This window comes from Campylobacter sp. CH186 (genome assembly GCF_004378925.1).
Lineage (GTDB): Bacteria > Campylobacterota > Campylobacteria > Campylobacterales > Campylobacteraceae > Campylobacter_D > Campylobacter_D jejuni.
The window spans coordinates 1-115343 of the sequence record NZ_RYYB01000003.1; the positions used below are offsets into that span (position 1 = coordinate 1).

106 protein-coding genes, 10 tRNA genes and 4 pseudogenes (1 of these 120 running past the window's edge) are annotated in these 115343 nt (G+C 30.1%); 84 read left to right on the forward strand and 36 right to left on the reverse strand.

Translation table 11 applies throughout. The features are described 5' to 3' along the window. Positions 1–414 precede the first annotated feature (414 nt). A complete protein-coding gene (locus ELQ09_RS03805; RefSeq protein ID WP_070300814.1) occupies positions 415–789 on the forward strand; it encodes a thioesterase family protein in 375 nt (124 codons plus the stop codon). On the opposite strand, the gene ELQ09_RS03810 is transcribed toward ELQ09_RS03805, so the two are convergent. The 3 genes from ELQ09_RS03810 to ELQ09_RS03815 are packed head-to-tail and all read right to left on the reverse strand — an operon-like array spanning position 781 to position 3052. After that, the gene (locus tag ELQ09_RS03810; RefSeq protein WP_070300813.1) at positions 781–1971 is read right to left on the reverse strand and encodes a hypothetical protein; all 1191 of its coding nucleotides are present in this window, start codon (positions 1969–1971) and stop codon (positions 781–783) included. The two genes, ELQ09_RS03805 and ELQ09_RS03810, sit on opposite strands and share 9 nt — an antisense overlap. Further along, positions 1968–2576 (reverse strand): uracil-DNA glycosylase family protein, encoded by a 609-nt coding sequence (locus ELQ09_RS08305; RefSeq protein WP_070300812.1) that lies wholly within the window; start codon positions 2574–2576, stop codon positions 1968–1970. Before ELQ09_RS08305 ends, ELQ09_RS03810 begins: the two co-directional genes overlap by 4 nt. Then, positions 2573–3052, reverse strand: coding sequence for a GNAT family N-acetyltransferase (locus tag ELQ09_RS03815; protein ID WP_070300811.1), 480 nt, complete (start codon positions 3050–3052; stop codon positions 2573–2575). Before ELQ09_RS03815 ends, ELQ09_RS08305 begins: the two co-directional genes overlap by 4 nt. Before the next feature lie 130 nt (positions 3053–3182). Between ELQ09_RS03815 and rpmH the strand changes: the two genes are divergently transcribed. The 14 genes from rpmH (at position 3183) to ELQ09_RS03885 (ending at position 17166) form a co-directional block, all read left to right on the forward strand. Continuing rightward, positions 3183–3317 carry a 50S ribosomal protein L34 gene (gene rpmH, locus ELQ09_RS03820; RefSeq protein ID WP_002776864.1) on the forward strand — a complete coding sequence of 45 codons (135 nt, stop codon included), beginning with the start codon at positions 3183–3185 and terminating at the stop codon, positions 3315–3317. Continuing rightward, positions 3314–3640 carry a ribonuclease P protein component gene (gene rnpA / locus ELQ09_RS03825; protein ID WP_002934425.1) on the forward strand — a complete coding sequence of 109 codons (327 nt, stop codon included), beginning with the start codon at positions 3314–3316 and terminating at the stop codon, positions 3638–3640. The genes rpmH and rnpA overlap by 4 nt, the downstream gene beginning before the upstream one ends. Then, a complete protein-coding gene (yidD, locus tag ELQ09_RS03830; RefSeq protein WP_002865962.1) occupies positions 3637–3978 on the forward strand; it encodes a membrane protein insertion efficiency factor YidD in 342 nt (113 codons plus the stop codon). The genes rnpA and yidD overlap by 4 nt, the downstream gene beginning before the upstream one ends. Beyond that, positions 3975–5567: a membrane protein insertase YidC gene (gene yidC / locus ELQ09_RS03835; RefSeq protein WP_134224737.1), complete on the forward strand. Its 1593-nt coding sequence runs from the start codon at positions 3975–3977 to the stop codon at positions 5565–5567. Before yidD ends, yidC begins: the two co-directional genes overlap by 4 nt. Further along, complete coding sequence (locus tag ELQ09_RS03840; protein WP_070316494.1) at positions 5564–6382, forward strand: Jag N-terminal domain-containing protein; 819 nt, start codon at positions 5564–5566, stop codon at positions 6380–6382. Before yidC ends, ELQ09_RS03840 begins: the two co-directional genes overlap by 4 nt. Next, positions 6375–7703: a tRNA uridine-5-carboxymethylaminomethyl(34) synthesis GTPase MnmE gene (mnmE, locus tag ELQ09_RS03845; RefSeq protein ID WP_002866894.1), complete on the forward strand. Its 1329-nt coding sequence runs from the start codon at positions 6375–6377 to the stop codon at positions 7701–7703. Before ELQ09_RS03840 ends, mnmE begins: the two co-directional genes overlap by 8 nt. Before the next feature lie 10 nt (positions 7704–7713). Next, the gene (gene purL, locus ELQ09_RS03850) at positions 7714–9900 is read left to right on the forward strand and encodes a phosphoribosylformylglycinamidine synthase subunit PurL (protein ID WP_002934422.1); all 2187 of its coding nucleotides are present in this window, start codon (positions 7714–7716) and stop codon (positions 9898–9900) included. After that, positions 9897–10667, forward strand: a complete 771-nt coding sequence (locus ELQ09_RS03855) for a DnaJ family molecular chaperone (RefSeq protein ID WP_002934420.1) — start codon at positions 9897–9899, stop codon at positions 10665–10667. The genes purL and ELQ09_RS03855 overlap by 4 nt, the downstream gene beginning before the upstream one ends. Before the next feature lie 2 nt (positions 10668–10669). Further along, positions 10670–12202, forward strand: coding sequence for a bifunctional phosphoribosylaminoimidazolecarboxamide formyltransferase/IMP cyclohydrolase (gene purH, locus ELQ09_RS03860; RefSeq protein ID WP_070300809.1), 1533 nt, complete (start codon positions 10670–10672; stop codon positions 12200–12202). Between the two features lie 98 nt (positions 12203–12300). Beyond that, positions 12301–13893, forward strand: coding sequence for a methyl-accepting chemotaxis protein (locus ELQ09_RS03865; protein WP_070316492.1), 1593 nt, complete (start codon positions 12301–12303; stop codon positions 13891–13893). Positions 13894–13902: 9 nt separating this feature from the next. Continuing rightward, positions 13903–14337 carry an META domain-containing protein gene (locus tag ELQ09_RS03870; RefSeq protein ID WP_038817414.1) on the forward strand — a complete coding sequence of 145 codons (435 nt, stop codon included), beginning with the start codon at positions 13903–13905 and terminating at the stop codon, positions 14335–14337. Between the two features lie 98 nt (positions 14338–14435). Then, positions 14436–15413 (forward strand): agmatine deiminase family protein, encoded by a 978-nt coding sequence (locus ELQ09_RS03875; RefSeq protein WP_070316491.1) that lies wholly within the window; start codon positions 14436–14438, stop codon positions 15411–15413. Then, positions 15410–16297 carry a cation diffusion facilitator family transporter gene (locus ELQ09_RS03880; RefSeq protein ID WP_002853697.1) on the forward strand — a complete coding sequence of 296 codons (888 nt, stop codon included), beginning with the start codon at positions 15410–15412 and terminating at the stop codon, positions 16295–16297. Before ELQ09_RS03875 ends, ELQ09_RS03880 begins: the two co-directional genes overlap by 4 nt. Beyond that, positions 16294–17166 carry an N-carbamoylputrescine amidohydrolase gene (locus ELQ09_RS03885; protein WP_070316490.1) on the forward strand — a complete coding sequence of 291 codons (873 nt, stop codon included), beginning with the start codon at positions 16294–16296 and terminating at the stop codon, positions 17164–17166. Before ELQ09_RS03880 ends, ELQ09_RS03885 begins: the two co-directional genes overlap by 4 nt. Before the next feature lie 11 nt (positions 17167–17177). On the opposite strand, the gene ELQ09_RS03890 is transcribed toward ELQ09_RS03885, so the two are convergent. Further along, on the reverse strand, positions 17178–18524 hold the full coding sequence (locus ELQ09_RS03890; protein ID WP_070316489.1) for an SH3 domain-containing C40 family peptidase: 1347 nt from the start codon (positions 18522–18524) through the stop codon (positions 17178–17180). A gap of 48 nt (positions 18525–18572) precedes the next feature. Between ELQ09_RS03890 and pif1 the strand changes: the two genes are divergently transcribed. Both pif1 and ELQ09_RS03900 read left to right on the forward strand, forming a co-directional pair. After that, entirely contained in the window at positions 18573–19916 is a 1344-nt protein-coding gene (gene pif1 / locus ELQ09_RS03895) for an ATP-dependent DNA helicase Pif1 (RefSeq protein ID WP_134263777.1), read from the forward strand. 9 nt (positions 19917–19925) lie between these two features. Next, a complete protein-coding gene (locus ELQ09_RS03900; RefSeq protein WP_134263778.1) occupies positions 19926–20660 on the forward strand; it encodes a hypothetical protein in 735 nt (244 codons plus the stop codon). Here ELQ09_RS03900 and lolA read toward each other — a convergent pair. Continuing rightward, complete coding sequence (gene lolA, locus ELQ09_RS03905) at positions 20657–21166, reverse strand: LolA-like outer membrane lipoprotein chaperone (RefSeq protein ID WP_070316486.1); 510 nt, start codon at positions 21164–21166, stop codon at positions 20657–20659. The two genes, ELQ09_RS03900 and lolA, sit on opposite strands and share 4 nt — an antisense overlap. Before the next feature lie 100 nt (positions 21167–21266). Between lolA and secA the strand changes: the two genes are divergently transcribed. The 12 genes from secA (at position 21267) to ELQ09_RS03965 (ending at position 30602) form a co-directional block, all read left to right on the forward strand. Further along, complete coding sequence (gene secA, locus ELQ09_RS03910) at positions 21267–23855, forward strand: preprotein translocase subunit SecA (protein ID WP_134263779.1); 2589 nt, start codon at positions 21267–21269, stop codon at positions 23853–23855. Further along, entirely contained in the window at positions 23852–25057 is a 1206-nt protein-coding gene (locus ELQ09_RS03915; protein WP_134263780.1) for an ABC transporter permease, read from the forward strand. Before secA ends, ELQ09_RS03915 begins: the two co-directional genes overlap by 4 nt. Positions 25058–25079: 22 nt before the next feature. Further along, entirely contained in the window at positions 25080–25865 is a 786-nt protein-coding gene (locus ELQ09_RS03920; RefSeq protein WP_052785416.1) for an amino acid ABC transporter permease, read from the forward strand. A gap of 61 nt (positions 25866–25926) precedes the next feature. Next, a tRNA-Lys gene (locus tag ELQ09_RS03925) sits at positions 25927–26002 on the forward strand. A 7-nt stretch (positions 26003–26009) separates the two neighbouring features. Continuing rightward, positions 26010–26085 (forward strand) — tRNA-Val (locus ELQ09_RS03930). A gap of 51 nt (positions 26086–26136) precedes the next feature. Further along, a tRNA-Asp gene (locus tag ELQ09_RS03935) sits at positions 26137–26213 on the forward strand. Positions 26214–26217: 4 nt separating this feature from the next. Continuing rightward, a tRNA-Lys gene (locus tag ELQ09_RS03940) sits at positions 26218–26293 on the forward strand. Between the two features lie 19 nt (positions 26294–26312). Further along, positions 26313–26388: transfer RNA gene (locus ELQ09_RS03945), tRNA-Arg, on the forward strand. A gap of 6 nt (positions 26389–26394) precedes the next feature. Next, positions 26395–26470, forward strand: a tRNA-Val gene (locus ELQ09_RS03950). Positions 26471–26521: 51 nt separating this feature from the next. Continuing rightward, positions 26522–26598 (forward strand) — tRNA-Asp (locus ELQ09_RS03955). Between the two features lie 66 nt (positions 26599–26664). Further along, positions 26665–27045, forward strand: a complete 381-nt coding sequence (locus tag ELQ09_RS03960) for a hypothetical protein (protein WP_002853267.1) — start codon at positions 26665–26667, stop codon at positions 27043–27045. Between the two features lie 44 nt (positions 27046–27089). Next, on the forward strand, positions 27090–30602 hold the full coding sequence (locus ELQ09_RS03965) for an acyl-[ACP]--phospholipid O-acyltransferase (RefSeq protein ID WP_134224736.1): 3513 nt from the start codon (positions 27090–27092) through the stop codon (positions 30600–30602). A gap of 7 nt (positions 30603–30609) precedes the next feature. Here ELQ09_RS03965 and ELQ09_RS03970 read toward each other — a convergent pair. Continuing rightward, a pseudogene (locus ELQ09_RS03970) lies at positions 30610–31519 on the reverse strand (AEC family transporter). A 569-nt stretch (positions 31520–32088) separates the two neighbouring features. Between ELQ09_RS03970 and traN the strand changes: the two are divergent. Together traN and ELQ09_RS03980 are read left to right on the forward strand one after the other, a co-directional pair. After that, a complete protein-coding gene (traN, locus tag ELQ09_RS08395) occupies positions 32089–32304 on the forward strand; it encodes a conjugal transfer protein TraN (RefSeq protein WP_052785419.1) in 216 nt (71 codons plus the stop codon). A gap of 525 nt (positions 32305–32829) precedes the next feature. Next, a complete protein-coding gene (locus ELQ09_RS03980; RefSeq protein ID WP_134224734.1) occupies positions 32830–35538 on the forward strand; it encodes a conjugal transfer protein TraG N-terminal domain-containing protein in 2709 nt (902 codons plus the stop codon). 26 nt (positions 35539–35564) lie between these two features. Here the strand turns inward: ELQ09_RS03980 and ELQ09_RS03985 are convergent, their stop codons facing one another. From ELQ09_RS03985 to ELQ09_RS04010, 5 genes are all read right to left on the reverse strand, one after another. Continuing rightward, complete coding sequence (locus ELQ09_RS03985; RefSeq protein WP_134224733.1) at positions 35565–35885, reverse strand: hypothetical protein; 321 nt, start codon at positions 35883–35885, stop codon at positions 35565–35567. A 146-nt stretch (positions 35886–36031) separates the two neighbouring features. After that, positions 36032–36391, reverse strand: coding sequence for a type II toxin-antitoxin system HicB family antitoxin (locus tag ELQ09_RS03990; protein ID WP_134224732.1), 360 nt, complete (start codon positions 36389–36391; stop codon positions 36032–36034). A gap of 3 nt (positions 36392–36394) precedes the next feature. After that, the gene (locus ELQ09_RS03995) at positions 36395–36622 is read right to left on the reverse strand and encodes a type II toxin-antitoxin system HicA family toxin (RefSeq protein ID WP_002854037.1); all 228 of its coding nucleotides are present in this window, start codon (positions 36620–36622) and stop codon (positions 36395–36397) included. Positions 36623–37699: 1077 nt separating this feature from the next. Further along, positions 37700–37785: transfer RNA gene (locus ELQ09_RS04005), tRNA-Leu, on the reverse strand. Between the two features lie 35 nt (positions 37786–37820). Further along, positions 37821–38159, reverse strand: a complete 339-nt coding sequence (locus ELQ09_RS04010; protein WP_002853683.1) for a F0F1 ATP synthase subunit C — start codon at positions 38157–38159, stop codon at positions 37821–37823. Positions 38160–38391: 232 nt separating this feature from the next. On the opposite strand from ELQ09_RS04010, the gene ELQ09_RS04015 reads away from it, so the two are divergent. The 5 genes from ELQ09_RS04015 to argH are packed head-to-tail and all read left to right on the forward strand — an operon-like array spanning position 38392 to position 45889. Beyond that, entirely contained in the window at positions 38392–39726 is a 1335-nt protein-coding gene (locus ELQ09_RS04015) for a sodium-dependent transporter (protein ID WP_134224730.1), read from the forward strand. Positions 39727–39738: 12 nt separating this feature from the next. Further along, on the forward strand, positions 39739–41079 hold the full coding sequence (locus ELQ09_RS04020) for a sodium-dependent transporter (RefSeq protein WP_002853706.1): 1341 nt from the start codon (positions 39739–39741) through the stop codon (positions 41077–41079). A gap of 31 nt (positions 41080–41110) precedes the next feature. Beyond that, positions 41111–42910 (forward strand): biotin/lipoyl-containing protein, encoded by a 1800-nt coding sequence (locus ELQ09_RS04025; RefSeq protein WP_070317142.1) that lies wholly within the window; start codon positions 41111–41113, stop codon positions 42908–42910. 12 nt (positions 42911–42922) lie between these two features. Continuing rightward, positions 42923–44497: a phosphoenolpyruvate carboxykinase (ATP) gene (pckA, locus tag ELQ09_RS04030; RefSeq protein ID WP_134263782.1), complete on the forward strand. Its 1575-nt coding sequence runs from the start codon at positions 42923–42925 to the stop codon at positions 44495–44497. A gap of 9 nt (positions 44498–44506) precedes the next feature. Further along, positions 44507–45889 carry an argininosuccinate lyase gene (gene argH, locus ELQ09_RS04035; RefSeq protein ID WP_134224728.1) on the forward strand — a complete coding sequence of 461 codons (1383 nt, stop codon included), beginning with the start codon at positions 44507–44509 and terminating at the stop codon, positions 45887–45889. 21 nt (positions 45890–45910) lie between these two features. On the opposite strand, the gene ychF is transcribed toward argH, so the two are convergent. From ychF to rpiB, 6 genes are read right to left on the reverse strand one after another with little or no spacing between them, the layout of a single operon-like run. Further along, positions 45911–47014 carry a redox-regulated ATPase YchF gene (gene ychF / locus ELQ09_RS04040; protein WP_022552294.1) on the reverse strand — a complete coding sequence of 368 codons (1104 nt, stop codon included), beginning with the start codon at positions 47012–47014 and terminating at the stop codon, positions 45911–45913. Continuing rightward, on the reverse strand, positions 47011–48462 hold the full coding sequence (locus tag ELQ09_RS04045) for a leucyl aminopeptidase (RefSeq protein WP_070317144.1): 1452 nt from the start codon (positions 48460–48462) through the stop codon (positions 47011–47013). Before ELQ09_RS04045 ends, ychF begins: the two co-directional genes overlap by 4 nt. Continuing rightward, entirely contained in the window at positions 48459–49055 is a 597-nt protein-coding gene (locus ELQ09_RS04050) for a DedA family protein (RefSeq protein ID WP_070317145.1), read from the reverse strand. Before ELQ09_RS04050 ends, ELQ09_RS04045 begins: the two co-directional genes overlap by 4 nt. A gap of 18 nt (positions 49056–49073) precedes the next feature. After that, on the reverse strand, positions 49074–49622 hold the full coding sequence (gene apt, locus ELQ09_RS04055; RefSeq protein WP_134224727.1) for an adenine phosphoribosyltransferase: 549 nt from the start codon (positions 49620–49622) through the stop codon (positions 49074–49076). Then, positions 49619–49951 (reverse strand): membrane protein, encoded by a 333-nt coding sequence (locus ELQ09_RS04060; RefSeq protein ID WP_002853247.1) that lies wholly within the window; start codon positions 49949–49951, stop codon positions 49619–49621. The genes apt and ELQ09_RS04060 overlap by 4 nt, the downstream gene beginning before the upstream one ends. Beyond that, entirely contained in the window at positions 49951–50388 is a 438-nt protein-coding gene (rpiB, locus tag ELQ09_RS04065) for a ribose 5-phosphate isomerase B (RefSeq protein ID WP_134224726.1), read from the reverse strand. Before rpiB ends, ELQ09_RS04060 begins: the two co-directional genes overlap by 1 nt. Before the next feature lie 164 nt (positions 50389–50552). Between rpiB and ELQ09_RS04070 the strand changes: the two genes are divergently transcribed. The 9 genes from ELQ09_RS04070 (at position 50553) to kcuS (ending at position 58493) form a co-directional block, all read left to right on the forward strand. Continuing rightward, on the forward strand, positions 50553–51107 hold the full coding sequence (locus ELQ09_RS04070) for a chemotaxis protein CheB (protein ID WP_002855874.1): 555 nt from the start codon (positions 50553–50555) through the stop codon (positions 51105–51107). A 15-nt stretch (positions 51108–51122) separates the two neighbouring features. Beyond that, positions 51123–51911, forward strand: a complete 789-nt coding sequence (locus ELQ09_RS04075) for a CheR family methyltransferase (RefSeq protein ID WP_134224725.1) — start codon at positions 51123–51125, stop codon at positions 51909–51911. Between the two features lie 135 nt (positions 51912–52046). Beyond that, on the forward strand, positions 52047–52775 hold the full coding sequence (locus tag ELQ09_RS04080) for an amino acid ABC transporter ATP-binding protein (protein ID WP_002865902.1): 729 nt from the start codon (positions 52047–52049) through the stop codon (positions 52773–52775). 21 nt (positions 52776–52796) lie between these two features. Beyond that, complete coding sequence (peb1A, locus tag ELQ09_RS04085; RefSeq protein ID WP_070317148.1) at positions 52797–53576, forward strand: bifunctional adhesin/ABC transporter aspartate/glutamate-binding protein PEB1a; 780 nt, start codon at positions 52797–52799, stop codon at positions 53574–53576. Position 53577: 1 nt separating this feature from the next. Further along, complete coding sequence (locus tag ELQ09_RS04090) at positions 53578–54330, forward strand: amino acid ABC transporter permease (protein ID WP_002853332.1); 753 nt, start codon at positions 53578–53580, stop codon at positions 54328–54330. A gap of 10 nt (positions 54331–54340) precedes the next feature. Then, entirely contained in the window at positions 54341–55000 is a 660-nt protein-coding gene (locus ELQ09_RS04095) for an amino acid ABC transporter permease (RefSeq protein WP_002853290.1), read from the forward strand. A 107-nt stretch (positions 55001–55107) separates the two neighbouring features. Next, on the forward strand, positions 55108–56037 hold the full coding sequence (locus tag ELQ09_RS04100; protein WP_002856539.1) for a ribose-phosphate pyrophosphokinase: 930 nt from the start codon (positions 55108–55110) through the stop codon (positions 56035–56037). A 166-nt stretch (positions 56038–56203) separates the two neighbouring features. After that, on the forward strand, positions 56204–58315 hold the full coding sequence (locus ELQ09_RS04105) for a carbon starvation CstA family protein (protein WP_134263783.1): 2112 nt from the start codon (positions 56204–56206) through the stop codon (positions 58313–58315). Then, complete coding sequence (kcuS, locus tag ELQ09_RS04110) at positions 58296–58493, forward strand: KCU-star family selenoprotein (protein WP_002867452.1); 198 nt, start codon at positions 58296–58298, stop codon at positions 58491–58493. Before ELQ09_RS04105 ends, kcuS begins: the two co-directional genes overlap by 20 nt. Positions 58494–58532: 39 nt before the next feature. Here kcuS and ELQ09_RS04115 read toward each other — a convergent pair whose 3' ends face one another. Beyond that, the gene (locus tag ELQ09_RS04115; RefSeq protein WP_002853544.1) at positions 58533–58946 is read right to left on the reverse strand and encodes an acyl-CoA thioesterase; all 414 of its coding nucleotides are present in this window, start codon (positions 58944–58946) and stop codon (positions 58533–58535) included. Positions 58947–59007: 61 nt separating this feature from the next. Here ELQ09_RS04115 and ciaB point away from each other — a divergent pair, with 61 nt between their 5' ends. From ciaB to cysM, 3 genes are all read left to right on the forward strand, one after another. Next, on the forward strand, positions 59008–60840 hold the full coding sequence (ciaB, locus tag ELQ09_RS04120) for an invasion protein CiaB (RefSeq protein ID WP_134224723.1): 1833 nt from the start codon (positions 59008–59010) through the stop codon (positions 60838–60840). A 100-nt stretch (positions 60841–60940) separates the two neighbouring features. Then, positions 60941–61237 carry an HU family DNA-binding protein gene (locus tag ELQ09_RS04125; RefSeq protein WP_002859562.1) on the forward strand — a complete coding sequence of 99 codons (297 nt, stop codon included), beginning with the start codon at positions 60941–60943 and terminating at the stop codon, positions 61235–61237. Positions 61238–61363: 126 nt separating this feature from the next. Continuing rightward, the gene (gene cysM / locus ELQ09_RS04130) at positions 61364–62263 is read left to right on the forward strand and encodes a cysteine synthase B (protein WP_134224722.1); all 900 of its coding nucleotides are present in this window, start codon (positions 61364–61366) and stop codon (positions 62261–62263) included. A 6-nt stretch (positions 62264–62269) separates the two neighbouring features. On the opposite strand, the gene ELQ09_RS04135 is transcribed toward cysM, so the two are convergent. The 4 genes and pseudogenes from ELQ09_RS04135 to ELQ09_RS04150 form a co-directional block, all read right to left on the reverse strand. Beyond that, positions 62270–62830, reverse strand: coding sequence for an SCO family protein (locus ELQ09_RS04135; RefSeq protein ID WP_134224721.1), 561 nt, complete (start codon positions 62828–62830; stop codon positions 62270–62272). Beyond that, positions 62827–63279: a hypothetical protein gene (locus ELQ09_RS04140; RefSeq protein ID WP_002934306.1), complete on the reverse strand. Its 453-nt coding sequence runs from the start codon at positions 63277–63279 to the stop codon at positions 62827–62829. Before ELQ09_RS04140 ends, ELQ09_RS04135 begins: the two co-directional genes overlap by 4 nt. Before the next feature lie 3 nt (positions 63280–63282). Beyond that, a complete protein-coding gene (locus tag ELQ09_RS04145) occupies positions 63283–63702 on the reverse strand; it encodes a copper chaperone PCu(A)C (protein ID WP_134224720.1) in 420 nt (139 codons plus the stop codon). Positions 63703–63787: 85 nt separating this feature from the next. Next, a pseudogene (locus tag ELQ09_RS04150) lies at positions 63788–64235 on the reverse strand (hypothetical protein). A 156-nt stretch (positions 64236–64391) separates the two neighbouring features. Here ELQ09_RS04150 and ELQ09_RS04155 point away from each other — a divergent pair. The 4 genes from ELQ09_RS04155 (at position 64392) to ELQ09_RS04170 (ending at position 68396) form a co-directional block, all read left to right on the forward strand. Further along, on the forward strand, positions 64392–65369 hold the full coding sequence (locus ELQ09_RS04155) for a murein L,D-transpeptidase family protein (RefSeq protein WP_002856863.1): 978 nt from the start codon (positions 64392–64394) through the stop codon (positions 65367–65369). Further along, complete coding sequence (locus ELQ09_RS04160; RefSeq protein ID WP_002934311.1) at positions 65370–66356, forward strand: alanine racemase; 987 nt, start codon at positions 65370–65372, stop codon at positions 66354–66356. A gap of 2 nt (positions 66357–66358) precedes the next feature. Beyond that, positions 66359–66826 carry a tRNA (cytidine(34)-2'-O)-methyltransferase gene (locus ELQ09_RS04165; protein ID WP_002921721.1) on the forward strand — a complete coding sequence of 156 codons (468 nt, stop codon included), beginning with the start codon at positions 66359–66361 and terminating at the stop codon, positions 66824–66826. Positions 66827–66929: 103 nt separating this feature from the next. Next, a complete protein-coding gene (locus tag ELQ09_RS04170) occupies positions 66930–68396 on the forward strand; it encodes a sodium:alanine symporter family protein (protein WP_134224719.1) in 1467 nt (488 codons plus the stop codon). A gap of 27 nt (positions 68397–68423) precedes the next feature. Here ELQ09_RS04170 and ELQ09_RS04175 read toward each other — a convergent pair whose 3' ends face one another. Both ELQ09_RS04175 and ELQ09_RS04180 read right to left on the reverse strand, forming a co-directional pair. After that, positions 68424–69152 (reverse strand): amino acid ABC transporter ATP-binding protein, encoded by a 729-nt coding sequence (locus ELQ09_RS04175; RefSeq protein WP_002934313.1) that lies wholly within the window; start codon positions 69150–69152, stop codon positions 68424–68426. Further along, complete coding sequence (locus ELQ09_RS04180; RefSeq protein ID WP_002865915.1) at positions 69145–69888, reverse strand: amino acid ABC transporter permease; 744 nt, start codon at positions 69886–69888, stop codon at positions 69145–69147. The genes ELQ09_RS04175 and ELQ09_RS04180 overlap by 8 nt, the downstream gene beginning before the upstream one ends. An 82-nt stretch (positions 69889–69970) precedes the next feature. Here ELQ09_RS04180 and ELQ09_RS04185 point away from each other — a divergent pair, with 82 nt between their 5' ends. Beyond that, positions 69971–70150: a hypothetical protein gene (locus tag ELQ09_RS04185; RefSeq protein WP_011812746.1), complete on the forward strand. Its 180-nt coding sequence runs from the start codon at positions 69971–69973 to the stop codon at positions 70148–70150. Beyond that, on the forward strand, positions 70143–70712 hold the full coding sequence (locus ELQ09_RS04190) for a DJ-1 family glyoxalase III (protein WP_002869165.1): 570 nt from the start codon (positions 70143–70145) through the stop codon (positions 70710–70712). The genes ELQ09_RS04185 and ELQ09_RS04190 overlap by 8 nt, the downstream gene beginning before the upstream one ends. 29 nt (positions 70713–70741) lie before the next feature. On the opposite strand, the gene ELQ09_RS04195 is transcribed toward ELQ09_RS04190, so the two are convergent. Further along, positions 70742–71107: a histidine triad nucleotide-binding protein gene (locus ELQ09_RS04195; protein ID WP_002857192.1), complete on the reverse strand. Its 366-nt coding sequence runs from the start codon at positions 71105–71107 to the stop codon at positions 70742–70744. Positions 71108–71229: 122 nt separating this feature from the next. On the opposite strand from ELQ09_RS04195, the gene pheS reads away from it, so the two are divergent. The 10 genes from pheS to abc-f all read left to right on the forward strand — a co-directional run bounded on the left by pheS (position 71230) and on the right by abc-f (position 84383). Further along, the gene (gene pheS / locus ELQ09_RS04200) at positions 71230–72222 is read left to right on the forward strand and encodes a phenylalanine--tRNA ligase subunit alpha (protein ID WP_134224718.1); all 993 of its coding nucleotides are present in this window, start codon (positions 71230–71232) and stop codon (positions 72220–72222) included. After that, positions 72219–74540, forward strand: coding sequence for a phenylalanine--tRNA ligase subunit beta (pheT, locus tag ELQ09_RS04205; RefSeq protein ID WP_134224717.1), 2322 nt, complete (start codon positions 72219–72221; stop codon positions 74538–74540). Before pheS ends, pheT begins: the two co-directional genes overlap by 4 nt. Beyond that, a complete protein-coding gene (aroA, locus tag ELQ09_RS04210; RefSeq protein ID WP_134224716.1) occupies positions 74537–75823 on the forward strand; it encodes a 3-phosphoshikimate 1-carboxyvinyltransferase in 1287 nt (428 codons plus the stop codon). Before pheT ends, aroA begins: the two co-directional genes overlap by 4 nt. Next, positions 75813–76646, forward strand: coding sequence for a 4-hydroxy-3-methylbut-2-enyl diphosphate reductase (locus ELQ09_RS04215; RefSeq protein WP_134263784.1), 834 nt, complete (start codon positions 75813–75815; stop codon positions 76644–76646). Before aroA ends, ELQ09_RS04215 begins: the two co-directional genes overlap by 11 nt. Before the next feature lie 131 nt (positions 76647–76777). Next, the gene (locus ELQ09_RS04220; RefSeq protein WP_070317159.1) at positions 76778–78448 is read left to right on the forward strand and encodes a 30S ribosomal protein S1; all 1671 of its coding nucleotides are present in this window, start codon (positions 76778–76780) and stop codon (positions 78446–78448) included. Beyond that, positions 78448–78936, forward strand: coding sequence for a hypothetical protein (locus tag ELQ09_RS04225; RefSeq protein ID WP_070317160.1), 489 nt, complete (start codon positions 78448–78450; stop codon positions 78934–78936). The genes ELQ09_RS04220 and ELQ09_RS04225 overlap by 1 nt, the downstream gene beginning before the upstream one ends. Then, entirely contained in the window at positions 78933–80516 is a 1584-nt protein-coding gene (serA, locus tag ELQ09_RS04230) for a phosphoglycerate dehydrogenase (RefSeq protein WP_134224715.1), read from the forward strand. The genes ELQ09_RS04225 and serA overlap by 4 nt, the downstream gene beginning before the upstream one ends. Beyond that, positions 80503–81165 carry a response regulator transcription factor gene (locus tag ELQ09_RS04235; protein WP_002865921.1) on the forward strand — a complete coding sequence of 221 codons (663 nt, stop codon included), beginning with the start codon at positions 80503–80505 and terminating at the stop codon, positions 81163–81165. The genes serA and ELQ09_RS04235 overlap by 14 nt, the downstream gene beginning before the upstream one ends. After that, positions 81159–82448 (forward strand): HAMP domain-containing sensor histidine kinase, encoded by a 1290-nt coding sequence (locus tag ELQ09_RS04240; RefSeq protein ID WP_070317162.1) that lies wholly within the window; start codon positions 81159–81161, stop codon positions 82446–82448. Before ELQ09_RS04235 ends, ELQ09_RS04240 begins: the two co-directional genes overlap by 7 nt. Positions 82449–82451: 3 nt before the next feature. Further along, positions 82452–84383 (forward strand): ribosomal protection-like ABC-F family protein, encoded by a 1932-nt coding sequence (gene abc-f, locus ELQ09_RS04245; protein ID WP_070317163.1) that lies wholly within the window; start codon positions 82452–82454, stop codon positions 84381–84383. A gap of 29 nt (positions 84384–84412) precedes the next feature. Here the strand turns inward: abc-f and ELQ09_RS04250 are convergent. Beyond that, positions 84413–84487 (reverse strand) — tRNA-Gly (locus ELQ09_RS04250). 9 nt (positions 84488–84496) lie between these two features. Then, positions 84497–84583 (reverse strand) — tRNA-Leu (locus ELQ09_RS04255). Between the two features lie 180 nt (positions 84584–84763). Here ELQ09_RS04255 and flgL point away from each other — a divergent pair. After that, complete coding sequence (gene flgL, locus ELQ09_RS04260; RefSeq protein ID WP_134263785.1) at positions 84764–87010, forward strand: flagellar hook-associated protein FlgL; 2247 nt, start codon at positions 84764–84766, stop codon at positions 87008–87010. Positions 87011–87116: 106 nt separating this feature from the next. Further along, positions 87117–89957: a DNA translocase FtsK gene (locus ELQ09_RS04265; protein ID WP_134263786.1), complete on the forward strand. Its 2841-nt coding sequence runs from the start codon at positions 87117–87119 to the stop codon at positions 89955–89957. Positions 89958–90040: 83 nt separating this feature from the next. Here the strand turns inward: ELQ09_RS04265 and rpsO are convergent, their stop codons facing one another. Further along, positions 90041–90313 (reverse strand): 30S ribosomal protein S15, encoded by a 273-nt coding sequence (gene rpsO / locus ELQ09_RS04270; protein ID WP_002852579.1) that lies wholly within the window; start codon positions 90311–90313, stop codon positions 90041–90043. 173 nt (positions 90314–90486) lie between these two features. On the opposite strand from rpsO, the gene ELQ09_RS04275 reads away from it, so the two are divergent. From ELQ09_RS04275 to ELQ09_RS04295, 5 genes are read left to right on the forward strand one after another with little or no spacing between them, the layout of a single operon-like run. Continuing rightward, positions 90487–90897 (forward strand): RrF2 family transcriptional regulator, encoded by a 411-nt coding sequence (locus tag ELQ09_RS04275; protein ID WP_084763109.1) that lies wholly within the window; start codon positions 90487–90489, stop codon positions 90895–90897. After that, positions 90884–93058, forward strand: a complete 2175-nt coding sequence (gene flhA, locus ELQ09_RS04280; RefSeq protein ID WP_002852599.1) for a flagellar biosynthesis protein FlhA — start codon at positions 90884–90886, stop codon at positions 93056–93058. Before ELQ09_RS04275 ends, flhA begins: the two co-directional genes overlap by 14 nt. An 8-nt stretch (positions 93059–93066) precedes the next feature. Beyond that, the gene (locus ELQ09_RS04285; protein WP_070317167.1) at positions 93067–94113 is read left to right on the forward strand and encodes a DHH family phosphoesterase; all 1047 of its coding nucleotides are present in this window, start codon (positions 93067–93069) and stop codon (positions 94111–94113) included. Continuing rightward, positions 94097–94339 (forward strand): hypothetical protein, encoded by a 243-nt coding sequence (locus tag ELQ09_RS04290; RefSeq protein WP_087705092.1) that lies wholly within the window; start codon positions 94097–94099, stop codon positions 94337–94339. Before ELQ09_RS04285 ends, ELQ09_RS04290 begins: the two co-directional genes overlap by 17 nt. Next, positions 94336–94968: a hypothetical protein gene (locus ELQ09_RS04295; protein WP_070317168.1), complete on the forward strand. Its 633-nt coding sequence runs from the start codon at positions 94336–94338 to the stop codon at positions 94966–94968. Before ELQ09_RS04290 ends, ELQ09_RS04295 begins: the two co-directional genes overlap by 4 nt. Here the strand turns inward: ELQ09_RS04295 and ELQ09_RS08260 are convergent. Continuing rightward, a pseudogene (locus tag ELQ09_RS08260) lies at positions 94946–95096 on the reverse strand (hypothetical protein). The gene ELQ09_RS04295 and the pseudogene ELQ09_RS08260 sit on opposite strands and share 23 nt — an antisense overlap. 201 nt (positions 95097–95297) lie before the next feature. Here ELQ09_RS08260 and ELQ09_RS04300 point away from each other — a divergent pair. After that, positions 95298–96284: a c-type cytochrome gene (locus ELQ09_RS04300; RefSeq protein ID WP_087705105.1), complete on the forward strand. Its 987-nt coding sequence runs from the start codon at positions 95298–95300 to the stop codon at positions 96282–96284. 34 nt (positions 96285–96318) lie between these two features. On the opposite strand, the gene ELQ09_RS04305 is transcribed toward ELQ09_RS04300, so the two are convergent. The 4 genes and pseudogenes from ELQ09_RS04305 to ELQ09_RS04320 form a co-directional block, all read right to left on the reverse strand. Beyond that, positions 96319–96960: a thiol:disulfide interchange protein DsbA/DsbL gene (locus ELQ09_RS04305; RefSeq protein WP_134263787.1), complete on the reverse strand. Its 642-nt coding sequence runs from the start codon at positions 96958–96960 to the stop codon at positions 96319–96321. Positions 96961–97064: 104 nt separating this feature from the next. Next, positions 97065–98900 (reverse strand): annotated as a pseudogene (locus ELQ09_RS04310) (aryl-sulfate sulfotransferase). A gap of 87 nt (positions 98901–98987) precedes the next feature. Next, positions 98988–99797 (reverse strand): protein-disulfide oxidoreductase DsbI, encoded by an 810-nt coding sequence (dsbI, locus tag ELQ09_RS04315; RefSeq protein WP_134263788.1) that lies wholly within the window; start codon positions 99795–99797, stop codon positions 98988–98990. Continuing rightward, complete coding sequence (locus ELQ09_RS04320; RefSeq protein ID WP_134263789.1) at positions 99794–100456, reverse strand: thiol:disulfide interchange protein DsbA/DsbL; 663 nt, start codon at positions 100454–100456, stop codon at positions 99794–99796. The genes dsbI and ELQ09_RS04320 overlap by 4 nt, the downstream gene beginning before the upstream one ends. A gap of 628 nt (positions 100457–101084) precedes the next feature. On the opposite strand from ELQ09_RS04320, the gene ELQ09_RS04325 reads away from it, so the two are divergent. Genes ELQ09_RS04325 through ELQ09_RS04335 form a run of 3 tightly spaced genes read left to right on the forward strand, consistent with a single transcriptional unit; the run spans position 101085 to position 104486 of the window. After that, positions 101085–102149, forward strand: coding sequence for a tyrosine-type recombinase/integrase (locus ELQ09_RS04325; RefSeq protein WP_002916154.1), 1065 nt, complete (start codon positions 101085–101087; stop codon positions 102147–102149). Beyond that, the gene (locus ELQ09_RS04330; RefSeq protein ID WP_134224707.1) at positions 102139–103923 is read left to right on the forward strand and encodes a bifunctional anthranilate synthase component I family protein/aminotransferase class IV; all 1785 of its coding nucleotides are present in this window, start codon (positions 102139–102141) and stop codon (positions 103921–103923) included. Before ELQ09_RS04325 ends, ELQ09_RS04330 begins: the two co-directional genes overlap by 11 nt. Beyond that, positions 103920–104486, forward strand: coding sequence for an aminodeoxychorismate/anthranilate synthase component II (locus ELQ09_RS04335; protein ID WP_134224706.1), 567 nt, complete (start codon positions 103920–103922; stop codon positions 104484–104486). The genes ELQ09_RS04330 and ELQ09_RS04335 overlap by 4 nt, the downstream gene beginning before the upstream one ends. Here the strand turns inward: ELQ09_RS04335 and ELQ09_RS04340 are convergent. Next, complete coding sequence (locus tag ELQ09_RS04340) at positions 104473–105345, reverse strand: DMT family transporter (RefSeq protein WP_070317175.1); 873 nt, start codon at positions 105343–105345, stop codon at positions 104473–104475. The two genes, ELQ09_RS04335 and ELQ09_RS04340, sit on opposite strands and share 14 nt — an antisense overlap. A gap of 93 nt (positions 105346–105438) precedes the next feature. Between ELQ09_RS04340 and fspA1 the strand changes: the two genes are divergently transcribed. The 3 genes from fspA1 to ELQ09_RS04355 all read left to right on the forward strand — a co-directional run bounded on the left by fspA1 (position 105439) and on the right by ELQ09_RS04355 (position 108346). Beyond that, a complete protein-coding gene (fspA1, locus tag ELQ09_RS04345) occupies positions 105439–105867 on the forward strand; it encodes a flagellum-secreted nonflagellar protein FspA1 (RefSeq protein ID WP_134224705.1) in 429 nt (142 codons plus the stop codon). 65 nt (positions 105868–105932) lie between these two features. Then, the gene (gene murA, locus ELQ09_RS04350) at positions 105933–107189 is read left to right on the forward strand and encodes a UDP-N-acetylglucosamine 1-carboxyvinyltransferase (protein ID WP_070317176.1); all 1257 of its coding nucleotides are present in this window, start codon (positions 105933–105935) and stop codon (positions 107187–107189) included. Further along, positions 107186–108346, forward strand: a complete 1161-nt coding sequence (locus ELQ09_RS04355) for a molybdopterin molybdotransferase MoeA (RefSeq protein ID WP_134224704.1) — start codon at positions 107186–107188, stop codon at positions 108344–108346. Before murA ends, ELQ09_RS04355 begins: the two co-directional genes overlap by 4 nt. 21 nt (positions 108347–108367) lie before the next feature. On the opposite strand, the gene lepB is transcribed toward ELQ09_RS04355, so the two are convergent. Both lepB and folD read right to left on the reverse strand, forming a co-directional pair. Then, the gene (lepB, locus tag ELQ09_RS04360) at positions 108368–109216 is read right to left on the reverse strand and encodes a signal peptidase I (protein ID WP_134224703.1); all 849 of its coding nucleotides are present in this window, start codon (positions 109214–109216) and stop codon (positions 108368–108370) included. Between the two features lie 9 nt (positions 109217–109225). Beyond that, the gene (gene folD / locus ELQ09_RS04365; RefSeq protein WP_002852542.1) at positions 109226–110074 is read right to left on the reverse strand and encodes a bifunctional methylenetetrahydrofolate dehydrogenase/methenyltetrahydrofolate cyclohydrolase FolD; all 849 of its coding nucleotides are present in this window, start codon (positions 110072–110074) and stop codon (positions 109226–109228) included. Positions 110075–110153: 79 nt separating this feature from the next. Between folD and ELQ09_RS04370 the strand changes: the two genes are divergently transcribed. The 6 genes in view from ELQ09_RS04370 to ELQ09_RS04395 are tightly spaced (each overlapping or abutting the next) and all read left to right on the forward strand, a layout consistent with a single transcriptional unit that may run on beyond the window. Continuing rightward, the gene (locus tag ELQ09_RS04370; protein ID WP_002916139.1) at positions 110154–110501 is read left to right on the forward strand and encodes a c-type cytochrome; all 348 of its coding nucleotides are present in this window, start codon (positions 110154–110156) and stop codon (positions 110499–110501) included. Beyond that, positions 110498–111772 (forward strand): glutamate-1-semialdehyde 2,1-aminomutase, encoded by a 1275-nt coding sequence (gene hemL / locus ELQ09_RS04375; RefSeq protein ID WP_134263790.1) that lies wholly within the window; start codon positions 110498–110500, stop codon positions 111770–111772. Before ELQ09_RS04370 ends, hemL begins: the two co-directional genes overlap by 4 nt. Then, on the forward strand, positions 111769–112098 hold the full coding sequence (locus ELQ09_RS04380) for an AtpZ/AtpI family protein (protein ID WP_002916135.1): 330 nt from the start codon (positions 111769–111771) through the stop codon (positions 112096–112098). Before hemL ends, ELQ09_RS04380 begins: the two co-directional genes overlap by 4 nt. Then, positions 112098–112601, forward strand: a complete 504-nt coding sequence (locus tag ELQ09_RS04385) for a membrane protein (RefSeq protein ID WP_002860510.1) — start codon at positions 112098–112100, stop codon at positions 112599–112601. The genes ELQ09_RS04380 and ELQ09_RS04385 overlap by 1 nt, the downstream gene beginning before the upstream one ends. Further along, positions 112579–113766: an MFS transporter gene (locus ELQ09_RS04390; protein ID WP_002877194.1), complete on the forward strand. Its 1188-nt coding sequence runs from the start codon at positions 112579–112581 to the stop codon at positions 113764–113766. The genes ELQ09_RS04385 and ELQ09_RS04390 overlap by 23 nt, the downstream gene beginning before the upstream one ends. Further along, a protein-coding gene (locus ELQ09_RS04395) for a flagellar hook-length control protein FliK (protein WP_134224699.1) crosses the window boundary here: on the forward strand, positions 113759–115343 show its 5' portion. Its footprint extends 665 nt past the window's final position; 1585 of the gene's 2250 nt are visible here — the first part of the coding sequence; it begins with the start codon at positions 113759–113761; its stop codon lies off the right edge, out of view. The genes ELQ09_RS04390 and ELQ09_RS04395 overlap by 8 nt, the downstream gene beginning before the upstream one ends.

A 115343-nucleotide genomic window follows, 5' to 3' on the forward strand; every position in this document is an offset into this window, starting at 1 on the left:
TAAGTGGTTGCAAAAGCATTGACACTTAAGAAAGTGACAATAGAAAGTCTAAACCAAAATTCTCTATACCCCCCCCCCGTGAAGTTAAAAAGCTTAATAGCTGGCATAGATGTCCTTGAATATTGATTATTATATTTTAACTATTTAACATTATTTGTAAATATTATTAAAAGTAAGGGTAATTATAATTATAATATTCTTAAATATATTAATTATAAATAAAATATTTAAATAATATTAATAATAAAAAGTTATTTTTTAATTTTATTTTTATAATATATTTAATATTGTTAAAAAGCTTCATTAAATTAAGATTGGACGGAAATTTTAATATAAGCTAAAAAGCGATATCAAAGAATTTCCGTTGTATAATCTAATGTTTTTTAAATGTAAAATATTTTTTAAGGTAAAGCGATGAAAATGCGTGTGTATTATGAAGATACTGATGCGGGTGGAGTGGTGTATCATAGTAATTATTTAAAATTTTGCGAGAGAGCAAGAAGTGAAATTTTTTTCAATAAAAAAGTAGATATTTTTGATGCGTCTAAGGGTCATTTTTTGCTTACAAAAGCAAATTGCAATTTCTTAAAACCTGCAAAACTTGGAGATATGATAGAGATTAAAACAAAAATTTTAGAAGTCAAAAATGCTTCTGTGGAAATTTTACAAGAAATTTATAAAGATGAAATTTTGCTTTTTAAAATGGAATTAACTTTAGCTTTTATTAAAAACGAAAAACCAGCTAGAATGAATATGCAGTTAAAAAAGCTCTTTGAAGAATTATTTTAATTCTTCAAAGCTTGCTTGTTTGCCTTGCATAAGCCGCACTTTGTAATCAACTTGAGAATTTTTGATTTTCTCATTAAATAAACTTTCGCTTTTTTTATTTAGGAATTCGGTATAAAAGTAATCAACTCCTATGCTAGAAGCATAAGCAATCCAGTTATAATCTATACTTTGATTAAAAATTTCATTAAGATAGACTAAGTTATCATCGTGGTTATTGATAGAATTAGCAATGATGAAATTTTCTCTATCTCCTTGTTGTGTTAAACTTAAAAATGTTGGATTATAGTTGATTTGAGTGGATAAAAGCACATAAGGATGAATGTTATAAATTCTTAGTTGAGAACTTGCTAGAGCTGTTTTGATCAATGGAGTGTTAAAAAATATTGAGGCATTATTAACTCCTCCTTGTGATCTTAAAAGCCTGCTAAAATCAAGCTTCTCGCCTTCTATGGTATATATTCTAGCATTATTATTTTGAGCAAGAATTCTTGAATTTAGATTGCTTGATAAGGCAGAACCATCGCTAAATATTGCGATATTAGCATTTGATTTGCTTAAAAGTGTGGCAATTTGAGCATCATAGTCAATACTTCCAAAAATAATATTTTGATTTGAAATTTGTATGTTGTTTTTATGGATAGTCGGTATGAAAATTTTCATATTTCCTGAGTAATTTTTCAACTCATTAGCACCTTTTAGAGTAAATCCAGCTATGGCATACTGATATCCTTGAGCTTGTGCTGCATCAAGTGCGGCTCGAATTTTATCATTATCTTCTGTACCGGTTAAAAAAACTTTTACTTTGATTTCAGCTCTTTGTCTTAAAAGATAGGCTATGCTTGAATTTATTATAGTATTTGAGTAGCTTTTTATGGTTTTTTCTGGGATAATTATCGCAAGTTTAACAGAAGTAATTTTTTGAACATTTTTTTCAAAATCAGTAATGGAATTTAATAATTTTACATAAACATTAGATAAAAATTGATCGTTTTGATCTACAAATTCACTTAAAAAACTGAGATACAATCTTGATTCTAAAAGATCAAAAAGACAGTTTGTGTTGCATTCTTGAACGCTTAATTTAGGATAAAAATTTTCAACAGGTTTTACATCGACTAATTTTTGCTCTTTTGCATTAAGCAAAAAGCAAGATAAGAAAAATATTAAAAATATTTTTTTCATAAAAATCCTTTAATTTTTTTTAAATCTTGTATGAAATTTTTTTCATAACTTGGATTTTTTTCTATAAAATCTAAATCATAACTTGGCATTATGAAAAAATTTTTATAAGCAAAAACTTCACCTTTTAAAATGTGATAATCTTTAAATCCCAAGCTTTTAAATGTGTATTCTCCTAGACAAAGCAAAAAAGCAGGTTGAATCAGTTTTAGTTCGTTCCAGAAAAATGGCAAGCAAGATTGTAGCGAAAAATCATCAAATTTTCCATTACAAAAACATTTAAATAAATAAGAAAAATAAAAATCTTCATCGCAAAGCCCTAAAATTTGATAAATATAGTGTTTTAATTTTTCACCTTTTTTTGAATTAAGTAAAATTCCACTTTCATTTTCACTCTTTTGCCCAAAAACATCAAGAATTAGCAATTTGGCATTTTTTATCTTAGGTTCCATAAGACTAAATTTTCTTGTTTTGGAAAATTGGCATAAGGTGCAAGATGAAACAAGTTGTTTTAATTCTTGAAAATTTTGTACTTGTTCAAAGTGGTTCATATGTGTATCAACAAACTTAAATCCCATAGCTTTTAAATAATAAAGACTTCTTATCATAAATCACACAATTTTTCTAAATTTTCTCCACTTAGACGATAATTTCTCCATTGTTTAAGATGTTTAGCGTTTAAACTTTCATAAAAATTAATACCTAAAATATTATCATTTAAGCAAACCCAGTCGAGTCTTTTTAAATTTTCTTTTTTGCAAATTTCTCCTAAAAATTTAAAAACAGTTTTTCCATAACCTTTTTTACGAAAATCTTCTCGTATATAAATATCTTCAAGATAAATTCCACCGCTGCCCCAAAAAGACGAAAAAGTATAAAAATAAATCATATAACCTATAGTTTTTTCATTTTCTTTTAACAAAAAAGCACGAGCAAATTTATTTTTTAGTAAAGAATGTTCTAGTTTTTCTTTCGTGCATTGAAGAAAATCTAACATATCTTCGTATTTTGCAAATTCTATGATCATTTCTTGTAAAATATCTAAATCTTCTTGTCTTAAATCAATAATTTTAAATTCTGACATTTTTAACCTTTTAAAAATAATTTCAAAATTTATCAAAAGAATTTAAAAATTACTCTTAATCAAAAGCAATTTATAAGTAAGATTAAGATAAAATACAAGTTTATTTTATAATTTTTTAAGGAAAAATCAAATGAAAAGAACTTATCAGCCGCATGGCACCCCAAGAAAACGCACTCACGGTTTCCGTGTTCGTATGAAAACTAAAAATGGTCGCAAGGTGATCAATGCAAGACGTGCTAAAGGTAGAAAAAGACTTGCTGTGTGAAAAATTTTGATAAATTTAGCACAAACGAGGAATTTTCATCTGTATATAAAGTAGGTAAAAAATGGCATTGCGAAGGTGTGATCATTTTTTATCTGAATAGTTATGAAAAAAAAATAGCAGTTGTTGCTAGTAAAAAAGTTGGAAAAGCAGTGATTAGAAATCGTTCAAAACGAATTTTAAGGGCTTTGTTTGCTAAGTTTGAAAGATATCTTCAAGATGGCAAATATATTTTTGTAGCTAAAAATGAAATCACTGAACTTTCTTTTTCTAGGTTAGAAAAAAATCTAAAATGGGGATTGAAAAAACTAGAATGTTTCAAATGATATGCCTAAAAATACTCCGTTTTTATCAGAAATTTTTAAGCCCTTTAAAACCCGCTGCTTGTAGGTATTATCCTAGTTGTTCTGAGTATGCGCTTTGGCAGTTTCAAAAAAAGAATTTTTTTCTAGCTTTTTTTTCTACTTTTTTTAGAATTTTAAGATGTAACCCTTTTTTTAAAGGGGGTTTTGATTATCCTAGAGTTTCTAAAAATTTTTATCCTATGAATTTATGTTTTAAGCCTATATTTTTAGCAAAAAAACAACTTTGTTTTTTATATATACCTTATAAAAATAAAAGTTTTTATCTTATAAAAATCATCTTTAAAAGGACAAATCAGTGAATAATTCAAATAATATTTTTCAGCAAAAGCGTATACTTTTAGCTGTTGTGATTTCTTTTTTATTTTTTGTTGTTTATGATTATTTTTTCATTCCAAAGCAACCTTTAAAAATAGAACAAAACATTACACAACAAAATCAACAAAACACAAGCATAAATAACACTCCTAATATACAAAATACCACCACAAATACTCCAAGTGCAGCTTTAGTTTCGCAAGATAGTGTGATATCTAAGGTTCAAAGCAAGCATTTTGAAGCACAAATTGACTCTTTTGGTAGAATTTCTGCTTTTTATTTGAAAGATAAAAAATACCAAAATGAGAAAGGAGAATTTATAAATCTTGTTAGCAAGGAAAATAGTCCTTATCCTTTAGAAATGCGTTTTAGTGATCCAAGTATTAACTCAGAGGCTTTTAAAATTCCTTATGTTGCTAACTCTAGCAATCTTTTTGTTGATGAAAATGGAAGTCAAGTTTTAAAACTCACTCAAAATCTTTCTGGATTGAAAATCGAAAAAGATATTACTTTTTATCCAAAAGGAAATTATGAGATAGAAGTTAAACTCAGCAAGAATGCAAATTATTTTATAAGTCCAGGATATCGTCCAAATATTGCCGTAGATAGTTATACAGTTCATGGTGCTTTGGTAATGGATAATAAAGAAACCATCGAAACTTATAAAGATGGAGATGTAGAAAAGGATGAAAGTGCTAATAATGTCGTAATGACTTCGGCTTTTGATAGATACTATGCAACTTTCTTTTATAATTTTGATAAACCTTTAAATGTGGCAATCAGCAAGGATGCTAATAAAAACCCTATAGTTTTTGCTTATAGTGATAATGAATTTAAAGCAGGGGGTTATATAGGTTCTAAAGAACATGTGATTTTAAGAAGTATAGATCCACGCCTTGAAGCAGTTGTTGAATATGGTTGGTTTACTTTTATTGCTAAGCCTATGTTTGAGTTTTTGAATTTCTTGCATCAGTATATAGGAAATTGGGGTTGGGCTATCGTTGTGATGACTTTAATTGTGCGTATTATTTTATTCCCGCTAACTTATAAGTCTATGATTTCTATGAATAAACTTAAAGATCTTGCTCCTAAAATGAAAGATATTAGAGAGCGTTACAAAGGCGATCCACAAAAAATGAATATGCACATGATGGAGCTTTATAAAAAACATGGTGCAAATCCTATGAGCGGTTGTTTGCCTATACTTTTACAAATTCCTATTTTCTTTGCTATTTATCGCGTTTTGCTTAATGCTATTGAGCTAAAAGCAGCTCCTTGGGCGTTTTGGATAGATGATTTATCGGTAATGGATCCTTATTTTATTTTGCCTATTTTAATGGGTGCAACGATGTTTTTACAACAGCTTATTACACCTATGACTATGCAAGATCCTATGCAAGCTAAGATTATGAAATTTTTACCAGTGATTTTTACTTTTTTCTTTATCACTTTCCCAGCAGGACTTACGCTTTATTGGTTTGTAAATAACCTTTGTTCTTTGGTTCAACAATGGGTTATCAATAAAATATTTGCTAAAGAACATCACAAAAAACAAGTGGAGCATGAAAAATGAAAATCGAAGCCATTGATCTTCAAAGTGCCTTAACAGAAGCTTCAAGAAGTTTAGAATGTTCTGTTATGGACTTAGAATATGAGATTATTCAGCATCCAAGAAAAGGTTTTTTTGGATTTGGAAGAAAAAAGGCAATTATAGAGGCTAAAGCAAAAAAAAGGATTTTGAAAAAAAATCCTAAAAAAGAATTTACAAGTTCAAAAAATCACAAACCAGAAACACATGAGCCAAAACAAGAAAACAAGATTGAAATAAAAAATGAAAAAAATAAAAGTCAAAAAGAAAAATACACAGTAAAAAGTGATGAAATTTTTGATAGTTTTCATCGAGAAAGCAAAGGAGTGCGTAATACTCAGGATATTTTAGATGAGATTCGTATTCAGCTTGCAAAACTTTTAGAAAGCTCCCAGTTTAAAATAGAGCTTAGTGAACTTAAAATGTATAATGAAGATTGTGTTTTGATTCGATTGGATGGGGAAGATGCTGCTTTGATGATAGGCAAAGAAGCACATCGTTACAAGGCTATTTCTTATCTTTTGCATAATTGGATCAATTTAAAATATAATCTTTTAGTACGCCTTGAGATCGCTCAATTTTTAGAAAATCAAATTCAAGGTATGCAGCTTTATTTACAAAGCGTGATTGAAAAAATTAAAATTCATGGACGCGGACAAACCAAACCTTTAGATGGGGTTTTGATAAAAATCGCTTTAGAGCAGTTAAGAGCTGAATTTCCAGATAAGTATGTAGGAATTAAGCAAAATAATGATCAAAGATTTGTTGTAATAAACGACTTTTTCAAAAAAGATGAGTGATACTATAGCGGCTATTGCCACAGCTCATGGTGTGGGTTCGATTTCTATTGTAAGATTAAGCGGTGAAAGGGCTTTAGAATTTGCCTTAAAGCTTAGCCACAAAACCAAACTCACCCCCCGCCATGCTACTTTTACAAAACTTTTTAATCAAAATAATGAAATTATCGATGAAGCTATAATGATATATTTTAAAGCCCCTTATAGTTTTACAGGGGAAGATATAGTAGAGTTTCAAACTCATGGAGGATTTAGTGTGAGTGAAGTTTTACTCGAAGAACTTGTGAGTTTAGGAGCAAGACTTGCTTTAGCAGGGGAATTTAGCAAAAGAGCGTGTTTAAATGGCAAAATGACTCCTTTAAAAGCTTTAAATATACAAGATCTCATACTTTCAAAATCTGCACTTGCAGCTAAAATTATAGCACGCAACATGCAAGGAAACTTAGGAGAACTTTTAGAAAAAATTCGCACAGATTTGGTTAAAACCTTGGCTTTTGTAGAAACTAGCATTGATTATGCTGATGATGATTTACCTTCTGATTTATTAGAACAAATTTCTACTATGTGTGAAGAAAATTCTAAAATTTTAAAAGAAATTTATACACTTTCTCAAAGCAAAAAAGGACTCATAGAAGGTTTTAAAATCGCTATTGTAGGTAAGCCAAATGTAGGCAAATCTTCGCTTTTAAATGCCTTGCTTTCTTATGAAAGAGCTATTGTTTCAGATATAGCAGGCACCACTCGTGATACTATAGAAGAGAGCTTTAAATTAGGAACGCATTTATTACGCATTATAGATACAGCGGGTATTAGGGAAAGTAAAGATGCTATAGAACAAATCGGCGTAGCTTTAAGTAAAAAAAGTTTAGAAGATGCAGATATTATTTTGGCAGTCTTTGATGCTTCAAGAGTGCAAGATAAAGAAGATGAGAAAATTTTTGACTTATTGGCAAATACTGATAAAAAAATCTTTTGGATTTTAAATAAAAGTGATTTAGAAAATGTTTTCAAAAATACTCAAAATAAAAATTTTATCAAGCTTAGTGCTCAAAAAGACATCACTTTGTTAAAAGAAGAATTGCAAAATTATCTTAATTCTTTTGATAGCGAAGGTATTATGGTAAGTTCTTTAGATCTTATTAATGCTTGTAAAATTTCAAGTGAAGCGATTTTTAGAGCTAAAGGGCTTTTAGAGGAAAGTTCTTTAGAACTTTTTGCTTTTGAACTTAATTTAGCTATTAATGAACTTGCAAGATTTACCAAAGATTTTCAAAGAGATGAAATTTTAGACGAAATGTTTGGTAATTTTTGTTTAGGAAAATGAAAGGATAAAAATGGATAAAGAAACCATAAAAGCACATAAAATCAGCGATGAAGAATATGCACAAATTTTAGAAATTTTAGGACGAGAACCAAATCTGTTAGAACTTGGGGTTATTTCTGCGATGTGGAGTGAGCATTGTTCTTATAAATCCAGCAAAAAATATCTTAATGGTTTTCCAACTAAAGCACCTTGGGTGATTCAAGGTCCAGGTGAAAACGCAGGGGTTATTGATATCGGGCAAGGTATGGCAGCAGTTTTTAAAGTAGAAAGTCACAATCATCCTAGCTTTATCGAACCTTTTGCAGGTGCGGCTACAGGAGTAGGGGGAATTTTGCGTGATGTTTTTACTATGGGTGCAAGAGTGGTTGCGGGGCTAAATTCTTTAAAATTTGGCGATATTCATGATGAAAAATGCGGCAAACATCAAAAATACCTTGTTAAAGGTGTGGTAAATGGAATTTCTCATTATGGAAATTGCATGGGTGTGCCAACTATAGGTGGAGAATGTGCTTTTGATGAGTGTTTTAATGGAAATATCTTAGTTAATGCCTTTGCTTTAGGGATTTGTAAAAGTGAAGATATCTTTTATGCTAAGGCTGAAGGTGTAGGAAATCCTGTGATTTATGTGGGTTCAAAAACAGGGCGTGATGGACTTGGTGGAGCGGTTATGGCAAGTGATAGCTTCAATGAAGAAAGCAAATCTTTGCGTCCTACAGTGCAAATTGGCGATCCCTTCAGTGAAAAACTTCTTATGGAGGCTTGTTTAGAGCTTTTTAAAACCGATTATATTGTGGGTATTCAAGATATGGGTGCTGCAGGGCTTACTTCAAGTTCTTTTGAAATGGCAGGAAGAAGTGGCAGTGGCATGAAACTTTACTTAGATAAAACTCCTATGCGTGAAAGCGGTATGACCCCTTATGAGTTAATGCTTAGCGAGTCCCAAGAAAGAATGCTTATTTGTGCGAAAAAAGGCTATGAAGATAAGGTTATAGAAATTTTCAAAAAATGGGATTTAGATGCTGTGGTTATGGGTGAAGTTACCAATACAGGAAAAATGGAGCTTTTTTGGCATGATGAGCTTGTAGGACTTATTCCTATCGAGCCTTTAAGTGAAAAAGCGCCGATTTTAAGCCGTCCTATAAGTGAGCCAAGGTATTTAAGTGAAATTAAAGACTATAAATTTGAGTTAAAATCAAGCGTTCAAGAGCTTTTTATACAAATGCTTCAAAATGAAAATATTAATAATAAAGCTTTTATTTATGATCAATTTGATTCAAGCGTGCAAACCAATACCATAAAAGCTGATGGAAAATTAGGTGCTAGTGCTATTCGTATCAAAGAAAATGGTGCAAGTGTGGCTATGGCTATAGAATGTAATTCACGCTTAAATTATGTAAATCCTAAAATAGGAGCAGCTTTAGCAGTAGCTTCTGCAGGAAGAAAAGTTGCTTGCACAGGAGCTAAGCCTTTGGCAATAAGTGATTGTTTAAATTATGGAAATCCGCAAAATCCTGAAGTGATGTGGCAATTTGCACAAGGTTGCGAAGGTATTAAAGAAGCTTGTAAAGAGTTAAATACCCCAGTAGTAAGTGGCAATGTTTCACTTTATAATGAAACTGAAGGCGTAAGTATTTATCCAAGTCCTACTATAGTAAGCGTAGGGGTTTTAGAAGATGCAAATAAAACCTTAAAAGCTAGTTTTGAAAAAGAAAATTTAAGCGTTTATCTTTTAGGTGAAAGTTTAGGAGAATTTGGCGGATCTATGGTAATGAAAATCCAAGATAAAAAAGTATCAGGAAGTCTTAAAGAGCTTGATTATAAAGCTGAACTTGCACTTTGGGATTTACTTTATAAAGCCAATCAAAATTCTTTACTTGAGTGTGCCAATAGCGTAGGAATAGGGGGTATTGCTATGACTTTGGCAAAAATGTTTGCTATTTCTAGTGTAGGTGCAAATTTAACAAGTGATTTTGATGATGAAAAAATGATTTTTGATGAGAGTGCAAGTCGTGCTATAGTAGGACTTAGCAAAGAAAATGAAGAAGCTTTTTTAAATTTAGCTAAAGAATTTGGAGTAAAAGCTTATAAATTAGGTGTGAGTACAAGCCAAAAACATTTTAAACTTGATAGCATTGAGTTAAGCAAGGCTGAACTTGATAAGCTTTATTTTGAAAGTTTTAAAGAGCAAATCCAATGACTTTAGTTTTAATTATACTCGTTGTTTTGGTGTTTTACTGGTATTATAAAACTTGGGGAAAACAGGATTTTTTAAACTCAGCTACAAAAGGAGCCAAAGGCTTTGCTAAGGGTTTTGCTCGTGGGGTTATGGAAGAAAGAATGGATGAGTTTAAAAGGCGTATGAATTACTATATTATCGCACTTTTGGCAAAAATTGCAAAAAGCGATGGCAGAGTAAGTGAAAATGAAGCTGAAATGATCAAAGATCTTTTAGATGCAAATGCTAAAGATGAAAAAGAAAGAGCTTTTTTAAAAGCAAGTTTTAACGAACATAAAGAAAATTTAAGCGATGCTTTTTATGTGGCAAAAGATTTTTTAAAAGAAGTGCCTTTACCTAAAAATGAGCGTTTTAATGTCTTGCGTGTGCTTGTTTTTATGGCTTTAATCGATGCAGATTTTAATGCTAAAAAGCGTGAAATTTTAGAGCAAATCGCTAAAGCCTTTGATATAGCAAAAAGCGAACTAGACGCTTTTATAGCAAGTCTTTCAAATTTAAAAAGTACTAAAAAAGAATTAAGTCTTGATGAAGCTTTTGCTATTTTAGAACTTCCAAATAATGCGGATTTAAATGCGGTAAAAAAACAATACCGCAATTTAGCAAAAAAATACCATCCTGATATTTTAAACGCAAACAATGTCAACGAAGAAGAGCTTAAAATCGGCGTAGAGAAATTTCAAAAAATCAACGAAGCTTATGAAAAAGTTAAAAAACATTTAGAAAGGTAAAAATGAGAGCATTACTTAGTGTGAGTGATAAAGAAGGCATAGTAGAATTTGGCAAAGAGCTTGAAAATTTAGGTTTTGAGATTCTTTCAACTGGGGGGACTTTTAAGCTTTTAAAAGAAAATGGAATAAAAGTTATAGAAGTGAGTGATTTTACAAAGAGTCCTGAGCTTTTTGAAGGGCGTGTGAAGACTTTACACCCTAAGATTCACGGTGGGATTTTGCATAAAAGAAGCGATGAAAATCATATCAAACAAGCAAAAGAAAATGAAATTTTAGGCATTGATCTAGTTTGTGTAAATTTATATCCTTTTAAAAAAACTACCATCATGAGCGATGATTTTGATGAAATTATAGAAAATATCGACATAGGCGGACCTGCGATGATAAGAAGTGCAGCAAAGAACTATAAAGATGTGATGGTACTTTGCGATCCGCTTGATTATGAAAAAGTGATTGAGACTTTAAAAAAAGGTCAAAATGATGAGAATTTTCGTTTAAATTTGATGATAAAAGCTTATGAGCATACGGCAAATTATGATGCTTATATTGCAAATTATATGAATGAACGCTTTAACGGAGGTTTTGGAGCGAGTAAATTTATAGTAGGACAAAAAGTATTTGATACAAAATATGGAGAAAATCCACATCAAAAAGGGGCTTTATATGAGTTTGATGCCTTTTTTAGTGCAAATTTCAAAGCCCTTAAAGGCGAAGCAAGTTTTAATAATCTAACCGATATTAACGCAGCTTTAAACTTAGCTAGTAGTTTTGATAAAGCTCCAGCTATTGCTATAGTAAAACATGGAAATCCTTGCGGTTTTGCTATAAAAGAAAATTTAGTACAAAGCTATATGCATGCTTTAAAATGCGATAGTGTCAGTGCTTATGGGGGAGTGGTTGCAATCAATGGAACTCTTGATGAGGCTTTAGCAAATAAAATCAATGAAATTTATGTAGAAGTAATCATCGCAGCCAATGTAGACGAAAAAGCTTTAGCTGTGTTTGAAGGTAAAAAACGCATTAAAATTTTCACTCAAGAAAGTCCGTTTTTAATCCGCAGTTTTGATAAATATGATTTTAAACATATTGATGGGGGTTTTGTGTATCAAAATAGCGATGAAGTGGGCGAAGATGAACTTAAAAATGCCAAGCTTATGAGTCAAAGAGAGGCAAACAAGGAAGAATTAAAAGATCTTGAAATCGCTATGAAAATAGCAGCATTTACCAAATCAAACAATGTTGTTTATGTAAAAAATGGTGCTATGGTGGCTATAGGTATGGGTATGACAAGTAGAATCGATGCAGCAAAGGCAGCAATCGCTAAAGCTAAAGAAATGGGGCTTGATTTGCAAGGTTGCGTTTTGGCAAGTGAAGCCTTTTTTCCTTTTAGAGATAGCATAGATGAAGCAAGTAAAGTAGGGGTTAAGGCTATAGTAGAACCAGGCGGAAGTATAAGAGATGATGAAGTGGTAAAAGCAGCCGATGAGTATGGTATGGCGCTTTATTTTACAGGAGTAAGACATTTCTTACATTAAGTTTAATGGAATGTTATGTTTTTTACACATAATTCAATAAAAATTAAATAAATTATGTGTAAAATATTTCCGAAAAATTTTATTTTTAGGAAACTATGATGTTTAAAACTATAGGATTTAAGGTTTCTGCTGCAATTTTTGTGGTGTTGCTTATAAGTTTTATTGTAATGCAAGTGATTTTAAATTTGGATTTTACAAATACTGCCAATAAAATGAGCAGGGCAAATTTAGATACCGTAAGTACTTCTGTTTTTCAAACAATGAGAATGGCTATGAATTTAGGAGATCCTGAAAAAATTAAAGAAGCCATTGAAGATGCAAAAAGTATAGAGGGTATTAGTGATATTAAAATTTATCCTTCAAAAGATACTATAGATCTTTTTGAGATGAAAGCCCCTCAAATTTCAAATGATAAGTGTATTATAGAACAATTTTCAAATCCTAAAATTCAAGCTTTAGAAGAAAATGTAAATGGTGTTGTGCATTTAAGATTGATACGCCCTTTGATTGCAGATGAAAGTTGTGTTGCTTGTCATGCAAATGCTAATGTAGGGAGTGTGATAGGGGTTATGGATATATCGCATTCTTTAGAAGGTGTTCAAAAAGATATAAGTAAAACCAGTCAATCTTATATTATAATATTTACTATTGCTTTGATTTTTACCCTTTGTGTGGTTCTTTTAATGCTTAAAGTTGTTGTTGGAAAGCCTGTTTTAGAGCTTTTAAATCATGCTAAAGAATTAGCTCAAGGAAGTGGCAATTTAAAAGCTCGTATTTCAGTTAAAGGTCAAGATGAAATTGCTTTAGCTTGTGGATATATCAATCAATTTATCGAAAAAACTCACAAGGCAGTTAGCGGTGCAAGTCATAATTCAAAAAATGTAGAAAAACAAAGCAATCTTTTAAATTCAAATGCTATTTCTTTAAGTGATATCAGTTCACAAAGTCATAAGCAAATAGATCAAAGTTTTAAACTTGGTGCAAATGTTGGCAATGAACTTGGAGAACTTGCTAGTTTGTCAAATAAGGCAAATAGTGCCAATGAAAAATCCTTTTTATTATTAGAACAAATGCTTAAATCTTTGTTTAATGTTGCTAATAAAGTATCAACAGTATCCCAAAATGAAAATGAATTGGCTAAAAAAGTTGAAAACATGGTCAATCAAGCAGGCAATATACAAAAAGCAACTCAAATGATGGATGAGATCGCAGATAAAACCAATTTACTATCCCTAAATGCTGGCATAGAAGCAGCTAGGGCTGGTGTCTTTGGACGAGGTTTTTCTGTAATTGCTGAGGATGTTAGGCAGTTGGCTCAGAACAGTGAAGAATTTTTGGGAAATGTAGCTCAAATTACAAAAGAGCTTTTGCAAAGTATTAATGAGGTTAGCGCAGAATTAAAGAAAAATGCTCAAAGTGTACAAGCTTTAAATGATGACACCACTTTATTGGTTAATGATGCTAATGAGGTTAAATTATGTAACGAAGATGCTAGGGCTTTGGTAACTCAATGTACTGAAAAAATAAAAATTTCCCAAGAGAATATACAAAATTTACTTTCTCGTATGCAAGAAAATGTTGAAGTAAGTGAAAAGAATGAAGAAATTTCTAAAATTCTACTTCAAGTTGCAGATGAGTTAAAAATAGTGTGTCATAATCTCGAAAGCGAACTTAACCAATTTCAAATTTAAAGGAATAAAATGAAAAAAACGCTTCAAATTGCTTTAGCTGCAACTTTTTTTGCAGGTTGTGCTAGTACTTCTGTTACTTCATCTACTTCTAAAGGTAATAATGAACTTGCGCAAAATCAGCTTTTCAAAATAGAAAAAATTATAGTTAATGGTAAAACTTTTGATCCAAAAAACGCAGAGGAAAGTCCAAATATCAGTTTTGAAAATAATAAATTTTATGGTTATTCAGGATGCAATCGTTTTTTTGGTTCTTACCAAACTAAGGCGGATACTTTACAAATCGAAGGTGATCGCGTGGCTTCAACTCAAATGCTTTGTCACCCAATGGATGTAATGGATTTTGAAAATTCTTTCCTTTCAAATTTCAAAGGAACTTTTAAAATTTCAAATGAAAATGGAAAACTTGTTTTAAGCAATGATGAAATGAAAATCTTTTTTAAATAATACCCTAAAGCCTCGAAATATCGAGGTAATCTTCTTAAATTTGACAAAAGTCTAAAAAATGATACAATTATAATTTTATTATCAAAAAAGGTAGTTAAATGATAAAATCAATTCCTGAATGGAGTGAGCAAGAATATCTCATGCTTTCTTTACCTCATGAAAAAAGCGATTGGAATCCCTACTTAGAGGAAATTTTACAAAGTTATAAAGAATTTGTAAAAGCAGTGAGTGAATTTCAAAAAGTTTTACTTATAGCTCCTAAACAGAGTGATTTTGAAAATTTTAAAGATATAAAAAATGTAGAGTATTTTAAATGTGATACCAATGATACTTGGATACGCGATTTTGGAGCTATAGATATAGTAGAAAATGGTCATTTAAAGGCTCTTGATTTTACTTTTAATGCTTGGGGAAATAAATTTCAAAGTGAGCTTGATAATGCTGTAAATTCTAAGCTTTTTAAAGAAAAATTTAAAGAGGAGCTTAAAAAGGTTGATTTTATTTTAGAAGGAGGAAGTATTGACTTTAATGGAGAGGGTGTGATGCTTACAAGCTCTCATTGTCTTTTAAATGAAAATAGAAATTCTCATCTAAACAAAACCCAAATTGATATAAAATTAAAAGAAATTTTTGGTTTAAAACAAATTATTTGGTTAGAAAATGGTTTCATAAAAGGTGATGATACGGATCATCATATCGATACCTTAGCAAGATTTATAGATAAAAATACCATAGCACATTGTATTTGTGAAGATGAAGAGGATGAGCATTATTTGCCTTTGCAAAAAATGAAAGAAGAGCTTAAAAAAACAGGCTTTGATTTAGTAGAACTTCCTATACCTAAGCCTTTATACTATAAAGGAAGAAGATTGGGCGCAACTTATGCGAATTTTGTTTTTGTAAATAATGCTTTAATTGTGCCTTTTTATAAGGATAAAAATGATGAAATCATAGCTAAAAGACTTTCTAAAGCTTTACCTAGTCATAAAATTATAGGAGTAGATGCAAGAGTGTTTTTACGACAAAACGGTTCTTTGCATTGTTCTTGTCAAAATCGTTTCAAAGGTTTAAGATGAGTTTGCAAAAAAAAGCAACTCTTGTAGCAAGTTTATGTGCTATTGTTTTAGCCTTGGTTAAATTTATAGTAGGCTTAACAAGTGGTTCTGTTGCGGTGCTTTCAAGTGCGATTGATTCTTTAATGGATTTTGCTATTTCTGCTTTTAATTTTTTAGCTCTTAAAAAAAGCTCACAAAAGGCGAATGAAAATTATAATTTTGGTTTTTCTAAAATTGAAGCTTTAATGGGTTTGTTAGAAGGTGTTTTTATAGTTGGCGTGGGGATTTTTATTTTTTATGAGAGTATTTTAAAGATTTATTATAAAGAAGAAATTAAAGATTTAAATTCAAGTATCTATGTGATGATTTTTGCTTTAATTATGACTTTTTTTCTTGTACTTTTTTTAAATTATGTAGCTAAAAAAACCAAAAGTTTGATTATAGAAAGTGATGCTTTGCATTACAAAACAGATTGTCTAACCAATGCTTGTACTTTAGGGGCTTTGGTTTTGATTTATTTTACAAATTTACATATTATTGATGCTATTTTTGGAATAGTGATCAGTCTTTATACGGCATTTTCTGCTTTTAAAATCATTAAAAAAGCTTTAGCTTTTTTAATGGATGAGGCTTTACCTAAGGAACAAGTGGATAAAATTTGTACTTTGATTTCTAATAATCCTGAAATAATTTCCTATCATGAATTAAAGACGCGTAAAACTCCAAGTTGTAATTATTTAAGCGTACATTTGGTTTTTTGCCCTATAATTTCGCTTTTAAATGCGCATAAAATTTCAGATGAAATAGAAGAAGGTGTGCGTAAGATGTTTGAAAATGAAAAATGGGATATACAAATTCATTTAGATCCTTATGATGATGCAGAACAAGAAAGGCAAAGACAATGAAAATTGCTTTAATACAACAAAAATTTCATTCAAATAAAGAACAAACTATAAAAAAAACTTGCGAATTTATAGAAGAAGCCTCTAAACAAGGAGCTGAGCTTGTTTGTTTGGGAGAACTTCATCAAAGTGAGTATTTTTGTCAAAGTGAAAATGTGGATTTTTTTGATTATGCTAATGATTATGAAAAAGATGTGAAATTTTGGGCAAATATAGCTAGAAAAAATCAAATAGTGCTTATTACTTCATTATTTGAAAAACGAAGCGCCGGACTTTATCATAATACTGCAGTGGTTTTTGAAAAAGATGGTTCTATAGCAGGCAAATATCGCAAAATGCACATACCCGATGATCCTTGTTTTTATGAAAAATTTTATTTTACTCCTGGAGATTTGGGTTTTGAACCTATAAATACAAGTTTAGGCAAGCTTGGAGTGCTTATTTGTTGGGATCAGTGGTATCCTGAAGCAGCAAGAATTATGGCTTTAAAAGGAGCTGAGATTCTTATTTATCCCACGGCAATTGGTTGGTTTGATAAGGATAAAGATGAAGAAAAACAAAGACAACTCAATGCTTGGCTTGGCGTACAAAAAGGACATGCTATAGCTAATGGCTTATATGTAGTAGCTATCAATAGGGTAGGTTTTGAAAAAGATGTAAGTGGGGTAGAAGAGGGCATTAGATTTTGGGGAAATTCTTTTGTTTTTGGCCCTCAAGGTGAAGAACTTTGTCTTTTAGATTCTCAAAACGAATGTGTAAAAATCATAGAAATAGATAAAAAAAGAAGTGAAAATGTACGTCGTTGGTGGCCTTTTTTGCGAGATAGACGCATAGAATATTTTGCAGATTTAACTAAAAGATTTATTGATTAAATCAATAAATCTTACTTGTTTTGTATATTTTCAAGATAGCTTTTTATTTGCTCTTTTTCTTGTTCGTTTAAATTTATAAAACTTATTTCTTTAAGTCTTGATAAAAGCAAATTATCTTCTAAAATTTCATTTTTTCCTATTTCTAAAGAAGTGATGACACTAGAACTTATGAGAAGTCTTTGGGTTGCATCTTTTCTTAAGCCCCATATATTATGTATGGCAATATTATTATCTGTAATTTGTCCTGCATAAAGCATAATATGTCCAGGTAAATAAAGTAAACTAAGATAAGCTTTCCCAAAGCGGTTTAAAAAATCTTTTTTTTGAGAATTACTAAGAGTGCTTATATCAAAATGATTAAAAGAATTTTTTTGTGCAGCTGAATTTCTTGGTAGATAAAGTCCAAAAGCTGAAAAGATATCACGAGTTAGTAAAGAACAATCTCTTTCAAAATTATAACCGCCCCAGCCATAAGGCAAATTTAAAACTTGTGAAAGTTGATTTTTTAAATTTTTATCATTGAATTGTAAAGGAAATTTAGATACATCTTTTTTAGAAATTTTATATTTTTTAGAACCTATTTTTCCATAAAAATAGTTTTTATCTTCTTTGTAGTAAGGATAAATAGCACCAATTCTACTTTCAAAGAAAAATTTACCATCCTCGCTATAGATAGGAAATTTTTCTTTTAGTGGTGTGATAAAGTTGAGATTTTCATAGATTTTCGCTCTATCGTTTGAGAAAAATTCCAAATTTTTACTTTCAACAAATCCAAATCCAGCTTCACCTAAAACAAAAGCATAACGCTTATCTTTGCTAAAATGTGAAATTAAGACAGGGGTTCCAGCATTTAAAATGCCATCGCTTGCATAGTCAAAAGGAATTCCTTCATTTTCAAAAAAAGGATTTTTTAAGATAGTTCTTTGGGTTGGAAGATTTTTAATGATTGTATTTTGGATAATTAAAGCTTTTTGATTAAGTTTGCCAAATTCTTGGATATTTGCGTTATTTGTAACGTTTTTAAACCATGAAAGTGGAATAATTTGTTTATTGAAAAAATAATAAGTATTTTTTGAATTTAAATATAAGGGAAAGGACCAAAAAATATTTTGTCCTTTGTAATTTTTAAATGAATCATGCCAAGGATTAAAGAAATATTTTTTATATCGTTTTGCATCAAAATTAATATCGTAAGTAAATTGTGGCAAAATGCTTACATTTTGTTCGTATTCAAGTTTTGCATAATGTTGATTTTTATTTTTTTGTTCTAAATTTTCATGATGGAGTGAAGTTAAATTTTTTGTTGAACAAGCTGTTAAAAATAGCACTATAAAAGTAAAATATAAACAAGATTTCATAATCAACCTTTTAGAAAAAATAGTTATAATTAAAGCCAAGGAAATATAATGCTTGATAAACTAGAAAAAATTTTAGCTTATGATAATGTTTTTTTAAGTGGCGGTGCTGGAGTTGGTAAAAGCTTTTTGACAAATGAGCTTATCAAATCTTATAGAAAACAAAAAAAATTAGCCATAGCTCTTGGTTCTAGTGCTCTATCGGCGTTTAATATAGGCGGCGTTACCTTACACAGCTTTTTTTGTTTAGGGTATTGTGATGATATGATGAAATTAAGCGCATTGGATCGCAATCAAAAACAAAAAGAAAAATTAACAAAACTTAAAGAGCTTTTAAAAACGATTGAGCTTATTATTATCGATGAAATTTCCATGGTTAGCGCAAGTGTTTTTGAAATGATAGGCTTTAGACTTAAAAATTCTCAATTTAATGGAAAAATTTTAGTTGTAGGAGATTTTTTTCAACTGCCTCCCGTAATTAAAGAAAAAAAAGAAACTTTATTTAATCATTCTTATTATGCTTTTTCTTCATTTTTTTGGCAGGATTTAAATTTTAAGAATATTAAACTTTCTCAACCTAAAAGAACACAAAATATAGAATTTTATAACTATTTATCTTTGATTAGACAAGGTTTTTTAGATGAAAAAATTTTAAGCTTTTTTGAATCTTTGCAAATTGATTATAAAGAATTAGAAAATTTAGAAGATGATTATACTTTACTTTGTGGTATCAATAAAAAAGTAAACAATATCAATCAAGAAAAATTAAGCAAACTTGAGACCCCACTTGTATGCTTTAAGGCTCAGGTTAAAAAAGAAGATAAGAGAATAAAAGATGAAGAACTTGATTCTTGGGTTGGAAGCTTAAATATATTGGAAGAATTAAATATTAAAATAGGTGCTCGTATTATTTTTTGTGTAAATAATTGGGATAAGAATTATTATAATGGTGAGCAAGGCATTATAGAAGATATTCTTTATGAAGAGGAGAAAAATTATATTAGTATTATTAAAAATAATGGGATGAAAATTTTACTTGAACCTTATACTTTTTTCATGGAAGAACTTGAACAATCAGGTAAAGATTTTGTTGTTAATATTCTTGCAAGTGTTACACAGTTTCCTATTAAATTAGCTTATGCTATCACTATACACAAATCGCAAGGCATGAGTATTGAAAAATTAGTGTGTGATATTGATCATATTTTTGAAAATGGACAGCTTTATGTCGCTCTTTCTCGCGCTACAAACCCAAATACTTTAAAAATTTATTCTACAAAAAAGATAAATTTTGGATTTTATTTTGCTAATATTTTAAAAATAGATTCTAATGTGATTGAATTTTATAAAAAACATAATTTTTTAGATCTCGAAATACAAGAACAAATCATTTAAAGGCATTAAATGAAAAAAATATTTTTAAGTGTTTTTTTGGTTTTGAGTTTAAATGCTCAAAATCTTGAAATAGATAAAATAAGAACAGATTTGTATTCTAAAAGTGGAGCAAATGTTCTTAAAAAAGTTGAAATTTCTTTGGAATTTGATGGGAATAATTTAAAAGAAAATGAAAATAAGTTAATTGATGCTGTAAATACAGTAATTTCAGGGTTTTTTTATGAAGATATTTTTACAGAAATTGGAAAAAATAATTTTAAAAAAACTTTAGAAAAATTTTTAGATAAGAAGTATAAGATTAAATTAGATGATATATATATCATATCTTTAAGCGGAGTGGAAAAATTTGATTTAGAGGAGTTTAAACGCTTTTTAGAAAGCACTGAGGCTAAAGAGAAAGGTATGGGCAGCGAGGTAAAAAAAGCACTTAAAAATTTAGAAGTTCCTAAAACTCAAGTTCCTGGTGTTGAAAAGAACCCAACTTCTAGTGTTCCAAATTTAGAAGCCAAGCAAGTTGAACAGCTTTTCAAAGATTCAGATGAAGAAAATAAAAATGACAATGGAGAAATCAATATGGATAATTTAAATACACCTAAAATGACTCCAGATATAGAAGAAAAAATTAAAAGAGATTTAATCGCCAATCCTCCACAAATATTCAAAGAAAATAATGCAAGCAAGCCTTATCATTTGCCACAAACAGGCTATGATATAAAGCTTGATGAAAATTCAACGCAAAATTAGCGAACTATATCATAATTTTGCGGAATTTTTACCTTGAAAATATCGGAGTTGATTTTTGGATTTTTAATTTGATTGTTTAGATTGATTATAACATCATTTTCAAATTCATCTTTATAGGATATGCTTTGAATTTGCTCTTGATTGAGTTTAATTGTATAATTTATATTATCATATTTTGCTACAAGTTTATCTTTGTCTATAAGGCTTGCTTTTTTGAAAATTTCATTAAGATTTGGAATACTATCAAGATGAGAGAAAATGACTTGTTCTAGATCGTGCTCTACTATGGTTACTTGATTTTTGTTGATATAAATCTCTTTTTTACTAGGAGTATCATAACTCCAATATGCTTGATCTTTACTCAGTATAAAATGTCCAGAATAAGAAAGTGTAGAGTTTTTGGATTTTACTATTTGGGTAAAATTGCTTGAAAAGGTATTAAAATTAAGATCAAGGGCAAAAAGTTGTCCTATAAAAATAAAAAATATCAAGAATGTTTTTTTCATTTATTTTCCTTAAAAAAATTATATTTTTTATATCATTCTAGCTAATTTTAATTAAATAATCGTTATAATGATAGTTTGAAAAATTTATAAAGGTTTAAAAATGTTTTTAAATACCTTAAAAGCCGTTTTTGGAACAAAAAATGATCGTGAAGTTAAAAAATACTTCAAGCGCGTAGCACAAATCAATGCTTTAGAAGGCAAATATCAAAATTTAAGCGATGATGAATTAAAAGCCGAATTTGCAAAATTTAAAGAGCAAATTTTAAGCGGAGAAAAAAACGAAAATGATATCTTAAATGATGTTTTTGCTATAGTCAGAGAGACAGGTAAGAGAACTTTAAATATGCGTCATTTTGATGTGCAGTTAATCGGTGGTATGGTTTTGCACGATGGAAAAATTGCAGAAATGAAAACAGGGGAGGGTAAAACCCTTGTAGCAACCTTGCCTGTTGTTTTAAATGCCATGAGTGGAAAAGGCGTACATGTCGTTACAGTAAATGATTATCTAGCCAAAAGAGACGCTGAGCAAATGAGTGCGATTTATAACTTTTTAGGTTTTAGTGTAGGCGTGATTCTTTCTTCTCAAAACAGTGACATAGAGCACAAGCAAGCTTATGATTGCGATATTACTTATGGAACCAATAATGAGTTTGGTTTTGATTATTTGCGTGATAATATGAAATTTTCAAAAGTTGAAAAAGTTCAAAGAGAGCATAATTTTGTTATTGTAGATGAAGTAGATAGTATTTTAATTGATGAGGCAAGAACTCCGCTTATCATCAGCGGTCCTACAAATCGCACTTTAGATGGTTATATTAAAGCCAATGAAGTAGCCAAGCAAATGCAAAAAGGCGAAGCAGTTTTACCCCCTGCAAAACCTGAGGGTGATTTTGTAGTAGATGAGAAAAATCGTAATATTTTAATCACGGAAGCAGGTATTGCTAAGGCTGAAAAACTTTTTGGTGTAGAAAATTTATACAGTCTTGATAATGCTATCTTAGCACATCAGCTTGATCAAGCTTTAAAGGCGCATAATCTTTTTGAAAAAGATGTGCATTATGTTTTAAGAAATAATGAAGTTATCATCGTTGATGAATTTACAGGGCGTTTAAGTGAAGGGCGTCGTTTTAGCGAAGGGTTACATCAAGCTTTGGAAGCCAAAGAAAATGTAAAAATTCAAGAAGAAAGCCAAACTTTAGCAGATATTACTTTTCAAAATTATTTTAGAATGTACAATAAACTTGCAGGTATGACAGGAACTGCACAAACAGAAGCGACTGAATTTTCTCAAATTTATAGTTTAGATGTTATTTCTATACCAACAAATATTCCTATTAAAAGACAAGATAAAGATGATCTTATCTATAAAACTCAAAATGAAAAATTTAAAGCCGTAATCGAAGAGATTAAAAAAGCCAATGCTAAAGGTCAGCCTGTACTTGTAGGAACCGCAAGTATAGAGCGCAGTGAAGTTTTTCACAATATGCTTGTAAAAGAGAAAATCCCTCATCATGTTTTAAATGCTAAAAATCACGAGCAAGAAGCTTTGATTATCCAAGATGCAGGTAAAAAAGGTGCTGTAACTATCGCTACAAATATGGCAGGTCGTGGTGTGGATATAAAAATCGATGATGAGATTAGGGCTTTGGGTGGGCTTTATATCATCGGTACAGAAAGACACGAAAGCCGCCGTATTGATAATCAACTTCGTGGTCGTGCAGGAAGGCAGGGCGATCCTGGAATAAGTCGTTTTTATCTAAGTTTAGAAGATAATCTTTTAAGAATTTTTGGCGGGGATCGTATCAAAAGTATCATGGATCGCTTGGGTATAGAAGAGGGCGAAAGCATAGAGTCAAGAATCGTTACAAGAGCGGTTGAAAATGCGCAAAAAAAAGTAGAAAGCTTACATTTTGAAAGCAGAAAGCATTTGTTAGAATACGATGATGTAGCAAATGAACAAAGAAAAACTATTTATCGTTATCGCAATGAGCTTTTAGATGAAAACTATGATATTAGAGCTAAAATTTCTCAAAATATCGCTGAATATAGTGCAAATGTAATGAATGATTATATACTTGATGAAAGCGGTTCTAATGTAAATTTTGAAAATTTGAAAGCAAAAATTTTATATGAATGTTCAACTCAGATTAGTGAAAAAGATTTTGAGAATTTAAGCGTCATTGAAATGCAAGATAAGCTAAGTCACATTCTTGAAAATTCTTATAACGAAAAGATGTCAAGACTTGAGATTAAAGAATTGCGTAATATAGAGCGTATTTTATATTTGCAAGTTTTGGATAATGCTTGGAGAGAGCATTTGTATCAAATGGATATTTTAAAAACAGGAATAGGGCTTCGTGGATACAATCAAAAAGATCCTCTTGTGGAATATAAGAAAGAAAGTTATAATCTTTTCTTGGAGTTGGTTAATCGTATTAAATTTGATAGTATTAAACTACTTTTTAGTGTGCAATTTAATCAAGAAGAGGTACAAAATTTAGAAAATAAAGCCAATGAAGAAAATGAAAAGCTACTTCAAAGCTCAGTAGAAATGGGCGCAAGCGAAGATAATCTTGGCGAAGCTGAGTTTAAAAAAGTTCCACGCAATGCTCCTTGTCCTTGCGGAAGTGGAAAAAAATTTAAAGAATGCCATGGAAAAAGTGGTCCTAAGCAAGGAATTTTAGCTTGAATAAAAGCGTTTTAAAATATTTACTTTTTAAATATTTAAGATTTGATAAAGAACAACCCTTTATCAATCTTTCTATGCTTTTGGCCTTTTTAGGAGTTTGTGTAGGACTTTGCGTTTTGCTTGTAGCTATGGCAATTATGAATGGTTTTGATAAAGAATTTGAAAAACGCTTTTTTGTGATGAATTATCCTATTACTATTTTGCCTAAATTTTACGCTCCTGTAAATGATGAATTTATAGATGAGTTAAGAAAAACATTTCCAAATTTGTTATTTAGCCCTTATATAAGCACTCAAGTTGTTGTAAAGGGAGATAATCGTTTTGAAGGTGGTGTGCTTTTTGGCGTTAATTTTAATGATGAAAAAAGAATAAACGAAGTGGTTGCTAAAGCTTTAAGGGATGAGAATTTAAGTGGTTTTGATATACTTGTAGGATCAGCACTTACTGATGAATTTGGTTTGCATAAAAATGACAAACTTTCACTTATTTTTTCAAATCTTAATCCTAGTGGATTTTCTTTAGTACCGCAAACTAAACGTTTTGATGTTAAAGCGCGTTTTACTTCAGGGCTTGCATTTTATGATAAAGCTTATATGTATACAGATGTTGATGCATTGAAAAAAGTACTTGGAACACCTAAAAATCCAAATTATGATGGAGTTCATGTATATAGTGATAATGCTTTTAAGGATGTTGAAAAAATTAAATCTTATTTAAAAGACGATTATGCTGTAGTAGGTTGGTGGGAACAAAATAAAAATTTCTTTTCAGCCTTAGAGCTTGAGAAAAGAGCGCTTTTTATAGTGTTGATGCTTATTATTTTGGTTGCAAGTTTAAATATAGTAAGTTCTTTATTGATGATAGCAATGAATCGTCGCAGTGAAATAGCACTTTTACTTGCTCTAGGTGCAAGCAAAAATGAGGTAAAAAAGAGTTTTTTTGCCTTAGGTATGCTTATTGGTGGCGGCGGTATGATAGTGGGTGTGGTGCTTGCATTTTTTGCTTTATGGCTTTTAGGAAATTTTGATATTGTAACTTTACCTGCTGATGTTTATGGAACCAGTAAATTACCACTTGATTTGTCTTTAATGGATTTTTCTTTAACCATTGTGGGTGCTTTAATAATCATAGCTTTATCGTCTTTTTATCCTGCAAAAAAAGCAACTCAAATTAATATTTTAGATACTTTAAGAAATGAATAAATTGTAATTTTGGAGATTTTTATTGTCTTTGTTTACTCAAAAAAATAAGAATTTTAAACCTTTAAAACCTCTATCAAAGTCAAAAATAATCACTAATTTAATTCTTTTGATTTTATTTTTAATATTGTTTTGTTATTGTAGTTTTAGTATAAGTGCTTATCATTTTGATTTTAGTGCAATTGCGACCTATAAAGAAAAATTTCTTCAAGGTTTTTTAAATACTTTAATAATCAGTTTTTTTTCTTTATTACTGAGTATAATTTTGGGTGGAGTTTTTTGTGCTTTTTCTTTAAGTTCAATTGTTTTTTTAAGATTTTTATCTACATTTTACATAGAGCTTATCAGAGGAACCCCTTTACTAGTGCAGGTATTATTGATATATTATATCGTTGCAAATAATTTAGGACTTGATAATCGATATGTGGCTGGAGTTATTATTTTATCATGTTTTTCTGCTGCTTACTTAGCTGAAATATTTAGAGCTGGAATTTTAAGTATTTCTATATCTCAGCTTGAGAGTGCTAGGGCTTTAGGGTTAAAAGAGATGCAGGTTTTTGCGTATGTAATTTTTCCCCAAGCTTTAAAAAATATTTTAGCACCTCTGAGTGGACAATTTGCAAATTTAATTAAAGATAGTTCATTATTAAGCGTTATTGCTGTAAATGAATTAACCCAAAGTGCACAAGAGATAAATTCTTATACTTTTGCTACTCTTGAAGCTTATGTAATTTTGGCTATTACATATCTTGTTTTGACTTTACCTATAAGTATATTTTCTCGTTATTTGGAGAGAAAATGCCAAAAATGATTTAAAAAAGCTTGACAAATAGAGCTAATTTTGGCATAATCACATTTTTATTTCAGAAAATGTCTCGTTAGCTCAGCCGGTAGAGCATCTCCCTTTTAAGGAGGGGGCCGTTGGTTCGAATCCAACACGGGACACCATTATAAAGGTCGCTTAGCTCAGTTGGTAGAGCGCCACCCTTACAAGGTGGATGTCATAAGTTCGAGTCTTATAGTGACCACCATTTTATAAAATCATAAATAGGTTTTATAATCTCTACTTCTTTACTTTGGATGCAGCGGTAGTTCAGCTGGTTAGAATGCCGCCCTGTCACGGCGGAGGTCGCGGGTTCGAGCCCCGTCCGCTGCGCCATCTTGTCTCGTTAGCTCAGCCGGTAGAGCATCTCCCTTTTAAGGAGGGGGCCGTTGGTTCGAATCCAACACGGGACACCATTTTTATTGTTAGGGTTATGACCCTTTCGTCTAGTGGCCCAGGACAACACTCTCTCTGTGTGGAAACAGAGGTTCAAATCCTCTAGGGGTCGCCAATCATAGGTCGCTTAGCTCAGTTGGTAGAGCGCCACCCTTACAAGGTGGATGTCATAAGTTCGAGTCTTATAGTGACCACCATTTTATAAAATCATAAATAGGTTTTATAATCTCTACTTCTTTACTTTGGATGCAGCGGTAGTTCAGCTGGTTAGAATGCCGCCCTGTCACGGCGGAGGTCGCGGGTTCGAGCCCCGTCCGCTGCGCCATCTTGCTTGGTAACAATTTTATAAGTATAATTTGCAAAATAATAAAAAATAGAACTAAGGAAAAAAATGCTTATTATTGGACATAAATTATTAAAAAATTTAGATTTTTCTTTTATTGAAAGTGTTGAAGAAGTTAAAGATAATAAAGTTTATTGTATTGTTTATGATGAAAAATTGATTTCTTATTTAAGTCAAAATGATTTTGAATTTGCTATTTTAGTTCAAAATAAAGACGAGATATTTTTAGCCAATGCTTTAGGAGCTAAGTTTTTGCTTTGTAATGATAAAAAACTTGCAAAATTTGCTAGCAAGGTTGCAGAATTTTATGTTTTTGATAGTAGGGTTTTAATGATTGTTGATAAATTAGAGAATTTTAAAAAATTTTATAAATTAAAAATCGATGGAATTATTTTAAAAGATAATATAGATAATTTTCCTAAAAACTGATAAATTCTTTTATAAAATAAGTGCTAATTGACGAGGTTTAAATAATGCAAAAAAAATCTTTTTTGAAAATTTACGGATTAATTCCTTTTTTACTTATAGCATTCATCAATGCTTTTGTAGATTTAGGACATAAAATTATTATTCAAAATACTATTTATAAGGCCTATGAAGGAAGTGAGCAGTTATTTTTAAATGCTATAGTTAATGCTTTGATTTTACTTCCTTTTATTCTTATGCTTTCTCCTTCGGGTTTTTTAGCGGATAAATATCCAAAAAATATTGTAATGAAAATTTCAGCAATTTGTAATGTTATACTCACTTTAATAATTTGCATTTGTTACTATAGCGGTGCTTTTTGGATGGCTTTTATTTTTACTTTTATAATGGGAGTGCAAGCAGCACTTTATTCACCAAGTAAATACGGTTTTATTAAAGAACTCGTAGGAAAAGACTTTCTTGCTATGGGTAATGGTGTAATTAATGCAGTAAGCATTATGGCAATCTTAGCAGGAATGGCTTTGTTTTCTTTAAGTTTTGAAAGTCTTTATAGTTCTGCATATAATCAAACAGATGAAATTTTAAAAGAAGTAGCACCTTTAGGAATTGTGCTAATTTTATTTTCTTGTATCGAAGTATTTTTTGTGTGGCGTTTACCTAAGCTCAAACAAACAAATAAAGATTTAGTTTTTAATAAAAAAGATTATATCCGTGGAAAACTTCTAATAAATAATCTTAAGCTTGTTTTTAAAAATAAAACTATTTGGCTTTGCATAATAGGAATTTCATTTTTTTGGGCTATATCTCAACTTTATCTTGTTAGCTTTCCTGTCTTTGCTAAAAATGAACTTTTTATAGAAAATACTTTTTATGTGCAAATTTCACTCGCTTTTTCTGGTATAGGAGTGATTTTAGGCTCTTTAGTAGCTGGTAAATTTTCAAAAAATTATATAGAACTTGGACTTATTCCACTTGGTGCATTGGGTATGTTTTTAATGGCTTTTTTAATGCCTTATTTTGTAAGTTTATTAAGTTATAGTTTTTTATTTTTCTTTTTTGGATTTTGTGGAGCTCTTTTTATCATTCCTTTAAATACTTTAATCCAATTTCATGCCAAAGAAAATGAATTGGGACAAATTCTTGCAGGAAATAATTTTTTTCAAAATATTGCCATGTTAGGATTTTTACTCTTAGCAACTTTATTTGCAAAATTTGAAATCAATGTGGTTTATTTGTTTTATTTTATTACTTTAGTAACCTTTATAGGAAGTTTTTATATACTTTTAAAACTTCCCTTTTCTTTAGTGCGTATACTTTTAAGCATAGCTTTTTTGCAACGATACCGCTTGCTTGTAGAAGGTTTTGAAAATATACCAGAAAAAGGTGGAGCTTTGCTTTTAGGTAATCATATTTCTTTTATTGATTGGGCTGTTGTACAAATGGCAATTCCAAGAAAAATTTATTTTGTTATGGAAAGAAGTATTTATTCTAAATGGTATATTAAAATTTTTCTTGATAAATTTGGTATTATTCCTGTATCAAGTACAGGAAGTAAGACGAGTTTAGAACTGATAGCAAAGCATATCAAAGAAGGTAATTTAGTTTGCTTATTTCCTGAAGGTACACTTTCACGACATGGACAATTAAATGAATTTAAAGCAGGATTTGAATTAGCTTGTGAATATTTAAGCGAAGATGATGGAAAAATTATTCCTTTTTATATAAGAGGACTTTGGGGTAGTGCTTTTTCAAGAAGCGATGAAGAATTTTCAGCAAGAAACCGCACTTTAAATAAAAGAAAAATTGCTATAGCTTTTGGTAAAGCTATGCCTTTGCATTCTAAAAAAGATGAAGTTAAAGCTAAAGTTTTTGAACTTTCTTTTATGGCTTGGAAATCACAATGCGAAGCTATGCATACTATAGCAAGAGCTTGGATAGATACAGCTAAAAAAAATCTAAATCAAATAGCTATTATCGATACACTAGCTGGAGATATTTCTTATAGAAAAATGTTGACTCTTAGTTTATTTCTTAATTTTTTTATTAAAAGAAAATCCAAAGAATTAAACATTAACCCTCAGCGTGGAAGTTACGCTCCTAAAGAGGAAGCTATAGGAATTTTACTACCTGCTTCTTTTGCAAGTTCTTTAACCAATCTATCTGTTTTAATCGCAGAAAAAATTGCAGTAAATCTTAATTTCACGGCTGGAGAAAAAGCTCTAAAAGCAGCTATAAAAAATGCGCAAATTTCACAAATTTATACTTCTAAAACTTTTTTAGAAAAATTAGCAAATAAAGGCATAAACCTAAATTTCGATACAAATATACATTTAATTTATTTTGAAGATATTATAGAAGATTTTAAAATGCAAAAAACTAAAATTTTTAGCATGATGTTAGCAGTTAGTATAATGCCTAGTTTTATACTCAAAAGTATCTTCACTCCTTCAAAAAACAATCTTGCCATCGCAGCTATTTTATTTAGCAGTGGAAGCGAGGGGTCTCCAAAAGGTGTTATGCTAAATAACCGTAATATTTTAAGCAATATAGCACAAATTTCTGATGTACTTTGCACAAGAAACAATGATGTTATTCTCTCGTCTTTACCACCTTTTCATGCTTTTGGACTTACCGTAACTACATTTTTGCCTTTGCTTGAAGGTATTAAAAGTATCACTTTTGCAGATCCAACTGATGCCTTAGGGGTTGCCAAAGCTGTTGCTAAAAATAATATCACTATTATGTGTGGAACTTCAACCTTTTTAGGAATTTATGCAAGAAATAAAAAACTTGATGCTTTAATGTTTGAAAGCTTAAGAATAGTTGTATCAGGTGCTGAAAAACTAAAAAATGAAGTAAGAACTGCTTTTGAAATGAAGTTTAAAAAAAGCGTTTTTGAAGGTTATGGAGCTACGGAAACTACACCTGTAGCGAGTGTAAATTTACCAAATCGTTTTGATGCGGATTATTGGCTTATACATCGTGCCAATAAAGAAGGAAGTGTGGGAATGCCTCTACCTGGAACTGCGGTACGTATTGTTGATCCAAATAATTATGAAAATTTAAAAACAAATGAAGATGGACTCATACTTATAGGCGGTCATCAAGTTATGGTAGGCTATCTTAATGACAAAGAAAAAACCGATGAAGTTATTAAAGAAATTGATGGCATAAGATGGTACAACACGGGAGATAAGGGACATTTAGATGAAGATGGTTTTTTATATATTATCGATCGTTATTCTCGCTTTGCAAAAATTGGTGGAGAGATGATTTCTTTAGGTGCAATAGAAGAAGAAATTGCCAAATTCATAGACACTGAAGTGGTTAAATTTTGTGCCACATCTTTAGAAGATGAGAAAAAAGGAGAACAAATTGTTTTACTCATAGAATGTAATAATGAAATTTTTGAAAGAGTATGTGAGGCTATAAAAAATTCTAATATACCTACACTTTTTAAACCTAAATATTATTTTCAAATAGAAAAAATTCCCCTCCTAGGTTCAGGAAAAATTGATCTTAAGAAAGTTAAAGAATTAGCTAAAAATTTAGCCATATAATTTGAGCTTATAACAAAGCCCAAATTAAAATTGGCATAGAAACAAAAGCAAAAAGAACTCCGAAAGCTACAGCACTTACGGCTAAATTGCTATCTAGTTTTGCTTTCATTACCATAGCTCCTGCTAAAGTCATAGTAGGAGCTGCGCTTTCTATAATAGCAACGATGGTAGAATCTTTTAATTCTAAATTAAATATTTTCAAACAAAATACAAAAAATAAAGGAGCTAAAATCATTTTAGCAAAGATAACAACTATTGTAGGTTTGTAAGAGGTTTTAATTGCCATAAAACCAAGTCCTAAACCTATAGCAAAAAGTGCAACAGGGGTCGCAGAAGCACCAAATAAACGAATAGGAGAGAAAATAAATTCAGGTAAAGTAATCAATTTACACAAAAAACCAAAAAGTAAAGCTAAAAAAGGTGGAAAGCTAAGAATTTTTTTAACATTAGCAAGCAAACTGACTTTTTCTCCATTTCCCAAAGAAAGTATAAAAGGTCCAAAAAGCGATATAGGTAAAGTTGTAGCTAAAGCATCATAAAATATAACTTCAGCGCTAAATTGTGGGTCATTAAATACACCAGCAACAATAGGCATACCCACAAATATAGTATTTCCAAAACAAGAAAGCAAAAACATACTGACTAAAGTTACTTTAGAAAAATGAAAAACTTTTCCAATAAGAATAGCAAAAAAAGCTGCTAGTATACAGCTAAACAATCCAATAAAAATAAAAATAATCAATGAAAAATCAAAATTTAAATGATATGCTTTATCGAAAATCAAACAAGGTAAAGCAAAAATAATAGCAAAATCTAAAAAAGTCCTAGCTTGTTTTTGCTTTAAAACGCCAATTCTTTTGGCAAAATATCCGCCTGCAAGTAAAAAAAATTGTAAATAATGGTATAAAAACAAACATTGAGTAATCCTTTTTAAGGGATGGTTTTTGAAAATGGATAGAATTATATTCTTTATACTTAAAAAAAATCTTAATATTTTTTAAGTTTTTTAAAAAAACCAATATTTTTTATTTTTTGTAACTTTAAGAAATTGTAAGTTGAAATTTGATTTTGAATAGTTGGTATTTTAAGTTGAATGATTATAATTTTAAATAATGGTGCGGTTTAATCTTAATTAAAATACTATATATTGTATTTAGAATGATATAAAAACAATAAATTAATATAGCTTTTGTTTTTAATTTTTGAATATTTTTAAACTTATTTAGGCGGAGATCATCTACTTTAGTTATTTTTATTTTTAATATTCACGCAATAAGACAGATTTATTTTGAAAGTTTATCTTATTGCTTTTCTTATTTTCACTGTGCATCATTTGAATTTGAAATTATTTTTTTCAATTTCTTTAAGGTTGTATAGCGGTTTTTTCACATTTGCACTGATTTTGTATTTCTTAATAATAAGGTTTCAAATAGTTCAGTATCTATAAATATTCAATGGACAAGATAATCGTTGTAAAAATTGGGATATGTTTGGCGGTTTACTTGGTGGTGGATGTTGTGATAAGGATAATGTATTTTTAGGATTTGTACCTTGTAAAGAAGATGAGAAAAAGCTTGCTAAATTAAACGATGCAGGAAAATGTCATGAAGTAGGAATTTATTGTTCTAAAAAGGTTAGTTTAGGTTTTACTAAAATTTGCGTTGAAAAAAGAAAAGTTTTTGTTGCTTCAATTCTAAATTAGGAAGAATTTTCAATGAACAAGGATGCCCTTAGCTTGAAAAAGGGTGGAGTAGTGCGGAAGGTCCGCAATGCAAAGGCTTCACTCCTGAAGAATTTCAAAAATTAGATTTTAGCGAAATTGATTTAAGTGAATTCATTGCTGATATTGTAGGAAGTTTTGACACAGGAAAAATACAAGCTGATTCTGTGAAAATACAAGAAAAGATTCAAAACAATATCGAGAATGTAACGAAAAAACCTGCAAATTAAAAAAAGAAAATAAATTATTAGAAAGGAGAGAAGCTTAGTTAAAAGTTTGTTTGGTAAGCCACAAGGGAGTTTCGCCCCTTAAGAAAAGGGGCAAGGCTAATAAGCCTTGACAGTAATTATACAAATTAGTATAATTATAAGTATGAGTCGTGTCATATAGTTCACCCCCCCCCCTTTTTTTTTCTAGGGTGTGATTATGCCACAGGGTTGCAGCCTTGTGGCAAAACCCTTAATGCAATTATACCAAACAAACTCTTTAACTTCTTTAATATAGTCCATGAAAAGATTTTACTTGTTATTCCTTAGCACTTTGTTTTTTGCACCTTCATTTTTATTTGGTGCAACTGAAATAGCTAATGGAAATCTAATTTATACTTGGGGTTACGGCGATGTAATGAATGAAATCATGCAAGCGGTTAAAGGAATAACCACTGAAACAAGTTATATCGTTAATGCAGCCTTAGCTATTTCATTATTACTTTTTAGTATTAAAAAAGCAATGGATGGACAAACAAACCCTGTGTTTGAATTTGGAAAAATGTTTGTACTTTTTGCTGTAGTGTGGGTCATGTTTTTAAAAACACCAAATGACAATAATCACCGCTTTATGATTTATGATGAAGTCACTAGTAAAGATTATCTCATTTCTCAAATTCCTATAGGCATAGGAAAAAGCTTTGCATTAATAACACAATTTGAGAAGGTTATCCTAGAAGCTATGGAAAAACATTTTTCAACTCCACAATCTACAAATTTTTCTAACGCAGGTTTAGGTTTTTCACTTCAAGTGATGAGTACTTTACCAAGCGTAAAGCTTTCGGCTATTGATGCAACTTTACAAAAAAATATTGATTTTTACTTTAGAAACTGCGTTTCAGTAGGTATCTTGCTTAATCAACAAGGTAGAAATCTTTTTCAAAACTCTGATAATTTAATGCAAGATCTTTTCACAAACATAGGCAATGGCTTTCAGCTCACTCCTTTGTTTAAAAATAACAATAATATTGAAGAACAAAGTGTTGTGCCTTGTTCTGATGCAAGTCCTCAAATCGTTGAAATGATTCAAAAAGATACAGATGAAGCTATGAAAATTCATGCTGCTTTGCTTGGTATGGCGAATGATATGGCAAATTATGAGCAAAAGTTCTTAGGTGCTGCACAAATCTATAACGAACAAGCTGTGAGTGCTAGATCTTATTTGCAACAATCCATGATAATGCTTGCTTCTCAAGATGCAATCATTAATACCGCTAAATCAGTAGGTTTAAATCCTGCTTCTGTGGCTGCAAATACTGCTTATGCGGATCAGCAATTTTACGCAAGTATGCAAGCACAAGGACACTTGGCACAAACTTATTTGCCTTTAGCTAAAGCTTATTTAACAGCTATCATCATAGGTTTGTCTTGGCTTGTTGCTTTGCTTTCTATTGTGTTTGGCTCTTACACACATATTAAGATGTTTTTTACTCTATGTATTTGGATAGTGCTTTGGACTCCTATACTTTGTATTATTAATTTTATAAATGATTTTAATCTTATGAATGTTGCACAAGTAATAACAAGGGGAAAAGCAGCTTTAAGCTTAGGAGATAACATGCTTATCTTTAAAGAAGTAGCAAATAGATCAAATTTCATGAATTACCTTGTAATGAGTACTCCTGTTTTAGCTTATGCTATAGCTAAAGCAAGCGAACAAGGATTTGTAACTTTTGCTTCTGGATTATCTCAAGCTCTAACAGGTGCTTCAAGAGCTGCTGGAAGCTTTGCAAATCAGCAAGCCTTATCTACACAAACTAGCATTGCTGCTCCTAGAGGAGATGAAGTTTGGGCTGTGGGTGCAGGTTATAATACTCTTCAATCTTCGTTTGGTGTAGGTGGTAGAAGTTTTATGGGAACAAGAGATATGCAACATGGTGGTGAATTAGTTAAAGATAATATGACAGGAAGTTCCACTGTAATCAATGCTAATGGTTCTATATGTAATGCTTCTATTAAAGGTTTAAATGCTGGTATGACTGCAAGCAATTTAGAAACTAGAGCACACGCTCTAAGTGATGCGATTCAAAATTCTAACCTATCTCAAAGAGCTTTAGAAGTTGCTAGCGGAAAAGGAGATAGCTTAGCCTTATCAGAAAACGATAGAAATACTATCACCAAAGCATCACAACATGCTTTAGCTGATGCTTATTTTAAAGCAACAGGTGTGGATGTAAAACAAGCTTATGATGATGTAATGAGAGGAAATATTGGTTTTGGTGTAGGTGGAGTATCTACTTCATCAATGGAAACTGAAGCTTGGTATCAAAATCTAAGTAAAGATCAAAGAGAAACATTTAATAAAACATTCAGCGAAAGTATTTCTAATGAAATTGGCAAAAATAGAGATGCAAGTGCTTCATTTAATAACCTTCTTAAAACAGGAAATGTTACAAATTCTGCTAGCATTAAAAGTTCTATGGATGGCTATAATGAAGCTAAAACGCTTAATAATTCAGTGGGTTATGATGGTGGCTCATCTATCGTTCAAGGCTATATCAATGAAAATTATGGTGGCGTAGTTAGTAAAGAAAATGTGGCTTCTGCTGTGAATGCTGTTGAAAATATGGCTGCAAGGGGAGATATGCAAGGATTATCACACTATGCAGGAGTGGATTCTAATGTCAATTCAAATGGATTACACGAGCAAACAAAACATAATTATTATGATCCAAAAGGCACTATGACTGATCATAATAAAGCCATAGATGATTTAAATTCAAGACAAAAAGGGTTTATGGCAACAAGAAATGCGTTTAATGATGTTAAATCAGAAGGATTAGCAGGTGAAATTCAAAAAGCAGCAAATGCAGCTGAGTATAAAGCAGGAACTGCTATAGAAGAAAGAAATAATAAGATTGATTATGCTGGCATACAAAAAGATATTAAAGATGGAAAAGCTGACATTAACAAAGTGATAGATTTTGGTAACCAAAATAGAAATATGTGAAAATAAGCCTAGTTAAAAAGCTAGGCTTAGTCTTGATTATTATGGTATATATTTTCTGGCATATAGCTATATGTTGGATCTATAAAATAATTTGTTGATGAGCTAGCATTGCCTGATATAGATGAGTAGTCGCCAAAATTTGTCGTAAATGAGCGATCTATTGTTGATGAACTACCACAAATATTTTTTTCAATAAAATCTTTAATATTTGAATTTATATTCTCTATATTTTCAGGTGTTATCTTATTTATTTTATCTTTGAATAAGTATAAAATACAACAAACTATTAAACCGGTTACAATAAACGCAAGACTTACTAAATAAGCAATTAAGTGCGCTTTATCCATCTTTATTCCTTTCAATTATAACTTATTCATATTTTTAATAAAATTATACCATATTTTAATAAATTTTTGCAAGTATTTTTGCTATAAAATGCCTATTTTTTAGTGGTTTGAAACTGATTTCTTTTTTTATTTAACTATGTCAATTTTTAAGTGCTAATTTTATAAGACTTTATAGCACTATTTGCAAGATCGGCTAAGAATTTGCTTCTATTATCGCTTATTGTATCTATTGCCTCTACTAAGCTTTTAGGCAAGGTAATATTAATTCTAATTTTTGCTTCATTATCAATAGGTTCTTTAATATAATCACCTTTTTCAAGCATAACTTCTAATGCTCCTTTAAATGCTTCTTTGAGATCTTTTAAGGCTTCTATTTCATTTTCACCATCTCCTATAATATAAGGGAAATCTTTATATCTTGCAAAATATCCTCCGCCATCTTTTTCATCAAGTTTTTTTATAATAATTTCATAAGGTAGATTAAGATAGTAATCTAAGTCTTTCATAATTCATTCTCCTGTTATAGCTTTTAAAACCATTTTGACATATATAGCCTTTATAGGGCGTTTAAATGGAATAGTAATAAGATCACATTCTTCTTTTCTGAATTGATAATGTGATCCGCCTTTATTAAAACATTCATAACCTTCGCTTTCTAATAAAATCTTAAGCGTTTCAAAGCGCACATTGTTAGGATTATTTTTTAAATCTTTAATAATTTTATCTTTTTTACTCACTATAATATCCTTATGAGTATGTATTATACACACTTTTTATTAAGTATCACTTATAAACCGATCGCAATTCTTTTAATCTTGTTGTCTTTGTATGTTTAATTGAAAGTATTAAGACTGAGATTATTGAGCTGCGTTTTGAAACGGATTTCTTTTTTATTTGACTTGGAAAAATGAATAAGAATTTGTAGTTTCATGTACTAACAAAGGCAAGGGGCTTTTCTGCCCCTGCGGTTTTGTTAGAAAAATACTTCAACTTTAAGCTTAAAAAACCTAAAATTTAGGTATAATCTCACAAAACGCTTACTATGTCGTTTCATAGTTAGTCTTGATTGATAAATTTCCGCCAAGAGTGAAAACTCAAGGCGGATTTTTTATTATAGTGAATCTTGTTTTTTGCTTTTCTAATTTTTTGCCAATCTTTTCTATTTTTTTGTAAAAGTATTTTTGCTATGAATTTCTCATAATCGAAAGCCACGTCTCTTTCGGTTAAATGTTTTTTAGTATAAATGTATTAAGCTTAGACTAAGCGTGGTTTTTATAAAATTTTCACATGGTTATATCAAATGAGCTTGATTATCTCCTTAATTAATTCTAAGACAAGAACTAAAAATTCAATGATCTTACTCATCATGTCTCTTTCTTGCAACCGAAAGAGTAGCCATGCCTAATATGCTTTAATTATAGTATTTTTGAATAAATATTTTATCATCTTATTGATTATTTGTGTGATAGAATTTCCTTTCCGCAAATTAATGCACCTTAATACTTTTAGTCTCTTGTTAATTTTCTTATTTTTGGATATCTTTATAATCAAATACAAAAAACTTCTTATAAAAATAGTTTTTATCTTTTTTATTATGTCTTTTTGTGTAAGCATTTAAAATAAACTCCTTAAGCTAATTTCTCCTAACTTTTTAAAACAAAAAATAAAAAGTTAGGAGAAAAGTTAGGGAAAAATTTTTAAAATGGATTTTAACGGAAAAATTTAATTTAGATTTTAGATAGTTTTAAAGTCCTATTTTATAGATATTGTTTAAGTTTTATATTTATGTTAATTTATGTAGTTAGCAGTATAAATGGTGCGGTTAGCGAGATTTGAACTCGCACACGCGGAGCGCACCACCCCCTCAAGATGGCGTGTCTACCAATTCCACCATAACCGCATAGAAAAAAGCCCAAAAAAGGGCTTTGATAAGTTTTATTGTAAAACTATAAAAGGATTTGCATAAAGTGCTATTAGCGCGATAACAAGAGCATAGATAACTTGTGCTTCAATCATCGCTAAAGCGATAAACATAGTTGTCATTAATTTTGGCCCAAGACCAGGGTTTCTAGCTGTTCCTGCAATTGTTGCCGCTGCAGTATTACCCATACCGATAGCACCACCAAGTGCTGCAACACCAAGACCTAAGCCTGCTGCAAGAACTGAAAATGCTTTAATCCATACATTAATAGCTTCTTGCTCTACTGGAGCATTAGTTTCAGCTGCAAAAGCTACTGCTGCACATGCTAATAACAAAAAAAGAACTTTTTTCATTATCTTAACCTTTCTATAAAAAAATATTTTTCAATTTTTAAATCAGTTCGGCTTGCGTATCCCTACTTAAGACTTAAAAATAAAGCCGAATTATAACCAAAAGTATCTTTATTTTTATTGAAATTTACAAAAATTCACATTTTTGATTTAAATTTGATTGTTTTCAATAAAGCTTAAAAGTTTTTTTGCTTTAATAATATTTTAAAATAATTTTTAAGTTAAGGTTGTAACATTGAGTTCTAAATTTTCAAAAATAGGTTTCATTTTAGCGGTAGCAGGTTCAGCGGTGGGCTTGGGTAATGCTTGGAAATTTCCAACACTAGTAGGTCAAAGTGGTGGATCTGCTTTTATCTTGCTTTATATAATTCTTACTTTGGGTGTAGGTTTTGTGATATTTTTAGCTGAGCTTAGCATAGGAAAAATTAGTGAAAAAGATCCGGTTAATGCCTATGAAAAGTTAGCACCTTCAAATAAAAAAGCTTGGTCTTATGTTGGTTTTACTATGGTAGGGGCGATTTTAATAGTTTCTTTTTATACCTTGGTGATTGGTTGGATAGTTAAATATGTGTTTTTAAGTATCACTGGAAATTTGCCTATGGATCTAGAAGCAAGTAAAGCGCAGTTTGGATTTTTTACAAGCGAGGATTTTTTAAGTCAGTTTATTTATTTTACTTTGGTTTTTTTATGTGTTTTTTATATTGTTTCTAAAGGTGTTAAGAATGGGATTGAAAAGTTAAATGTTTGGATGATGCCTTCATTGTTTATTTTACTTATTTTAATGCTTGTTTATGCTATTAGTAAAGATGGTTTTATGATGGCGGTTAAATTTCTTTTTGTACCTGATTTTTCCAAAATCAACACTTCAAATGTTCTTGAAGCTTTAGGACTCGCCTTTTTTAGCCTTTCTTTGGGTGTTGGAACGATTATTACTTATTCTGCTAGTCTGCCTGATAAAACTAATTTTATTACCAGTACTTTAAATATTATTTTTATCAATCTTTTAGTTGGTCTATTAATGGGTTTGGTTGTTTTCACTTTTATCTTTGAATTTGGTTACAATCCTAATCAGCAAGGACCAGGACTTGTTTTTATTTCCTTGGCTACTTTATTTGAAAAAATTGGAGTGATTGGTTGTATTTTTGGAGCAGCATTTTTTATTTCTTTAATCTTTGCTGGTATTACTTCAGCTGTTTCAATGATAGAGCCTTTTGCTTTTTACCTTATTAATACTTTTGGTATGAGCCGTAAAAAAGCTTTGATTTTAATAGGAATTGTTGTTTATATTTTAGGAATGTTGTGTATTTTATCTTCTTTAAAAAGTACTCAGTTTGGATTTTTTGGAATGAGTTTTTTTGATTTGCTTGATAGTGTTTCAAGCAAGGTTATTATGCCTTTAGGTGGAATTTTGGCAGCTATTTTTGTGGGATTTGTGATGAAAAAAGAAGCTTTAAAAATTTTATTTAAACCTTATATGAGGGGTATATTTTTTGAACTTTGGTATGTGTTTTTGAGATTTATTTCCCCTTTGGCTGTTGTTATAGTTATGATAGCCGCTTTTTTAAAGTGAGTTTGAAAAATAATGAGAACATATTTTTCAAAAATCGGTTTTGTATTGGCTGTTGCTGGTGGAGCCGTTGGTTTAGGTAACGCTTGGAAATTTCCAACTTTAAGTGCAGAAAATGGTGGTTTTGTTTTTGTGCTTTTATATTTGTTTTTTACTTTAACCATAGGATTTAGTATTTTTTTGGCTGAAGTGGCTATGGGACGTTTAAGTAAAAGTGATCTTGCAAATGCTTATTCAAATCTTGCCATAAAATATGGCAATAGATGGCGATATGGCGGCGTTTTTATGTTAGGTGGTATTTTTGTTCTCTCTTTTTATCTAGTTATTATGGGATGGGTTTTAAAATATACTGTAGTTAGTCTTTATTATCTTCCTAAAACCTTAGATGAAGCAGCAAGTAATTTTCAGAATTTAATTACTACAAATTTGACAAGTTCTGTTTTTTTCTTCACTTTATCTTTTTTTCTTACTTTATTAATAGTATCTAAAGGTTTAATCAAAGGGATTGAAAAATTAAACGTTGTTATAATGCCTAGCTTATTTTTAATGCTTGTTTTTATGTTGTTTTATTGCATGGGATTTAAGCAAGGTTTTGCAAATGCTTTTTCTTATTTATTTTATCCTGATTTTTCACATTTTAAATTTAGCTCTATTGCCGAAGCTTTAGGGCTTGCATTTTTTACCTTATGCTTGGGAATAGGTTGTATAGTTACATATTCATCAGCCTTGGATAAAAAAACAAATTTTATAAAAAGTTCAGTGTATATTGTTTTGATTAACTTATTGATTTCTTTTATCATGGGGCTTATTGTTTTTACTTTTATCTTTGAATTTGGAGCCGATCCGCATACTCAAGGAGCAGGAATTGTTTTTGTATCCTTGATGAGTTTATTTAATCAACTTGGAGCTTTAGGCTATATTTTTGCATTTTGTTTTTTCTTAGCACTTTTTTTTGCTGGTATTACTTCAGCTGTTTCAATGATAGAGCCTTTAACTTTTTATATGATTAATAACTATCAAATTTCTCGTGTTAAAGCTCTATTTTTAATAGGTTTATTTGTTTTTGTTTTTGGAATTTGTTGTATCTTGTCATTAAATTTAAATTTTTTTTCTATGTTTAGTTTTTTTGGCAAAGATTTTTTTACTTTATTAGATAAATTAACTTCAAATTTTTTACTTCCACTTGGTGCTATAGTATGCTCTATATTTGTAGGTTTTTTTATGAATAAAAAACAAATTTATAAAATTTTTTCTAAATTTATAAGTCGAAAAATTTTCTTAATTTGGTTGTTTTTTATTCGTTTTATATCGCCTATAGCAATAATTTTGGTAATGTGTTATCAAATTTTTGTATAATAATGAAAAAATATTTTTTTAAGGAAAAATAATGGCTAAAAAATTCATCGATGTAATGGATACAAGCTTTAGGGATGGTTTTCAGTCTGTTTATGGAGCTAGGGTTTTAATGGATGATTTTTTTCCTGCAGTAGAAGCAGCAAAAGAAGCGGGTATTACTCATTTTGAATTTGGTGGTGGTGCTAGATTTCAAAGCTTGTATTTTTATCTTAAAGAAGATGCTTTTACCATGATGGATAGATTTAGAGCTATTGTAGGAAAAGATGCCAATCTTCAAACTTTAGCAAGAGGGGTTAATACTGTTACTTTAGATACTGGAAGTAGTGAGCTTATTGATTTGCATGCAAAACTTTTTGCAAAACACGGTACCACAACGATAAGAAATTTTGATGCTCTTAATGATATAAATAATTTAAAATTTAGTGGTGAATGTATAGCAAAACATGGATTAAAACATGAAATCACTATTACCTTAATGGATCTACCGCCAAATTGCAAAGGTGCTCATGATGTGCCTTTTTATGAAAAAATTTTGAAAGAAATTTTAGCAGCAGAAATTCCTTTTCACAGCATTTGTTTTAAAGATGCAAGTGGAACTTCTAATCCAAATAAAATTTATGAAACCATTAAAATGGCTAGAAAAATTTTACCTCAAGATGCACATATTAGACTTCATACGCATGAAACCGCAGGGGTGAGTATAGCCTGCTATCTTGCAGCACTTGAAGCAGGTGTTGATGGTATCGATTTGGCTGCAGCTCCTGTAAGTGGTGGAACTTCTCAGCCTGATATTTTAACCATGATGCATGCCTTAAAAGGTAAAGATTATGATTTAGGTGGACTTGAAGAAGAAAAAATTCTAAAATACGAAGAAGTTTTAAAAGATTGTTTAAAAGAGTATTTTTTACCCCCTGAAGCTACTATGGTAAATCCACTTATTCCTTTTTCTCCTATGCCAGGAGGAGCTTTAACGGCAAATACACAAATGATGAGGGATAATAATATTTTAGATAAATTTCCACAGGTCATTCATGCTATGAGAGAAGTTGTAGAAAAAGGTGGATTTGGTACTTCGGTTACTCCAGTTTCTCAATTTTATTTTCAACAAGCATTTAATAATGTTATGTTTGGGCCTTGGAAAAAAATCGCAGAAGGTTATGGAAAAATGGTGCTTGGTTATTTTGGAAAAACTCCTGTTACACCCGATGCAAATATTGTTGAACTTGCTTCAAAACAACTTAATTTAGAACCTACTACAGAGCTTGCTATAAATATAGCTGATAAAGATGAGAGTAAAAGTATAGCTTATACCAAAACCTTACTTGAAAAAGAGGGTATAGAAACGAGTGAAGAAAATATATTTATTGCAGCAGCTTGTAAAGAAAAAGGTATAGCATTTTTAAAAGGAGAGGCAAAGATAAATGTACGCAAATTAGCTAGTATGCCAAAACCTATGAGTGTAGATGAAAACAAATTTACCGTAGCTGTAAATGGTAACAAATATCATGTAGAAGTAAGTTATGGTTTTGATAAAGATGTTAATGTTAAAAGTGTAAAAAAAGTAGAAGAAAATAAAAATATTATTTCTTCAAATTCAACAAGTTCTGTAGATGCTGAAAATGAAGTTTTAGCAGGTATCTCGGGTAATGTTTTTAAAATTTATGTTAACGAAGGTGAAGAAGTAAAATCAGGTCAAGCTATCATGGTTTTAGAAGCAATGAAAATGGAGATTGAGGTTAATGCCCCAAAAGATGGAATTATTTCAGAGCTTTGTATTAAAATAGGCGATACTGTTAATGAAGGTGAAGTATTAGCTATTTACAAGAATTAAAGTGAGGGAAAAATGAAAAAATTTGATAATTTAGGTTTAGATAACATAAAGGAAATTTTTCATAATTTAAGTTATGATGAATTAAATGCTCATGAAAAAGCAAATAATGAAGGTTTAAGCACGGATAATGATACTTTTTGTGTGGATACAGGGATTTTTACAGGTAGAAGTCCTAAAGATAAATATTTTGTAAAACAAGATCCATCTAGTAAATATATAGCTTGGGGAAAGGTAAATCAGCCTATTACAAAAGAATTATTTGATAAACTTTTAACTAAAGCAAAGCAAGAATTAAGCGGAAAGAAAATTTATGTTCAAGATGCTTTTTGCGGTGCTTCTTTGCAAAGTCGCAAAGCAGTAAGATTTGTTACTGAAATTGCATGGCAAGCGCATTTTGTTAAAAATATGTTTATTCGCCCAAGTCAAGAGGAACTTGAGAATTTTAAAGCAGATTTTATTGTTTATAATGCTTGCAAATGTATCAATGAAGATTACAAACAAGATGGTTTAAATTCAGAGGTTTTTGTGATCTTTAATGTTGAAGAAAATATAGCGGTTATTGGTGGAACTTGGTATGGTGGAGAAATGAAAAAAGGTATTTTTTCTATGATGAATTATTGGCTGCCACTAGAAAATAAACTTTCTATGCATTGTAGCGCAAATGTCGGAGAAAAAGACGATGTCGCACTTTTCTTTGGACTTAGCGGTACAGGAAAAACTACGCTTTCAACCGATCCAAAAAGAAGACTCATAGGTGATGATGAGCATGGCTGGGATGATGAAGGTGTATTTAATTTTGAGGGCGGTTGTTATGCAAAAACAATCAATCTTGATCCTGAGCATGAGCCTGAAATTTATGGAGCTATTAAAAGAAATGCACTTTTAGAAAATGTAGTTTTAAGAGCTGATAAGAGTGTTGATTATGCTGATGCTTCAAAAACAGAAAATACGAGAGTTTCTTATCCTATAGAGCATATTGAAAATCATGAGCCTAGCTTAAAAGCAGGGCATCCAAAAAATATTATATTTTTAAGTGCAGATGCTTTTGGAATTTTACCTCCGGTGAGTAAATTAAGTAAAGAGCAGGCTATGTATTATTTTTTAAGCGGTTATACAGCAAAAGTAGCTGGAACTGAGCGTGGTATAACAGAGCCTCAAGCAACTTTTTCAGCTTGCTTTGGAGAACCTTTTATGCCTTTGCATCCAACGGTTTATGCGAGATTGCTTGGTGAAAAGATTGAAAAACATGAAGTTAGTGTTTATCTTGTTAATACGGGTTGGAGCGGTGGAAGTTACGGTGTAGGTAAAAGAATGAGCATTAAGGCTACTAGAGCTTGCATTAATGCTATTTTAGATGGAAGTATTGCAAAATGCGAATTTGAAAATTTTGAAGTGTTTAATTTAGCTATTCCAAAAGCTTTAGAAGGTGTAGAAAGCACGCTTTTAAATCCTATAAATACTTGGTTGGATAAAAATGCCTATGCTGAAACAAGAGATAAGCTAGCACATATGTTTGTGCAAAATTTCAAACGTTATGAAGATGTCAAAGAAGGTATTGAATTTAGCAAATTTGGACCAAAAATTTAAGGTATTTAAATGAAAAATGAAATGTGGTCAGGACGCTTTAGCGGTGCAAGCGATGAGCTTTTAAAAGAATTTAATGCGAGTTTAAATGTAGATAAAACTTTGTTTAATGAAGATATACAAGGATCTATAGCGCATGCTACAATGCTTGAAAGTTGTGGTATTTTAAAAAAAGAAGAATTAGATGCTATTATAAAAGGCTTAAAAAAAGTTAAAAGTGAAATAGAGCAAGGTAAATTTGTTTTTGATATTAAAGATGAAGATATACATATGGCTATAGAAAAGCGTTTAAGCGAGATTATAGGCAGTGAAATTGGTGGAAGACTTCATACTGCAAGAAGTAGAAATGACCAAGTGGCTACTGATTTTAAACTTTTTGTCAAAAAATCTCACATAGAACTTTTAAAACTTTTAAAAGAATTGATTCAAACTATGCTCGAACATGCTAAAGCGCACAAAAAAACCATTATGCCAGGTTTTACACATTTACAACACGCTCAGCCTGTGAGTTTTTCTTTTTATATTTTAGCTTATGCTTTTATGTTAATGCGAGATGTTAAGCGTTTGCAAAATAGCCTAGAACTTGCAGACTTTTTGCCACTTGGATCTTGTGCATGTGCAGGAACAAGCTATAAAACCAATCGTGAGTTGAGTGCTAAAATTTTAGGATTTAAAGATATTATGCCAAATGCTATGGATGGAGTGAGTGATAGGGATTTTGCTCTTGATTTACTTTATGATATAGCAGTTATTTTTACACACACTTCAAGACTTTGTGAAGAAATGATTTTATTCTCAAGTTCGGAGTTTTCTTTTATAACTATAAGTGATAGTTTTTCAACGGGAAGTTCTATTATGCCTCAGAAAAAAAACCCCGATGTTTGTGAGCTTATACGTGGAAAAACAGGGCGTGTTTATGGAAATTTGATTTCTCTTTTAACTATAATGAAAGCTTTACCTTTAGCTTATAATAAAGATATGCAAGAAGATAAAGAAGGACTTTTTGATAGTGTAAAAACGGCTAAAGATAGCTTAATCATCTTAAATGCAATGTTAAAAGAAATACGAATTAATAAAGAAAATATGCTTAATGCTTGTAAAAAAGGTCATTTGTTGGCTACCGATTTGGCAGATTATTTGGTGCGTGAAAAAAATATTCCTTTTAGAAAAGCACATTTTATAGTGGGAAATGTTGTTGCACAAGCTGAAGCACAAGGCATTGATATAAGTGAAATTAAAGATCTTTCAAAAATAGATCCTGTATTTGATGAAAAAGCTATGGAACTTTTAAATTTTGAATTTTCTTTAAATTCTAAGCAAAGTGAAGGCTCAAGTTCTATTGCAAGCGTAGAAAAGCAAATTCAAATTTTGGAAGGTTTTATTCAAAATTTATAAATATTGTTTAGGCTATTTTGCCTAAACATTGAATCTAAAATGCATTACATCGCCATCTAAAACGATATAGTCTTTTCCTTCAAGGCGTAGCTTTCCTGCTTCTTTGGCGCCATTTTCGCCTTTGTATTGGATATAATCTTCATAGGAAATAACTTCAGCTTTTATGAAACCTTTTTCAAAGTCATTGTGAATTACACTTGCTGCTTTTGGTGCTTTCCAACCTTTTTTGATTGTCCAAGAACGCACTTCAACTACACCAGCGGTAAAATAACTGATCAGTCCAAGCTTAGCAAAAGCAGTGCGTATGATTTGATCAAGACCGCTTTCGTTAACTCCTAGAGAACTTAAAAATTCATGACTTTCTTCATCACTTAATCCTACTAATTCTTCTTCGATTTTTGCACAAAGCTTGATAACTTCATGATCATTTTTTTTAGCATATTCTTTTAAAGCTTTTACATAATCATTATCTTCACTAATACCATTTTCATCAACATTTGCACCATAAATCACTTCTTTAGCAGAAAGCAGTCTTAATTCTTTGATTAAGGCTTGATAAATTTCACTTTCTTTTTCAGGGTAAGAACTTGCAGCTAAGCCTTTGTTTAAATGATCAAGTAAGGAATTTGCAAGTTCGAGACTTTCTTTAGCACCCTTTTGATTGGCTTTGGCTTCTTTGGTGAGTTTTTCTATTTTTTTACTCAGTTGTTCAATATCTGCTAAAATAAGCTCTGTATTGATAATTTCTACATCACGTAAAGGATCAACTCCACCTTCAACATGGGTGATATTTTCTTCATCAAAACAACGCACTATGTGTAAAATAACCTCAGTTTCGCGTATATTTGAAAGAAATTTATTTCCCAAGCCTTCGCCTTTACTTGCACCTTTAACAAGTCCAGCGATATCTACAAATTCTATTAAAGAATGCATAATTTTTTCAGGTTTTACGATTTTGGCAAGTTCATTAAGTCTTAAATCAGGAACTTCAACCATGGCTTTATTAGGCTCTATGGTGCAGAAAGGATAGTTTGCGCTTTGGGCATTTTGTGCTTTAGTTAAAGCATTAAAAGTCGTTGATTTGCCAACATTTGGAAGTCCTACTATACCTACACTTAAACTCATTTAGCTTTCCTTAAAATTTGAATTAAATAATTAACACACATTCTAACTCCAGCTCCACTTGCGCCAAAACTAGAATATCCCCAAGATTTTTCTGTATAAGCAGGTCCTGCTATATCAAGATGTAGCCATTTGTCTTTATATTCTTTACGAATAAATTTATCTAAAAATAACCCTGCGGTAATTGCACCTCCGTAGCGACTAGAGGCAGTGTTGCTAACATCGGCAATATTTGATTTTATAAGTTCTTTTAAGTGAGGGTTGAAGTGTAAGATTGTAGTATATTCTCCACTTTTTTTAGAGCTTAGATAAAAATCATTTTGCAATTCTTCATTATTTCCCATAATAGCGCTTGTAAATTCACCAAGTCCTACAACACAAGCTCCAGTAAGAGTTGCCATATCGATAAGTAAATCAGGTTTTAAATCTTGTGCAAAAGAAAGACAATCAGCTAAAACCAAGCGTCCTTCTGCATCTGTATTTCTTACCTCTATGCTTACACCTTCACGACTGATTAACACATCATCGGGCTTATAAGCATTGCCGCCTATCATATTTTCAGTTGCACCTAAAATACAATGCACTTCTAAATCTAAAGCAAGTTCAGCTACGGCTTTTATGATTCCCATTGCTGCTGCTGCACCGCTTTTATCAGCTTTCATTGTAAGCATAAAATCAGCTGGTTTTAAGCTTAATCCACCGCTATCGTAAGTTAAGCCTTTTCCAACAAATACAACACGTTTTTTTGCATTTTTGGCTTTATAGCTTAGATGAATGAGGCGTGGTGGGTGTACCGAGGCACGATTTACTGCTAAAAAGGCATTCATTTTTTCTTTGGCTAAAAATTTTTCATCATAAATTTTACAAGTGATGTTTTTATTTTCTTTAGCTAAATTTTGTGCATCTTCTGCCATTTTCAAAGGGGTGTAAATTTCAGGAATTTCATTGACTATATTTTTAGTAAAATTTGTGGCATTAGCTAAAATTTCTCCACGCTCTAAACCTATCTTAGCTTCATCTTTATTAAATTTCTTACCATTTAATTCTTCGCTTGAAATAATAAATCTTTCTAAAGTACTTGTTTTTTTCTCACTTTTATATTTGTCAAATTTATAAGCTCCAAAAAGTACGCCTTCAACTAAAGATGCAAAACTTCTAACTACACAATCTCCTATTATGCTAGGAAGTTTTACGCTTTTAATATTAAGTTTCTCAAGAGTTTTATATGCTGTGTAAAGACTTAATCTTATATCCTCATAAGCAAGACTTTTAAGCTCTAAATAAAGCTTTTTATTGTTTAAGTCCAATAAAACACCTTCGCCTTTGTAATTATTAAGTTTAAAAAAATCTTTTTCTTTGTTAAAATTTTTTAAATTTTTATCCTGTATAAAAACAAGTTCAAAGTCTGCTTTTATAGCATCTAGTTTTTTATCGTTTAATTCAAATTTCATGGTTTTTTCCTTTTATCTTTAAGTATAGCTTTTTCCATTTGTTTAAAACCAAATAATAAAAGGGATAAAAAAGCTATAATAATAATGGCTGCATAATACCAATGTTCTTCAGCCCAGGTCACCATCTTCCAAATTTGTTCTCCAAAATACCAAGCTAGAAGTATAGTGATTGATGCCCAAACCCAAGCGCTAAAAAGATTGATGATAGCAAATTTTTTTGCGCTATAACGTGTGACTCCTATACTCATAGGTATAATGGTTCTAAAGCCATACATATAGCGTTGTATAAAAATAATAGGCCAACCAAAACGTTGTAAAAGTAAGTGTGCTACTGCAAATTTACGCCTTTGAGTTTTTAATTTTTTTTGTATGTAGCGTTTATTATATCTTCCTATATAGAAATAAATTTGATCACCTACAAAACCACCAAGTCCTGCTATAAATATAATAAAACCTAGATTTACATGTCCTTGATGGGCAAAAATACCTGCTAAAATTAAAGCCAACTCCCCTTCTAAAATACACCATAAAAAAATAATAATATAAGCTAGATCTTTGTATTGGTAAAGTAAATTTTTTAAAAATTCTTCCATTTGTACCTTTCTATAGTTTTAAATTTCTAAAACACTATAAACTGAAGTAAGTTTTTCAAGTTTATTTGCTCCATTTAAATCTTTAAGATTCATTAAAAAACAAGCTTCAACGCATTTTGCTCCAGCTTTTTGAATGAGTTTATACGAAGCTATAGCTGTTCCGCCAGTTGCTATTAAATCATCTACAAGTAAAACTCTTGCATTTTGAATATTTTTAAATGCATCTTTATGAAGTTCTACTTTATCGCTGCCATATTCAAGATCGTATTCGCAGCTAAAGGTTTCAAAAGGGAGTTTCCCAGGTTTTCTAATAGGCACAAAAGGAAGATTAAGTTTTGCACAAATCATAGATGCAAAGATAAATCCTCTGCTTTCTGTTCCTGCTATGAAGTCTAGATTGTAATCTTTGTAGCGTTCTTTTAAATGTTTAAGTAGAAAATTTAAAGTCTCTTTGTTATTTAGTAGAGTGGTAATATCTCTAAAAATAATTCCTTTTTTTGGAAAATCAGGAATAATTCTAATGCTATCAAGCAGGTATTTTTGTTCTTCTTGTGTTAGTTTTATCATAATAATGCCTCGATTTTTGCTTCTAATTCTTTAATTCTTTGTCTTAGTTTGTCATTTTCTAAACGATATTGAGAATTTCTAGTTCTTAAAGATGTAAGGTCTGCTTTGATTTTATTAAGTTCTTCTGTGAGTATATCTATATTTCCAAGACTTCTTTGAAGTTGGATTTGTAGTTTTCTAATAACAATCTCAGTATCATCAAGATTGTTTTTGATAAAATCTTTTGATGTTTTTTCTTTATTAAGTAAAGTTTTATAGTAAAACAACATTACAATCAGATAGATAGTTGCACAAATCAATATAGTTAAAACAAGCCAGTTTGTAAACATTATATTTTTACCTCAATTTTTTGGATTCTTTGCATATGTCTCCCTTCTTCAAAAGGAGTTTGAATGAATTTTTCTATAATATCTATAGCCAATTCAATCCCGATTAATCTTCCGCCTAATGCCAAAACATTGGCATCATTATGTCTTCTTGCAAGTTCTGCACTTAAGCTTTCATGGCATAATGCACAACGAATGTTTTTATGACGATTTGCTGCAATAGAAATTCCAATTCCGCTTCCACAAATAAGAATGCCAAAGCTTCGTTTGTCTATTTTTTCGGCAAGTAAATGTGCATAATCAGGATAATCGCAGCTTACGCAAGTGTTTGTTCCTAAATCGTTAAAAATTATATTTTTTTCTTTCAAAAATACGCAAATTTTTTCTTTTAATTCAAAACCAGCATGATCACTAGCAATATAAATTTTTTCCCTAAGCATTGGTTTCCTACATTACTATATAAAATAAGATAAAAACCTAATCTTATCATATTAAATCATAAAAACAGCTTTTCTTTTTTTAAAATAAGCTTTATTTTTCTTTATATATGTTAGAATTATGTGACAAGAAAAATAAAATTTCAATAAATTAAGGGGAGAAGAAAATGAAGCTCATACTTATAGGATCTTCAACAGGTGGTCCTAATCAGCTTAAATTTCTTTTAAAGGATATTGATATAAAAAATACTTGTGTAGTTATAGCTCAACACATGAGTGCCAGTTTTATTCCATCTTTTGTGGGGCAATTTAATAAAGAAGCTTTTAGTGAAGTGTGCTTATTGAATGATAAAGAGATATTAAGCAATAAAATTTATATTTGCCCTAAAAATACTATTTTATCTGGAAATTTAAATATTGTAGCCGCTTGGCAAGATGTGGCTTCAAGCTTTAAACCGAGTGTGGATTTACTTTTTCATTCCGCTGTTTCTTTGGCAAAAACAAATAAAATACTTGCTATTATTTTAACGGGCATGGGAGATGATGGCGCAAAAGGTTTATTTGAGCTTTATAAAACAGGAGTTAGATGTTTATGCGAGAATGAAGCAGATAGCGTCGTTTATGGTATGCCAAAAAGAGCAAAAGATATGAATCCGCATTTAAAACCTATGAGCTTAAAAGAAATTAAAAAAGAAATTGTAAATTTTATTGATCAGGATTAATAAAAGGAAAATTGCATGGAAAAAAAAATAACTCCTAGCGAATTAGAGCTTAATGAATTTATAAAAATTATCAACGAAATGAGCGGTATTGATTTAACCGATAAAAAAAATATACTAGCTTTAAAGTTGAATAAATTTCTTGAAGGAACTAATACTAAAAATTTTTCCGAATTTTTGGGAAAATTAAAAAGCAATAGACAACTTAAACAAGAAACTTTAGATTTTGTAACCATAGGTGAAACTTATTTTTTAAGAGAATTGGTTCAATTGAAAGAAATAATTTATTATGCTAAAAGCTTAGAAAAGAGAGTAAATATCCTAAGCGCCCCTTGTTCAAGTGGAGAAGAGGTATATTCTTTGGCATTATTGGCTGCACAGAATTTTATTAAAGATATGTATATTTTAGGCATTGATATTAATTCAAGCGTGATTGAAAAAGCAAAACTTGGAAAATATCAAGGAAGAACTTTACAGCGATTGAGCGAGAGTGAAAAAAGAAGGTTTTTTTTGGAAAGCGAAGATAAATTTTATACTATTAATAAAAATGAGCTTTGTACTTGTAAATTTGAACTTTGCAATGTTTTTGAAGAAAAATTTTCAAGATTGGGAAAATTTGATATTATAGCTTCTAGAAATATGATTATTTATTTTGATCATGAATCAAAACTAAAACTTATGGAGAGATTTCATAGAATTTTAAATGATAAAGGAAGGCTTTATGTTGGCAATGCTGATTTAATTCCAGAGACTATTTATTTTAAAAAGATTTTCTCTCCAAGAGGTGTTTACTATGAAAAAGTATAAATTCTAAAAATTACTAAAAGTTACACTTTAGAAATTTATTAGTAAAAATAAGTTACATTTTGAAGTAGTTTTCTTTATTTAATGATAAAATAATTTTAATTAATTTTATATTTAGTTAAAAATAAAGGAAAAAACTTGATTGAATTAAAAAATGTAAACAAATACTACGGAACTCATCATGTTCTAAAGAATATTAATCTTTCTGTTAAAGAAGGTGAGAAGCTTGTTATTATAGGTCCAAGTGGAAGTGGAAAAAGTACAACTATCCGTTGCATGAATGGGCTTGAAGAAGTTAGTTCAGGCGAGGTCGTAGTTAACAATCTTGTTTTAAATCATAAAAATAAAATTGAAATTTGTCGAAAATATTGTGCAATGGTTTTTCAGCATTTTAATTTATATCCACATATGACGGTTCTGCAAAATTTGACCTTAGCTCCAATGAAACTTCAAAAAAAATCTAAAAAAGAAGCTGAAGAAACAGCTTTTAAGTATTTAAAAGTCGTAGGTTTAGTGGATAAAGCAAATGTTTATCCAGCAACCCTTTCAGGCGGACAACAACAACGCGTTGCTATAGCAAGATCACTTTGTACTAAAAAACCCTATATTTTATTTGATGAACCTACTTCAGCCCTTGATCCAGAAACCATACAAGAGGTTTTAGATGTAATGAAAGAAATTTCACATCAAAGCAATACTACCATGGTGGTTGTTACACACGAAATGGGTTTTGCAAAAGAAGTAGCAGATAGGATTATTTTTATGGAAGATGGTGCTATTGTGGAAGAAAATATTCCTAGTGAATTTTTCTCAAATCCAAAAACTGAAAGAGCGCGACTCTTTTTAGGGAAAATTCTTAAAAATTAACCAAAATTGAAAGGAGAAAAAATGGTTTTTAGAAAATCTTTGTTAAAGTTGGCAGTTTTTGCTCTAGGTGCTTGTGTTGCATTTAGCAATGCTAATGCAGCAGAAGGTAAACTTGAGTCTATTAAATCTAAAGGACAATTAATAGTTGGTGTTAAAAATGATGTTCCGCATTATGCTTTACTTGATCAAGCAACAGGTGAAATTAAAGGTTTCGAAGTAGATGTTGCTAAATTGCTAGCTAAAAGTATATTGGGTGATGATAAAAAAATAAAACTAGTTGCAGTTAATGCTAAAACAAGAGGCCCTTTGCTTGATAATGGTAGTGTAGATGCAGTGATAGCAACTTTTACTATTACTCCAGAGAGAAAAAGAATTTATAATTTCTCAGAGCCTTATTATCAAGATGCTATAGGGCTTTTAGTCTTAAAAGAAAAAAAATATAAATCTTTAGCTGATATGAAAGGTGCAAATATTGGAGTGGCTCAAGCTGCAACTACAAAAAAAGCTATAGGTGAAGCTGCTAAAAAAATTGGTATTGATGTTAAATTTAGTGAATTTCCTGATTATCCAAGTATAAAAGCTGCTTTAGATGCTAAAAGAGTTGATGCGTTTTCTGTAGACAAATCAATATTGTTAGGCTATGTGGATGATAAAAGTGAAATTTTGGCAGATAGTTTTGAACCACAAAGTTATGGTATTGTAACCAAAAAAGATGATCCAGCTTTTGCAAAATATGTTGATGATTTTGTAAAAGAACATAAAAATGAAATTGATGCTTTAGCGAAAAAATGGGGTTTATAATATGAATGAAAGTGTAGGTTTTGTTGAACATTTAAGACAAATTCTTACTTCTTGGGGTTTATATGATGAAAATAGTATAAGCCCTTTTGCGGTATGGAAATTTTTAGATGCTTTGGATAATAAAGATGCTTTTATTAATGGTTTTATTTATACTTTAGAAGTAAGTATTCTTGCTTTGCTTATAGCTACAATTTTTGGAACTATAGGCGGAGTTATGGCTACAAGTAGATTTAAAATTATCAGAGCCTACACTAGAATTTACGTAGAGCTTTTTCAAAATGTTCCTTTGGTAATACAAATTTTCTTTTTGTTTTATGCCTTGCCTGTTTTAGGTATAAGACTTGATATATTTACTATTGGTGTATTGGGTGTTGGAGCTTATCACGGAGCTTATGTAAGCGAGGTGGTTAGAAGTGGAATTTTGGCTGTGCCAAGAGGTCAGTTTGAAGCTTCTGCTTCTCAAGGATTTACTTATATTCAACAAATGCGTTATATTATAGTACCTCAAACCATTAGAATTATTTTACCACCGATGACAAATCAAATGGTAAATTTAATCAAAAATACCTCTGTATTGCTTATTGTAGGTGGAGCTGAGTTAATGCATTCTGCTGATAGCTATGCAGCTGATTATGGAAATTATGCGCCAGCTTATATATTTGCAGCGGTTTTATATTTTATAATTTGTTATCCTTTGGCTTATTTTGCAAAGGCTTATGAAAATAAATTAAAAAAAGCACATTTAACGAGATAAAGGGTTGTTAATGGAAAATGTTTTTAATGCACAAAATATTGAATTTTTAATGCAAGGTTTATTTCTGACATTAAAAATAGCCTTAGCAACTTGTATTATTTCGATTGTTTTTGGAACTTTTTTAGCTATAACTAAAAATTATGGGGATAGATTAAGTAAATTTTTAGCAGCTTGCTATATAGATATTTTTAGAAATACTCCTTTATTATTATGGATGCTTGCAGCTTGTTTTGTTCTACCTGTATTTTTTGGACAATTTCCTCAAGCTTTTTGGGGTACTATAGGATTTTCACTTTATACGAGTTCGGTTATGGCTGAAATTATTAGAGGTGGATTAAATTCTATACCAAAAGGTCAGTTTGAAGCAGCTTATTCTCAAGGTTTTGGTAAATTTTTTACTCTTTTTTATATTATTTTACCACAAACTTTTAGAAAAATAATACCTGCTTTATTATCTCAAATTGTAACCACTGTAAAGGATACAGCTTATTTAGCGGGTTTAGGTATAGCTGAACTTACTTATAATTCAAAAACTATATTGGCAAAACTAACAAGTTTTGAAGAAATTTTAGCGATGATAGGTGTTGTTGCGGGAATTTATTTTATAATATGTTTTTCGCTTTCTATGTTGGTAAGATATTATGCCAAAAAGACAGCTTACATTTCTTAAAAAAGCTTATATTTTTATATAAGCTTTTTAAATTTACAGCAGTTTTTAACATTTTTTTTATTAAAATCTTTTATATTAATTCATAATTTTATTGATTAAGGTTTTTTATGCGAGGTTATAAAATTTTTTCAGGCTCAGCTAATGTCGAATTTGCAAGACAAGTTTCTAAATATCTCTCCCTGCCTTTAAGTGATGCTGGAGTAAAGCGGTTTAGTGATGGAGAGATTAGCGTTCAAATTGATGAGAGTGTACGCGGAAAGGATGTTTTTATTATTCAAAGTACTTGCGCTCCTACAAACGATAACTTAATGGAACTTTTAATTCTTACAGATGCTTTGCGTCGCTCAAGTGCAAATTCAATTACGGCTATTATCCCATATTTTGGCTATGCGAGACAAGATAGAAAAGCAAATCCTAGAGTGCCAATTACTGCTAAACTTGTGGCTAATTTGATTCAAGCAGCTGGGATTGATCGCGTAGCTACGATAGATTTGCATGCAGGGCAAATTCAGGGTTTTTTTGATATTCCAGTAGATAATCTTTATGGAAGTATAGTTTTTAATGATTACATTAAAGCCAAACATTTTAAAAATGCTATTATAGGAAGTCCAGATATAGGGGGTGTTGCAAGAGCTAGGAGTGTTGCAAAGCATTTAGGGCTTGATATAGTTATAGTTGATAAGCGTCGTGAAAAAGCCAATGAAAGTGAAGTAATGAATATTATTGGAGATGTAAAAGATAAAGAAGTTATCTTAGTGGATGATATTATTGATACTGCTGGCACTATAGTTAAAGCCGCGGAAGCTTTAAAAGAAAAAGGTGCAAAATCTGTTATGGCTTGCTGTACTCATGCAGTTTTAAGTGGAAAAGCCTATGAGAGAATAGCAAGTGGAGCTTTAGATGAGCTTGTGGTAACAGATACTATACCTTTAAAAGAGCAATTACCAAATATTAAAGTATTAAGCGTTACACCTGTTTTTGCTGAAGTAATACGTCGTGTTTATCATAACGAAAGTGTAAATTCTCTTTTTATTTAGATTAAAAAAGCTTAAAGATTATTTTTAAGCTTTTCATTTTTATGCTACTTAAAGAAACAAAAAACATATATTTTTTTAAAAATGTGAAAAAACTAAACATCTTTCTATACAATTTAATCTATAAATCTGCTATTCTTTGAAAATATTTTATTTTCTTAGGAGAAATATGACTCAGTTAAGTACTAAAATTTTATGGTTGTTTGTTGCAACTTTAGGCGCTATTTGTTTTGGTTATTTAGCTTTACAAAATGGCGAAAGTGTATCAGCGATTTATTTGGTGGTTGCTGCTGTATGTATTTATATGATAGGATATAGATTTTATGGGCGTTTTGTAGCTTATAAGGTTTTAGAACTTGATAAAAATCGTGCAACACCAGCACTTGTAGAAAATGATGGGCGTGATTTTGTGCCTACAAATAAAGCTGTATTATTTGGACATCATTTTGCTGCTATTGCAGGAGCAGGTCCATTAGTAGGACCTATCTTGGCCGCTCAAATGGGATATTTGCCTTCTATGCTTTGGATTTTAGTAGGAGGAGTTTTAGCGGGTGCTGTGCATGATTTTGTTGTTCTTTTTATATCTACTCGTAGAAAAGGTAGAAGTCTTGGCGAGATAATTAAGGATGAGATGGGTAAATTTACAGGTGGAGTTGCTATGGTGGCGATTTTTGGTATTATGCTTATTATTATTGCCATTTTAGCTATGGTGGTTGTAAAAGCTTTAGCAGAATCTCCATGGGGTTTATTTACTATCGCAATGACTATTCCTATAGCAATATTTATGGGAATTTATATGCGTTTTATCCGTCCAGGTAGGGTAGGGGAGGTTTCTATAATAGGTTTTGTGCTTTTAATTTTGGCTATTCATTATGGTAGCGTTATAGCTGCTGATCCTTATTGGGCTAAAATATTTACTTTAGAAGCTCCAACTTTGGCAATTGTTATGATGGCTTATGGTTTTATTGCTTCTGTTTTACCTGTGTGGTTTTTACTTGCTCCAAGAGATTATCTTTCAACTTTTTTGAAAATTGGTGTTATTGTGGTAATGGCTGTAGCTATTGTTTTGGTTACTCCTGATTTACAAATGCCAAAAGCAAATACTCAGTATTTTGATGGAACAGGTCCAGTATTTGCAGGTGGAGTGTTTCCATTTTTATTTATTACCATTGCTTGTGGTGCGATCAGTGGTTTTCATGCTTTGATTTCTAGTGGAACTACTCCTAAAATGCTTGAAAACGAAACTCATGCTTTGGCTGTTGGATATGGCTCTATGCTTGCTGAAAGCGCTGTGGCGATTATGGCTTTAATTTGTGCTTGTATTTTACATCCAGGTCTTTATTTTGCTATAAACTCAAGCTCTGCTTTGATAGGAACAGATGTTGTAAATGTAGCACAAACCATTTCAAGTTGGGGATTTAGTATTGCTCCTGAAGAAATTACTACTTTAACCGCAAATATAGGAGAGCATACTATACTTTCAAGAACAGGTGGAGCTCCAACTTTTGCTATAGGTGTAGCTTTGATCTTGCATGAACTTTTTGGCGGCGTGGATTTGATGGCTTTTTGGTATCATTTTGCTATATTGTTTGAAGCTTTATTTATTTTAACAGCGGTGGATGCTGGGACAAGGGCTTGTCGTTTTATGGTGCAAGATATATTGGGTAATGTTTATAAACCTTTAGGAGATATTCATAATTATCCAGCTGGACTTTTGGCTACGGCTTTAAGTGTTGCAGGTTGGGGATATTTTCTTTATCAAGGCGCCATTGATCCTAAGGGAGGAATTTATACACTTTGGCCTCTTTTTGGCGTGAGTAATCAAATGCTTGCGGGTATGGCTTTGCTTCTTGCTACAACTATACTTGTAAAAATGGGCAAGGCAAGATATACTTGGGTTACTTTAGTACCTGCGGTATTTGTCTTAGCGGCAACTCTGTATGGAGGAATTCAAAAAATTATGCCTTATGAAGAAGGCAATAAAGTAGCAAATGCGGTAAGTCATGTAGCCGCCGTTAGCATACAAAGTCAAAAAATTAAAGATTTAGAATTTAAATTAAATAATACTAAAGATGAAAAAGAAATTTCTACAATTAAAAAAGAAATTTCAATAGCCACTCAAAGTAAAGTTGGAAATTTACTTAATGCAATTCTTTGTGTGTTCTTTATGATGGCTACCTTGCTTGTTATAATTTCTTGTATAGGAATTTGCTTAGGTAAAATTAAAATTCCTCTTAAAGAAACTAAGTATATTAAGATTGATGAATTTCAAAAAATTTAAGTATTATTATGAAAAAGCCGAAAGGTTTTTTCATCCCTTGGTGGGACTTTCTAGTTATGATAAGTATTTAGAACACATGAAACAAAAACATCCAGGAAAAATTCCAAAAACCAGAGGGGAATTTTTCAAAGAATGTCTAGATAAAAAATATAATAGTGGCGGTTTAAATAAATGCTGATAAGCTTAAAGGATAAAGTTTTATCATACAAAATAAGCTTTAAGCATTTAAAAAGCCATGAATTCTTTTAAGTTCTTCACTAATAGGCTTTTTCTTTCCATCTCTTGTAACACTTACATAAGTTACTAAAGCCGAAGTTACATTAATACAAGAAGTACAACCTTGAGAATCCACTCTTTGAGCTGTGACTTCTACTTCAACGCTGATTGAAGTGTTGCCCACATTTACAACTTTAGAGTAACAAGAAATTATATCGCCTATAAAAACAGGTTCTTTAAAAACTACTTTATCCATAGAGATGGTTACAACGCGTTCAGGAGAAAGTTCTCTTGCTGCGATAGCTCCTGCTAAATCGATTTGTGAAAGTATCCATCCGCCAAAAATATTTCCTGCTGGATTTGTGTCACTTGGCATAGCTACAATTTTTAATTTTGGTTCTCCCATATCTCTCATTTTTACTCCTTATTTTAAAAAATGAATTATAATTAAAAAAGTTAAAAAGGAGAATAAAAGTATGAATAATTTTAAAGAAATAGCTAAATTGGTTAGAAAATACAAAGAAAGAAATAATGCGTTATATGAGTTTTTAGACAAAGAAGATGTGGGCGAGTATTTTAGATCTTTGATTTCTTTAAGTGAGTTAAAACAAGATACAACAACTATGCTAGCCATACTTAGGCGTTTGGTTGATTTAAAGGAAGAAAATTTAGTTCAAGAGTGGAAAAAAAACAACTTTAAGGAAGATAAGATTATAGAGTTAAAACATAAGTTCTATGAAGAGGTTAGAAAGTTTTACGAAAAAGAACATCAAAATTTAATTAATGAAATAAAAGAGAAAAAACTTTTAAATAATTTTTATCTGTCTTTAATACAAGGAGTGCATAATATAGGTTTAATTATGAATATTTTTGAAATTTCTTGGACTAAAGAAATTATAGAAAAAAATAATAAAATTTTATCTACTCAATTTCCAAATTTAGATGATGCAATGGAATTTTTACGTAAAAATCATTTATATCAAAAAACTCCAGAAGGAGAAATTTGTGAGCGAAGCTACGGTGTTTTAGTTAGAATAGGAAATTTATGGAAATTTGTTCCTTATGCGAGATTTTTCGAGAATGAAATTTTAAAATTAGAATTTGCTTTTGAAGATATGATTGATCAGCTTAAAATATTTGCTAGCAACGAAGAGGAAAAAGCTTATATAGAATATTTTGAAAAATTAAAATTGGCGTTTTGTGAAAAAGATGAAGATAGAGTTATAAAAGCTTGGCAAGAAGCTGAATTTGCTTGGATGAAAGTAAAATCACCTTTACAAGTGGGACATCCTTTAGAATATTATGAAGATAATTATACTCATGCGGTGGCATTAGAATGGGATATAAGAATAGAAGATGAAAATGATTTTGATGTTTTGAAATTTGGTAGTGAAATTAAGGAAAGTTTTGAACATGTTTATAAAAATATAGGACTTGAAGATTGTGAATTAGAAAAAGAAGTTTTATCTAATATAGAAAAAACTCAACTTTATATTTGCACTCCGATGATATTTTATGGTGCTGAACTTAAAGGTTTATTCTCAGCTCAAGTCGTTCCAAATGATGAGTTTGTAAGTTCTAAGGCGGGCAAAAAAATATTTGCCTTTATAAATTTTGTATATGAAAATGCTAAAACAAAGCCTTTTATGAAAATTTCTAGCGAGATTTTTGATAAAGAATTTTTGGATTTTGGAAGAAATATTTTATTTTATCAGGAAAAAATTTGGAAAAGGGTTTATGAAGTATCAACTATAGGCCATGAATTTGGTCATATATTTTTTATTGCTAATGATACCGAAAAAACAATGAATCAGAGTGGTTTTTTTAAAAATATAGAAGAATATAAAGCTACTACAGGTGGACTTATAAATTTCTTTTATCACGAACAAGATGACTTGATAATGCCTGTTTTTCATGAACTTATAAAAAGAGCTATTGGACTTATTTCTTGGCAAAGGGTTGATGAAGTTAGACCTTATTATACAGAAGGACTTATTCATCTTAGTTTGCTTTTTGAAAGTGAAGTATTGATTTTTGAAAATAATAATTTGAAGATAAATTTTGATTTAGGGCATTATGAAAAATTTAAAGAACTAACTTTAAAAAATTATCATGAATTAGCAAAACACTATGCTTTAAGACTTGATGCAAAAGAGTTTTTAAGTAGATTTTGTGAAATTGAAGATAATATTTTTCTTCCTATTATGCCTAAGTGTAAAGAATTTGTTAAATTTTATTATGATTTATACGAGAAAATTGGCAATGAAATTGATAATAGCGGAGAATTTGAAAGATATAAGAAAAAATAATAAAGTTTTTTGAAAAAAACTTAAAAAAGCTGTTTTTTACTTGATATTGTTTTTTAAATATGCTAAAATTAGGCGTTTCAATTAAAACAAAGGAGCTTTTATGACCAAAGCAGATTTCATTTCATTAGTTGCTCAAACAGCTGGGCTAACAAAAAAAGACGCTACTACTGCTACTGATGCAGTTATTTCTACTATTACTGATGTTTTAGCTAAAGGTGATAGCATCAGTTTTATTGGTTTTGGTACTTTTTCAACTCAAGAAAGAGCTGCTAGAGAAGCTAGAGTACCAAGCACAGGAAAAACAATCAAAGTTCCTGCTACAAGAGTTGCAAAATTTAAGGTAGGTAAAAACCTTAAAGAAGCTGTTGCAAAAGCAAGCGGCAAAAAGAAAAAATAAAACTTTGGCTAGATAAATTCTAGCCTTCTTTCTTAATTAATTCAGATATTTTGTATCTTTTATTTACTTTATTTTTTTAAACTTTTATAAAACTATCATTATTAAACAAAAAAGGATATTAAAATTATGAAAGTGCATGAAAAAGTAAGTGAGCTTATAGGAAATACTCCTATTATACATTTGAAAAAATTTGGTATCAATGTTTTTGCTAAATGTGAATTTTTAAATCCTAGTCATTCTATAAAAGATAGAGCAGCTTTTGAAATGATTAAAGATGCTTTAGATAGTAAAAAAATTAATCAAGATACTACAATAGTTGAAGCAACTAGTGGAAATACTGGAATTTCTTTGGCTATGATTTGTGCAGATTTGGGACTTAAATTTGTTGCTGTAATGCCTGAATCTATGAGTTTAGAAAGAAGAAAAATGATAACACTCTTTGGTGCTAGGTTAGAATTAACTCCTGTAAATTTAGGAATGAAAGGAGCGGTTGATAAAGCAAATGAAATATTATTAAATACTCCAAATTCTTTTATGGTTTCTCAATTTGAAAATATTTCAAATAAAAATGCGCATCGTAAGAATACGGCTTTAGAAATTTTAAGAGATTTGGATAATGAACTTGATATTTTTGTAGCTGGTTTTGGAACTGGCGGTACTATTAGTGGAGTTGGGGAAATACTAAAAGAAAAATTAGAAAAAGTGCATATTGTTGGAGTCGAGCCTCTAAATTCTCCATTGTTTAGCAAAGGTGAAGCGGGAAGCCATAAAATACAAGGAATAGGGGCGAATTTTATACCTGCTATTTTAAATAAAGAAATTATAGATGAAGTGATCACGGTAAGTAATGAAGATGCTATAAATACAGCCAAAGAACTTGCCAAAAGTGGTTTAATGGTAGGTATATCAAGTGGAGCAAATGTATTTGCCGCAAGTATGCTAGCAAAGAAATTTCCAGATAAAAGAATTTTAACTATGCTAAACGATACGGCTGAAAGATACCTCTCAACTGATCTTTTTGCTTAAGTATAATTATTGAGAATTTAGAAAAATTCTAAGTTCTCTTAAAATTTCTTGTGGATTTAAATCGCTAATTTCTTTATAAAAATGACCTTTTTCATCAATAAGATAAAGCATATTGCTATGTGCTATAGAATAACCCATAAAAGAATCATTTAGATCTATTTTTTGATATTGAACATTATATTGTTTTGTTATTTTTTGAAGAGTTTTTTCATCTTTTGCAATTAAGGCATCTGCTTTTGGGTAAAAGTATCGTAACCATTCGTTTGTATTGCTTAAGTTGTTATCTCTATTTGGATCTAAAGAAATAAAAAGAAGATGAGCCTTAGGATTATTGATTTGCTTTAAGGCTTTGCCTACTAAACTAAGAGTTGCCGGACAAACATCAGGGCAATAAGTGTATCCAAAATAGATAATAAGCTTATCTCCTTTAAAATCTTTTACAGTGGTTTCCTCTTTTAAATCTGATTTTAAAATAAAATCATAAGAATTTTGATGATTTTTAATAAAAAATATTACACCTAAAATAATGGCAACTATAACTATAAATAAAATAATATTTTTTTTCATTTTTTTAGCTCAAAATCAAAATAAAACCCTATGGGTTTATTATTATCCATAAATTCTACCCTAAAACGCATAGTATCTAAAACGCAAGCAGCAAGAACTATTTTACTTTCATAGTCTGTTGAATTTAATCGATGTATTTTAGGTTTAATTTCACCCATATACATATTTAATCCATAAATTTTAATTCCTAAGTTGTTATAATTTCCTAGATTTACAATCTTTAGATTTGTAACATCTAAAGATTGTAAGGGTTTGGGATTTAGGGAAATTAAGACTTCTTTATTATTAAAACTATATGTGCAGTCTTTAACATTAAGATCGCAAGTCAATGGGGTAGAAAAATCAGCTTTTGTTATTTTTTTAGAATCTTTTATTATATAAAAATCAAAAATAATATATAAAATAGCAATAACAAAAGCAAAAGCTAGGATAAAAATAATTTTTCTCATTAATTAAAATTCTTTAGAATCAATATTTTTTAACTCTATGATTTTATGATTATTAAATTTTAAATCTAAATTTACCTTCGTGTCTTTAATAATAGGTTTTTTTAGTTTTAAAAGCATTATATGGTAACCTCCTGATTTAAGCTCTGTGCTTGAATGAGCTTTTATAATAATTTCAGGAATTTTTTGCATCATCATTTTTCCATCTTTATGTATATGTGTATGCAGTTCACTGACTTCACTGATATCGCTTTTGGCACTTATTAGAGCAATATCCTTATTAGTATTATTAAAAATGGTAAGAAAAATAGCACTATTTTGCGCATGAGGTGGAGTTTGTTTTACAAAGGCATTTTTTACCTCTATATCATTAACAGCCCAAAGATTTACAGCAAAAAGAGCACTTAAGAGAAGAATTTTTTTCATATTGCATCCTTATTTTTATAATATTAAATATTTGTTCATTATATCAAAAAATATTTTTATTTGAATATAAAATTTTGAAAATTTTTCAATGTGTGTTACCTGTTTGAAAATTTTTTTGCATAGTAACATCAAAATCAAAGAAAAAACCAGTTGGAGCATTATTGTTTAAAAATTCAACCCTAAATCTAGAATCATCGGTAATGCTTCTACCTATAAAATTTATAAGAATATCACCATTAACTATATTAAATTTAGGAATGATATCGCCTATATAGGAATTTAAACTATAAATTTTAATCTTTAAATTAGAATAATGAGGAAAATTTTTAATTTTTATAGTAGTTTTATTGAAAATTTTTATAGGTTTTGGGTAGGCTGAAACTTCAATATTTTTTTTATTAAAAGAAAAAACACAATCCTGTAAATTTAAGTCACAAGTTAGAGATTGGCATGTATTTAAGCTAAATACACTTTCTTTCTTTTTATCATATAATGCCTAAAAAAGACATTCCTATAAAAAAATTTCTTATCATTATAGACAACCTTTTAAAACAAGCCTTTATGATTTATAAAAATTATATCATAAATAAGGCCGCATTGTTAATATAATTAATATTTTTTAAGAAAAAAAATATTATAATCACAAACATTTTTGACTTAAAAAATTTTGAAATACCTAAGGAAAAACATTGTTAAAACGACTTGCTTTATTAATTACACTTTCTTCATTGATGTTACATGCCTCAGATCTTGTTAAAATTTATCTTAATCAAGGGTTAGATGCTGTTGGTGTAGCGATTGAAAAAGAATTAACTCAAAAGGATTTTTGGTTAAGTGAAATAGGAGATAAAAATATTTCACTTGGATACTATGATGATAATGTTGCTATCGTGCTTACAAATAAAACAGATAAAATTCTCCGTGTTTATTCTTACGAGGACGGAAAAATAAGAAAAGATTTTGAACAAAAAGAAATAATAACTGGATTAATGGGCGATAAAAAAATAGAAGGAGATTTGAAAACGCCAGTAGGTTTTTATGAGTTAGGCCGTAAGTTTAATCCAGGTGATCCTTATTATGGTCCCTTTGCTTTTGCTACAACTTATCCAAATTTACTTGATAAAGTACAAGGAAAAACAGGTGGTGGTATTTGGATCCATGGCTATCCTTTAGATGGTTCTAGACTTGATGAATTTAAAACAAGAGGATGTATTGCTTTATTTAATAATAATTTGGAGAAATTTGCACAAGTTGTACAAGATAAAAAAGTTTTTGTTATGACAGAAGAAAAAGAAAAAATTAGAGCTAAAAAGGATCAAATAGCTAGTTTATTGGCTGATCTTTTTACATGGAAACTAGCTTGGACAAATAGTGACACTAATACCTATTTAAGTTTTTATGATGAGCAAGAATTTAAACGTTTTGATAAAATGAAATTTGAACAGTTTGCTTCCATGAAAAAATCTATTTTTTCTCGTAAAGAAGATAAAAAGATTAAATTTTCAGATATTAATATCAGCCCTTATCCGAATTTAGAAAATGAAACTATGTATAGAATTTCATTTTATGAGGATTATTACACTAAAAACTATCAGTTTAGAGGCGATAAAATTTTATACGTTAAGATAGATAGTAAAGGTAAAATGAAAATTTTAGCAGAGCAATAAATGTCTTTAATAAAAATTGATCAAAAAGCTTATGAATATAATTTAAGACATATTGCTAAAAAAATAGGGAGTTTTCAAAGATTAATTTGCGTTTTTAAAGATAATGCATATGGACATGGAGCTAAGCTTTTAGCTCCATTAGCCAAAAATTTAGGAGTTTCTTTTGTTGCTGTTAAGAGTGAAGAAGAAGCTCGAGAAATCGAAGAATTTTTTGAGAATATATTAATACTATCACATCGTCCTCATGGTAATGAAAATTCTAGATTTATTTATGCTTTAAATGATATTTCCCAAGTAAAAAAATACAAGCAAGATATAAAAATACATCTAAAAATAGATACAGGCATGCATCGCAATGGAATTTGTGTAGAAAATTTAGAACATGCTATAGATCTTATTCAAAGTAGTGATTTAAAACTTACTGGAATGTTTACACATTTTGCTAGTGCAGATGAAATGGATGGAAGTTTTTTTGTTCAAAAAGAAAATTTTCAAAAAGCTAAAAAGATAGTAAAAAAATATTTTTCAAATTTATTATTTCATTCGCATAATTCTGCAGCATTATTTAGAGGGAAAATTCCCGAAGATGAATATTGTAGAGTTGGGCTTGTTCAATTTGGATATGGGGATTCAAATTTAAAAAGAGTTTTAAGCTTGTATGCTCATAGATTAAGTCAAAGGATTTTACAAAAAGGACAGAGTATAGGATATGGAGGCATTTTTACTGCTGCAAAGGATATGGAAGTAGCGACTTATGATTTGGGTTATGCTGATGGTCTTTTCCGATACAATGGAAAAGGGGAGTTAGTGCTTGGAAATGGAAAAGCAATGCTTGGAAAGATGTCAATGGATAGTTTTTCTTGTGAAAATTCTGGCGAGGAAATTTGCGTGTTTAAAGATGCTGATATTTGGGCTGATTTTTTTCACACTATTAACTATGAAATTTTAGTAAAATTAAATCCTAACATTCAAAGAGTTCTAGTATAAATATGTTTAATATAGTTTTAGTTCACCCTAGAATACCGCAAAATACAGGTAGTATAGGTAGAATGTGTTTTAATGCTGGTTTTAAACTTCATATCGTTAAACCAACTGTTTTTGATATTTCTCAAAAGGCTGTTAGAAGAGCAGGGCTTGATTACTGGGATAAATTAGAGCCCATTATTTGGGAGAATCTTGAAGAATTTTTGAATGAAAATATGATTTATAAAAATCGCTTTTTTTTCGCAACAACCAAGAGTCAAAAAGCTTATTTTGATGCAGAATTTCAGAAAAATGATTTCTTATTCTTTGGAAGTGAGAGTTATGGCTTACCTATGGAATTAATGCAATTAAATTGGGAAAATGCTATAACTATACCTATGAAATCTTATGGAAGAAGTTTAAATTTAGCTACAAGCGTTGGTATAATCTCTTATGAAGCTTTAAGACAAAATTTTAGCAATTTTGTTTCTTAAAAGTTTCAAATTTACACAATAACTTAAAACAAATAAAATCATAAAGTCCTTTTTATAAAAATTATGTTAAAGTAAAATTTAGATTATTTTTTGAGGAGTTTGGATGAATTTAGATATTATGCTAGATTTTGCCAATAAAGCGTCTGATATTATAGCTAATAAGATTGTCTCAAATACAGACATTATTATGGTAGTTTTGCTTATTGTTTGTGGGCTTTATTATAGTTTTTTAACTCGCTTTGTTCAGTTTCGTATGTTGAGTTCTGTATTTAAAATTCTTACAGAAAAAAACGAAGGACACACTAAAGAACATATTTCACCTTTTCAGGCATTGATGATCTCAACTGCTTCTAGAGTTGGTATAGGAAATATCGCTGGAATTTCTTTGGCATTGGCTACAGGTGGAGCTGGTGCTTTATTTTGGATGTGGGTTATGGCATTTTTTGGTGGTGCCTCAGCATTTGCTGAAAGTACCTTAGCTCAAGTTTACAAATCAAAAGATGATACAGGTGGATTTAAAGGCGGGCCAGCTTATTATATAAAAAAAGCCTTAGGCTCACATTTTTTTGGAGCTTTTTTTGCTTTTATTCTTATTATTACTTATGCTTATGGATTTAACGGACTTCAAAGTCAAACAATGACTTCGTCTTTTAAAGTTTATTATGATATGTTTAATCCAAATGCTGCTGTAGATTTTGCATCAAGCTCTTGGCCAATGATTATTGGTATTGTTTTAACTATTTTTGGTGCATGGATGTTTTTTTCTCACCATACTAAAATAGGTAAAATTAGTTCTTTAATTGTTCCTTTTATGGCTTTAGCTTATGTTTTACTTGCTGTGATTGCTGTTTTAATGAATTTTGATAAAATTCCTTCTGTGGTTCATATGATTTTACAAAGTGCTTTTGATTTTAAAGCGATTTTTGGTGGTTTTGCTGGTTCTGCTTTAGTTATAGGGATTAAAAGAGGGCTTTTTTCAAATGAAGCAGGTATGGGCTCGGCACCTAATGCAGCTGCAGCAGCTTTGACAAGTCATCCAGCTAAACAAGGTGTTATACAAGCCTTTTCAGTTTTAATTGATGTTGTTGTTTGTACAAGTTCTGGATTTTTAGTTCTTTTTTCTATGGCATATTTAGGACTTGGAGAAAGTAAAATTGATGGTGGAATGCCTTTAGTTCAAGAAGCTATGCGTGAGTATTATGGTAGCTTTGGAATCCATTTTATTACTATAGCTATTGTTCTTTTTGCAATAACTTCTTTAATAGGAAATTATTATTATGCTCAAGCTAATGTTAAATATTTAACAAATTCCAAATTTGTAATGAATTTGTTTAGAATTACAGCTGTAGCTATGATTTTTATAGGCTCGCAAATGAATTTAAAACTTGCTTGGAATTTGGCTGATTTGACTATGGCTTTCATGGCAACGACAAATATTATATCTTTATTGCTTTTAGGTGGTATAGTAAATAAAGTTTTAAAAGATTTTAATACGCAACAAAAATCTGGTATAGATCCTAAATTTAACGCTAGCAAGCTTGGAATTAAAAACGCTGAATGTTGGGATTAAAATTCATAAGCCTTAATGGCTTATGAATTAATGATTTAAAACCTTATTTAAAAATTCTCTCAATCTTTCATTGCTAGGATTTTCAAATACTTCTTTAGGGCTTGCATCAACAGCAATTTTTCCTTTATCCATAAAAAATATACGATTGGCAACATTTCTAGCAAAGCCCATTTCATGAGTTACTACAAGCATAGTTAAACCTTCTTTTGCAACATCTTTCATAATGCTTAGAACCTCGCCTATCATTTCAGGATCTAGAGCTGAAGTAGGCTCATCAAATAAAATAACATCAGGATTCATCATCAAGCTTCTAGCAATAGCTATACGTTGTTTTTGTCCACCAGAGAGCTTATGGGGCATTATATTTTCTTTGTCTGCTAAACCCACCTTAGCAAGAAGTATTTTTGCTTTTTTTATGGCTTCTTCTTGACTTAAAATTCCTGTTTTAATGGGTGTTAAACATAAATTTTCCATAACATTTTTATTAGCAAAAAGATTAAAATGCTGAAATACCATGCTAACTTTTTGCCTGATCTTATTAATATCAATTTCTTTATCAAGTATGTTTTGTTTATTGATTAAAATTTCCCCACTATCAGCTAGTTCTAAGCGATTGATACAGCGTAAAAATGTACTTTTTCCGCCTCCACTTGGACCTATGATAGCTATTACATCGCCTTTTGAGATTGTAGTGTTAATATTTTTTAAAACTTCTAATTCTCCATATTTTTTTTGTAAATTTTTAACTTCAATCATTTTTATTCATCCTAAGTTCAAGTTTTTTTGCAAAATAACTAAAAATTTTTACACTTACGTAATAAACAAGTCCAGTGAAAATAATAGGTTTTGGATTGTAAAGTACGGCTTGCAAGCTTTGACTTTGCATGGTAATATCAATAACACTAATAAATCCTACAACAGAAGTTTCCTTAAATAAAGAAATAAATTCATTAGCTAATGCAGGTAGAATGTTTTTAGTAGCCTGAGGAAGAATAATTTCTTTCATTGAAGTTTTGTAATCAAGTCCCATTGCTCTTGCAGCTTCCATTTGTCCTTTATCTACACTATTAATGCCGCTTCTTACAATTTCTGCTATATAAGCCGAGCTATTAAGTCCTAGTGCAAGAATGGCTGCATAAAGGTTATCTATAAAAGTAAAAATTACAAAAGCAAAAATCATCAATTGTAAAATTACCGGTGTTCCTCGTATAATGTCTATATATTCATCTATAATAAAATTAAGTGTTTTAAATTTAGAGAAGCGTAAAATAGCTAAGCTAAAACCAATAATCACTCCGATAATAACAGCACAAGCAGTTAATAAAAGCGTAATAAGATAACTTTTTAAATAAGCTTTTGCATTTTCTGTATAGCCATAGCTTACAACTCCACTAGGATCTTGAATTTTTAATATTTCTATCGGGAAAGAAAAATAGCCCCATAAAATAATAATAACAAAAAAAACAAAAATTCTTATATTTTTCTGATTCAATTTGTAAACCTTTTCAGAGAAATTATTTAAAAAAAGATTTTATAGAAATATCTTTGAATTTTCTCTAAAGATTTAAAAAAATGTGTTAGAATTTCCCAAAAACAAGGTTGTATTTATGGAAATTTTAGATTTCATTCTAATAGTTATTTTTGTGTTTTTAATGATTGTTTTGGTCATAGGTTTTAATCGTCAAATGATGCAAAAAAACAAAGAAAGAGAAGAAAGATTTAAAAAATATAAAAAAGGAGAACAAAATGAGTAAAAAAGTATTAATTCCATTGGCTCAAGGTTTTGAGGAAGCTGAATTTATAGGAATTGCGGATGTTTTAAAACGAGCAAGAGAATTAAATCCAGATTTGGAAGTTGTTATAGCTTCGTTAAACAGTGAGTTATTAGTAAAAGGTGCTAATGGCATTAGTATAAAAGCAGATTGTTCTATAGAGGATGTTGATATAGAAAATTTAGATGCCATTGCTTTGGCGGGTGGCTTTGAAGGTATGATGAATCTTAAGAATTCAAATGTTATTTTAAATATCATTAAACAACTTCATAGCAAAAATAAAATTGTTGCCGCAATCTGTGCTTCTCCTATAGTCTTAAATGAAGCAGGTGTTTTAGAGGGCGAGTTTGCTTGCTATCCTAGTTGTGAAGTTGGACTTAATGGAAATCGTGTTAACAAGGCTGTAGTTGTAAATAAAAATGTTATAACTTCAGCAGGTCCAGCTACGGCAATTCTTTTTGGTTTAGAGCTAGCTAAAAAGTTATGCGGTGATGAAATTTATCAAAAATTATATGAGGGAATGTTGCTGCCTTTGACAAAATAGTTTAAATGGTAGTTTTTCTACCATTTAAACTAAAATAAAGCTTGAGGATTTTCTTTTTTTGTTTTTTCCTTAGGCAGTTCAAAACCTCCAAGCATATGAAAATGCAAATGAAAAACTTCTTGTCCGCTATTTTTTCCACAGTTTGTTACCAAGCGATATCCACTTTTATCTACACCTAAAAGAACAGCTAATTCTTGTATGAAACTTGTCATTTTGGCCATAAGTTCAGGATCAAATTCTTGAAAGTCTTTAAAATGTTTTTTAGGGATTATAAGTATATGTATGGGTGCTTTGGGTGCAATATCATGAAATGCTAGAAAATCGTCACTTTCAAGCACTTTATTGCATGGAAGTTTACCTTCAACTATGAGTTCAAAAATTGTTTTTTCTTGCATTATTTATCCTTTTTTATTGTTGGTTTGATACAATTATATCTTTAAAGTTTGGTTTTTATGCTGAATTTAAAATAGTTTTTAATAGAATTAGAACTTGAAATATTTTATTTAAGGTAAGAAAATTGCAAAATTTTATAGAACAGATTCAAAAATGTGAGAATTTAAATGATTTGGAAGCCATTAGGATTTCCGTTCTTGGAAAAAAAGGTATTTTAACAGAAGGCTTTACAAAGCTTAAAGAGTTAGAAGATGAGGCGAAAAAAGAATTTGCTGCTAAATTAAATGCACAAAAAGAAATATTTAATGAGGCTTATTTAGCCAAATTTAAAGATTTGGAAAATCTTGCTTTAGAAGAAAGAATGAAACAAGATGCTTTAAATTTTAACTATTTTGATGAAAGTATTACAACAGGTGCCTTGCATCCTGTTATGAGCACCATGGATAAAATCATAGAGTATTTTATAGCTTTGAATTTTAGCATAGAAAAAGGGCCTTTAATAGAAGATGACTTTCATAATTTTGAAGCGTTAAATTTGCCTAAATCTCACCCTGCAAGAGATATGCAAGATACCTTTTATTTTGATGATAAAAGGCTTTTAAGAACACAAACTTCGCCAGTGCAAATACGGACAATGCTTGCACAAAAACCTCCTATTAGGATGATAGCCCCTGGTGCTGTATTTAGAAGAGATTTTGATATTACGCATACTCCTATGTTTCATCAAGTTGAAAGCCTTGTGGTGGAAGAAGGGCAAAAGGTTAGCTTTGCAAATTTAAAAAGTGTATTGGAAGATTTTTTGCGTTATATGTTCGGAGATGTGAAAGTTCGTTTTCGTCCAAGTTTTTTCCCATTTACAGAGCCTTCTGCTGAAGTTGATATTTCTTGTGTGTTTTGCAAAGGAAAGGGTTGTAGAGTTTGCAAACATACAGGTTGGCTTGAAGTTTTAGGATGTGGAATAGTTGATCCTAATGTTTATAATTTTGTTGGTTATGAAAATGTAAGTGGTTATGCCTTTGGATTGGGAGTAGAGCGTTTTGCAATGCTTTTGCATCAAATTCCAGATTTAAGATCTTTATTTGAAGGTGATTTGAGATTATTGGAGCAGTTTAGATGATAATTACTAAAAGTTGGTTGAATGATTGGTTAGAACTTGAAGAAATAAGTTCGGATAAAATAGCTAAAACTTTAAACTCTATAGGTATAGAAGTTGATAGGGTTGGCACTTTAAAGGCTCCAGATAAAGTTGTTGTAGGCTATGTTAAGGAAAAAATTAAACATGAAAATTCAGATAAATTAAGCATTTGTCAAGTTGATATCGGAAGTGAAACCTTGCAAATTGTCTGCGGTGCTGCGAATGTTGATGCAGGACAATTTGTAGCTGTTGCAACTAAAGGTGCTATCATGCCAAACGGTATGGAAATAAAAGAAGCAAAATTACGAGGAGTGGATTCTTGTGGTATGCTTTGTTCTAGTTTAGAACTGGGTTTTGAAAAAATCAATGAAGGAATTATGCTTTTAGATGAGAGTATAGGAAAATTAGAACTTGGGAGAGCTTTAAATACTTATGAAATTTTTAATGATGAGCTAATAGAAGTAGAACTTACTCCTAATAGGGGTGATTGTTTAAGTATTTATGGTATTGCTCGTGATTTGGCTACAGCTTTAAATTTAAATTTAAAAGAACCAAAACCATTTAAAGAAAGTGAAAATGTTTTAGGTATCGGTAGAATTTTGCGCTTAGCAGCTGAGAAAGAACTTAATGGACTTTATAATTATCGAGCCATAGAGTTAAAAGAAGAAATTCAAACAAACTTATTACTTAGTTTAAGACTTGCTCAAATTGAAGGTTTGGGAAAAAATTCCATAGAAAATTTATTAAATTATGCAACGCATTCAACTGGTGTTCTTTTTAATGCTTATGATTTAAGTAGTTTTTCTGAAAAAGATGAAGAATTTACCATTAATTTAAGCAAGCAAGTGCATGGAGAAACAAAAGTATCTTGCAAAGATAAACTTTTAAGCTTTAGCGGAATTTTCCAAAATAATGAAAGTAGATGTAAAGATGATTCTAAAATAATTATTATTGAGGCTAATTATACCGATCCATTGGTAATTGCAGATGCTAAAATATATCATAAAGATCAAGATGAAAAAATGCTTTATAGAAGTTTTAGGGGAAGTGAACCTAAATTAAATTTAGGAATGGATTTTTTGCTTAGTATTTTTGAGCAGATTCCAAATCTTGTTATTTATAGTTCTTCTCAACAAATTTTAACTGACAAAGAATTACCAATCATACCAATAAGTATTGAAAGTATTGGCGATATAATAGGGCAAAATGTTGATAAAGATGAAGTATTAAAAATATTGAAAAAATTAGGTTTTGAGCTCATACTTTCAGGTGAAGGGCTTATAAATGTTAAAGCACCTTTACATCGTCCTGATATTAAAAATTTATCAGATATTTGCGAGGAAGTTGTAAGAATCATAGGTATTGATAATATTGCTTCCAAGGGTTTAGAATTTATAGAAAAAAATCGTTTAAATTCTGCATATAAAAATTATATTGAGTTTTTGAATTTAAGGAAAAGAGCAGTAGCTAGTGGTTATTTTGAAAGCTTACATTATGTTTTGGATAATGAAGAAGAACTTAAAAAATTGGGTTTTGACTCTGTTAAATTAAAACTAATTAATCCAATTACAGCAGAACTTAATACTTTAAGAACAACCCTTTTAAATCATTTGTTAAATGCAGCAAGTTTAAATGCAAAAAATTCTAAAAAAATTATTAAACTTTTTGAACTAGGGGCTGTTTTCAATGTTAATAATCAAGAATTAAATCGTATCGCATTTATCCATTCTGGCTTAAAAGAAGAAGCTAAAATTTCCAACAAGGCAAAACCTGAATCGGTGCAATTTTATGATTTTCTTTTAGACATTAAAAATATTATAGGTGATTTTAAGCTAAAATCATCAAAATATAATATTTTAAGCCCTTATGAACAAGCAGATATTTATCTATCGGATATTAAAGTAGGTTTTATAGGCCGTTTGCATTTAAAAATAGAAAATGAGAGAGATTTACCAAAAACATATATTTGCGAACTTGATTTAGATTTAATCAGGCAAGATTTTAAAATAGCTAAGCCTTACTCCAAATTCCCAGCTATCACTAGAGATCTTAGCGTGTTAATACCTAAAGGTTTTGAATACAATCAGATTAAAAATTGTATTGAAGAATTGAATTTAGAAATACTTGAAAATTTTCGTTTAGTTGATATTTATAGTGATGAAAACCTTAAAGAATTTTATAGCGTTACTATAAGTTTTTCTTTTAGGGATATAAATAAAACTCTAGAGGATAATCAAGTCAATGAATGTATGGATAAAATTTTAAATACTCTTAAAAATTTGGGTCTTGATTTAAGATGAAAATTTACAAATTGCAAACCCCTGTAAATGCCATACTTGAAAATATAGCAGCAGATAAAAGCATATCTCATCGTTTTGCTATATTTTCGCTTTTAACACAAGAAGAAAATAAGGCTCAAAATTATCTCTTAGCTCAAGATACTTTAAACACTCTTGAAATTATAAAAAATCTTGGAGCTAAAATTGAACAAAAAGATTCTTGCGTCAAAATTATACCCCCTAAAGAAATTTTATCTCCAAATTGTATTTTAGACTGTGGAAATTCAGGAACTGCTATGCGTTTGATGATAGGATTTTTAGCAGGAATTTCTGGTTTTTTTGTTTTAAGTGGAGATAAGTATTTAAACAATCGTCCTATGAGAAGGATAAGCAAACCACTTACTCAAATAGGCGCTAGAATTTATGGAAGAAATGAGGCAAATTTAGCTCCACTTTGCATAGAAGGTCAAAATTTAAAAGCTTTTAACTATAAAAGCGAAATTTCTTCGGCTCAAGTTAAAACAGCTATGATTTTATCTGCTTTTAGAGCTGATAATGTATGCACTTTTAGTGAAATTTCTCTTAGTCGAAATCATAGTGAAAACATGTTAAAGGCTATGAAAGCTCCAATAAGGGTTAGCAATGATGGCTTAAGTCTTGAAATAAGTCCTTTAAAAAAACCTTTAAAAGCTCAAAATATAATCATTCCTAATGATCCTTCTTCGGCTTTCTATTTTGCTTTAGTAGCTATTATTTTGCCTAAATCTCAAATTATTTTAAAAAATATTTTACTTAATCCTACTCGTATAGAGGCGTATAAAATTTTGCAAAAAATGGGCGCCAAGCTTGAAATGACAATAACTCAAAATGATTTTGAAACTATTGGTGAGATCAGGGTAGAGTCTAGCAAGCTTAATGGCATAGAAGTTAAAGATAATATTGCTTGGTTGATAGATGAAGCGCCTGCTTTGGCCATAGCTTTTGCTTTAGCTAAGGGTAAATCTAGTTTAACAAATGCTAAAGAATTACGCGTTAAAGAAAGCGATAGGATTGCTGTGATGGTTGAAAATCTAAAGCTTTGTGGTGTTGAAACTAGAGAACTTGATGATGGTTTTGAAATAGAAGGTGGATGCGAACTAAAATCTTCAAAAATTAAAAGCTATGGAGATCACCGTATTGCTATGAGTTTTGCTATTTTAGGTTTGCTTTGTGGAGTTGAGATTGATGATAGTGATTGTATAAAAACTTCTTTTCCAAATTTTATAGAGATTTTATCAAATTTAGGAGCTAGGATTGATTATTGAATTAGCAAAAAACTATGGTTTTTGTTTTGGTGTTAAAAGAGCTATTAAAAAAGCAGAACAAATAAAAGATGCCGCAACTATAGGTCCTCTTATTCATAATAACGAAGAAATTTCTCGTTTACAAAAAAAATTTAATGTCAAAACTTTGGAAAATATAAAAGCTTTAAGCAATGAAAAAAAGGCTATTATAAGAACTCATGGTATTACAAAGCAAGATTTAGAAGAATTGAGAAAAAAAGATATAGAAATTTTTGATGCCACTTGTCCTTTTGTTACAAAGCCACAACAAATTTGCGAGCAAATGAGTAAGGAGGGTTATGAAGTTGTTATTTTTGGAGATGAAAATCATCCCGAAGTTAAAGGAGTGAAAAGTTATGTAAGTACAAAAGCTTATGTAGTTTTGGATAAAAAAGAGCTTCAACATATAAAACTTCCTAATAAAATAGCTGTAATAAGCCAAACAACTAAGAAGCCTGAACATTTTATGGAGATAGTAAATTTTTTAATACTTAAAGCCAAAGAAGTAAGAGTTTTTAACACTATATGCGATGCAACCTTTAAGAATCAAGATGCCATTAAAGAACTCTCACTTAAAAGTGATGTTATGGTTGTTGTAGGAGGTAAAAACTCAGCCAATACAAAACAACTTTTTTTGATTGCAAAAACCAATTGTGAAGATAGCTATCTAATTGAAACTGAAGAAGAGTTGAAAAAAGAATGGTTTTTAGATAAAAAACATTGTGGCATTAGTGCAGGCGCTAGTACTCCTGATTGGATCATACAAAAAGTTATCGCCAAAATAGAAAATTTTAAAATTAATTAAAAAATGTTTTCAAATAGAATAAAAAAGTCAAAAATTTAAAAAAAATTAACAAAAATAAAAAAACTTAACACTAATTAAAGAAAAATAAGGTAAAATCAACTAATTTCTAAAAATTATTTTAAAGGACCATAATGAGCGAGGTGAACAAAAAAGTTCAAGGTGGTGTAGATGATTATCTTGAGGAAGAAGATTTTGGACAGCTTTTAGAGGCTTTTGATAAATCAAGAGAAGAGGCTACAACAGAGGGTGTGATTGTAGAGATCAAAAATGATGAAGTTTATGTAGATATAGGTAAAAAATCTGAAGGTATTTTAGCTCTTAGCGAAATACAAGATGACAATTCTAAGCTATTATTTAATATAGGCGATAGTATTAAAGTTGCTGTTATGGGTTCTCGTGGTGGCAGATCTTTACTTTCTCATGAAAAAGCTTTGAGAAAAGAAAAAGTTATTGAATTTATTAAAAACTATCAAGAAAATCAAGATGATATTTTTACCGTAAAAGTAGTTGGAAAAAATAAAGGCGGATTGATAGTTGTTGATGAAAATGATGTTGAATTTTTCTTGCCAAAATCTCAATATGGCTTCAAAGAAACAAATAACATTATAGGCAAAACGTTTAAAGTTAAAATTATTAAAATCGATAAAGATGAGCAAAGTATCATTGTTTCTCGTAAAAAAACTTTAGATGAGGAGAGAAGAAAACGCAAAGAATTGATCAATAATGTAGCACAACAAGAAGATTTAATTGAAGGTATTGTGAAAAAAATTACCACCTATGGTATGTTTGTAGATGTAGGAGGTGTTGATGGCCTTGTTCATTACAGCGAAATTTCTTACAAAGGACCTGTAAATCCTGGAACACTTTATAAAGAGGGTGATAAAGTTCCAGTTAAAGTTATAAAGTATGATAAAGAACGCAAACATTTATCCTTGTCTATAAAAGCGGCTTTACCTGATCCATGGAGCGAGATAAAAGATACTCTTGATGTAGGTGATACTATTAAAGTAATGGTATCAAATATAGAGCCTTACGGTGCTTTTGTAGATTTAGGAAATGATATAGAAGGATTTTTACATATCAGCGAAATTTCTTGGGATAAAAATATTAAAAATCCAAAAGATTATATCAACAAAGGCCAAGAAATTGATGTTGAAGTAATTGAAATCAATCCAAATGAAAGACGCTTAAGAGTTTCTTTAAGAAATTTACTTTCTAAACCTTTTGATGAATTTATGAAATCTTATAAAATTGCAGATGTGGTTGAGGGAGAAATTACCTCAGTAACTTCTTTTGGTGCGTTTGTTAGACTTGGCGGTATTGAAGGTTTGTTGCATAATGAAGACGCTTCTTGGGATAGAAACGATAAATGCAAAGACAAATTCTCTCAAGGGGATAAAATCAAGGTAAAAATTATCAAAATAGATGAAGAAAACCAAAAAATATCATTAAGCACAAAAGAATTAAGCAGCTCTCCAGTTCAAGAATATGCCAAAATTCATAAAGTCGGCGATATTGTAAAAGGCACTATCCGTGATATTAAAGATTTTGGCGTTTTTGTAGAGCTAAGTAAAAATGTTGATGCTTTAATTCATAAAGAAGATATAAGCACTTCTATGCTTGAAAATTTAAAAATTGGCAACGATATTGAAGCTGCTATAGTTTTTATTGATGAAAAGAAAAATAGAATTCGCCTAAGTGTTAAAAATCTTATTAGAATGAAAGAAAGAGAAGTTCTTAATGAAATCAATAATGATGATAAAGTAACCTTAGGTGATATCATTAAAGATCAACTAACTTAATGAAAAAATACATTACAATAAGCATTTTGAGTATTTTATTACTCATTTTGCTTGCTGTTGTTTTTACATTACTTTGGCAATTTAAAGCTAATGTAAATTTCATTCCACAATTTGCTAAAGATACAAATACGCAGCCAAGTATTCAAGCTCAAAATCAAGATCTTTCATGGCAAGAAGAATTAGCAAAATGGCCTACAAGAGATTTTACCCCAGCAGCAGAAAAATTTACCTTATATTTCGATGCGGATACTAGCGAGCTTAAGGAGAAAAATAAATATTATCAACTTATAGTTGGAAAATATGATATTTATTCTATGTTTTGCTTAAGACAGACTTTAAATTCTTTTAATGTGAAGTATTTTCTTCTTAAATCAGGCGATAGTCCAGAAATCTTTTTGGATACAGGTAATGAAAAACTTATAGATGATATTATCAAAGAATTAAAAAAATATAAAATAAATACAGAAGTAAAGGAAATTTGGCTATGAAAAAAAAGATTATAGTATGTGATGCTATTTTGGATAAAGGTGTCGATATCCTAAGAAAGGCTGAAGATATTGAGCTTATAGAAGCTGCAAAAGTTCCAAAAGATGAACTTATGCAAATGCTAGGTGATGTTGAAGTTGCTATTACTAGAAGTTCTACGGATATAGATGTAAACTTCCTAAATCATGCCAAAAAATTAAAAGCGCTTGTGCGTGCTGGGGTGGGCGTAGATAATGTTGATATTCCAGAGTGTTCTAAAAGAGGAGTGATTGTGATGAATGTCCCAACTGCAAATACTATTGCCGCAGTTGAACTAACAATGGCACATCTTTTAACATCAGCTAGAAGCTTTGTTAATGCTCATAATTTTTTAAAAATTGAAAGAAAATGGAAAAGAGAAAAATGGTATGGCATTGAACTGATGAACAAAACGCTAGGGGTTATAGGTTTTGGAAATATAGGTTCAAGAGTAGCTATCCGTGCTAAAGCATTTGGTATGAAAATTTTAGCCTACGATCCGTATATTTCTGCTTCTAAGATTACAGATTTAGATATGGAGCAAGCAAAAAATTTGGATGAAATTTTAGAAAAAAGTGATTTTATTACCATTCACACACCAAAAACCAAAGAAACCAATGGTATGATAGGAAAGCAAGAAATTGCAAAAATGAAAGATGGAATAAGATTAATAAATTGTGCTCGCGGAGGATTGTACACAGAAGAAGCTTTATATGAAGGTTTAAAAAGTGGTAAAATAGCATGGCTTGGTATAGATGTATTCGATAAAGAACCTGCGACTAATCATCCTCTTTTAGACTTTGAAAATATTTCAGTTACTTCTCACCTAGGAGCAAATACTTTAGAAAGTCAAGACAATATCGCAAGAGAAGCTTGTGAGCAAGCACTAAGTGCAGCACGAGGCGTGGCTTATCCTAATGCCTTAAATTTGCCAATTAAAACCGAAGATTTACCACCTTTTGTAGCTCCTTATATAGAACTTGTTTCTAAAATGGCTTTTTTAGCTGTTCAAATTGATAAAAATCCTATAAAAAGTATTAAATTAGAGGCTGAAGGAATTATTGGCGAGTATGCAAATTCTATGCTAACCTTTGCAGCTGTTGGTGCTTTGGGTGGAATTTTAGGAGAGAAAATTAATTATGTTAATGCAGAATTTGTTGCCAAAGAAAAAGGAGTTGAATTATCTTGCGAAACTCTTCCAAATAGTGGTTATAATAATAAACTTAGCGTTAAAATTATCACCGAAAATTCAAATATCAGTGTTTCAGGAACAGTGTTTAATGAAAATGAACAACGCATAGTTGGATTAAATGGCTTTAAAACTGATTTTAAGCCAAAAGGGAAAATGATTATTTTTAAAAACAAAGACATACCAGGAGTTATAGCTAAAATCAGCTCCGTTTTGGCAGCTAAAAATATCAATATAGCTGATTTTAGACTTGGTAGAGATGGTTTTGGGTATGCTTTGGCTGTTGTTTTGATTGATGAAAAAGTTCAGAAAGAAGTATTAGATGAACTAAAACAATTAGAGGCGTGTGTATTTGTCCAATATGTTGAAATTTAAAATTTTAATTATAGAAGATGATATAGATTTAAACGAACTGCTTGTTTTAAAGTTAAAATCTAGTGGTTATGAAGTTATATCTTTAGTGGATTTTTTTGGAGTTGAAGATTTGCTCGATAATGAGCAAATCGATCTTTTAATAGTCGATAGAAATTTGCCCAGTGGAGATTCTTTAGAAAAAATTCAAGATTTAAGAGAGCAAGGATATAAAGAAGCAGTTATTTTTCTTACAGCCAAGGCTTTGCATCAAGATTTGCTCGAAGGCTTTGAAAGTGGTTGTGATGATTATGTTTGTAAACCTTTTGATTTTAATGAGCTTTTGCTTCGCATTAAAGCAATTTTAAAACGCCATAAGAAAGAAGAAGAAAAGCTATCTTTTGGTGATTTTATTTTAGATTTGGCTAATTATGAATTCTTTTACAAAAATCAAAAATTAGAAATCTCAAATCTTGACTATGAGCTTTTAAAATGTTTTTTTGAAAATCCAAATACCTTGCTTACTAGACAATTTTTAAGCGAAAGTGTTTGGAAAGATGATACTACAAGTGATAAAACAATCAATATAGCTCTAACAAGACTTAGAAATAAATTTCCAAAACTAAAAGATCATATTATAAGTGTTAGGGGTGTTGGCTATAAATTATGCTAAAAACTAAAAATATTTTTATAGTTTTTTTTGTTGTATTGGCTTTGATTTTTGGATTTATTTTTTATACTTTTACTAATTCTTATCTTAATTTCTTGCTTATAAAACAATATGAGCAAAAAATCAAAAGCCTTGATGATGTTTTAAAATTTTCTCTCTTAGAGCATTTAAATGATGCTAATATCAAGGATTTTGCTAAAGATACTAGGGCTGATTTTATTATCCTAAACAATGATATGAAAATAAGTTCTGTAAAAAATCCTGATTTTTTTTCTAATTTTAAAGAAGGAGAAATTTTAAATTTCGATTCAAAAAAAATTCTCACTAAAAGCTTTATTTACAAAGGATATAAATATATTATTATTGTTTATCCTCGTTTTTTAGATTTAGAACTTTTTTGGACAAAAATGGCAATCGGTTTTGGAGTATGCTTGCTGTTTGTTTTTATTTTAATGTTGTTGCTAGGTAGAAGAATAGAGAAAAATTTTAATAAAATTTTGGATTTTTTAGATTCTATAGGGGATCATAAAGTTGTTATATTAGAAAAAGGAATATTTAAAGAATTTAATTTGCTAAATGAGAAGCTTTTAAAAACTAAGGATAAAATTCTAAAGAATACCCAGAAAAATAAAAAACAAAGCGATAAAATCACTTTAAAAAATACTCAGCTTGCTAGTGTGATTTCTGCTATTTCTCATGAGCTTAAAAATCCATTAAGCGTGATTGATCTTAGCTTAGAGATGCTAAAAGATGAGAAATTGGAAGATAAAAAATTAAAAAAGGAATTGCTAGAAAAAATTTCGCGTCAAAGCATTAAGCTTAATGCTTTGACCCATAAGCTTAATTTTGTTTTTAATCTTAATAGTGAAGCCTTGCAAATGCAAGAATTTGATCTTTTTTCTCTGTGTGAAAAAATCACTAAAAACCCAGGCTTTGAAAGGGTTGTATTGCAAGGTAAAAGCACGAAAGTTAAGGCTGATGAATTTTTAATCGAGCAAGTGATTATAAATTTGCTTTCTAATGCTTTAAAATATAGTCAAAAAGAAGTCATTTTAACAGCAAGAGATCAAAAGATAATAGTGCAAGATTTTGGAAAAGGCATAGAAGAAGATAAAATAAAATTGATTACAAAAAAATTTTATAAAATTGATGTAAAAAGTGATAATTCTTTTGGTTTGGGACTTTTTTTAGTAAAGAAAATTTTAAATATACATAAAAGTTATCTTGAAATTTCTAGCACTTTAGGCTATGGTTCTAGTTTTAGCTTTAAACTCAGTCAAGGATAAAAAATGGCTCTTATAGATTTAATTGAAGCTTCAAAAAAATTTGGAGACAAAATAGTTTTAAATGAAGTAAATTTTAGCGCAAACGAGGGAGAAAAGATTGCCATTATAGGGAAAAATGGAGAAGGAAAATCTACTTTTTTAAAAACGCTTTTAGGCGCACTTCCTTTAGATAGCGGTAGAGTAATAAGACAAAATGGAAAAAGCATAGCCATGCTTTCACAAACCGTTGATTTTAACGCAAATTTAAGTGTAAAAGAAGCCATCAAGCAAGAGCTTGCAGAAATTTACAATGCCTTAGAAGAATATGAAACACTGCATAAAAAATTAGAAGAAGATCCTAGCAATAAAGATTATCTTAAAAAAATAGATACGCTTATGACTTTAATTGATAGTAAAGATGCTTGGAATATAGAATCTAAAATAATACGCGTTTTAAAAGAATTTAGTTTGCTTGAGTATGAAAATCGTATTATATCTACTTTAAGTGGTGGAGAAATACGCCGCGTTGGCCTTTGCATACTTTTACTAAAAAATCCTGATATTTTATTGCTTGATGAACCAACTAATCATTTAGATGTATATATGACAAGCTTTTTAGAAGAATTGCTAAAAAATTCAAAGATGTGTGTGATTTTTATTTCCCATGATAGATATTTTATTGACGCTATAGCACACAAGTGTATAGAAGTGGAGCAGGGTAAACTTAGTATTTTTAAAGGCGGATATGCAAACTATTTAGAGAAAAAAACACAAATTTTGCAAAGCCTTGCTAAGAGCCATGAAACTCTTTTAAAGCAATTAAAAAGCGAAGAAGAATGGCTTAGAAGAGGGGTTAAGGCAAGACTTAAAAGAAATGAAGGACGAAAAGAACGCATTTTTAAAATGCGTGAAGAAGCGAAAAAAAATCCCGGAGCAATCAAACGCTTAAAACTTGAAATTTCAAGAGCGGCTTTAAATTTTAATGGAGAAAAAACGATCAATCGTAAAAAAATGCTTTTTGAGCTTAAAAATATAAGCAAAAATATAAACAATAAAAATCTTTTTAAAGATTTTTCAACGCGTATTTTACAAGGTGAACGCATAGCTATCGTAGGAAGAAATGGTTGTGGAAAATCGACATTGTTAAAAATTCTTCTAGGGCAAATAAAACAAGATAGCGGTGAAATAAAACGCGGAGAGCTTAAGATAGGATATTTTGATCAAGCTAGAAGCTTGGTAAATTCTGATAAAAGCTTGCTTGAAATTTTTTGTCCCAATGGTGGAGATAGGGTTGAAGTTCGTGGTAAAAATATGCATGTTTATGGATATTTGAAAAATTTTTTATTTCCTAAGGAATTTTTAGATAAAAGTGTGGCTCTTTTAAGTGGTGGAGAGAAAAATCGCGTTGCTTTAGCCTTGCTTTTTACTAAAGAATATGACGTTTTGATTTTAGATGAGCCAACTAATGATCTTGATATAGCTACGATTAATATATTAGAAGAATACTTACTTAGTTTTGAAGGGGCTATTTTGCTAGTATCACACGATAGATATTTTGTTGATAAAATCGCAACAAAACTTTATGCTTTTGAGGGAAATGGATATATAAATATTTTACACACTCTTTATACTGAATATCTTGAAAATGAAAAAGAAATTGAAGAATTGGATAATTTTGCTTTAGAGCTTCAAACCCAAGAGCAAAATAATAACCAAAAAGAAAAAAGCTCTAAAAAATTAAGCTACAAAGAAAATGAGATATTAAAAAACCATCCTGAAAAAATAGATTTTTTAGAGCAAAAGATAGCTAAATTAAATCAAGATTTATCCGATCCAAATGTATATCAAGAAATAGGTATTAACAAGCTTTATCAAGAGCTTGAAGTAATGCAAAAAGAACTTGAAATTCTAGAAAATGAGTATTTTTTAGTATTAGAAAAAAGCGAAAATTTATAATTAAAAAGATTTTATAATTTTTTATTCGATGGAGCGGGAAACGAGATTCGAACTCGCGACCCCAACCTTGGCAAGGTTGTGCTCTACCCCTGAGCTATTCCCGCAAAAATAAGTGGTGCCCGAGGTCGGACTCGAACCGACACAAGGTTACCCTTACCAGATTTTGAGTCTGGCGCGTCTACCAGTTTCACCACTCGGGCTAGTTTAATATTTTAAAAGATAAAATTATACTTTTCTAGCCTAAAAAATACTTTAAAAATAAAAAGTATTTTCAAAAAGACGATATAAAATTATGTAATTTAAATTTTTGGAACAGTTATTGCTTTTGTTTATTAGCAATGTTTGAAAAGATTTTAACTTTAATACTTTAGAGGAAAAAAATGAGAATTACAAATAAACTTAACTTCACAAATAGTGTGAATAATTCCATGGGTGGGCAAAGTGCTTTATATCAGATATCTCAACAACTTGCTTCAGGTTTGAAAATACAAAATTCATATGAAGATGCAAGTACTTATATAGATAATACGCGTCTTGAATATGAGATTAAAACATTAGAACAAGTAAAACAAGCAACAAACAGTGCAAAAGAAATGACTCAAAACAGCATGAAAGCTTTGCAAGATATGGTTAAACTTCTTGAAGATTTTAAAGTTAAAGTAACTCAAGCTGCAAGTGATGGGAACTCTCAAACTTCAAGGGAGGCTATAGCAAAAGAACTAGAACGCATAAAAGAAAGTATAGTTCAGCTTGCAAATACTAGCGTTAATGGTCAGTATCTTTTTGCAGGTTCACAAGTCGCAAACAAACCTTTTGATTCTAATGGCAATTATTATGGAGATAAAAATAATATCAATGTAGTAACTGGAGCTGGAACTGAAAGTCCTTACAATATACCTGGATGGGATTTATTTTTCAAAGCGGATGGAGACTATAAAAAACAAATTACTACTAATATCAGTTTTACAGATAATCGTTATACAGATAAAGATAAACAAGAATATTTAAACGGAGATTCTGCTTGGAAGCAGCTTATCGGGCAAAATTATGTAAAAGAGGGTGGATTAGATCCATATAAAGATTTTGAAGATAAGGATAATAAGCTTAACTTTCCACCTTCAACACTTTATGTTCAAGGAACTAAGCCAGATGGCACAAGCTTTAAAAGTGCAGTTTTGGTAAAACCAGATGATAAAATAGAAGATGTATTAGAGCAAATTGGCACACTTTATGGCAATACTCCTAACAATAAAGTTGTAGAAGTAAGCATAAATAATAGCGGTCAAATTCAAATTACGGATTTAAAACAAGGCAATAATAAATTAGACTTTCATGCCGTAGCCTATACTCCACAAATGAATGAAACTCAAGAATTTAAAAATATGGTAAATTTTGCTAAAGAAAATAATATTGATATGAATGAAATAACCAATAAAGTTATGGAAGCTGCGATACAAAATGGTGATATCACTCATCCAACCAGCCCAGTAACTATTAAATTAAAAGATAAAAATGGGGTTGAAAAAGAATTTAGTTTTAGTCTAGCTCAAACCGATTTTATCAAAAGCAATATGACTGATTCAGCCGGAGAAAAAGCTAATGGTGCAGATTATGATAATGTTTATTTTGAAAAAGATGGAAATACTGTTTATGGTAATGTTTCTCAAGTGATTAAAGGAAGTAATGCTTATGCAACAGATTCAACCAAGCTTAGCGAAGTCATGGCAGGAGATAGTTTAAATGGTACCACCTTAAATTTAAAAGTTAATTCCAAAGGTGGAAATACTTATGATGTAACTATAAATTTAGGAAATTCAACTGTAAGTTTTAAAGATCCTCAGACTCAGCAAGATATAAGTTTTCCTATCATGCATACTGATCCTACAACTGGAAATAGTGGGGTAGTAACTCCTTCAAATGAAATAACTTATGGGCAAATTAATAATATCATCGGTATGTTTGCCTCTGATAAAGTGCCTACTCAAAGCATCACAGCTAACAATAATAAAATTGATGCTGCAGGTTATGATAATATCCAGCAGCTTATAAAAGACTCTCAAGCAACAGTCGATGTTAGCATGGATTATAAAGGACGTATTAGCGTTACAGATAAACTTTCTTCAGGAACCAATATAGGAATTTCTTTGAGCGATTCTCAAAGTGGTCATTTTCCAGTGCCTCCTTATACTGAAACCGCACAAATCCAAAATGGTCCAAATTTTAGTTTTAGTGCTAATAATGCTTTAACTATAGATGAGCCAAATGTCGATCTTATAAAAGATCTTGATACTATGATCGATGCAGTTTTAAGTGGAAACATGAGAGCAGATGGAAATTCAGCTGATCCAAGAAATACGGGAATGCAAGGTGCTTTAGAAAGGCTTGATCATTTGGCTGATCATGTAAGCAAACTCAATACAACTATGGGGGCTTATCATAATATCATAGATGGAGTAAATACCCGAGTGAGTTTTTTAAGTGTAAATGTGCAAAGTATCAAATCAAATGTAATTGATGTTGATTATGGTGAAGCTATGATGAATTTAATGCAAACTCAACTTGCATATCAAGCTTCTCTTAAGGCTAGTACAACAATTTCTCAACTTAGCTTATTAAATTATATGTAAAAATTTATGGTATAATTGGCTTTGATTTTATTTTTAAGGAAAGAATATTAAAAAAGAAGCCATTTTTACCAGCTCTACACTTGTTATTTTTTATCTTTGTCTTTGCATGCTAGCACCTAGCATGGGAGAATGGGTTTACAAGGTTAATTTATTTTTATTTGGAGAATTTGGGTATTATTATCCGTTTTTTTTACTTGTGTTAAATTATCTTTACTATAGAAAAAATTATAAAATAGAAAATTTTAAGCGTAGAGAGCTTTTTGGTTTTTCTTTGGCTTTTTTTTCTACCTTGCTTTTATTTTCTGTCTTTTATAGAGAGTTTGGGTATATTTTAGAAATTGTATATGGATTTTTTTCTATAATCTTAGGACATACAGGGAGTGGAATTTTTGCTCTTTTGCTTTTACTATTTTCTTTGATCTTATTGTTTCCGAAATTTGCAAAAGAAATTTTAAAAATAGAATTGGATTTTGCTTTTTTATTAAAAGTAGAGCAGGCTTTTAAGTCTTTGCTTATGCGTGTATTTGGTGGAGAAAACGAGAAAGAAGATGTAGGTAAATCAGAACCTATGGCTCCAAAATTAAATATTTTGCAAAATAGTATTTATGAGAATTTACAAATAAATAAAAAAGAAAAAACCAATAACTTAGAACAGATAATTAAAGATTGCAATATCAATGCAAGTAAAAATTCAATTACCACAGCTAAGGAAAACTTTGAAAAACTAAAAAATCAAATTTTAGATGAAACCATAGAGATTGATACGCAAAGTTTAAAAGAATCAAAAAGTTTTGTTTATGAGCATTCTCAACAAGTGCGAAATTTCGCACAAAAGGCTAGTAAAATGAGTATTAGTCTTGATGAAGATTTTAATTTTATTTCAGAAGAAGAGGTAGATATGATTCCTGAACGTTTTTTAAAACCTAAAAAACTTGAAGATATAAAGCAAATAGATACAAATAAAAATTTAGATGAACCAAGTTATAAGCGTAAAAATATTGAAATTCCAGTTTCCAAACAAGAAGTTAAACCAAAAATTTTTACAAAAGAGCTTGAACTTAGAGAGAAATTGATAAAAAAAGAAAAATTAGAACAAGAATACAAAGCCTATCAAAATGAAATTTTAGAAAATAAAGTAAAACAGGAAATTAAAAAATTAGAAGAATATGATGCAATAAATTCAAGCGATATTATAGAAGGGAATAAATATAGTTTTAATAGCCTAAAAACAATCAAAACAGAAACAGAAGAATCAAACAAAATAAATGAAAATAAAAATCCAGATAAAGCAGACAATATCTTCGAATTTACTCCTATTGTAGAAGAGTTAAATCATCCTTATATAGAACCTACTCCTATAAAAAATATAAATGAAATAGTTATAGAAGAAAAAAATACACTCGATTTTATCCAAAATACAGAAATTAAAATCGATGATGAAAAAACAAATGATCAAGAAATTAAACTTCAAAAAGCAGTTTTAGCCAAAGAAATTGCTATCAATCAAGCTTTATTGCGTGAAATAGAGCAGGGTGAGATAGAAAAACCAAAAGATTTCACCTTGCCACCATTAGATTTTTTGGCTAATCCAAAAGAGCATAGACAAGAAATCAATGAAAGTGAAATAGATAAAAAAATTTACAATCTTCTTGAAAAGTTGCGTCGTTTTAAAATAGGAGGTGATGTTATAAGCACTTATGTTGGTCCTGTTGTAACTACTTTTGAATTTCGTCCTAGTGCAGATGTAAAAGTAAGTCGTATTTTAAATTTACAAGATGATTTAACTATGGCTTTAATGGCAAAATCAATCCGTATTCAAGCTCCAATACCAGGAAAAGATGTTGTAGGTATAGAAGTGCCAAATGATGAAATTCAAACCATTTATCTAAGAGAAATTTTACAAAGTGAGGTTTTTAAAAACGCTAAAAGTCCTTTAACTATAGCTTTGGGTAAGGATATAGTAGGCAATGCTTTTGTAACCGATCTTAAAAAACTTCCGCATTTACTTATTGCAGGAACCACGGGAAGTGGTAAAAGTGTGGGGATAAATTCTATGCTTTTAAGTCTTTTATATCGCAACTCTCCTAAAACCTTACGTTTGATGATGATAGATCCCAAGATGCTTGAATTTAGCATTTATAATGATATTCCCCATCTTTTAACTCCTGTTATCACAGATCCAAAAAAAGCAGTCAATGCACTTTCAAATATGGTAGCTGAAATGGAAAGACGTTATCGTTTAATGGCTGATGCAAAAACCAAAAATATAGAAAACTACAATGAAAAAATGAAAGAATTAGGCGGTGAAGAACTTCCTTTTATTGTAGTAATTATTGATGAACTTGCTGATTTGATGATGACTGCGGGTAAGGATGTGGAATTTTATATAGGAAGACTTGCACAAATGGCAAGAGCAAGTGGAATTCACTTGATTGTAGCTACACAACGACCTTCTGTTGATGTTGTAACGGGGTTAATTAAAGCAAATTTACCAAGTAGAATTTCTTATAAAGTAGGGCAAAAAATTGACTCTAAAGTTATTTTAGACGCTATGGGTGCTGAGAGTTTACTTGGAAGAGGGGATTGTTTATTTACTCCTCCTGGAACAAGCTCTATAGTGCGTTTACATGCGCCTTTTGCAAGCGAATTTGAAATAGAAAAAATCGTGGATTTTCTAAAAGATCAGCAAAGCGTAGAATATGATGAAAGCTTTTTAAAAGATCAGCAAAGCGTGGGTGTTACAACAAATGAAAGCTTTGATGGGGAAGTAGATGAGCTTTATGAAGAAGCTAAAAGAGTAATCTTAGAAGATGGAAAAACAAGCATTTCTTATTTGCAACGCCGTTTAAAAATCGGCTATAACCGCTCTGCAAATATTATTGAACAACTTACGCAAAATGGAGTTTTAAGCGAACCTGATGCCAAAGGACAAAGGAAAATTTTATAAGATTTTCTTTTTATTTTGATATAAAAACTAATTACAAAAGAAGAAATTTATAAAGATAAAAGCCCCATAAAAAGGGCTTAAAATTATTTATCTCTGAGATTTAATTCGGTAATTAACTTACTATAAGAATTATAATCTTTTCTTTTAAGATAAGATAAAAGTCTTTTTCTTTGACCTACAAGTTTTAAAAGTCCTAATCTTGATGAAAAGTCTTTTTTGTAGATTTTTAAATGTTCTGTAAGTTCTGCAATTCTTGCAGTTAAAAGAGCTACTTGAACTTCTGTTGAACCAGTATCACCTGGTTTTTTAGCGAATTTCGCAACTATTTCTGCTTTTTTGGCCGAATCCAAAGCCATGATAGACCTCCTGATTGGTAAAATAATAAAATTAAAGAACTATAATTTTACCTTAAAAAGCAAAAAATAAACTGAATTTATCTTTTTTAGAAGGTTTTGTCAAAATTTAAGTCTTTTTCTAAGAATTATTTATTATAATTACAGCTATTTCTGTAGTTATACAAGGAGAATCTGTGCTATTTACCAAAGCTAGCGAATACGCTTTACTTTCTTTAATTTATATTTCTCAAAAAGAAACACCTCAAGATGTAGATTCTTTAGCTTTAGAGCTTGATATTCCTAAAAGTTTTTTAGCTAAAATTTTACAAACTTTAGCTAAAGATGGTTTGTTAAAATCCTTTAAAGGGGCAAAAGGTGGTTTTGCATTAATCAAAGAACCAAATCAATATACTATAAAAGAAATTGTTAATAGTGCTGAAAAAAAGGATATCAGTGTATTTGAATGCAGTGGTGGTACTTGTCCAAATAATAAAGAAGAAAATTGTACCTTAATGCCTATGTTAGTAAATTTACAAAATAAAGTAGATGAATTTTTAGATTCTATTACTTTAGAAGATATTATGAAAAATAATGGCAAAAAATAAAATAGTCGATTTAGTTTTTCCTTTTTTGGGGCCTTTAATTGCTCCTGTTTTAAAAGCTAAAAGCTTAACTATTGTTGGTTTTTTAGTTTGCATTTTAGCTATTATCATAGTTCCTTTACCAAGTCCTATTTTGGACTTTTTCTTAGCTTTAAGTATAGCTTTATCAGTATTAATTATTTTAATTTCTATTTATATACCTAAACCGACAGATTTAACAACTTTTCCAACTTTAATCTTGATTATTACTTTATTTAGACTTTCTTTAAATATAGCTACTACGAGGATGATTTTAAGCGAAGGGCAAAACGGCCCTGAAGCTGTGAGTGAGATTATAGCAGCATTTGGAGAATTTGTTGTTGGTGGAAATATGGTCATTGGTGTGATTGTATTTTGTATCTTAGTATTGATTAATTTCATGGTTGTAACAAAAGGTAGTACAAGGGTTTCTGAAGTACAAGCAAGATTTACACTTGATGCGATGCCAGGTAAACAAATGGCTATTGACGCGGATTTAAATGCAGGACTTATTGATGAACAAACCGCTAGAGCAAGACGTCAAGAAGTTATTGCTGAGGCAAACTTCTATGGTGCAATGGATGGTTCTTCTAAATTTATCAAAGGAGATGCTGTTGCAGGAATTATCATAACTATTATAAATATCATAGGTGGTTTTTTAATAGGATCTTTTCAGCACGATATGGCTTTAAGCGATGCTGCATCTACTTATACTATTTTAACCATAGGTGACGGACTTGTATCGCAAATTCCAGGGCTTATTACTTCTACTGCAACCGCTATAATTATCACTCGTGCAAGCAAAGATGAAGAAAATTTTGCAGAAGGAACTTTAACTCAACTTTTAAGCGAATATCGCACGCTTTTAATAGTAGGTTTTGTACTTTTTATCTTTGCGTTAGTGCCTGGCTTGCCAACTTTATCCTTGGGCTTTATGGCTTTAGTTTTTTTAAGTCTTGGCTATCTTACTAAGCAGGTTAAGGAAGGTAAAATTGATATAACCACAGTTAAAAAAAGCAAACCAAGTGCTGCAGCCGCATCTCAAAGTGGAGCAGGTGGGACAACGGCAGCACCTGCTAAGAAAAGCGAAGAAGAAATTCTCAAAGAAGAAGAGCACAAGATTAACGACATACTCAAAGTTGAAATTTTAGAACTTGAACTTGGATACGGACTTATTAAGCTTGCTGAAAATGAACTTACAGAAAGAATTCGCTCAATGAGAAGAAGCATTGCTGAAAGTTTAGGATTTTTAATGCCAAAAATAAGAATAAGGGATAATTTAAGACTTAAACCAAATGAATATAGTTTTAAACTTAAGGGCGTGTCTATAGCAAGCGCTGAAATTTATCCAGATAAATATTTAGCCATGGATAGTGGTTTTATCACAGAAGAGATAGAAGGGATTGCTACAAAAGAACCCGCTTTTAACTCTGATGCACTTTGGATTGATGCGAATTTAAAAGATGAAGCAACATTAAATGGCTATATAGTAATAGATCCTGCAAGTGTTATTTCAACACATATGAGCGAACTTATCAAAGCGCACGCAAGCGAACTTCTTACACGCCAAGAGGTGCAAAATCTTCTTGATAAGGTTAAAAATGATTATCCAATCATTGTAGAAGGTGCTTTAGGTGTTGCACCTGTAAGTCTTATTCAAAAAATTCTCAAAGACTTGCTTAAGCATCACATACCAATTAAAGATATGCTTACTATTTTAGAATCTGTAAGCGATATAGCAGAAGTAAGCAAGAGTTTTGATATGATTATTGAACATGTAAGGGCGTCTTTAGCTAGGATGATTACAAATATGTATTTAGATGATAAAGGAAATTTGGATATTTTTATCTTAGACTCTGCTAGCTCTGCAGTTTTAATGGAAAATGTACAATTTAGAGATGGAAGTTATCACTTGCCTTTAAGTGTAGCTCAAACAGGCACTTTAGTAGATACTCTAAGGGCTGAAGTTGCCGCGGTAGCAAATGGTCGTATCAAGCCTTTTATACTTTGCGTTGAACCGCAGCTTAGAAAATTCATTGCTGATATTTGTTATAATTTTAGCATTAATATAGTAGTGTTAAGTTTTGCAGAAATTGCAGAAAATACAAATTTTAATACCGAGGGTATTATTAGGATAGAACTTTAAGGAATATAATGAAAATTTATCATCTTTCGCATACAGATCTTGATGGTTATGCTTGTCAATTTGTAGTAAATTTTTATTTTAAAAATGTGAAATTTTATAATTCTAACTATGGTAAAGAAATTAATGAAAATTTTAATTCTATTATAGGCGATATAGAAAAAGATGAAAATTTCGGAAAAGCTATTATTCTAATAACAGATTTAAATTTAAATTTAAATCAATGCGAAGAATTTGAAAAAATTTGCAAAGAGAAAAATATAAAAATTTTTCTTCTTGATCATCATCAAAGTGGCGAAGAATGTGCTCAAAAATATTCTTGGTATTTACTTGATTCTAAAAGATGTGCAACTAAAATCGTTTATGATTTTTTCTCTAAAATCTGCACTCCTGTTTTAGAACTTTCAAAATTTGTTGATGTGGTTAATGCTGTTGATATTTGGCTAAGCGAGGATGAAAATTTTGAACTTGGAAAGGTTTTTTTAGGCTTGATTGCCAATGCAAAAGAAATAAATCGCGTGATGTTTAAAGAATCTCAAATCGATTATATGTTTTTCTTGCTTGATAAGGCTTGGAAATTTATAGGAAAAGAAAATGCGAATATTTTACTCGATAATGCTACTCATTTTATAAAAAAGGATTATTTTGCCAGAAAAAATGATGATACTCTTTCTAATTTAATTTCTTGTTTTGTAGTTGAAAAACTAAGTGAGCTAAAAGAAAATTTCAGTATAGAATATGAAGGCCATAAAGGCATCTTAACTTCAAATATAGGCAATACTTCTGTTATTGGAAATGATTTTTTAGTAAAAAATCCTGATTATGACTTTTTTATTGATGTTAGTTCTAGAAAAACCTTAAGTTTTCGTGCAAATGGAAAAATAGATGTAAGTTTAATGGCTAAAAATTTAGTAGGTGGTGGTGGACATAAAAATGCTAGTGGTGGACTTTTTGCGACATTTAAAGATGGAGCAAATTATAATCATATTAAGGCTCAAATTATTGATTTAATTAAAAGCAAAGAACTTAAAAAGGAAAACAATGAATCAAAACAATAATAAAACCTTAAAAAATGAACTAGAAGATTTACAATATGAGCTTAGCATAGTTTTAGAAGCTATGCTTTTATACGCTGGAGTTAAAAGAGAAAAATTAGAAAATGCAATAGAAGCTTATATTGATAATATAGATAATGTGCTCAAAAATTCCAACAAAGAAGGGGTTGATGAAATTTTAGAAGTGGTGGAATTTCTAAAAAATAAATACAAAGATTTTTTTCAATGAAAAAGTGTATTTTAATTTTTTTTAGTTTATATTCTTTAAGTTTTGCTAATATTTACGAAAAATTAAATGATTTTGCTTATGAAAAAAAACCGAACAAAGATTTTAAGATTCAAGAAGTTAAATTAGTACAATTTTCACAAGAAAATAAAGATTGCCTTGAGCTTTTAATAGAAGCTGGTCAAATTAGAATTTTAAATAGCTATAACTCTTGTCAAAAATTATCTAAAGATGAAAGTTTTCAAAAATTTCTTAATGAAGATTTTTTAAAACTTTATAAAAATAATGGATACTTGATTAATGAAAATTTACAAAATTTGAAAAATACCATGCAAGATATTATGATATATTATAAACTCCGATATTCTTTTAGTAAAGATGTAAAAGATATGAGTAAAAATAAGAATTTGGATGTTTTAAATATAGATGAAAAAGATGGTGGTACTTTGCTTTATAAAATCAACAATCAAGCTTGCGTTGGAATAGAACTTACAAGACATGACTCAAGAATGGCTATGAAAATATACGGAATAGAAAATTTGGATAAAGAGTGCAAACTATTTATCCAATCGCCTTCTTTTAAAGATCTTTCTTACACAAAAAAAGATTTTAAGTGGTATTATTTAGAATAAATAAATGCTTTAATTTTTAAATAAAAATTTTTAAAAATCGCACTTAAAGTAAAAGTATCTTGCCTTCCAAGATTTTGAAAAACGCAGTTATCTAAGTCTTTTTTTTCTTGAATGCTTAAATTTTTCATTAAACCAACCTCTAAAAATATTGCAAACTTCAATTTTATCAAAAAAACTTTATTTTTATTTTAAAGTTTTAATTATAAGGCAAATAAATATTTTTTTAAGAATTTGAAGTTTTTTATTAAAATATTATTAACTTTTATTGACTTTTTTGAAGCAAAGTTATATACTGAATTCAAATTAGACAAATTTAAGGAGGAAAAATGATGAATAAATTTTCTATAGTTTTAACTTTGTTGTTATGTGGAAGTTGTGCTTTAGCCTTAGATCCAAATTTGGAAAAAACTAAGAGTGCAACAGGTATTGATCTACCTACTGCCAAATGGAATTTACCTAAGGCTTTAAATGAAGATGGTACCATAGATGAAACTAAAATGCCAAAAAATTCAGAATATAGCAAAATGGTTATTTTGGGAAATAAAATTCTTAATGAAACAAGCAAATATGTAGGTCCACAGGTCAAAGATCCTAAAAAAAGATTTGCGGGAAATAATCTTTCTTGTTCAAGTTGCCATGCTAATGGTGGAAGTGTACAAAATCAATCAGGTTTTGTAGGAATTTGGGCAAGATTTCCGCAATATAATGCCAGAGGAGATAAAGTAATTACCTTAGCAGATAGGATCAATGGCTGTTTTGAACGCTCTATGAATGGCAAAAGAATGCCTAGTGATGCGCCTGAAATGAAAGCCATGCTAACTTATATGCAATGGTTATCTCAAGGAGTTCCAGTAGGAGCTAAGATAGAAGGGCAGGGGCTTAAGAAGATAGATTTCATCTCAAGAGCAGCTGATCCTAAAAAAGGTAAGGCAATTTATATGGATAAATGTGCCGTTTGTCATCAAGAAAATGGATTAGGGCTTAAAAATGAGGATAGCGCAGGGGCGTATTATCTTTATCCACCACTTTGGGGCAATGATAGTTATAATACAGGAGCTGGAATGTATCGTCTTATCAAAGCTGCTTCTTATATTAAAGAAAATATGCCTCAAGGTGCGCCTGACTTAAGTCTTGAAGATGCTTATGATGTAGCAGCTTACATGAATTCACAAGCTCGCCCTATTAAAGCAAATAGAGATAAAGACTTTCCAGATAGAAAGGTTAAGCCTTTAGATATGGATGTAGGACCTTATGATGATAGCTTTTCTACAACCCAACATCGCTATGGACCTTATACAAATATGATCAAAAAATAATTTTAAGGCAATTTTTATTGCCTTAAAAAATTTATTATTTCATATTACTTAATTTTTTAACTAGATCTTCTAAATCTTGCATCGAATTGATTGCACTTGGGTTAATTTGATATTTTCCATTGACAACAAAAGCAGGGGTGCCATAGGTTTTAGCTATATCATTAGCTCTTTGAAACTCTCTTAAAATTTCTTTAGCTTTTGGGGTATTTAAAAAATTTAATACTTCATTTTTATTTACATTCATAGCCTTTAAACCTATGTCGTAAAATTCATCTAAATTCGAAAAATTTCTTTGCTTGTTTAAAAAATAAGAAACAAAATAAACATCAGCAAGTTTATGAGATAAACTATCAGAATAACTTGCGTCTTTACCATTTTGCTCATCTTTGTATTGAGCAAAGGCAAAAAGATCATTCATTTCTTTGGAAAAATCTCCATTCATTAAACTTACAGGATAGAGTTTAAAATGCAAATTTGGAAAAGCTTCTCTTAGTTTTTCAAGGGTTCCAAATTTATGATGATTATAACAATGTATACATTTATAAGAAAATACTTCTATTACACTATTTTCGGAGTTGGGTAAATTTGGATTAAGAGTAATAAAACTATTATTTGCTAACGCAAAACTTGAGCAAAATACAAGCGCTAAAACAAATTTGCAAAAAAAATTACGCATACTATATCCTTGATTAAATAAAATTTTCAAAGATAATTTTATTTAAAAAAAATAAATAAGCCCAAATTTATTTTTGGGCTTATTTATTTTTTAGGATTGAATGCTTAATCAACGCTAAAAGGCATTGCTTGATAACCCGTGCCTGAACCGCTAAAATTAAATTTGAACCGAAGGCTCCTTAGCACCCCCCCCCAGTTAAATTCATCAATTTCAGGTTTTGGCTCTCCAAGACTTACACCTTTGCTAAGATCACAAGCCATTCCAGCTGTTGCGCTATAAACCATAATAGAATCTTTATCTGGTTCATATTGAGTTAAAGAAGTTACAGGAGAAAACCATTCATTTCCACGATTTTTACCATATTCCCAAATTTGTTCCACAGTTTTATTTTGCTGATCGATTTTATAAATTACAGCACGAGAATATTTTTGACTCGCAAATGCAGGTTGCTCAGCTCCTCTTGCATCACCATTATCAAAAACACTTATATAGATATAACGCTTGTTTGATTTACTATCAATTCTCCAGCCTGTATGTTGTGTCCAAGTGAAATCAAATCCACCATTTTCATTTTCATAACCTGGGCATTTGCTATAATCATCATCGCAAACAATTTTTTTGCCATTTTTATCTATAGGTTGTAATAAATATTTTTGAAATTCTTTATTCCATCCTTTATGTGCCCCTAAAATCCATTTTATTTTTTTATCACGACCAATTTTAACAACAGCACTTTGATGGCGACTAGAAATAATAATACTGTCATCACTTGGATCATAATCAACGCTATTTACATGAGCCCAATTCCTACCTATACCTGTACCTGCTATATCTCCAAATTTGTAGCTTTCATCCATTTTGGCAAGCTCTTCATCGCTTAAAGTTTTACCCGCTTTGCTTGCATCTATATTTAAACACACTGCACCTTGATCTAAAGCTTTGATAATAGTACTTCTATAAGGATCTAAAATCTCATACAATCTCCAATCATCAACAACATTACCATTCTCATCTACTTCTATAATAGTATCACGCACTGTGCGTACATGCTTACCATTTGGACGCAAAGTATTTGCTGAAGCTACTCTTAATATAAATAATGCCCATTTTGCATATTGTCCATAGCATGAGAAAAATCTATATAGGCAACAGGTAATTTACGATTGAAAATTTCTCTTCCTAAGATATCGTATTTTACATATCTTTGACCAAATCCCCAAGTTAAAGCTACATCTTTGTTTTGATGAAAACCCATCATAATTCCACGATTGTAAATATTGTCCCAGTTCATTAATTTATCGTTATCAAAATACCATCTGATTTCACCCTTGGTATCTATGATAAAGACATTTGAATTTTCATCCCATTCCATAGCACCACCTACAGGATTATTCCATACAGATTGTGAGCCTTTGCCAGATTGTTTTCCAGGAGCATTATTTACTAAATATAGCCTATCTGAAAATTTTGGATCCATTTTTATCAAAAGGAGTTCCTCTTTGATCAGTGCTTCCACTTGGTTCTATGCTAACCCCTGGAGTTGTAATTTTATAAATCTCATCAACAACTTTTTGACTTTTACCATTTGCAGTCTTAGTATAACTTACCTTTACTGTATTTAAATAAGAAGGATAAAGTCCAAAAATAGGAATTCCACCATAAGTCTTAGCCATTTTAGAAATCACACTATAAGAAATAGTTTGACCATTTGGTTTAGGAACAATAGTTACTTTTATATCGCTTAAGACGTAACCATTATCCATAATAATAGCGGTCAAAGGAGACAATCCATAAGGATTCATTTTAATCGCATCTATTTGTCCTTGAATTTTCCAATCTATTTTCGCTCCACTGGGACCACCCATGGCCATTAAAGCATTAGGTGCAAGTAGGGTAGAACCCGTCAAAAATGCCATGCAAATAGTTTTGCTAAGTCTCATGATAAATCCTTTAAAATTATTTAAGCCATCCTAAAATAGCTTAATAAAATTTTAATAATACGCAACAAAAATAATGTGTTGCGTATTTTAAGAGCATCTTAAAACGACTTGATTTAAATGATTTAAACTAGCTATATTTTGATTTGGATTTTTTGGTTCTCCTATAAATTTAAGCACCAAAACCAAAATAACAATCACCAATGCAAAAATTTTAGCATTAGGTTTATTTTTATCTAAAACATAGGCTATAAACATTGCAAAAAGCACAATAAAACAACATAAAAATGCCATAAGACAGCAAATTGCCATATTCATAAACTTTAAACCAGGAATCAAATACCAACCATTGCTATAAAGCCCATTTTCAAAATTAGGTGGAATTCCTATAAAAAATTTTTGAAAAGCATTAAGATGATTATAAGCATTTTCTGGAACTACAGGGGTATCCATCCCACATTCTCCTGTTGGCAAAAACCAACTAGGAGCCCATTCATGCAAAGGTAAATTAAATGGGTAAATAGGAATTTCACGACATCCATCTACACCTGCAAAAGGATTTTCAGAATGAACCACTTCATGAATATGATTTAAAGTTAGACAATGCTCCAAGCCAAGCCAAATTCCATAAAAAGCTAAACCATAAGAAAAAATTTTTATAATATTATTTGCAGGGTTGATTAATGCAATCATACCGCCTATAGCCATAACAAGCATATCAAATCTTATATACACACATTGTTCGCAAGGTTCCATAAAAAGATATTCTTGAAATAAAAAATGTGCTATACAAGTAAGCCCTATAGTAACTATAATCAAAATTAACCAAGGTTTGCGCGTATCTTGCCATTTAGAAAGTGAAAAATTTCTGCAATTATCTTTCATTTTTATACAACTCATTTTTGCTTGCTAAGTTCTTTAGTAATCTCAATCAAAGCCTCTGGAGAGTTGATTGCACTTGGAATGATTTGATATTCTCCATTAACAACAAAAGCAAGGGTGCCATAATTTTGCGAAATAGGATTGGCAATTTCATAACTTTTTAAAAGCTCTGCAGCCTCTGAAGTTTTTAAGAAATTTTCCAAATCAGCCTTGCTCACATTCATTGCTTTTAAACCGACACTATAAAAAGCTTCAGGATTTTTACCATTTTCCCATCTTTGTTTTTTCTTAAAATATGCATTAAAATAAGCTTCAGCAACTTTATGAGTTAAGCTATTTTTATCCGTAGGATCAATTTTATTTACACCATCCTTAAATGCCGCAAAAGCAAAAATTTCATTAGCTTGCCTTCCATAATCTCCCATAGAACTTACAGGATAAAATTTGTAAGTTAAATTAGGCAATTTTTCTTTAACTTTACCCATGGTATTAAATTTGTGATGATCATAACAATGAGTACAGCGATAAGAAAAAATTTCAATCAATGAATTATCAGCGTTAGCAATAGGATTTTTAAGAATTACATATTCTTTACCTTCACTTAATGCGCTAGCACTTATACCTGCTAAAAAAGCACATGTAACAATAGATCTTGCTAATTTTACTGGAAATTTCATTACCTTCTCCTTGAAATTTGGTTTTGACAAAACTTTTTATTAAGTTTTTATGTAATAAATATTATAAAACTATTAAAATAAAAATATTCTTAAAAAATTTTATAACTAAAAAATATTTACTTTAACTAAAAATTAAGAATAGGGGGATTAAAAATTTAATGCACAAGTTATCATTTTTATGTATATTTTGATAATAATATAAAATAATTTAATTTTTAAATATTCTTTATAGTTTTCAAGAAAAGTACAATATAATTTTAATTTACAAAATAAAATTATCAATTTTTTACATTATATTTTGTGGATAAGTTTATTTCACTCAAAAGGTAAAATCATAAAAGTATGGAAAAATAGTAGATTAAAGTATATCAAAATAGAATAATCTATGTGTATATAAAAAAGTTTGAAAATTACAGTTTTCAATACAAAATTATAATTTTTATATATTTTTACCTTTTATCACATCTTTTTATGATTGATATAAGATTTATTTAATAAAAATATTTTAATCTTTTTGCCTCGCATGCAAAACAAACTTTTTCCTAAAAAAGCTTTTTTTTACTAAGTTAATACTAAAATACCTTTTCTAATTAAAAAGCTAAAAATTTATATTTTAGGAAAAGTTTTTATGAAATACCCTTTAGATTGTGAAGAAAATTTTGAAAAATCATTTTTATTTTGGCTGGCAAAATATGTAAAATTTAAACTCAATTCGCTATCTAACAAAGAGTTAAAAAATCCACAAGCTTTAGCAGAAGTTAATTTTGCCCTTACAAAAGGTGTAAAAAACATTGAAGAACTTGACGCTCTAGCAAAAAAAGCAAGAAATGCTGGTTTAAGTGGAGTTAATACTTATTTTAACCCCTTAAAAAAAGTGTTTGAATATTTAAATTTTTACAAGCTTTACTCTTTAAAACAGATTGATGAGGAACTCATTGTAGAAGTTTTAGCAAGTGTAACAGGTGCTTTATCAGATGCAAGTAAAAAAAATTACCGTATTGCTGTGATTAATTTTTTTGATTTTTTAGACAAGCAAAACGAAGAAGATGAAAAAGCACATATTTTTGATATCAATCTTAAAAACTGGGCAGGTATAGCAGGTTCTAAAGGGGTGAAATTACCCGAATTTATGAGTGAAGAAGAGCTTAAAAAATTTCTTGATGCTATTGAAAATGCAGATTTTAAAAACAATACCATACGCAATAAACTTATTCTTAAAATCATCATTTTTACAGGCATACGGGTAAGCGAAGCTATCAATATCAAAATGGGTGATATTAGCGAAGAAAACGATCTTTATATCATAAGAATAAGAGCTAAAGGCAATAAATATCGTGTTGTAATGATAAAAAAAGAACTTATTTACGATTTACTTAAAAATGTAAGTATTAATTATATGAGTAAAGACGCCCTACTTTTTGTCAATAAAAAAGGCACTCCACTGACTCAATCTTATGTCAGTCGTATAGTAGAACAGCTTTTATTTCACGCAGGAATTCGCAAACAAAAAAATGGTGCTCACATGTTGCGTCATACTTTTGCCACCCTGCTTTATAAAAAACAAAAAGATTTAGTTTTAGTTCAAGAAGCTTTAGGGCATGCAAGTTTAAACACTTCAAGAATTTACACTCATTTTGATAATGATAAATTAAAACTTGCCGCACAGGTTGCAAAGGAATTAAGTGACTCTTGAAAACTATGCTATTTTTGGTAAATATTTTTACTATGATTTAAAACATACTTTAAAAGCCTTTAACCACAAAGAAAGTAAAAAATGCTTTAAATTTATAGAAAAATATAAAAATGATTTTTATATTTTAATGCTTGCTGATTATGAGCTATATAGATATTTTCAAGATGAAAATTTCACAAGTAAAAAAGCTTGTTTGTCTGTTTTTGCTTTTAAAAAAAGAAAAAAATTTCAAAAAGAGGATATCGATGAAGAAAAATTTATTCCTGAATTTATAAATTTTTTAGATCAAGATAATTACAAAGAAAATTTCGTTAAAGTTAAAGAGGCGATCTCCAAAGGAAGAGTTTATCAAATCAACCTCACTCAAAATTTTAAATTTCATAGCAAAATGGATTCTTTTGAACTTTTTAAACTTTTGCTTTCTAGACAAGATACTGAATTTAAAGCTTTTATAAAAGATGAAACAAGAGAAATTTTATCCTTTTCTCCTGAACTTTTCTTCAAAACCAAAAAAAGAAAAATATTTACAAAACCTATGAAAGGCACGATTAAGCGTGATAAAGATCATATAAAAGATGAAGAAAATAAAATTTTCTTGCAAAATGATACAAAAAATCTAAGTGAAAATGTTATGATTTGTGATCTTTTGCGTAACGATCTTTCAAAAATCATCACAAAAAAAAGCTTAAAAACCAAACTTTTTGAAATTCAAAGTCACCCTACTTTACATCAAATGACTTCAAGCGTACAAGGAAAACTTAAAAAAAATATTTCTTTATATCAAATTTTTAAAGCCCTCTTTCCTTGTGGTTCTATTACAGGTGCCCCAAAGCTTGAAAGTATTAAATTTATTGAAGAATTAGAACAAAGAGATCGTGGTATTTACTGCGGAACTATAGGTTTAATACACAAAAATAAAAATAAATTTAGCGTAGCTATACGCACCTTAGAAAAACAAGATGAAATTTATACTTATAGCACGGGTAGTGGCTTGGTTTGGGACTCAAAATTCAAAGATGAATTTGAAGAATTAAAACTTAAAAGCGCGATCTTAAATCCTTATGATTTTCATCTTTTTGAAACCATGTATTTTAAAAATTCTCAAATTTTATTTTTAAAAGAACATTTATTAAGGCTTATAAATTCAGCTCTTAAATTTAATTTTAATACTCACAAGCTCTTTAAAGATTTTTATAATATTTTAAACCAAAAAAGTTCTTATAAAGAATATCAAAATTTTACACTTTTTAAACTCGATGAAAAAATTTTCCACAAAAAACATTCTTTATTTTATAATTTTCCCCTACCCTTTAAAAATCCACATAAAGAAGGAATTTTAAAGCTTATTTTATACAAAGACGGAAGATACGAAATTCAACAAAGTGCCTCAAAACAAAATTCAAACGATATTTTGCTTTTAAGTGATGATAAAATTAACTCAAAAAGTGACAATCTCTATCACAAAAGCTCTTTGCGTACTTTTTATAATCAACACTCATACAAATGGCAGCAAAACTTGTGTTATGACATAGCTTTTTTTAACGAAAAAAATGAACTTTGCGAAGGCTCAAGAACCAATCTCATCTTAGAAAAAAACGCTCAATTTTATACTCCACAAATTCAAAGTGGTATATTAAATGGTGTATATAGAAATTTCTTAGTCAATCTTGGTTTAATAAAAGAAAAAGCATTATTTAAACAAGATTTATTTGAAGCAGAAAATATTTATTGCATTAATTCCGTGCGTGGTTTAAAAAAGGTAAAATTACAATGAAGAAAATTTTATTTATAGATAATTATGATTCTTTTAGTTATACCATCATCTATTATCTTAAAGAACTTGGTTTTGAATGTAAAGTGATAAAAAACGATGCCTTTAAAAAAGCTAAAGAATTAGAAAAATTTGATTTTACTCATCTTATCATCTCTCCTGGCCCTCATTCTCCTAAGAAATCTAAATTAAGCTTAAAAGCAATCAAATATTTTAAAAAAAACAAAAAAATTTTAGGTATATGTTTAGGGCATCAGTGTATAGCTGAAGTTTTTGGCGGTAGGGTTTCTAAAATGCAAAATCCCATGCATGGTAAAATTTCTAAACTTTATTTTAAAAAAGATCCTATTTTTAAAGGTATTAAAAAAGAAATTGAAATTTGTTTATATCATTCTTTACATATTAGTTCTATGCCTAAAAAATGCAAAATTTTAGCTCGTAATTCAGAAAATATCATTATGGCAATTAAACATAAAAAATATCCTATTTATGGATTGCAATTTCACCCTGAAGCGGTTTTAACTCAAAAAGGTAAAAAAATACTTAAAAACTTTATGAAACTTTAGTCTTTTTTGCATTTAAAATAACACTCAATATAATTAAAGCAAAAGCAAAAATATCAAGCAAGCTATAATGGGTTTTTAAAAATAAAAAACTCATCAAAGCAGCTGCTACAGGCTCTATAGAGGCAATCATACTAGCCCTTAGAGCACCTATATATTCCACTCCTTTTAAATATAAACAAAAAGCCCCTATAGTTCCGATAAAGACAATCCCGCCCATAGAAAAAAATGCTTTTAAGTTAAAAGCATAGTGAATTAAACCCTTATCAAATTGCAAGATTAATAAAAATACAAAAGAAGCAAAAAGACTCGCCCAACCCATTATCCAAAAAAGACCATATTTTAATATCACTTCTCTAGCGCTTAAAGAATAAAAAGCAACCCCAAAAGCTCCTATAACAGCCCAAAAAATACCCCAATAATTTAAAACCACCGCTTCAATATCTCCTTTAGTTGCAAGCAAAAACAAAGCAAAAATAATCAAAATCAAAGCCAAAATTTCTATCAATTTAGGAAATTTTTTATTTTTAAAGCACAAATAAAGCATTATAATCAAAGGTGCACAATATTGTATCATAGTTGCAGTTCCAGCATCGGTATAATAAATAGCCTTAAAATAACCAAATTGTGTTAGCAAAAGCCCAAAAAATCCAAACATACAAATACTTAAGCTTTCTTTTAAATTTGTAAAAACTAAAATCTTTTGAGCTTTAAAACTTAAAAAAATCAAAATCAACCCTGTAGATAAAAGCCTATAAAAACAAACCCAATCTACGCTATAATTATTTTTAAAAAGGTATTCAGCTAAAACACCGCTAATAGCCCAAAAAATACCTCCCAAAAGAACTAAAAATACGCCCATTGCAAACCTTAATAAAAATTATTTTAAATTATAGTATATTTTTTAAAATAATGTCGATTTAGTGTAATATATATTATAAATTAAGGAGAAAATATGCAAATTAACAATTCCTTAAATAGCTTGAGTCAATATGTTAAAGTCAACTCAAACGAAGAAAATCAAAACTCTAAAAATCAAGAACAAAACACTTTAGCGCAAGATCCAGCTGTAGAGGTAAATATCAGCAAAGAAGCCAAAGAAAAATCAAATACTTCTAATCAAAATAATTCTCAAGCTCCAGCTCAAGCTTTAAACGCGCAAAACAACACGCAACAAGATAGTAGCAGCAATAGTGAAGATAAACTTACAGAATTAACACAGAAGCTTGCAGAAATTCAAGCAAAAATTGTTGAACTAACTGCAAAAATGTCTAAAGCTAATGAGGATCAAATCAAAAGTATTGAAAGTCAAATAGCAACATTAAATGCCCAAGCTTCAACTATTCAAGCTCAAATTCAAGAACTCCAAAGCCAACAAGCTTGATTATATTTTTTCAAAAGTTTAAGAATGCTATAATGATGCATTTTTAAACTTTTTCAAGGAAAAATATGACTTATCTAGAAATCGAAGGCACAAATCATCTAAGCGGAAATGTTACAATAAGTGGAGCAAAAAATGCTGCCCTACCCTTGATCGTTTCAAGCATACTTGCTAAAAATGAAGTAAAAATCAACAATGTTCCTAATGTTGCTGATATAAAAACTCTTATATCTTTGCTAGAAAATTTAGGAGCTAAAGTCAATTTTCAAAACAATAGTGCTTTATTAAACACAAACACTCTTAATCAAACCATAGCCAAATATGACATTGTACGTAAAATGCGTGCTTCTATACTTACTCTAGGGCCTTTGCTTGCTCGTTTTGGGCATTGTGAAGTATCTTTGCCTGGTGGATGTGCCATAGGACAAAGACCTATTGATTTACATCTTTTAGCCTTGGAAAAAATGGGGGCAAATATACAAATCAAACAAGGCTATGTCGTAGCTAGTGGAAATTTAAAAGGCAATGAAATTCTTTTTGATAAAATCACGGTTACAGGTAGTGAAAACATCATCATGGCAGCAGCTCTAGCTAAAGGTAAAACCAAGCTCTTAAATGTTGCAAAAGAACCCGAAGTAGTTCAACTTTGCGAAGTTTTAAAAGACGCAGGACTTGAAATCAAAGGCGTAGGCACAGATGAACTTGAAATTTATGGTAGCGATGGAGAACTTTTAGAATTTAAAGAATTTAGCGTTATACCTGATAGAATTGAGGCAGGAACTTATCTTTGTGCAGGGGCTATTACAAATTCTAAAATTACTTTAGATAAAGTTAACGCCACTCATCTTAGTGCAGTTTTAGCAAAACTTCATCAAATGGGTTTTGAAACTTTGATTGCAGATGATAGCATCACCCTACTTCCTGCTAAAGAAATTAAACCTGTAGAAATCATGACAAGCGAATATCCAGGCTTTCCAACCGATATGCAAGCGCAGTTTATGGCACTAGCTTTAAAAGCTAATGGAACTAGTATTATTGATGAAAGACTATTTGAAAATCGTTTCATGCATGTAAGTGAACTTTTAAGAATGGGTGCGGATATTAAACTCAATGGTCATATTGCTACTATAGTAGGCGGAAAAGAACTTAACGCTGCTGATGTCATGGCTACAGATTTGCGTGCTTCTTCAGCCCTTATCTTAGCAGCTCTTGCAGCTAAAGGCACAAGCAAAGTCCATAGAATTTATCATCTTGATAGAGGTTATGAAAATTTAGAAGAAAAATTTAAAGGCTTAGGGGCTAAAATCACAAGGCTTGAAGAATGAAAAATATCTTTAAAACCTTAAAAGACTTAGAAGATCAAATTTCATGCTTAGATGAAAGTGAACTTATTAGCCTTGAAAAAGCAAAAGATAGAATTTTAGCTAAAGATTTATACGCTAGAAAAAATCTACCCAGTTTTGACAATGCTGCTCTTGATGGCTATGCTTTTAATTATACTGATATCAATGAGGCTTTGGAGATTAAAGGGGCTATTTTTGCAGGAGATAAAAATTTTTATACAGTTGCTAAGAATGAATGCTATAAAATCATGACAGGGGCTAAAATGCCCAAAAATGCTGATACTATCTTAATGTTAGAAGATGAGTATATAGAAGAAAATAAACTCATCATTAAAAAAGCCCCTAAACAATACAATGCCTATCGCTATAAAGGCGAAGAATTAAAAAAAGGTGAAATTTTACTTCGAAAAGGCACCAAACTTAATGATAAACATATCGCCCTGCTTGCTTCTCAAGGGCTTTATAAAATAGAAGTCATAAGAAAAATTCGCATAGGTATTTTTTCAAGTGGAAATGAGCTAAAAGAACCTTGGCAAGAATGCGATGAAGAAAGTATTTATAATGCCAATGCTTTGCCTTTACTAACCATGCTTCAAAATGCTTCTTATTTGGGTATTATTAAAGATGATTTTAAAAGCACTAAAGAGGCTTTAGAAAATACAAATTTTGATCTTTTAATCACTTCAGGAGGTGCAAGCGTTGGCGAGGCTGATTTTATGGAAAAAGCTTTAGATAAATTAGGCTTTACTCCGCTTTTTAAAGGACTAAAAGCACGCCCTGCAAGACCTACTAAGCTTTATAGAAAAGGTGAAAATTTCGTATTGATTTTACCAGGAAATCCTATGGCAGCTTATCTTTCTTGTTTTATTTTTGCTAAAAAAATTATTGCTTTATTAAGTGGAAGCCTAGACAATCCTTTAAAATTTCATGCTACAATGGGTATGGATTTAAAGCTTAAAAGTGGAAGAAACAATCTCATTTTAGGAAATTTAGAAAAAGATATTTTTACACCATTTAATGAAAATAAATTTGGATCTGGTATGATACTTCCACTTATTAAAAGTGAGTTTTTACTTATAAGCGAAGAAAATACAAGTGAATTAAAAAAAGGTGATGAAATCACGCTTTTAAAAATATAATGTTTGTGTTTTTCACAAACATTAGCTTAATTTATCCTCATCATCATGATCATGGATATATTGTTCATCATTTTCCAAGGTATCAACAAAACGCCCTATCCTTTCCCAGCGAACATTTTTATCTTTATCCCAAGAGAAATATACAAACCAAGGTTTACCTACTATCAACCTATAAGGAACAGAACCCCAAAAACGACTATCATAAGAATAATCACGATTATCGCCCATCATGAAATACTCATTTTCAGGTACATCAAAAACATAAGCATTTCCGCCGCTAAAACCTATATGATTTCCAAGTTCTTTAATATAAGTTGGAGACATGGCAAAATCACCTATACTAAGAAAGTGTAAAATATCGCTTTCTATATCTTTTTTTGGATCATAATGAATACCTTTTTGTTTATAAGGTTCTTTTACATAAATTTGCCCTCCAAGAGCAACAAGATCATTCGGATAATGTTCTTTCATAAATTCATCACCCTCATGCATTCTTACATAAAGTGTTTTATTTGCATAAATTATTCTATCTCCTCCTGTGCCTACACAACGCTTTACAAAGTGTTCTTTTTCATTTCTAGGATTTCTAAAAACAACTATATCTCCTCTTTGTGGCCCTTGTGCTTTTATCAAATGCCCATCTTTATTAAAATCCGGCAAAACAGGAATTTCCAACCAAGGAATATGAGGAGTTGGGATACCATAGCTAAATTTTTTAACAAATAAAAAATCCCCTACCAATAAGGTGTTTTTCATAGAACCAGAAGGAATAACAAAAGCTTGTATAAAGAAAAAAATCACCAAAAGAACAATAACTACAGTTCCAGTCCAAGACTGTGAAAATTTATATAATTTCTTTAAAATTTCCATAGATTTTCCCTAATTAAGTCTATTTTTAGCAGATTTAACTGTGTTTTCTAAAAGCATGGCTATAGTCATAGGACCTACTCCGCCTGGAACAGGAGTTATATAACTAGATTTTTTAGATACCTCTTCAAAATCCACGTCTCCAACTATCTTTCCACTTTCAAGACGATTGATTCCAACATCAACAACAATCACTCCTTCTTTTACCATATCCGATCGAAGTAAATTCACACAACCTGCTGCTACTATAATCAAATCAGCTTGCCTAGTATAAAGGCTCAAATCTTTGGTTTTAATATGACAAACGCTTACTGTAGCTCCAGCGTTTAAAAGCATAGTAGCCATAGGACGACCTACTATATTTGAAGCACCTATAATAACAGCGTCTTTTCCTTCTAAATCAATTTCATAAGCCTTCAAAAGCTTCATAACTCCAAGTGGAGTACAAGGCAAAAACCCACTTTCTAAGCCTAAATTTAAATATCCTACATTAATAGGATGAAAGCCATCAACATCTTTACTACTTATAATACTTTCAAGTATTAAATCTTTACAAATATGATCAGGTAAGGGAAGCTGAACCAAAATTCCATGAACACTATCATCGTGATTTAAGGTATTAATCAATGCCAAAAGTTCATTTTGTGTAGTATTTTCATTAAGATGATAAACTAAAGATTTAATTCCACATTCTTCACAGGCTTTAGCCTTAGATTTTACATAAGTTTGACTTGCAGGATTATCTCCAACCAAGATAACAGCTAAACAGCTTTCAATCCCTTTGCTTTTCAAAAATTGATTTTTTTCTTTTAATTCTTCTTTGATTTTTGCGCTTAAAGCTTTACCATCAAGCAAAGTCATTATTTTCCTTCTATAAATTTAATCACTTTTTTAAAGTAAAAATTGTATCATATTAAAACTTCATTAACAAGGTGAAACTTTGAAAATTGTTTTAATGTTTTTTTTATTTAGTATCAATCTTTTTGGTGCTGATTTTATCACTCTTAAAGAATACTCTAAAATGCTTTATGAAAATCCAAGGGGTATTAGTTGTAAAGAATGTCATGGAGCAGATGGAAGCGAACAAATTTTAGGATATTATATGAAAAATGGTATTAAAACAGCTTATAAAGTTCCAAGTATACAAAATCTTAGTTTTGAGAATTTTAAAAATTCTCTTAATCAGAGTAAAGACGCAAAATCAATCATGCCAAATTACTCTTTAACAAATGATGAAATTGTAACTTTATATAATTACATCAAGCAATTTAGCAAGGAAGAAAAATGACAAACAAAAAAGCTTTTAAAGAAGCGTGTAAATTCATCGCAGGCGGTGTAAATTCTCCAGTTCGTGCTTTTGCAAATGTTCAAAGTGAGCCAAAATTTATTTCTCATGGAAAAGGTGCTTATATTTTCGATATAGATGGAAATTCTTATATAGACTATGTTCAAAGCTGGGGGCCTTTACTTTTTGGACATTGCGATAAAGATATACAAAAAGCTTGTCAAAAAGCACTTCATAAAGGTTCAAGTTTTGGAGCTCCGACTTTATTAGAAACTGAACTTGCCAAGCTTGTTTTATCTGATTTTCCTCATTTAGAAAAGATCCGCTTTGTAAGCAGTGGAACAGAAGCAACCATGAGTGCTATTCGTCTTGCCCGTGGCTTTACTAAAAAAGATAAAATTTTAAAATTTGAAGGATGTTATCACGGGCATTCTGATTCATTATTAGTGAGTGCAGGAAGTGGTGCTGCTACTTTTAACTCTCCTAGTTCTTTAGGTGTTTTAGAAGATGTAGCTAAACGCACTTTAGTAGCAAAATATAATGATATAAATAGCGTTAAAGAGCTTTTTGAAAAAAATAAAGATATTGCATGTGTTATCATTGAGCCTATTGCTGGAAATATGGGGTTAGTTCCAGCTAAACAAGATTTTTTAGAAGAACTTGCTAAGATCTGTAAAAACAATCAAACTCTGCTGATTTTTGATGAAGTAATGAGTGGATATAGAGCATCTTACCTTGGTTCCTATGGAATCAATCATATCCAAGCAGATATAATTACTTTTGGTAAGGTAATAGGAGGCGGTCTACCTGCAGCAGCATTTGCTTCTAGAGCTGAAATTATGGATATTTTAAGTCCTTTAGGTGGAGTTTATCAAGCAGGAACTTTAAGTGGAAATCCTTTGGCAATGGCTGCAGGTATAGCAAGTCTTACAAAAGCCAAAAAGAAAACCAAGCTTTATGACAAACTTGGAAAATTAGCAAAAAAACTTACCCAAGGAATGAAAAAATTAGCAGATGAAAAAGGACTTCCACTGCAAGCTTGTCATGTAGGTTCTATGTTTGGATACTTTTTCACCAAAGATCCTGTATCAAACTACCAAGATGCATTAAAATCTAATCTAGCATTATTTTCAAAATTTCACAAAAATATGCTTGAAAATGGAATTTATTTAGCACCTTCTCAATTTGAAACAGGCTTTATATGTTCAAAAATGGATGATAAAATTATAGATACAACATTAGAGGCTGTTAGGGAAAGCTTTAAAAGAATATGAGTAATATTTTAAAAGAAGAAAAAAATCACTTAGAAAATTCCAACAGCAAAAGACAAAAAATCATTCGCAAAACTCTTGAAGCTGCGGATGGTTTAAGTCTTGGTATCTCTATGGTTGTTGCTGTATTTATAGGTGTGGGAATAGGATACTTGCTTAAAAAATTTACTCCTTATCCTTGGCTTTTTTGGCTTGGAGTTTTTTGGGGGATCGGTGCCGCTATACTTAATGTTTATAAAGCTTATAAAGTTCAAGTAAAAAGCTATGAAGAATTTAAAGAAAGAGATGAGTTGATCAAAGAAAAAATTCAAAAAGAAAAGAATAAATAATGGAACATAAAAAAGCTCTATTTTGTATTTTTGCCATTATTCATTTATTTTTTTGGATCATATTTTCATCGTTAAATCATTTTAAATTAGATACATTTTTAAGCTATGAAATAGCTTTTTTTAGTGTTTTATTGATTATTTTTGCTTCTTATTTAAATTATAAAAAAGTCATTATAAAAAAATCAAAAAATTATGAAAAAGATTTTAATTTCATTTCGTCACTTTTTATCAAAAAAAAACAAAATTTATCAAAAATTATTCATTTTAAAGTTCTAAAAGACGATTTAAAGCCAAATGTTAAAGAGAAAATCCATTTTTTTGCTATGTTTTTTACTCTCTTTAAATTGATGGCTTATGTAATATTGGTTGCTGGATTTTTATTTTTACATCGCCAAGATAAATTAGATATCTTTGCTTATATTTGTGGAATTTCATCCTTGCTAGTTTGTGTATTTATTTTTATTTTATATATAAAAAAGTATGAGTCCAAAAAAAATTATTAAATCAATGACAGCACTTTTTGCTGGTATGGCATTTTTATTTGCAGGTAATGCCTTGATAGTAAGCTCTATAGGTGTTATATTAAAAGAAAACGGAGAAAGTTCTTTAGCTGTTGGAGTAGTAAGTTCTTGTTTTTTTGTAGGCGCTCTTGTTGGAACTATCAGTGCTCATAAAATTATTTCTCGTATAGGTCATATACGCTCTTTTGGGCTATTTGGTGCTATTTTTGGAATTTCAGCTATGCTTCATACAGTAAGCGAAAATCTTATTTTTTGGGCTGTTTTAAGATTTTTCATAGGAATTTGCTACTATGGACTTTTAATGGTCATAGAATCATGGCTTAATGAAAAAAGCAAAAATGCCATTCGATCTAGAATTTTAGGTTTTTATGAAATTGTTTTTTATCTTGCGTTTGGTATTGGAGTTTTAATCATAGCGTTAAATTTGAGCAAACATAGTGTATTTATTCTCAGTGCAACTTTAATTTTACTTTCATCTTTACCTTTAAATCTAATTAAAATCAAAGAACCTGTTTTGCCCGCATCAAGTCCTATTTCTATACCTAAAATTTTTGATATAGCTCCCTTAGCTATCGTCACAAGCTTTATAGCTGGAATGCTTATAAATGGCTTTTTTTCTATGGCATCTTTATTTATACTTTTGCAAGGTTTTGATACAAAAGCGGTTTCTTATTTTATATTTTGTGGGGTTTTAGGTGGTTTTATTGCACAAACCATCATAGGAACTATTTCAGATAAACTTGGTCGCAAATTTGCTATTATCACTTGTGCAAGCATAGGATTTATCACTATGCTTATATTTATCTTTTTTAAACTTCACTTGTATATGCAATATTTTTTAGGAATTACTCTTGGTATAGGAATATTTTGTTTATATGCTTTAGCACTTGCTAGAGCAAATGATGTTTTAGTAAGCAAAAATAAAGGCGTAGAGTTAGGTCGTGGGGTTCTTTTTTGTTATTCTTTGGGCTCTTTGTTTGGCCCTTTAATTTTAGGTTTTTTAATGCAATATTTTGAAATCAAAGGTTTTATATGGTTTTATATAATTTCTTTAGCATTTTTAATTCTTTTTGCTATCAATAAACCAAATATTTTAAATAAAAAATTTAAGAAAAAGCCTGGAAATATGGTGATATTTGATGATTAATACTCAACTAGCAAGTCAAATTGCCAATACGCAAAAAAATGATTTAAAAGTAGATAACTCTGCTTCAAAAGATAAAACAAATTTAAAAGACAATCCAAAAGAAGCACTTGCACAAGCTTTAAAGCAAAATTTAGGTTTAAGCAAGGACGCTAGTAGTGAGGAAATACTAGCAAAATTTGTTCAAAATGAAACAGGTACCAAATTAAAAGAACTTGTTAATAAACTTTTAGATCAAATTAATGCTCAAAAAAATCCCGATTCCCCTGTACTTAAACAAGGAAAAAATTTAAATTTAGCTCCTAATTTTGCCAATGAATTAAAAACTTTAAGTACAGAACTTGCAAAAAGCGATACTTTTACACAAGTTTTAGATAGATTAAATCAAATTTTAAAACCTGCCAGTGAAATAAAAAACAATAACTTAGCTCCTTTGTTTAAAAATTCAGGCGTATTTTTAGAAGCTAAATTAAAAGATGCCCTAAACGAAGAATTACTACCCAAAAGTTTTCACTCTCTTTTAAGTACAATCAAAGGTCTTAGTAGCGAAAAACTAAGCGTTCAGATAGCCCAGCTTGCAAATACAAATTTAAGCCCAAAAGACACTTTAAAAGAATTAAAAAATATTATTAATTCTAGCAAAAATGAAAATAAGCAAATTTTAAATCAAAGTTCTTTTAAAGCACTTTTAAATTTAAGTTCTAAATTGGAAAATTTTAAAAATTATATAAGTAAAAATCCCAGTCATGCTCAAGAAAAAATCACCCCTATAGCTAATAAAATTTTAAAAGAATTAAAATCCATCAAAAATGATTTTTTCAAAGCTCTTAATAAGCCAGAAAATTTAATGATAAAAGATCCAAACATCCTTAAGCAAACTGCTACCGCCTTTGAAAAACTTGAACATACTTTAAAAAATATACTAGGCAATCAAGCTTCTAAAATACAAGATAAAGAAAATATTTTAGAAAATCTTTTAAGTAACAAAGAAAATATGAAAGAAGAAAAACTTAATCATAACACAAAAAACCAAGATGAAGAAAAACATATAAAAGCATCAAAAGAAGAAACTCTCACAGATGATACTAAAACCGATATTAAGCAAGATTCAAAAAACGAAGAAAATTCGCATGCAAAAGAAACTGATATAAAAGAAGATGAAAATTTAGATTCTGATATAAAAACTCACGAAGAAGATACTCAAGATACAAAAAATGATATTCAAAACAATGAAACAGAAAATAAGCCAGACAATGATATAAAAAACTCTACTCCAAACCAAGAAAAAATTAAAGATGGAAAACAAGAAAAATCAAAAGAAAATATCAAAGAAAATCCAAAATTTTATGAAACAAAAACAGAAAACAAAACTTCAATCAATACAAATACCAACACTTCAAATCCTAACACAAACAATACGCAAAATTTAAATAATTCTCAAAATATTCAATCTAACAATAACCAAACCATGCAAAATATTTTTAAAAATCAGGAATTTATAAAACAAAATATTGTAAAAAATTTAGCATTTAATGTAGAGAATTTAGATCTAGAACAAGTGCAAGATTTAAGTAAAAATT

Bases quoted from the DNA above. Each gene is read 5' to 3' on its own strand.
- ELQ09_RS03960 (WP_002853267.1), top strand. From the start codon at position 26,665: ATGCTTATTATTGGACATAAATTATTAAAAAATTTAGATTTTTCTTTT.
- ELQ09_RS03805 (WP_070300814.1), top strand. From the start codon at position 415: ATGAAAATGCGTGTGTATTATGAAGATACTGATGCGGGTGGAGTGGTG.
- ELQ09_RS04175 (WP_002934313.1), bottom strand. From the start codon at position 69,152: ATGATTGAAGTTAAAAATTTACAAAAAAAATATGGAGAATTAGAAGTT.
- ELQ09_RS04025 (WP_070317142.1), top strand. From the start codon at position 41,111: ATGGCTAAAAAATTCATCGATGTAATGGATACAAGCTTTAGGGATGGT.
- ELQ09_RS04335 (WP_134224706.1), top strand. From the start codon at position 103,920: ATGAAGAAAATTTTATTTATAGATAATTATGATTCTTTTAGTTATACC.
- yidD (WP_002865962.1), top strand. From the start codon at position 3,637: ATGATATGCCTAAAAATACTCCGTTTTTATCAGAAATTTTTAAGCCCT.
- rpsO (WP_002852579.1), bottom strand. From the start codon at position 90,313: ATGGCTTTGGATTCGGCCAAAAAAGCAGAAATAGTTGCGAAATTCGCT.
- ELQ09_RS04010 (WP_002853683.1), bottom strand. From the start codon at position 38,159: ATGAAAAAAGTTCTTTTTTTGTTATTAGCATGTGCAGCAGTAGCTTTT.
- ychF (WP_022552294.1), bottom strand. From the start codon at position 47,014: ATGAGTTTAAGTGTAGGTATAGTAGGACTTCCAAATGTTGGCAAATCA.
- ELQ09_RS04045 (WP_070317144.1), bottom strand. From the start codon at position 48,462: ATGAAATTTGAATTAAACGATAAAAAACTAGATGCTATAAAAGCAGAC.
- fspA1 (WP_134224705.1), top strand. From the start codon at position 105,439: ATGCAAATTAACAATTCCTTAAATAGCTTGAGTCAATATGTTAAAGTC.
- ELQ09_RS04095 (WP_002853290.1), top strand. From the start codon at position 54,341: ATGGAAAATGTTTTTAATGCACAAAATATTGAATTTTTAATGCAAGGT.
- secA (WP_134263779.1), top strand. From the start codon at position 21,267: ATGTTTTTAAATACCTTAAAAGCCGTTTTTGGAACAAAAAATGATCGT.
- pckA (WP_134263782.1), top strand. From the start codon at position 42,923: ATGAAAAAATTTGATAATTTAGGTTTAGATAACATAAAGGAAATTTTT.
- ELQ09_RS04355 (WP_134224704.1), top strand. From the start codon at position 107,186: ATGAAAAATATCTTTAAAACCTTAAAAGACTTAGAAGATCAAATTTCA.
- rpiB (WP_134224726.1), bottom strand. From the start codon at position 50,388: ATGCTTAGGGAAAAAATTTATATTGCTAGTGATCATGCTGGTTTTGAA.
- apt (WP_134224727.1), bottom strand. From the start codon at position 49,622: ATGATAAAACTAACACAAGAAGAACAAAAATACCTGCTTGATAGCATT.
- ELQ09_RS04160 (WP_002934311.1), top strand. From the start codon at position 65,370: ATGTCTTTAATAAAAATTGATCAAAAAGCTTATGAATATAATTTAAGA.
- ELQ09_RS04100 (WP_002856539.1), top strand. From the start codon at position 55,108: ATGCGAGGTTATAAAATTTTTTCAGGCTCAGCTAATGTCGAATTTGCA.
- traN (WP_052785419.1), top strand. From the start codon at position 32,089: ATGTTTGGCGGTTTACTTGGTGGTGGATGTTGTGATAAGGATAATGTA.
- ELQ09_RS04220 (WP_070317159.1), top strand. From the start codon at position 76,778: ATGAGCGAGGTGAACAAAAAAGTTCAAGGTGGTGTAGATGATTATCTT.
- ELQ09_RS03855 (WP_002934420.1), top strand. From the start codon at position 9,897: ATGACTTTAGTTTTAATTATACTCGTTGTTTTGGTGTTTTACTGGTAT.
- ELQ09_RS04135 (WP_134224721.1), bottom strand. From the start codon at position 62,830: ATGAAAAAAAATATTATTTTATTTATAGTTATAGTTGCCATTATTTTA.
- ciaB (WP_134224723.1), top strand. From the start codon at position 59,008: ATGAATAATTTTAAAGAAATAGCTAAATTGGTTAGAAAATACAAAGAA.
- kcuS (WP_002867452.1), top strand. From the start codon at position 58,296: ATGAATTTCAAAAAATTTAAGTATTATTATGAAAAAGCCGAAAGGTTT.
- ELQ09_RS04105 (WP_134263783.1), top strand. From the start codon at position 56,204: ATGACTCAGTTAAGTACTAAAATTTTATGGTTGTTTGTTGCAACTTTA.
- mnmE (WP_002866894.1), top strand. From the start codon at position 6,375: ATGAGTGATACTATAGCGGCTATTGCCACAGCTCATGGTGTGGGTTCG.
- ELQ09_RS03990 (WP_134224732.1), bottom strand. From the start codon at position 36,391: ATGAAAGACTTAGATTACTATCTTAATCTACCTTATGAAATTATTATA.
- dsbI (WP_134263788.1), bottom strand. From the start codon at position 99,797: ATGAGTTGTATAAAAATGAAAGATAATTGCAGAAATTTTTCACTTTCT.
- rpmH (WP_002776864.1), top strand. From the start codon at position 3,183: ATGAAAAGAACTTATCAGCCGCATGGCACCCCAAGAAAACGCACTCAC.
- ELQ09_RS04240 (WP_070317162.1), top strand. From the start codon at position 81,159: ATGCTAAAAACTAAAAATATTTTTATAGTTTTTTTTGTTGTATTGGCT.
- ELQ09_RS03880 (WP_002853697.1), top strand. From the start codon at position 15,410: ATGAGTTTGCAAAAAAAAGCAACTCTTGTAGCAAGTTTATGTGCTATT.
- ELQ09_RS03885 (WP_070316490.1), top strand. From the start codon at position 16,294: ATGAAAATTGCTTTAATACAACAAAAATTTCATTCAAATAAAGAACAA.
- argH (WP_134224728.1), top strand. From the start codon at position 44,507: ATGAAAAATGAAATGTGGTCAGGACGCTTTAGCGGTGCAAGCGATGAG.
- ELQ09_RS04225 (WP_070317160.1), top strand. From the start codon at position 78,448: ATGAAAAAATACATTACAATAAGCATTTTGAGTATTTTATTACTCATT.
- hemL (WP_134263790.1), top strand. From the start codon at position 110,498: ATGACAAACAAAAAAGCTTTTAAAGAAGCGTGTAAATTCATCGCAGGC.
- ELQ09_RS04190 (WP_002869165.1), top strand. From the start codon at position 70,143: ATGAGTAAAAAAGTATTAATTCCATTGGCTCAAGGTTTTGAGGAAGCT.
- ELQ09_RS04340 (WP_070317175.1), bottom strand. From the start codon at position 105,345: ATGGGCGTATTTTTAGTTCTTTTGGGAGGTATTTTTTGGGCTATTAGC.
- purH (WP_070300809.1), top strand. From the start codon at position 10,670: ATGAGAGCATTACTTAGTGTGAGTGATAAAGAAGGCATAGTAGAATTT.
- ELQ09_RS04380 (WP_002916135.1), top strand. From the start codon at position 111,769: ATGAGTAATATTTTAAAAGAAGAAAAAAATCACTTAGAAAATTCCAAC.
- ELQ09_RS04290 (WP_087705092.1), top strand. From the start codon at position 94,097: ATGAATCAAAACAATAATAAAACCTTAAAAAATGAACTAGAAGATTTA.
- ELQ09_RS04295 (WP_070317168.1), top strand. From the start codon at position 94,336: ATGAAAAAGTGTATTTTAATTTTTTTTAGTTTATATTCTTTAAGTTTT.
- folD (WP_002852542.1), bottom strand. From the start codon at position 110,074: ATGACTTTGCTTGATGGTAAAGCTTTAAGCGCAAAAATCAAAGAAGAA.
- ELQ09_RS08305 (WP_070300812.1), bottom strand. From the start codon at position 2,576: ATGATAAGAAGTCTTTATTATTTAAAAGCTATGGGATTTAAGTTTGTT.
- ELQ09_RS04305 (WP_134263787.1), bottom strand. From the start codon at position 96,960: ATGCGTAATTTTTTTTGCAAATTTGTTTTAGCGCTTGTATTTTGCTCA.
- ELQ09_RS04170 (WP_134224719.1), top strand. From the start codon at position 66,930: ATGAATTTAGATATTATGCTAGATTTTGCCAATAAAGCGTCTGATATT.
- ELQ09_RS04385 (WP_002860510.1), top strand. From the start codon at position 112,098: ATGGAACATAAAAAAGCTCTATTTTGTATTTTTGCCATTATTCATTTA.
- pheT (WP_134224717.1), top strand. From the start codon at position 72,219: ATGATAATTACTAAAAGTTGGTTGAATGATTGGTTAGAACTTGAAGAA.
- lepB (WP_134224703.1), bottom strand. From the start codon at position 109,216: ATGGAAATTTTAAAGAAATTATATAAATTTTCACAGTCTTGGACTGGA.
- ELQ09_RS04090 (WP_002853332.1), top strand. From the start codon at position 53,578: ATGAATGAAAGTGTAGGTTTTGTTGAACATTTAAGACAAATTCTTACT.
- ELQ09_RS04320 (WP_134263789.1), bottom strand. From the start codon at position 100,456: ATGAAATTTCCAGTAAAATTAGCAAGATCTATTGTTACATGTGCTTTT.
- ELQ09_RS04165 (WP_002921721.1), top strand. From the start codon at position 66,359: ATGTTTAATATAGTTTTAGTTCACCCTAGAATACCGCAAAATACAGGT.
- ELQ09_RS03980 (WP_134224734.1), top strand. From the start codon at position 32,830: ATGAAAAGATTTTACTTGTTATTCCTTAGCACTTTGTTTTTTGCACCT.
- ELQ09_RS03865 (WP_070316492.1), top strand. From the start codon at position 12,301: ATGTTTAAAACTATAGGATTTAAGGTTTCTGCTGCAATTTTTGTGGTG.
- murA (WP_070317176.1), top strand. From the start codon at position 105,933: ATGACTTATCTAGAAATCGAAGGCACAAATCATCTAAGCGGAAATGTT.
- ELQ09_RS04390 (WP_002877194.1), top strand. From the start codon at position 112,579: ATGAGTCCAAAAAAAATTATTAAATCAATGACAGCACTTTTTGCTGGT.
- ELQ09_RS04235 (WP_002865921.1), top strand. From the start codon at position 80,503: ATGTTGAAATTTAAAATTTTAATTATAGAAGATGATATAGATTTAAAC.
- ELQ09_RS04195 (WP_002857192.1), bottom strand. From the start codon at position 71,107: ATGCAAGAAAAAACAATTTTTGAACTCATAGTTGAAGGTAAACTTCCA.
- ELQ09_RS03875 (WP_070316491.1), top strand. From the start codon at position 14,436: ATGATAAAATCAATTCCTGAATGGAGTGAGCAAGAATATCTCATGCTT.
- ELQ09_RS04300 (WP_087705105.1), top strand. From the start codon at position 95,298: ATGAATAAATTTTCTATAGTTTTAACTTTGTTGTTATGTGGAAGTTGT.
- ELQ09_RS03900 (WP_134263778.1), top strand. From the start codon at position 19,926: ATGAAAAAAATATTTTTAAGTGTTTTTTTGGTTTTGAGTTTAAATGCT.
- ELQ09_RS04145 (WP_134224720.1), bottom strand. From the start codon at position 63,702: ATGAAAAAAATTCTTCTCTTAAGTGCTCTTTTTGCTGTAAATCTTTGG.
- ELQ09_RS04265 (WP_134263786.1), top strand. From the start codon at position 87,117: ATGCTAGCACCTAGCATGGGAGAATGGGTTTACAAGGTTAATTTATTT.
- ELQ09_RS04020 (WP_002853706.1), top strand. From the start codon at position 39,739: ATGAGAACATATTTTTCAAAAATCGGTTTTGTATTGGCTGTTGCTGGT.
- pif1 (WP_134263777.1), top strand. From the start codon at position 18,573: ATGCTTGATAAACTAGAAAAAATTTTAGCTTATGATAATGTTTTTTTA.
- serA (WP_134224715.1), top strand. From the start codon at position 78,933: ATGAAAAAAAAGATTATAGTATGTGATGCTATTTTGGATAAAGGTGTC.
- peb1A (WP_070317148.1), top strand. From the start codon at position 52,797: ATGGTTTTTAGAAAATCTTTGTTAAAGTTGGCAGTTTTTGCTCTAGGT.
- flhA (WP_002852599.1), top strand. From the start codon at position 90,884: ATGGCAAAAAATAAAATAGTCGATTTAGTTTTTCCTTTTTTGGGGCCT.
- purL (WP_002934422.1), top strand. From the start codon at position 7,714: ATGGATAAAGAAACCATAAAAGCACATAAAATCAGCGATGAAGAATAT.
- ELQ09_RS04115 (WP_002853544.1), bottom strand. From the start codon at position 58,946: ATGAGAGATATGGGAGAACCAAAATTAAAAATTGTAGCTATGCCAAGT.
- ELQ09_RS04050 (WP_070317145.1), bottom strand. From the start codon at position 49,055: ATGGAAGAATTTTTAAAAAATTTACTTTACCAATACAAAGATCTAGCT.
- ELQ09_RS03815 (WP_070300811.1), bottom strand. From the start codon at position 3,052: ATGTCAGAATTTAAAATTATTGATTTAAGACAAGAAGATTTAGATATT.
- ELQ09_RS04140 (WP_002934306.1), bottom strand. From the start codon at position 63,279: ATGAGAAAAATTATTTTTATCCTAGCTTTTGCTTTTGTTATTGCTATT.
- ELQ09_RS03810 (WP_070300813.1), bottom strand. From the start codon at position 1,971: ATGAAAAAAATATTTTTAATATTTTTCTTATCTTGCTTTTTGCTTAAT.
- aroA (WP_134224716.1), top strand. From the start codon at position 74,537: ATGAAAATTTACAAATTGCAAACCCCTGTAAATGCCATACTTGAAAAT.
- ELQ09_RS04060 (WP_002853247.1), bottom strand. From the start codon at position 49,951: ATGTTTACAAACTGGCTTGTTTTAACTATATTGATTTGTGCAACTATC.
- ELQ09_RS04075 (WP_134224725.1), top strand. From the start codon at position 51,123: ATGGAAAAAAAAATAACTCCTAGCGAATTAGAGCTTAATGAATTTATA.
- ELQ09_RS04325 (WP_002916154.1), top strand. From the start codon at position 101,085: ATGAAATACCCTTTAGATTGTGAAGAAAATTTTGAAAAATCATTTTTA.
- ELQ09_RS03890 (WP_070316489.1), bottom strand. From the start codon at position 18,524: ATGAAATCTTGTTTATATTTTACTTTTATAGTGCTATTTTTAACAGCT.
- cysM (WP_134224722.1), top strand. From the start codon at position 61,364: ATGAAAGTGCATGAAAAAGTAAGTGAGCTTATAGGAAATACTCCTATT.
- flgL (WP_134263785.1), top strand. From the start codon at position 84,764: ATGAGAATTACAAATAAACTTAACTTCACAAATAGTGTGAATAATTCC.
- ELQ09_RS04125 (WP_002859562.1), top strand. From the start codon at position 60,941: ATGACCAAAGCAGATTTCATTTCATTAGTTGCTCAAACAGCTGGGCTA.
- ELQ09_RS04285 (WP_070317167.1), top strand. From the start codon at position 93,067: ATGAAAATTTATCATCTTTCGCATACAGATCTTGATGGTTATGCTTGT.
- ELQ09_RS03985 (WP_134224733.1), bottom strand. From the start codon at position 35,885: ATGGATAAAGCGCACTTAATTGCTTATTTAGTAAGTCTTGCGTTTATT.
- ELQ09_RS03840 (WP_070316494.1), top strand. From the start codon at position 5,564: ATGAAAATCGAAGCCATTGATCTTCAAAGTGCCTTAACAGAAGCTTCA.
- lolA (WP_070316486.1), bottom strand. From the start codon at position 21,166: ATGAAAAAAACATTCTTGATATTTTTTATTTTTATAGGACAACTTTTT.
- abc-f (WP_070317163.1), top strand. From the start codon at position 82,452: ATGGCTCTTATAGATTTAATTGAAGCTTCAAAAAAATTTGGAGACAAA.
- ELQ09_RS04070 (WP_002855874.1), top strand. From the start codon at position 50,553: ATGAAGCTCATACTTATAGGATCTTCAACAGGTGGTCCTAATCAGCTT.
- ELQ09_RS03965 (WP_134224736.1), top strand. From the start codon at position 27,090: ATGCAAAAAAAATCTTTTTTGAAAATTTACGGATTAATTCCTTTTTTA.
- ELQ09_RS03870 (WP_038817414.1), top strand. From the start codon at position 13,903: ATGAAAAAAACGCTTCAAATTGCTTTAGCTGCAACTTTTTTTGCAGGT.